Annotated in this window: 82 protein-coding genes, 3 riboswitches and 1 other annotated feature (1 of these 86 cut by a window edge); of the genes, 59 read left to right on the forward strand and 23 right to left on the reverse strand. The window is 38.3% G+C overall.

Annotated features, from left to right (window positions below; genetic code table 11):
* On the forward strand, positions 1-144 hold the 3' end of the coding sequence (locus tag EW028_RS09695) for a nucleotide kinase (protein ID WP_131520728.1). Its footprint begins 933 nt before the window's first position; 144 of the gene's 1,077 nt are visible here — the last part of the coding sequence; its start codon lies beyond the left edge, outside the window; the stop codon is at positions 142-144.
* A gap of 58 nt (positions 145-202) precedes the next feature.
* Positions 203-1,402: a glycine C-acetyltransferase gene (locus EW028_RS09700; RefSeq protein ID WP_193767354.1), complete on the forward strand. Its 1,200-nt coding sequence runs from the start codon at positions 203-205 to the stop codon at positions 1,400-1,402.
* 131 nt (positions 1,403-1,533) lie between these two features.
* On the opposite strand, the gene EW028_RS09705 is transcribed toward EW028_RS09700, so the two are convergent.
* The 6 genes from EW028_RS09705 to EW028_RS09730 form a co-directional block, all read right to left on the reverse strand.
* Complete coding sequence (locus tag EW028_RS09705; RefSeq protein ID WP_131520730.1) at positions 1,534-2,730, reverse strand: CaiB/BaiF CoA transferase family protein; 1,197 nt, start codon at positions 2,728-2,730, stop codon at positions 1,534-1,536.
* Positions 2,727-3,887: an alpha-hydroxy acid oxidase gene (locus EW028_RS09710; protein WP_131520731.1), complete on the reverse strand. Its 1,161-nt coding sequence runs from the start codon at positions 3,885-3,887 to the stop codon at positions 2,727-2,729. The genes EW028_RS09705 and EW028_RS09710 overlap by 4 nt, the downstream gene beginning before the upstream one ends.
* Positions 3,888-3,901: 14 nt before the next feature.
* Entirely contained in the window at positions 3,902-4,681 is a 780-nt protein-coding gene (locus tag EW028_RS09715) for an enoyl-CoA hydratase/isomerase family protein (RefSeq protein WP_131520732.1), read from the reverse strand.
* Between the two features lie 13 nt (positions 4,682-4,694).
* Complete coding sequence (locus EW028_RS09720) at positions 4,695-5,366, reverse strand: methionine ABC transporter permease (RefSeq protein WP_004225517.1); 672 nt, start codon at positions 5,364-5,366, stop codon at positions 4,695-4,697.
* On the reverse strand, positions 5,359-6,384 hold the full coding sequence (locus EW028_RS09725; protein WP_131520733.1) for a methionine ABC transporter ATP-binding protein: 1,026 nt from the start codon (positions 6,382-6,384) through the stop codon (positions 5,359-5,361). The genes EW028_RS09720 and EW028_RS09725 overlap by 8 nt, the downstream gene beginning before the upstream one ends.
* 106 nt (positions 6,385-6,490) lie before the next feature.
* Positions 6,491-7,321, reverse strand: a complete 831-nt coding sequence (locus EW028_RS09730) for a MetQ/NlpA family ABC transporter substrate-binding protein (protein WP_131520734.1) — start codon at positions 7,319-7,321, stop codon at positions 6,491-6,493.
* Positions 7,322-7,409: 88 nt separating this feature from the next.
* A riboswitch (SAM riboswitch) is annotated at positions 7,410-7,514 on the reverse strand.
* Between the two features lie 122 nt (positions 7,515-7,636).
* On the opposite strand from EW028_RS09730, the gene EW028_RS09735 reads away from it, so the two are divergent.
* Positions 7,637-8,140, forward strand: a complete 504-nt coding sequence (locus EW028_RS09735; RefSeq protein WP_131520735.1) for a PPC domain-containing DNA-binding protein — start codon at positions 7,637-7,639, stop codon at positions 8,138-8,140.
* Positions 8,141-8,181: 41 nt separating this feature from the next.
* On the opposite strand, the gene EW028_RS09740 is transcribed toward EW028_RS09735, so the two are convergent.
* A complete protein-coding gene (locus EW028_RS09740; RefSeq protein WP_131520736.1) occupies positions 8,182-9,351 on the reverse strand; it encodes a pyridoxal phosphate-dependent aminotransferase in 1,170 nt (389 codons plus the stop codon).
* A gap of 96 nt (positions 9,352-9,447) precedes the next feature.
* Here EW028_RS09740 and EW028_RS09750 point away from each other — a divergent pair, with 96 nt between their 5' ends.
* Positions 9,448-10,242 (forward strand): carbon-nitrogen family hydrolase, encoded by a 795-nt coding sequence (locus tag EW028_RS09750; protein WP_131520738.1) that lies wholly within the window; start codon positions 9,448-9,450, stop codon positions 10,240-10,242.
* A 52-nt stretch (positions 10,243-10,294) separates the two neighbouring features.
* Here the strand turns inward: EW028_RS09750 and EW028_RS09755 are convergent, their stop codons facing one another.
* Complete coding sequence (locus tag EW028_RS09755) at positions 10,295-11,863, reverse strand: PucR family transcriptional regulator (RefSeq protein WP_131520739.1); 1,569 nt, start codon at positions 11,861-11,863, stop codon at positions 10,295-10,297.
* A gap of 233 nt (positions 11,864-12,096) precedes the next feature.
* Between EW028_RS09755 and EW028_RS09760 the strand changes: the two genes are divergently transcribed.
* The 14 genes from EW028_RS09760 (at position 12,097) to EW028_RS09825 (ending at position 28,399) form a co-directional block, all read left to right on the forward strand.
* On the forward strand, positions 12,097-13,509 hold the full coding sequence (locus EW028_RS09760; protein WP_131520740.1) for an amino acid permease: 1,413 nt from the start codon (positions 12,097-12,099) through the stop codon (positions 13,507-13,509).
* A gap of 23 nt (positions 13,510-13,532) precedes the next feature.
* Complete coding sequence (locus tag EW028_RS09765) at positions 13,533-15,062, forward strand: CoA-acylating methylmalonate-semialdehyde dehydrogenase (protein WP_131520741.1); 1,530 nt, start codon at positions 13,533-13,535, stop codon at positions 15,060-15,062.
* Between the two features lie 24 nt (positions 15,063-15,086).
* The gene (locus tag EW028_RS09770) at positions 15,087-16,439 is read left to right on the forward strand and encodes an aspartate aminotransferase family protein (RefSeq protein WP_131520742.1); all 1,353 of its coding nucleotides are present in this window, start codon (positions 15,087-15,089) and stop codon (positions 16,437-16,439) included.
* 483 nt (positions 16,440-16,922) lie between these two features.
* On the forward strand, positions 16,923-18,506 hold the full coding sequence (locus EW028_RS09775; protein ID WP_131520743.1) for a glutathione ABC transporter substrate-binding protein: 1,584 nt from the start codon (positions 16,923-16,925) through the stop codon (positions 18,504-18,506).
* A 66-nt stretch (positions 18,507-18,572) separates the two neighbouring features.
* Positions 18,573-19,496 carry an ABC transporter permease gene (locus EW028_RS09780; RefSeq protein WP_131520744.1) on the forward strand — a complete coding sequence of 308 codons (924 nt, stop codon included), beginning with the start codon at positions 18,573-18,575 and terminating at the stop codon, positions 19,494-19,496.
* A 13-nt stretch (positions 19,497-19,509) separates the two neighbouring features.
* Positions 19,510-20,406 (forward strand): ABC transporter permease, encoded by an 897-nt coding sequence (locus EW028_RS09785; RefSeq protein WP_131520745.1) that lies wholly within the window; start codon positions 19,510-19,512, stop codon positions 20,404-20,406.
* A gap of 11 nt (positions 20,407-20,417) precedes the next feature.
* Positions 20,418-21,410 (forward strand): ABC transporter ATP-binding protein, encoded by a 993-nt coding sequence (locus EW028_RS09790; protein WP_131520746.1) that lies wholly within the window; start codon positions 20,418-20,420, stop codon positions 21,408-21,410.
* A complete protein-coding gene (locus tag EW028_RS09795; RefSeq protein WP_131520747.1) occupies positions 21,403-22,368 on the forward strand; it encodes an ABC transporter ATP-binding protein in 966 nt (321 codons plus the stop codon). The genes EW028_RS09790 and EW028_RS09795 overlap by 8 nt, the downstream gene beginning before the upstream one ends.
* 18 nt (positions 22,369-22,386) lie before the next feature.
* Positions 22,387-23,265 carry a sugar phosphate isomerase/epimerase family protein gene (locus EW028_RS09800; RefSeq protein WP_112117293.1) on the forward strand — a complete coding sequence of 293 codons (879 nt, stop codon included), beginning with the start codon at positions 22,387-22,389 and terminating at the stop codon, positions 23,263-23,265.
* Positions 23,266-23,278: 13 nt separating this feature from the next.
* Positions 23,279-24,337 (forward strand): Gfo/Idh/MocA family protein, encoded by a 1,059-nt coding sequence (locus EW028_RS09805; protein ID WP_131520748.1) that lies wholly within the window; start codon positions 23,279-23,281, stop codon positions 24,335-24,337.
* A gap of 1 nt (position 24,338) precedes the next feature.
* Positions 24,339-25,220 (forward strand): sugar phosphate isomerase/epimerase family protein, encoded by an 882-nt coding sequence (locus EW028_RS09810; protein ID WP_103117394.1) that lies wholly within the window; start codon positions 24,339-24,341, stop codon positions 25,218-25,220.
* 14 nt (positions 25,221-25,234) lie between these two features.
* On the forward strand, positions 25,235-26,386 hold the full coding sequence (locus EW028_RS09815) for an ROK family transcriptional regulator (RefSeq protein ID WP_131520749.1): 1,152 nt from the start codon (positions 25,235-25,237) through the stop codon (positions 26,384-26,386).
* Between the two features lie 18 nt (positions 26,387-26,404).
* Positions 26,405-27,406, forward strand: a complete 1,002-nt coding sequence (locus EW028_RS09820; RefSeq protein WP_131520750.1) for an asparaginase — start codon at positions 26,405-26,407, stop codon at positions 27,404-27,406.
* A 12-nt stretch (positions 27,407-27,418) separates the two neighbouring features.
* A complete protein-coding gene (locus EW028_RS09825; RefSeq protein ID WP_131520751.1) occupies positions 27,419-28,399 on the forward strand; it encodes an N-acetylglucosamine kinase in 981 nt (326 codons plus the stop codon).
* Positions 28,400-28,455: 56 nt separating this feature from the next.
* Here EW028_RS09825 and EW028_RS09830 read toward each other — a convergent pair whose 3' ends face one another.
* Positions 28,456-29,622, reverse strand: a complete 1,167-nt coding sequence (locus EW028_RS09830; RefSeq protein ID WP_227744921.1) for an FtsW/RodA/SpoVE family cell cycle protein — start codon at positions 29,620-29,622, stop codon at positions 28,456-28,458.
* Positions 29,623-29,865: 243 nt separating this feature from the next.
* Here EW028_RS09830 and EW028_RS09835 point away from each other — a divergent pair, with 243 nt between their 5' ends.
* The 3 genes from EW028_RS09835 (at position 29,866) to EW028_RS09845 (ending at position 34,649) form a co-directional block, all read left to right on the forward strand.
* Complete coding sequence (locus EW028_RS09835) at positions 29,866-31,536, forward strand: methyl-accepting chemotaxis protein (RefSeq protein WP_131520753.1); 1,671 nt, start codon at positions 29,866-29,868, stop codon at positions 31,534-31,536.
* A gap of 351 nt (positions 31,537-31,887) precedes the next feature.
* Entirely contained in the window at positions 31,888-32,841 is a 954-nt protein-coding gene (locus tag EW028_RS09840) for an L-threonine 3-dehydrogenase (RefSeq protein ID WP_004225462.1), read from the forward strand.
* A gap of 188 nt (positions 32,842-33,029) precedes the next feature.
* Entirely contained in the window at positions 33,030-34,649 is a 1,620-nt protein-coding gene (locus EW028_RS09845) for a long-chain fatty acid--CoA ligase (protein WP_131520754.1), read from the forward strand.
* 43 nt (positions 34,650-34,692) lie between these two features.
* Here the strand turns inward: EW028_RS09845 and trpB are convergent, their stop codons facing one another.
* Positions 34,693-35,856: a tryptophan synthase subunit beta gene (gene trpB, locus EW028_RS09850; RefSeq protein ID WP_131520755.1), complete on the reverse strand. Its 1,164-nt coding sequence runs from the start codon at positions 35,854-35,856 to the stop codon at positions 34,693-34,695.
* Positions 35,857-35,914: 58 nt separating this feature from the next.
* Positions 35,915-36,114: a binding site (T-box leader), on the reverse strand.
* Between the two features lie 68 nt (positions 36,115-36,182).
* The gene (locus EW028_RS09860) at positions 36,183-36,665 is read right to left on the reverse strand and encodes a QueT transporter family protein (protein ID WP_131520756.1); all 483 of its coding nucleotides are present in this window, start codon (positions 36,663-36,665) and stop codon (positions 36,183-36,185) included.
* A 6-nt stretch (positions 36,666-36,671) separates the two neighbouring features.
* A riboswitch (PreQ1 riboswitch) is annotated at positions 36,672-36,716 on the reverse strand.
* A 321-nt stretch (positions 36,717-37,037) separates the two neighbouring features.
* Here EW028_RS09860 and EW028_RS09865 point away from each other — a divergent pair.
* From EW028_RS09865 to EW028_RS09875, 3 genes are all read left to right on the forward strand, one after another.
* Complete coding sequence (locus tag EW028_RS09865; protein ID WP_131520757.1) at positions 37,038-38,060, forward strand: ABC transporter substrate-binding protein; 1,023 nt, start codon at positions 37,038-37,040, stop codon at positions 38,058-38,060.
* A gap of 85 nt (positions 38,061-38,145) precedes the next feature.
* Positions 38,146-39,174 carry an ABC transporter permease gene (locus EW028_RS09870; protein WP_009371612.1) on the forward strand — a complete coding sequence of 343 codons (1,029 nt, stop codon included), beginning with the start codon at positions 38,146-38,148 and terminating at the stop codon, positions 39,172-39,174.
* Entirely contained in the window at positions 39,167-39,961 is a 795-nt protein-coding gene (locus EW028_RS09875) for an ABC transporter ATP-binding protein (protein ID WP_054549124.1), read from the forward strand. The genes EW028_RS09870 and EW028_RS09875 overlap by 8 nt, the downstream gene beginning before the upstream one ends.
* 477 nt (positions 39,962-40,438) lie before the next feature.
* Here the strand turns inward: EW028_RS09875 and ilvA are convergent, their stop codons facing one another.
* The gene (ilvA, locus tag EW028_RS09880) at positions 40,439-41,701 is read right to left on the reverse strand and encodes a threonine ammonia-lyase IlvA (protein WP_131520758.1); all 1,263 of its coding nucleotides are present in this window, start codon (positions 41,699-41,701) and stop codon (positions 40,439-40,441) included.
* Between the two features lie 289 nt (positions 41,702-41,990).
* On the opposite strand from ilvA, the gene EW028_RS09885 reads away from it, so the two are divergent.
* Positions 41,991-42,734: a TerC family protein gene (locus tag EW028_RS09885; RefSeq protein WP_131520759.1), complete on the forward strand. Its 744-nt coding sequence runs from the start codon at positions 41,991-41,993 to the stop codon at positions 42,732-42,734.
* A gap of 40 nt (positions 42,735-42,774) precedes the next feature.
* Here the strand turns inward: EW028_RS09885 and bshB2 are convergent, their stop codons facing one another.
* The 3 genes from bshB2 to EW028_RS09900 all read right to left on the reverse strand — a co-directional run bounded on the left by bshB2 (position 42,775) and on the right by EW028_RS09900 (position 44,655).
* Positions 42,775-43,464, reverse strand: coding sequence for a bacillithiol biosynthesis deacetylase BshB2 (gene bshB2, locus EW028_RS09890; RefSeq protein WP_131520760.1), 690 nt, complete (start codon positions 43,462-43,464; stop codon positions 42,775-42,777).
* Between the two features lie 13 nt (positions 43,465-43,477).
* On the reverse strand, positions 43,478-43,828 hold the full coding sequence (locus EW028_RS09895) for a YojF family protein (protein WP_004225428.1): 351 nt from the start codon (positions 43,826-43,828) through the stop codon (positions 43,478-43,480).
* A 545-nt stretch (positions 43,829-44,373) separates the two neighbouring features.
* Positions 44,374-44,655, reverse strand: a complete 282-nt coding sequence (locus EW028_RS09900) for a hypothetical protein (RefSeq protein WP_048393429.1) — start codon at positions 44,653-44,655, stop codon at positions 44,374-44,376.
* A gap of 196 nt (positions 44,656-44,851) precedes the next feature.
* Between EW028_RS09900 and EW028_RS09905 the strand changes: the two genes are divergently transcribed.
* Positions 44,852-45,400, forward strand: a complete 549-nt coding sequence (locus EW028_RS09905; RefSeq protein ID WP_131520761.1) for an acyl-CoA thioesterase — start codon at positions 44,852-44,854, stop codon at positions 45,398-45,400.
* Between the two features lie 42 nt (positions 45,401-45,442).
* Here the strand turns inward: EW028_RS09905 and thiD are convergent, their stop codons facing one another.
* Positions 45,443-46,273, reverse strand: coding sequence for a bifunctional hydroxymethylpyrimidine kinase/phosphomethylpyrimidine kinase (gene thiD, locus EW028_RS09910; protein ID WP_131520762.1), 831 nt, complete (start codon positions 46,271-46,273; stop codon positions 45,443-45,445).
* 175 nt (positions 46,274-46,448) lie between these two features.
* On the opposite strand from thiD, the gene EW028_RS09915 reads away from it, so the two are divergent.
* The 5 genes from EW028_RS09915 (at position 46,449) to EW028_RS09935 (ending at position 49,390) form a co-directional block, all read left to right on the forward strand.
* On the forward strand, positions 46,449-47,126 hold the full coding sequence (locus tag EW028_RS09915; RefSeq protein WP_131520763.1) for a uracil-DNA glycosylase: 678 nt from the start codon (positions 46,449-46,451) through the stop codon (positions 47,124-47,126).
* Between the two features lie 75 nt (positions 47,127-47,201).
* A complete protein-coding gene (locus EW028_RS09920) occupies positions 47,202-47,378 on the forward strand; it encodes a hypothetical protein (RefSeq protein WP_048393435.1) in 177 nt (58 codons plus the stop codon).
* Positions 47,378-47,644: a YwdI family protein gene (locus EW028_RS09925; RefSeq protein ID WP_131520764.1), complete on the forward strand. Its 267-nt coding sequence runs from the start codon at positions 47,378-47,380 to the stop codon at positions 47,642-47,644. The genes EW028_RS09920 and EW028_RS09925 overlap by 1 nt, the downstream gene beginning before the upstream one ends.
* 26 nt (positions 47,645-47,670) lie before the next feature.
* The gene (locus EW028_RS09930; protein WP_048393440.1) at positions 47,671-48,051 is read left to right on the forward strand and encodes a DUF423 domain-containing protein; all 381 of its coding nucleotides are present in this window, start codon (positions 47,671-47,673) and stop codon (positions 48,049-48,051) included.
* A 163-nt stretch (positions 48,052-48,214) separates the two neighbouring features.
* Positions 48,215-49,390 (forward strand): amidohydrolase, encoded by a 1,176-nt coding sequence (locus tag EW028_RS09935; protein WP_131520765.1) that lies wholly within the window; start codon positions 48,215-48,217, stop codon positions 49,388-49,390.
* Between the two features lie 82 nt (positions 49,391-49,472).
* Here the strand turns inward: EW028_RS09935 and gerQ are convergent, their stop codons facing one another.
* Positions 49,473-49,808 (reverse strand): spore coat protein GerQ, encoded by a 336-nt coding sequence (gene gerQ / locus EW028_RS09940; RefSeq protein WP_004227629.1) that lies wholly within the window; start codon positions 49,806-49,808, stop codon positions 49,473-49,475.
* Between the two features lie 22 nt (positions 49,809-49,830).
* The gene (locus EW028_RS09945) at positions 49,831-50,256 is read right to left on the reverse strand and encodes a cell wall hydrolase (RefSeq protein ID WP_004227631.1); all 426 of its coding nucleotides are present in this window, start codon (positions 50,254-50,256) and stop codon (positions 49,831-49,833) included.
* A gap of 245 nt (positions 50,257-50,501) precedes the next feature.
* Between EW028_RS09945 and EW028_RS25290 the strand changes: the two genes are divergently transcribed.
* A complete protein-coding gene (locus EW028_RS25290) occupies positions 50,502-50,672 on the forward strand; it encodes a hypothetical protein (protein WP_004227634.1) in 171 nt (56 codons plus the stop codon).
* 245 nt (positions 50,673-50,917) lie between these two features.
* Positions 50,918-51,100 carry a hypothetical protein gene (locus tag EW028_RS09950; protein WP_004227636.1) on the forward strand — a complete coding sequence of 61 codons (183 nt, stop codon included), beginning with the start codon at positions 50,918-50,920 and terminating at the stop codon, positions 51,098-51,100.
* Between the two features lie 43 nt (positions 51,101-51,143).
* On the opposite strand, the gene hemQ is transcribed toward EW028_RS09950, so the two are convergent.
* The gene (gene hemQ, locus EW028_RS09955) at positions 51,144-51,893 is read right to left on the reverse strand and encodes a hydrogen peroxide-dependent heme synthase (protein WP_004227638.1); all 750 of its coding nucleotides are present in this window, start codon (positions 51,891-51,893) and stop codon (positions 51,144-51,146) included.
* A gap of 155 nt (positions 51,894-52,048) precedes the next feature.
* Here hemQ and lipL point away from each other — a divergent pair, with 155 nt between their 5' ends.
* Complete coding sequence (gene lipL, locus EW028_RS09960) at positions 52,049-52,882, forward strand: octanoyl-[GcvH]:protein N-octanoyltransferase (RefSeq protein ID WP_131520766.1); 834 nt, start codon at positions 52,049-52,051, stop codon at positions 52,880-52,882.
* A gap of 36 nt (positions 52,883-52,918) precedes the next feature.
* On the opposite strand, the gene EW028_RS09965 is transcribed toward lipL, so the two are convergent.
* Positions 52,919-53,569 carry an RsfA family transcriptional regulator gene (locus EW028_RS09965; RefSeq protein WP_004227650.1) on the reverse strand — a complete coding sequence of 217 codons (651 nt, stop codon included), beginning with the start codon at positions 53,567-53,569 and terminating at the stop codon, positions 52,919-52,921.
* Positions 53,570-53,804: 235 nt separating this feature from the next.
* Between EW028_RS09965 and EW028_RS09970 the strand changes: the two genes are divergently transcribed.
* Entirely contained in the window at positions 53,805-54,029 is a 225-nt protein-coding gene (locus EW028_RS09970; RefSeq protein ID WP_004227652.1) for a YuzB family protein, read from the forward strand.
* Between the two features lie 201 nt (positions 54,030-54,230).
* Complete coding sequence (locus EW028_RS09975; protein WP_131520767.1) at positions 54,231-55,538, forward strand: HD domain-containing protein; 1,308 nt, start codon at positions 54,231-54,233, stop codon at positions 55,536-55,538.
* A 79-nt stretch (positions 55,539-55,617) separates the two neighbouring features.
* On the opposite strand, the gene EW028_RS09980 is transcribed toward EW028_RS09975, so the two are convergent.
* Positions 55,618-55,803, reverse strand: coding sequence for a 2-hydroxymuconate tautomerase (locus EW028_RS09980; RefSeq protein ID WP_004231516.1), 186 nt, complete (start codon positions 55,801-55,803; stop codon positions 55,618-55,620).
* Between the two features lie 166 nt (positions 55,804-55,969).
* Between EW028_RS09980 and EW028_RS09985 the strand changes: the two genes are divergently transcribed.
* The gene (locus tag EW028_RS09985; protein ID WP_131520768.1) at positions 55,970-56,488 is read left to right on the forward strand and encodes a YwhD family protein; all 519 of its coding nucleotides are present in this window, start codon (positions 55,970-55,972) and stop codon (positions 56,486-56,488) included.
* 354 nt (positions 56,489-56,842) lie between these two features.
* Here EW028_RS09985 and EW028_RS09990 read toward each other — a convergent pair whose 3' ends face one another.
* A complete protein-coding gene (locus EW028_RS09990; RefSeq protein WP_048393764.1) occupies positions 56,843-58,897 on the reverse strand; it encodes a transglycosylase domain-containing protein in 2,055 nt (684 codons plus the stop codon).
* Between the two features lie 300 nt (positions 58,898-59,197).
* On the opposite strand from EW028_RS09990, the gene speB reads away from it, so the two are divergent.
* The 21 genes from speB to EW028_RS10095 all read left to right on the forward strand — a co-directional run bounded on the left by speB (position 59,198) and on the right by EW028_RS10095 (position 85,926).
* On the forward strand, positions 59,198-60,070 hold the full coding sequence (gene speB, locus EW028_RS09995; protein ID WP_004231519.1) for an agmatinase: 873 nt from the start codon (positions 59,198-59,200) through the stop codon (positions 60,068-60,070).
* Positions 60,071-60,234: 164 nt separating this feature from the next.
* A complete protein-coding gene (locus EW028_RS10000) occupies positions 60,235-60,510 on the forward strand; it encodes a hypothetical protein (RefSeq protein ID WP_004231520.1) in 276 nt (91 codons plus the stop codon).
* A 24-nt stretch (positions 60,511-60,534) separates the two neighbouring features.
* Complete coding sequence (gene yidC, locus EW028_RS10005) at positions 60,535-61,167, forward strand: membrane protein insertase YidC (protein ID WP_131520769.1); 633 nt, start codon at positions 60,535-60,537, stop codon at positions 61,165-61,167.
* 156 nt (positions 61,168-61,323) lie between these two features.
* The gene (locus tag EW028_RS10010; protein ID WP_131520770.1) at positions 61,324-61,755 is read left to right on the forward strand and encodes a YwiB family protein; all 432 of its coding nucleotides are present in this window, start codon (positions 61,324-61,326) and stop codon (positions 61,753-61,755) included.
* Complete coding sequence (gene argS / locus EW028_RS10015) at positions 61,755-63,422, forward strand: arginine--tRNA ligase (RefSeq protein WP_131520771.1); 1,668 nt, start codon at positions 61,755-61,757, stop codon at positions 63,420-63,422. Before EW028_RS10010 ends, argS begins: the two co-directional genes overlap by 1 nt.
* Before the next feature lie 232 nt (positions 63,423-63,654).
* Entirely contained in the window at positions 63,655-64,044 is a 390-nt protein-coding gene (locus EW028_RS10020) for a MerR family transcriptional regulator (RefSeq protein ID WP_227744927.1), read from the forward strand.
* Positions 64,037-65,539 carry a class I adenylate-forming enzyme family protein gene (locus tag EW028_RS10025; protein ID WP_131520773.1) on the forward strand — a complete coding sequence of 501 codons (1,503 nt, stop codon included), beginning with the start codon at positions 64,037-64,039 and terminating at the stop codon, positions 65,537-65,539. Before EW028_RS10020 ends, EW028_RS10025 begins: the two co-directional genes overlap by 8 nt.
* A 1-nt stretch (position 65,540) precedes the next feature.
* Positions 65,541-67,208: an acyl-CoA dehydrogenase family protein gene (locus EW028_RS10030; protein ID WP_131520774.1), complete on the forward strand. Its 1,668-nt coding sequence runs from the start codon at positions 65,541-65,543 to the stop codon at positions 67,206-67,208.
* Positions 67,209-67,265: 57 nt separating this feature from the next.
* Positions 67,266-67,448, forward strand: a riboswitch (cobalamin riboswitch).
* 137 nt (positions 67,449-67,585) lie between these two features.
* A complete protein-coding gene (locus EW028_RS10035) occupies positions 67,586-68,554 on the forward strand; it encodes an ABC transporter substrate-binding protein (protein ID WP_066036949.1) in 969 nt (322 codons plus the stop codon).
* Positions 68,551-69,552, forward strand: coding sequence for a FecCD family ABC transporter permease (locus tag EW028_RS10040; RefSeq protein WP_004231533.1), 1,002 nt, complete (start codon positions 68,551-68,553; stop codon positions 69,550-69,552). Before EW028_RS10035 ends, EW028_RS10040 begins: the two co-directional genes overlap by 4 nt.
* Positions 69,549-71,009: an adenosylcobinamide amidohydrolase gene (locus tag EW028_RS10045; RefSeq protein ID WP_131520775.1), complete on the forward strand. Its 1,461-nt coding sequence runs from the start codon at positions 69,549-69,551 to the stop codon at positions 71,007-71,009. The genes EW028_RS10040 and EW028_RS10045 overlap by 4 nt, the downstream gene beginning before the upstream one ends.
* 12 nt (positions 71,010-71,021) lie before the next feature.
* Positions 71,022-71,585: a cob(I)yrinic acid a,c-diamide adenosyltransferase gene (locus tag EW028_RS10050; protein ID WP_004231536.1), complete on the forward strand. Its 564-nt coding sequence runs from the start codon at positions 71,022-71,024 to the stop codon at positions 71,583-71,585.
* A 361-nt stretch (positions 71,586-71,946) separates the two neighbouring features.
* Entirely contained in the window at positions 71,947-74,178 is a 2,232-nt protein-coding gene (locus EW028_RS10055; RefSeq protein WP_131520776.1) for a heterodisulfide reductase-related iron-sulfur binding cluster, read from the forward strand.
* A gap of 196 nt (positions 74,179-74,374) precedes the next feature.
* Positions 74,375-75,580, forward strand: a complete 1,206-nt coding sequence (locus tag EW028_RS10060; protein WP_131520777.1) for an acetyl-CoA C-acetyltransferase — start codon at positions 74,375-74,377, stop codon at positions 75,578-75,580.
* Positions 75,580-76,431: a 3-hydroxybutyryl-CoA dehydrogenase gene (locus EW028_RS10065; RefSeq protein WP_004269435.1), complete on the forward strand. Its 852-nt coding sequence runs from the start codon at positions 75,580-75,582 to the stop codon at positions 76,429-76,431. The genes EW028_RS10060 and EW028_RS10065 overlap by 1 nt, the downstream gene beginning before the upstream one ends.
* 59 nt (positions 76,432-76,490) lie before the next feature.
* Positions 76,491-77,627 (forward strand): acyl-CoA dehydrogenase, encoded by a 1,137-nt coding sequence (locus EW028_RS10070; RefSeq protein ID WP_131520778.1) that lies wholly within the window; start codon positions 76,491-76,493, stop codon positions 77,625-77,627.
* 155 nt (positions 77,628-77,782) lie between these two features.
* Positions 77,783-78,919 carry an acyl-CoA dehydrogenase gene (locus tag EW028_RS10075; RefSeq protein ID WP_016993589.1) on the forward strand — a complete coding sequence of 379 codons (1,137 nt, stop codon included), beginning with the start codon at positions 77,783-77,785 and terminating at the stop codon, positions 78,917-78,919.
* Between the two features lie 3 nt (positions 78,920-78,922).
* Positions 78,923-79,555, forward strand: coding sequence for a TetR/AcrR family transcriptional regulator (locus EW028_RS10080; protein ID WP_131520779.1), 633 nt, complete (start codon positions 78,923-78,925; stop codon positions 79,553-79,555).
* Positions 79,556-79,647: 92 nt separating this feature from the next.
* Positions 79,648-82,896, forward strand: a complete 3,249-nt coding sequence (gene icmF / locus EW028_RS10085) for a fused isobutyryl-CoA mutase/GTPase IcmF (RefSeq protein WP_131520780.1) — start codon at positions 79,648-79,650, stop codon at positions 82,894-82,896.
* A gap of 450 nt (positions 82,897-83,346) precedes the next feature.
* Complete coding sequence (gene rpoE, locus EW028_RS10090) at positions 83,347-83,889, forward strand: DNA-directed RNA polymerase subunit delta (protein ID WP_131520781.1); 543 nt, start codon at positions 83,347-83,349, stop codon at positions 83,887-83,889.
* A 444-nt stretch (positions 83,890-84,333) separates the two neighbouring features.
* Positions 84,334-85,926, forward strand: a complete 1,593-nt coding sequence (locus tag EW028_RS10095) for a CTP synthase (protein WP_048393729.1) — start codon at positions 84,334-84,336, stop codon at positions 85,924-85,926.
* Positions 85,927-85,977: 51 nt separating this feature from the next.
* On the opposite strand, the gene EW028_RS10100 is transcribed toward EW028_RS10095, so the two are convergent.
* Positions 85,978-86,508 carry a DUF2529 family protein gene (locus EW028_RS10100; RefSeq protein WP_131520782.1) on the reverse strand — a complete coding sequence of 177 codons (531 nt, stop codon included), beginning with the start codon at positions 86,506-86,508 and terminating at the stop codon, positions 85,978-85,980.
* 154 nt (positions 86,509-86,662) lie between these two features.
* On the opposite strand from EW028_RS10100, the gene EW028_RS10105 reads away from it, so the two are divergent.
* Positions 86,663-87,022, forward strand: a complete 360-nt coding sequence (locus tag EW028_RS10105) for a response regulator (RefSeq protein WP_004269444.1) — start codon at positions 86,663-86,665, stop codon at positions 87,020-87,022.
* The last annotated feature ends 154 nt before the right edge of the window (positions 87,023-87,176 follow it).

Consider the following 87,176-nt stretch of genomic DNA (forward strand, 5'->3'; position numbering starts at 1 on the left):
AAAGAAGCTATACAGGATGCGATGGGCCATTCCAAACGATATGCAGAAGCTGAATATACCGTTCGTCGTTTATTAGATAATTGTCTATCGGCTTCTTTATGGCGCGAAAAAACAGCGCCACTATTCGAAAGATTAACAAAGTAATGTAGCTAATGGCTTGCATGTGCTAAACTAGGAGCGAGAACAGTTTTCCTAGGAAAGGATGATACGCTTGTCAAAAGTATTGAATGCATTTTTAGATGAAAACCTACAAGCCCTACATGAACAAGGCTTATACAATGAAATCGATCCAGTAGAGGGAGCAAATGGCCCAATTATTCAGGTCCGTGGCAAAAATCTTGTTAACTTATCCTCTAACAACTATCTTGGTTTAGCAACAAATGAAGAATTAAAGCGTATTGCCAAAGAGACAATTGATAAATACGGTGTTGGAGCAGGTGCTGTTCGTACAATCAACGGGACACTTGACTTGCACGTAAAATTAGAAGAAAAGCTTGCTGAATTTAAAGGAACAGAAGCGGCTATTTCTTATCAATCTGGATTTAATTGTAATATGGCAGCTATTTCAGCTGTAATGGATAAAAATGATGCCATTCTATCAGATCAATTAAACCATGCATCTATTATTGATGGATGTCGCTTATCGAAGGCAAAAATCATCGCGTTTAATCACTCTGATATGGGAGATTTACGTGCAAAGGCAAAAGCGGCAAAGGAATCAGGTTTATACAATAAAATCATGGTTATCACAGATGGTGTCTTCTCAATGGATGGTGATATTGCTAAATTACCTGAAATTGTGGAAATAGCTAAAGAGTTTGATTTAATCACGTATGTGGATGATGCACATGGTTCGGGTGTAACAGGTAAAGGAAAAGGAACTGTGAAGCATTTTGGATTAGAAAAAGAAATTGATTTCCAAATTGGTACATTATCAAAAGCCATTGGTGTAGTAGGTGGCTATGTAGCAGGTAAGAAAAATTTAATTGATTGGCTAAAAGTTCGCTCACGCCCATTTCTATTCTCAACAGCATTACCACCAGGTGATGTAGCCGCTATTACAGCAGCCGTGCAAATGCTGATTGATTCAACAGAGCTACACGATAAACTGTGGGATAATGGTAATTATTTAAAAGCGGGGCTTGAGAAGCTTGGCTTTAATATTGGTGCGTCTGAGACACCAATTACACCATGCATCATTGGGGATGAAAAATTAACACAGGAATTTTCAAAACGTTTATTTGAAGAAGGCGTTTATGCAAAATCAATTGTCTTCCCAACAGTTCCAAAAGGTACAGGACGCGTTCGAAATATGCCAACAGCAGCACATACAAAAGAAATGCTTGATGATGCAATTGCGATTTACGAGAAGGTTGGTCGTGAATTAGGCGTTATTCAATAAGAAAAAGGCTTCCTCATGGATGGGGAAGCCTTTTTTGCATGATAGAAAGAAAAAAGTGAAGGATAGAATCAAAAAAGTGACCGATAGAAGCCTAAATCTAATGGATAGCGATCTAAAAATAGGTAATCTCTTTATTTTGCCCCAATTATTTTGCCTGCCTTGAGCTGTTGAATAGCTTGATCAGAAATATTTAATGCCTGTAAAACTTCTTCATTATGTTGTCCTAATGTAGGTGCTGCACTTGTTAGTTGTCCAGGTGTTTGTGAAAACTTTGCTGGGAATCCCAATGTTCTCATTGGTCCGGCAGTAGGGTGTTCATAGGACAGTACCATGCCACGCTCTAGTATATGGGGGTCATTTAATGTTTGGTCATAAGAATAGATTGGACTAGATGGTACACCGTGCTTATCCAACAGTTCGAGCCAGTAGATAGCCTTATGCTTGATTAGCTCGCTTTCAATTTCTGCTTCTAGCTCCCTCACATGTTGGGCACGTGAATAGTTGGTAGTAAAGAGAGGATTGTCTAACCAATCAGGTCGATTGACAACCTTTACCGCAAAAATCTCCCATAGCTTTTGATTGCCAGCACCTACTAGAATATAGTCATCCTGTGTTTTGAAACCTTGATAGGGCGCAGACACACGATGGGCGGTTCCTGTTCGATCAGGTAACTCACCCCTTCCGAAGTAAGCAGCGGCCTCCCAAACAGTCCACGCAAGACCTGACTCCACTAAGGACACATCAATATATTGACCTTCACCACTACGAAGCTTATAAATATAGGCCATTAAAATCGATTGTAAGGCTGTTTGTGCAGCAGCAATATCATTCACCGCAAAGCCAACTTTTACAGGTCGTCCATCTGCTTCACCTGTCATATGCATTAAGCCACTCAGACCCTGAGCCATAATATCATAGCCACCCTTTTGACTATAAGGACCTGTTTGACCATAACCGGAAATAGAGCAGTAAATTAGGCCAGGATTGATGGCTTTTAATGTATCATAATCAATACCAAGCTTTTTCGTGACACCTGGTCGATAATTTTCCACAAGTACATCAACAGATTGGATCAATTCTTTAAATAAAGCCAGTCCCTCAGTCGTTTTTAAATTGATGCAGACACCCTTTTTATTACGATTAACCATCATATACATATGACTTTCTTCATTAACGAATGGACCCATTGTACGGGTATCGTCTCCATTTGGGTATTTTTCAATTTTGATAACTTCTGCACCCATATCTGCTAATACCATGGTGCAATAAGGACCTGCTAAGACTTGTGATAAATCGATAACCTTTAATCCTTGTAATGCTTGTTTCATTTAACCTCAGTCCCATCCTGTTTGACTAATGTGATATTACGTAATCCTTTGACAGAGGTGGAACCTGCTAATGCGATGGAAACCTTTAATTCATCATAAAGATTGGTCATCACCTTTTCGACGCCTTGTTGTCCTTCAAGGGCTAACCCATAGACGAAAGGACGTCCAATTGCAATGGCATCTGCTCCTAAAGCAAGTGCTTTTAAGGCATCCATACCACGATACACACCACTATCTAATATAATAGGAATTTGTCCATTCACAACTTTCGCAATAGCAGGAAGGGCATCAAGTGAACCAATTACGCCATCTAATTGACGGCCACCATGGTTTGATACAATAATGCCATCAATACCATTGTCGATAGCAAGCTTTGCATCTTCAGGATGTAGAATTCCCTTCAATAAAATAGGAAGGTTAGTACGTTTTTTTAACGCTCGAACATGCTCCCAATTAAGCGTTGGGTGGAAGACATTTTGCAAGACACCTTGTACATAGGACTCGAATGAATCATCAGGTAAAGCGGCTGTAAAAACAGGATCATTCATATAATTACCTCTTGCATAGCCTAGCTTCAATGGTGAAAATTGATTGCGTACATCTTCTTCACGCCAGCCAAGCATTACGGTATCGACAGTTAAAACGATCGCTTCAAATCCAGCTTTCTCCGCACGTGCAGCCATACTAAAAGCAATTTCTTCATTAGTAGACCAATATAATTGAAACCATTTTGTTGCGGAAGGGGCAGCCTGAGCAACTTCTTCAAGAGCAAAAGTGGAAACAGTGCTTTGTATATAAGGGATATTTAAAAACTGGGCAGCACGTGCAACGGCAAGCTCACCTTCATCGTGAACCATTCCATTCATGCCTACAGGAGCAAAAAGCAAAGGAGTTGGATATGTTTTACCAAACAAATGAACCGATGTATCAACGTTTGACACATCATTTAAAAATCGGGGAACAATGGAATACTTCTCAAAAGCTGCACGATTATTGCGCAGTGTTTGTTCACCGCCAGCACCTGAACGGATGTAGCCAAAAGGGCCAGCTTCGATTTTTTTCGCTACGGCCTTTTCTAAATCTGCAAAGCAAATGGGAAAGGGGGCTTGTGCAGTGATATTTTTTAAGAGTAGATCGCCATCAGTTATGTTTGTCATCATTACTACCTCACTTATTTATTGAAAATAGGCTTTCTTTTATTTAAAAAGGCTTGTATACCTTCGTTATAATCGTCTGAACTAAATGAATCCAAAACTAACTGTGCCAGCTCATCGTTTTCTTCATTTTCACCATCAACAATTGCTTGGATAATTTTTTTGATGCCTGCGTTTGCAATGGATGATTTACTTAATAAATGTTCAGCGAATTGCAATGTCGCCTCATTAATATCCTCTGGTTCGTGGAGGGCCGTGATTAAACCAATATTTTTTCCTTCTTTAGCTGTAAAAATAGTAGCTGTGTACAAAATTTCCTTTGCCTTAGCGACACCAACAATATTGATGAGACGTTTCGTGCTTTCTAAATTATAGACAATACCTATGTTTGCAGCGGTGATGCCTAGCTTACTCTTAGGTGTTGCTATTCTAAAATCACAAGCGTTTGCTAACTCTAAGCCACCACCAATTGCTAAGCCCTGAATCATAGCAATTGTCGGGTGCGGAAATTTATAGAGAGCATCGATCGCCTTTAGAGCCAATTCATTATAGGCTTTGGCATTGTCTGTAGCATAACGAACATCTAAAAATTCGCTAATATCTGCCCCAGATGAAAAGGCTACTTCATTGACACCGCGAACAATTAAAAGTTTGATGGAAGAATCTACACGGAGTAGCTCTAGTTGGTCTACTATGGCTTGAAACATTGCCCTTGATAAAGAATTTCGTTTATCTGGGCGGTTTAATACTAACGTTGCAATATAGCCATTTTTCTCTACATAAATTTCCTTTGTCATCTTCATTCTCCTCTTAATCTTTTTTCAACTTCGCGGCGAAGCGGTTACCAATGGATTGAATGCTCTGTACAAGGATGATTAAGATAAAGACAGTTGCATACATCACATCAACCTCATAGCGTAAATGACCATAACGATAGGCAAGGTCACCTAAACCACCAGCACCAACCATTCCTGCCATTGCTGTTGCACCAATTAATCCTATTGTGGCAATTGTTAAGCCTAAAATAATAGATGGTCGAGCTTCACGTAATAGGACATGCCAAATGATATGGCGACGTTTAATACCCATGGCTGTGTAGGCTTCTACCACTCCTGAATCCACTTCTAAAAGCGCAGATTCCATCAGTCGTGCAATATAAGGAGCTGTGTAAACAACTAGCGGAACGATTACACCTTTAACACCAATTGTTGTACCTACAATTAACTTAGTAAAAGGTAAGATGAAGAATAATAAAATGATAAATGGAACAGAGCGAACAATATTGATAAATAGATTAAAAAACTGATAGAAAAATTTATTTTCAAAGGATTGTCCTGGTCGTGTTAAAACGATTAATAGCCCTAATGGAATGCCAATCAGAATGGAGAACAATAATGAAATTCCGACCATTTGAAATGTTTCGATAATTGCTTTGCCAATAACATCTGACCAATCTGTAAAGAAACTTTGGATACTACTCATTGAACGCACCTCCTAATTCTTCCACTGCCACGCCATTTTCTGAAAAATACGTTAACGCTTTTTGGACAATCTGCGTCTCGCCATGTAAATGCACCACAATATTGCCGACAATACCGTTTTTTAATTCAATAATATTAGCTGTTAAAATATTTGGTTGCACATCGTATACCTTAGTGACTTCTGCTAATAATGGCTTACCAGTACTTTCACCAAGGAATGTTAAACGGATTACACTTCCTGAAACATTTAATTGCTCAATAAGAGAAGGGGATAAATTACGTTGTGAAATTGTATTCAAAAACTTTCGCGTTGTAGGGTGCTTTGGTTTTGCAAAAAGTTCAATCGCTGTGCCGAATTCTACAACTTTCCCAGATTCTAGAACAGAAACCTCATCACAAATTTTTTGAATGACATTCATTTCATGTGTAATGAGCAGAATTGTAATTCCTAATTCACGGTTAATCTTTAACAACAATTCAAGAATGGCTTCCGTTGTTTCAGGATCAAGTGCACTTGTTGCTTCGTCACTAAGTAAAATTTCTGGTTCCTGTGCTAAGGCACGCGCAATAGCCACACGCTGTTTTTGACCACCTGAAAGTTGATTGGGGTAACTGTCTAGTTTATCTGTTAAACCGACAATTTCAGCATACTTAGCTACTCGGCTTTTTACTTCCGCCTCTTTATAGCCTAGTAGCTTTAAGGGAACTGCAATATTATTGTAAACTGTTGCTGTTTTTAATAGATTAAAGTGCTGGAAGATCATCCCGATTTTTTGGCGTGTTTGACGTAATTCGTGAAGAGAAAGGGTCGTAATGTCTACATTGTCTATCACTACTTTTCCTGCTGTAGGACGTTCTAGTAGATTAACGCAACGAATGAGTGTACTTTTACCAGCACCACTATAGCCGATTACACCATGAATTTGTCCCTTTTTTACGTGAAGATTGATGCCATCCACAGCTTTTATGATGCCTTTTTTCGACTTGAATTCTTTTGAGATATTTTGTAATTGAATCATGCGATTGTATGCTCCTTTCTCTACCTTCTAAAAAGCAAGAATCTGCTCGTTTTCCTATAGAGGAATTTCGGCAGATTCTTCGGCTTATAGAAGCTTCCTGAATGTATTACCAACTAGGGATTACTGAACCTTTGAATTCCTCTTCGATGAATTGACGTACTTCATCAGATTGGTAGGCCTCAACGAACTTTTTAATTGTTGGATCATTTTCATTTTCAGCACGCACGACAATATAGTTTACGTATGGAGAATCAGTAGATTCCAATAAAATAGAGTCATCTTTAGGGTTAATGCCAGCTTCTAATGCAAAGTTTGTATTAATAGCTGCTACATCTACTTCACTAAGTTGTTTAGGAATTTGAGCGGCCTCTAATTCAATGAATTTTAAATTCTTTTTGTTTTCTTCTACATCACGGATCGAGGCTGTTAAGTCTGCGCCCTCTTTTAACTTAATATAGCCAGCTTCCTGTAAAACAAAGAGGGCACGGGCTCCATTCGTTGGATCATTTGGTAAGCCAAACGTTGCTCCGTCAGGAATGTCATCAAAGGATTTATATTTTTCTGAGTAGATACCCATTGGATTTAAAATCGTTTTGCCCACTGGTACTAACTCTGTATCATGATCTTTATTAAATGTATCCAGGAAAGGCTCGTGTTGATAGCTGTTCGCATCAAGATCACCTTCAGCTAAGGATGTATTAGGTAAAACATAGTCAGAAAATGATTTTAGCTCTACTTCTAGCCCGTTTTCTTTTGCTACTTTAGCAGCTACTTCTGCAATTTGTTCGTGTGGACCAGAAGTGACGCCTACAACGATTTTCTTTTCATCAATTCCTTCAGCTTGGCTTTTACTATCTTCTTTAGAGCCACAGCCTGCTAAAGCTGCTACTAATGTTAAACTTGCTAAACCTACTAAAAATTTATTTTTCTTTTTCATGAAAATACCTCCAAGATTGTTTTTATCGGTTTTTTGAAAATAAAAAAACTCTCTTACAAATTAAGAGAGGCTCATGAAAAGATGTCCTCTCTTATCTATCAAACGAAGATCGTTTGCAGGATTTAGCACCTTCCTTTAAAAAGGAGGTTGCCGAGCTTCATAGGGCCAGTCCCTCAGCTACTCTTGATAAGAGATTTATAATATTTTTTTGTAATTCCGATAGAACTAATATAATTTATAGGGTATAGTAAGTCAATAAATAATTTTTAAATTTTTTATATAATTATAATATTTCGACACAAAAGAGGGATAACAATGTCTGTAAGAGTTAATTATGGTATAGGTTCATTTGGTAAGGTTATTAGTGCTCGTTTTCTAACGGGAACAGATATCATTGAAGGGATTGAAGCGCTTTGCGAAGAGAATAATATAGAGTCAGCAACAATTGTAAGCTGTATTGGCAGCTTTCAAAAAAGTAGCTTTGTTTATTTAGTGCCAGATGCAACAGCTCAAATTCATGTTCGTTTTAGTAATGTGATTGAAAAAGAGGGACCACTAGAATTTATTCAAGGTTCAGGTGTGGTGTGTAAGCGAGATGGTGGATATGAGACACATTTCCATGGTTCTATGAGTGATCAATGTGGTGTAGTATCGGGTGGGCATTTAATAAAAGGGGGAAATCCTGTTATAACTGCTGACATCGTGTTGGCAGAGGTACAAGGTATTCAACATATTCGAAAATGGGATGATGAAACAGGTCATGTTCAATTTTATCCATTAGAAGATGGTTTAGGGCAACCAAGGAAAATTGAAAAATAGTAATAATCCTGTAGCTAGAGATAGCTACAGGATAAGGCACATTATCTATTAAACAATTGTAATTGCTCGATTCTATGGATTGCTTCACGTAAGCGCTCCTCACTAACTAGCAACCCTACGCGCACATAGCCTTCACCATATTGACCGAAGCCATTACCTGCTGCTACAGCGATATCAGCTTTTTCGAGCAATAGATCAGCAAACTGTTCACTTGTATAGCCTAGTGGTACAGGGAGCCATGCGAAGAAGGAGCCTTTTGGAGCCGTAACATGCCAGCCAATTCTTCTAGCTTCTTCAATGAGTACATTTCGGCGACGCTCATAAGTAGCTCGTAGTTCATCCGCACATTGCTGGGAAGCTGTCAGTGCTACTGCTGCAGCTTGTTGAATGGCAGGGAACTGACTACAAAACAGATGATCCTGAATAAGATTAATAGCAGCAATAATCTCGGCATTCCCTACAGCGAAGCCTATACGCCAGCCAGCCATATTATAGGTTTTCGATAATGTATACATTTCAACTCCTACTTCTTTTGCACCATTTGCTTGAAGGAAGCTAACTGGTTTATTACCGTCAAATCCTATTGCCCCATAAGCAAAATCATGTGATACGATAATATTGTGTTCCTTCGCAAAGCGAACGGTCTCTTCAAAAAACGCAAGTGATGCTGTACCACCTGTAGGGTTGTTTGGGTAATTTAAGTAAAGAAGCTTTGCCTTTTCTTTCACTTCATCAGGTAATGCATGATAATCAGGTAAGAAATCATTTTCAGCAAAAAGGGGCATTACTTCAAAATTGACGTCTCCTAGTACGACACCTGATAGGTAATCTGGATAGCCAGGGTCTGGTAAGAGCATCGTGTCACCAGGGTTTAACACAGCTAAAGGTAGCTCTACTAGACCAATTTTTGTTCCACCAAGAATCGCTACCTCTGTATCAGGATCTAGTTCTACCTGATATTCACGTTGATAAAAGTCGGCCGCCGCTTGGCGTAATTCAGCGAGACCTCTAAATGGTGAATATTTGTGGTTTTGAGGATTTTCAGCCGCTTCCTGTAATGCTTGAATGATGTGAGTAGGCGTTGGCTGATCGGGATTTCCTTGCCCAAGGTTAATGACATCACGCCCTTCTTCTAGGGCCAAGTTTACTTTTTGAACGAGTGCTGCAAAAAATTGAGTGGGTAGTTGCTGTAGTTTTTTAGAGAATTCCATGCATAATCACCTTTTTCAGAATATAATAATTATTATTGAAGAATATGAAGCAAATAGTATTACTTTTTCTGTTAATTGTCTAGAGGAGGAATAGAGATGAAAATCGGTTGTATTCAATTAAATGTTGGCTTTGGCAAAGTTGAAGAAAATTTTGCACGTGCTGAAGAGAAGATTCGAGAAGCTGCAAAACAAGGGGCAGAAATTATTGTGTTACCTGAAATGTGGAATACAGGCTATGCTTTGGAAAAACTACCTGAGCTAGCAGATATCGATGGTGAGCGGACAAAAGCCTTTTTAGCTAAACTAGCTAAGGAACTAGATGTACATATTGTAGGTGGCTCTGTTTCAACAAAGAAAGGCGACAAATTTTATAATACGATGTATACCTTTGATCGTAATGGAGAGCTTGTAGGGGAATATAGCAAGGCACATCTTTTCCGTTTAATGGACGAGCATCTTTACTTAGAGGCAGGGAATGAAATGAATCGTTTTGCTCTAGGTGACATTGAAGCTGCTGGTGTTATTTGCTATGATATTCGCTTCCCAGAATGGTTACGAGCCCATGCATTACAAGGAGCAAAGGTATTATTTGTACCAGCGCAGTGGCCAACTCCAAGGATTGACCATTGGAAAACATTGCTACAGGCTCGGGCAATTGAAAATCAATGTTTTGTCATAGCCGTTAATCGTATTGCAAAAAAGATAGAAAACTTTAATGGGCAATCCATGATTATTCAGCCTTGGGGAGAGGTACTTTGGGTTGGTGCTGAGGACGAGGAAGTAGCGGTGATCGATGTAGACTTTTCTATTGTTGATGAAGTACGTGGAAGAATCCCTGTTTACGATGATCGCAGACCTGGACTGTATCAGGATGTAGTTGTGAAAGGGTAATAAAGGGCACGCTTAGGAGGGGAGATAGCCTTTTAAGCGTGCCAACTTTTTTCTAGCTCTTATCCTCGATCAATGAATTGGCTAGTAGCATAAATTCAAGTGTAATGCGGTTATGCCCATTCATAAAATTTTTGCCTAGTAAACTTTCAAGCTTTTTTAAGCGGTGATAGAGTGTTTGACGAACAATAAATAATTGATTCGCTGTTTGCTGTTTAGAGCCATTTGTTTGTAAATACACCTGCAATGTTTCGAGAAGCTTACTATTATATTTTTTATCGTATTCAATAACGGGCTGTAAATAGTCGTAAATCACTTCCTGTAAATCCACCTGCATTTGTAATTTATAGATTAAATGATATAAATGCAGATCATCATAAAAGAACGAGGACGTTTGTACTTTTCGACAAATATATAAGGTTTCTAGTGCAGTTTGATAGCTTTTAGGAATTTCATCTACATCACAAACGACCTTCCCAATAGCTATCTGATAACCTTGTGCCTGCTGCTTTTTATAAAATTCAGTTTTGACCAAAGAGGAAAACATGTTGTTTAGCATATCACGAATGGCTTTACTATCTTTTGTATGCAGTAAAATAAAAATAACATAGCTTTTTCTTTCAAATAAAAATGGAATAAAGCCATGTTGCTCAAAGAGATTACGATAATAAAGCTTACTATAGACTACATCCTCCTGTGCCTTTGTCAACGTATTAGGAGAAGCCAAAATAAAGACAGTGCCACTAGAATGTGTATAGTTAGTATAATGTGTAACGATAAATTTATAAATTTCCTCCTTAGACAGTTTTTGATCAATCCAATCAGCTAAAATCGAAGCATCCTCAATATTCTTTTTTTCCTCAATATAAAACTCTCGCATTAAAAGCTGTGCCAATGCTGTTGCTGTGCGATCTAATATTAATAATTCAAATTCGGAGAAAAGCCCATCTTCTCGATAAATTGATAAATCGGCATAATGTTGATCAAATAGAAAAATAGGCTCATGTTTAAACTGCTGAGTCGATGTATTCAATGTTAGGAATTGCTGCCGCTTTTTATGAGCCATATTTGGGAAAAAGACAGGTTCTCTTCCCTTAATGGAGAACATAATTTGTATTTTTAATTCATTATACATATTTTGTAAAATGTCATCCGTGTTTTGTCCCAATACTGCATTTTTGTTCAATGTTTGTGAGTAAGCTTCTAGTGAAGAAATCAATAGATATTGCTGATTGATAATTTGGCTATGTAAATCCTGTGTAATACGAACAAAAGGAACTGCTTCATGGAAAACAATAATAGGAAACTGGTGACGGTTGGCAAGTGTTAAAATCGCTTCAGGAACTGCTTGAATAGAGGTGCCATATTCAATACAAAGGGCAGCACAATTTTTTTGAATGATGGCTTCTATAAAGGATACAAAGTCCTCAATACTATGTTGGAGACTAAGCCCTGTAGTTAATACTAACTCTTCACCAACTAAAAAATTATCAACATGTATGATTTCTAGTACATGTGCCCATTTAACGCTCCTTGTTAATCCCTCATGACCTGCAACTACCTCTGCATTTTGAAAATATTTATTCTGTAAAACGTCTAGTACTTTTAGTTGAAATGGGCTCATTTTTGCCCCTCCTTTTGACATGCGTGTCTGTGGTTAGAATTCAATAATTTCTGCTTGGTGATAAAAATTTACTCATAAAATCGTTTAAAAATTATTTTAAGAATATTTAGTCTATTTTACATTATGTATAAAACAAAAGTATAGAATTTTACAGTTTGTCTATTACTTCAACGTTATGAAAGATGTAAGATTTTTGTAAGCGATCAAGCAATCTACTAAAAGAGGTGACAGATATGGGGCAACAAACGCATTTACAAAGAGGATTAAAGAAGCGGCATATGACGATGATTGCGATTGCCGGTGTAATCGGTGCTGGACTATTTATGGGGAGTGGCTCGGTCATTAACCTAGCTGGTCCAGGGGCAATTTTATCGTATATATTTGCAGGAATTATCGTTGTATTAGTTATGCGTATGCTAGGTGAGATGGCGGCAGTCAATCCAACGAGTGGCTCGTTTGCTCACTATGCACATGAAGCCATTGGTCCGTGGGCAGGTTTTATGATTGGATGGTTGTACTGGTTTTTCTGGGTGATTGCCATTGCTTTAGAGGCAACAGCAGCAGCTGCCATTATTCAATATTGGTATGATGGGATTCCTTTATGGCTATTAAGTCTGTTATTAACTGTAGCACTTACATTAACAAATGTTCTTTCTGTCAAAGCTTTTGGTGAGTTTGAGTATTGGTTCTCTCTTATTAAGGTTGCAAGTATAGTCGTTTTTCTAGGTCTTGGTGCATTTATTATCTTTGGTATTGCTCCAAACTTTACTGCTGTTGGTATGACCAACTTAGTTGAGCAGGGTGGTTTTTTACCAAATGGTTTTGGTGCTGTTCTAATGGGTGTCGTTATCGTTATTTTTTCATTTATGGGGACAGAAATCGTTGCGATTGCTGCTGGTGAATCGGATGAACCGTTAGCCGCTGTCACAAAAGCTACCAATTCTATTACTTGGCGTATTTTAATTTTCTATGTAGGCTCTATTGCAGTTGTAGTGACGCTATTGCCTTGGCATTCCTCAGATATTTTAACAAGTCCTTATGTAGCGGTACTTGATTATATTGGTATTCCTGCAGCTGCACAAATTATGAATTTTGTTGTTTTAACTGCTGTATTATCGTGCCTAAATTCTGCACTTTATGCTACATCAAGAATGGTATTTTCTTTAGCGGAAAAAGGAGAAGCACCAAAAGCATTTTTAAAATTAAACAAAAATGGTGCACCTGTCAATGCCATACTTGCCGCAACATTTTTCTCATATATTGCGGTCATTATGAACTATGTGTCGCCAGATAAAGTATTTATGTTTTTATTAAGTTCTTGTAGTGCTATTACGTTGATTCTTTATTTAATCATTGCCTTTTCACAATTAAGAATGCGACGGAAGATTGAGCAAGAAAATCCAGAGCTATTAAAGGTGAAAATGTGGCTATTTCCATATTTAACATATTTAACAATAGTAGCAACAACAGCATTACTCATTGCGATGTTCTTTATAGAGTCTATGCGCTCACAAATATTATTTACATGCGTTATTGTGGTCATTGTGATGATTTTCTATATGCTGACTCAAAAGAAAAAGGTGATCAAACAAGCCGAAGAATCAAGTTCTCTTTTCACAAAAGACGAGTTTGATTTTGAACAATAAGACGAAAAAAGGAGTGGTCCATTATGACAGTTCAACAAGAAATGAAAACGCTAACACATTTTATCCAAGGAGAAGAGGTCACAGGCACAAGTAACAGATTCTCTGAAGTATATAATCCGTCAACAGGTGAGGTTATTGCAAGAGTACCCCTTGCTTCAAGAGCCGAGGTAAAGCATGCTATTCAGTTAGCTAAGGAAGCCTTTCCAGCATGGAAAAAAACATCAATTGGGAAGCGGGTAGAAGTGCTACATCGTTTCCGTCAGCTGTTAGTAGAAAGACAGGAAGAACTTATCAATGTGATTTGCCAGGAAAGTGGAAAAACTAAGGAAGATGCGAAAGGTGAAATTGTCCGTGGGATTGAATCTGTGGATATGGCGATCAGTGCCCCACAACTGCTAAAAGGAGAGTATTCCGTCAATGTAGGTGGAAATATTAATGCTTTTTCTGCCAAATCGCCTCTTGGTGTAGTAGCAACCATTGCACCATTTAATTTCCCTGTTATGGTACCACTGGCTATTACAAGTATGGCTGTTGCGGTAGGAAATGCCGTTATTCTAAAGCCATCTGAACGTGTACCTATTTCAGCATTATATTTGAGCCAATTATGGAAAGAGGCAGGTCTACCAGACGGTATTTGGACAGTGGTTAATGGAGATAAAGAAGCAGTTGATGAACTATTAGAAAATAAAGAGATTCAAGCCATTTCATTTGTTGGCTCAACGCCTGTTGCTGAATATATCTATCAAACTGGGACAAAGCACAATAAACGTGTCGCTGCATTTGGTGGTGGAAAGAACTTTATGATTGTTATGCCTGATGCCAATTTAGAACAGACAGCAAATGCCTTTTTAGGAGCAGCATATGGCGCAGCATCTCAGCGTTGCATGGCTATTTCTGGTGCACTCGTTGTAGGGAAGGATACGGAGCAACGATTTACGGAAATATTGAAAAATAAAATTTCCGAACTAAAGGTAGGGCCTTATACAGAGCAAGACGTCGATTTTGGTCCTGTTATCACTAAACAATCAAAGGAAACGATTATACGTTATATCGATGGCGCAGTCAGTGAAGGAGCGAATCTTGTCATTGACGGAAGAAATCCAAAAGTATGTGAATCGTCAAATGGTTTTTATCTTGGTCCTACTTTACTTAATCATGTCACACCAGAAATGACGATCTTCAAAGAGGAGGTCTTTGGTCCAGCACGTATTGTAGTAGGGGTTGATTCACTACAAGAGGCTATTGATTTAATAAATGATCATGAGCTTGGCAATGGTGTCACAATGTTTACAAGCAGTGGAGCGGCAGCGCGTAAATTCCAAGAAGAAATTGAGGTGGGCATGGTAGGGGTAAATGTGCCAATCCCAATCCCAGTTGGCTATCATAACTTTGGTGGGTGGAAACGATCTAAGTTTGGTGAAGGGCATATGTTTGGTCCAGATCAGGCGAGGTTCTTTACAAAGGCAAAAACGATTTCTGAACGTTGGCCCGATGAGACAGAGGATACAGCAAGCTCCTTTGCGTTCCCAAGTAATAACGATGCGAAAAACTAAAATAATAATGAGGGGTGTTTGGCGATGACGCAGATCAATCTTAAAAGTGATGTATTAGCAAAGGATGAGCAATATGTTTGGCATTCGATGAAACCCTATAATCCGCAAGCCACGTATGTAGTAGAGAAATCTGATGGCGCAAGAATCACTGATACAAATGGTACGGAATATATTGATGCGATGGCTGGGCTATGGTGTGTCAATGTTGGCTATGGTCGTAAAGAATTAGCGGATGCAGCACATGAACAAATGATGAAAAATGCTTATGCACCTTTATCTCAGGGACATTTACCAGCAGTCGAATTAGCCGAAAAACTTAATGAAATGCTTGGTGGAGAGTATGTTATTTTCTTCTCTAACAGTGGTTCAGAGGCGAATGAAACAGCTTTTAAAATAGCTCGACAATACCACCAGCAAAAAGGACAAAGCTCGCGCTATAAAATCGTCTCTCGCTACCGTGCTTATCATGGGAACTCATTCGGTGCATTAGCGGCAACAGGGCAGGCGGAGCGTAAATATAAATATGAGCCTCTATCACCTGGCTTTATCCATGTTGCACCACCTGATCAATATCGTGAGCATGAAAGTGAGACTATTGCACCATTAGATTTAGCGAGTGTAAAGGCCGTAGACAAAACGATGACCTGGGAGCTGGGCGATACAATTGCAGCAATGATCTTAGAGCCTATTATTACAGGTGGTGGTGTCATTATGCCTCCAGAAAACTATTTAAAAGGTATTGAAGAAGTATGCAAAAAACACGGCGCTTTAATGATTGTGGATGAGGTTATTTGTGGCTTTGGTCGTACAGGGAAGCCATTTGGATTTATGAATTATGGTGTAAAGCCTGATATTATTACAATGGCCAAAGGAATTACAAGTGCCTATTTACCATTATCAGCTACAGCGGTAAAGCGTGAAATATATGAGGCGTTTACTGGATCAGATGCATACGGCTATTTCCGCCATGTAAATACATTCGGTGGCTCACCGGTGGCATGTGCAGTCGCATTAAAAAATATTGAGATTCTTGAGCAAGAGGCTTTATTTGACCGTTCCAAGGAAATTGGTGCAGCAGCACTAAAAACACTGCAACAAGAATTACAGCATCACCCAAATGTAGGAGATGTACGAGGCAAAGGCTTATTGATTGGAATTGAATTAGTGGTAGATAAAGTTTCGAAAGAACCTTTACCTGTAGAGAAAGTGAATGCTGTCATTGCAGCATGTAAAGGGCAAGGGGTCATCATTGGGAAAAATGGAGCTACTGTAGCAGGATTTAATAACGTCTTAACGTTATCACCACCACTTAATATTGCACAAGAAGATCTTGACCGCATACTAAATGTGGTTGTGAATAGTATAAATACGCTATAGCAACTATTCATGTAGGTTCTAAAAGCCATGTAATAAGGGCTTTTAGAACTTTTATATTGGACTTTGGGGCAAGAAAAAATTCTAGGGATAATTATTATAGTTCTATAAAAATAATTATAAAATTCTGAAATTTATTTAAAAAATAGTGGAAATATTAGATTTCGTAGTTTATAGTTGTTAAAAAATAATTAATTTTCTGATAATGAAAAATGTCCTGAGAGGGAATATTTTTTTAATCATTTATTTTCAGCAGTGGAATAAATATACCTTGTATGTTGAACTATACTTTCTGATTAAATGCAATTGTGATAGTTGAGGGAGCAATTTTTCCTGAAATGAATTGTCTAATCGTAAGAAAATATAGTTTATTTTTTGCCTACTTATTTTCAGCAGTGGAGAAAATAACTGTTTTTTGGTAATTATATTTCTTAATTTAAGTTATAAGAAATATTTTTATATATTTTTACAAAGGGAGTAGATGAGATGAATTATGTTAAAAAATTGGTTTTTGTAATTCTATGTACGTTGCTTTTAGCGGCATGCGCAGAGAAAGACAATTCTAACGCATCAAATACTGGGGACAAGTCTACTACAGATTCAGGTACAGCTAGTTCAAAAAATGAACTTGTTATCGCTGTAAATGAAAACTTTATTTCAATGGATCCGCATAACACAGGGGATACGAATTCGAGTTCTGTACAGGAGACAATGCTAGAAGGATTGTTAGGCTTTAATGCAGATGGTCAAATTATTAAGGTTTTAGCAGATGACTACTCAATTAGTGAAGACGCGCTAGTCTATACGTTCAAACTTAAAGAAGGGGTTACTTTCCATGACGGGGAGCAGTTTAATGCTGAAGCTGTAAAGGTCAACATTGAACGAATCATGAATGATGAAAGCTTACGTTTATATTCTCGTGGTTTTAGCTTAATCAGCAATGTTGAAATTCTAGGTGACTATGAAATTAAAGTTACTTTAAAAGAACCATATGGACCAATGATTACGAGATTCGGCGTTGCCAAAATGATTAGTCCAAAAATGATTAAAGAAAATTCAGCAGACATACCTAAAAAACCTGTTGGTACAGGACCATATAAATTTGTTGAATGGGTACAAGGAGACCATTTAACAATTGAAAACTTTGATGGCTATTGGGATGGGGGAGAACGTGTTGCTAAAATCACCTATAAACCAGTGCCAGAAAACGGCTCGCGCGTAGCGATGCTAAAAGCGGGCGATGCTCAGGTTATCTATCCAGTGCCAGCACAAAATATTGATGAGCTTTCTAATAGTAAAGATGTAGAGGTAAATAAGGTTCCTTCTACAATTGCACATTACGTTTCATTAAATACCTATAAAAAACCTTTGGATGATATTAAAGTTCGACAAGCCTTTAACTACGCAGTGGACAAGGATGCTTATTTAAAAGTGGTGAATGCAGGGCTGGGTTTACCATTAGACTCAATTATTCCTTCCAAAACCGTTTATTATAAGCAGCAAAAAATGTATGAACACGATATTGAAAAGGCAAAAGAATTATTGGCTGAGGCAGGCTATCCAGATGGCTTCGATATTGAAATCTGGGGGAACACAAACTCGGATACGATGAAGGGTATGCAGTTTATTCAACAACAGTTAGGTCAAATCGGTGTAAAAGTAGAAATTAAATCAATGGAAGAAGGAACTTTATCAGACGAAATCTATGGTGCACAAACACCAGATGATGCGAAATTACAAATGTGGTATGTGAGTTGGTCAGCGTATGCTTCGGATATAACGAATGCAACAAAGCCTCTTTTCCATAGCGTATCATTCCCACCGAATGGTGCAAATACAGCTTACTATCATAACACGGAGGCAGATCAATTAATGGATGAAGCTAACTCCATTTCAGATGTAGATCGCCAAGCTGAACTATATGAAAAATTACAGGAAATCGTTTATCAAGATACACCTTGGATTTTCTTAGGGGTAGATGAGGTTGTTTACGGTGTACGTTCAAATGTGAGCGGTGTGCTAGTAAACCCTACAGGTGGACTTGATGTGAAGAATGCCAAAGTGGAGTAATGAACAGTTAAAGGAATTGATGCTCGTCAATTCCTTTTCTACAAAAATAGAAAGGAGGAAGGCCACATGTGGAAGTATATAGCAAGAAGAACGATTGAAATGATACCGATATTAATTGTCATTTCCATATTAACATTCTTATTTATTCATTTCATACCAGGTGACCCTGCAAGATTAGTAGCTGGTAAGGATGCCACGCTAGAAGATGTTGAAAATGTACGCCATGAGTTAGGTTTAGATAAACCCATTCTTAAACAATACATGGATTATATGAAAAATCTTGTGACGGGTGAGCTAGGAACATCTTTAACAACAGGACTACCTGTCATAGATATGTTTAAAACAAGGTTTATGCCTTCTCTTCATCTTACTTTCCTTTCCATGTTTTGGGCTACATTAATGGGTTTGGTGATTGGTGTTTTTTCTGCCATCAATAAAAACAAATGGCCTGATTATTTTGGTATGGTAACGGCTGTTTCGGGCATCTCAATTCCAGGATTTTGGTTGGGCTTATTATTAATTCAATTATTTTCAGTGCAGCTAGGGTTATTTCCGACAGGTGGATTAGATGGCTTTTCTAGTTATATTTTGCCCTCCTTGACCTTAGGGGCTGGCATTATGTCAATGATTGCGCGATTTACTCGTTCTTCCATGCTTGAAACGTTACAAGCTGATTTTATAAGAACAGGGAGAGCAAAAGGATTGAAAGAACACTCCGTTATTGTGACCCATGCTTTAAGAAATTCCTTGATTTCTGTGGTAACAGTAGCAGGTCTGCAATTCGGATTTCTCTTAGGAGGATCGGTGGTAGTGGAGACAGTCTTTAGTTTTCCAGGAATGGGACGACTTTTAATTGATTCGATTGCCTTTCGAGATTATCCCGTCATTCAGTCTGCACTGCTGTTATTTGCATTTGAATTTATTTTAGTCAATTTAATAGTTGATGTGCTTTATACCGTGTTAAATCCAAAAATCCAATTAAATTCTTAAGGGAGGGAACAAAATGACTTCACCAACTACTGTGCAAAATAGCCAAGTGCAAAATACACAAAGAAAATACTCTCCTCTTAAAGAATTTTGGAAGTCTTTTAAAAAACAAAAGGCTGCTTTGGTAGCAAGTATCTTTATAGGATTGTTAATTGTAGTCGCTATTATTGGCCCTTATATCGCACCTTACGATCCTTTTGAACCGAATTATAATGCTTTATTAGAGGGACCAAGTGCAAGTCATTTGGCAGGAACGGACGAGTATGGTCGAGATATTTTTAGTCGTTTAATAGTAGGCGCAAAAATATCCTTAATGGTGAGTTTCAGTGCCGTATTTTTAGGCTTAATACTAGGAACTATTTTAGGTTTAATTAGCGGTTACTTCGGTGGGTGGGTTGACAAAATCATCATGCGTAGCTGTGATGTGTTGTTTTCATTTCCTGATTTATTATTAGCGATTGCCATTGTAGCCTTATTGGGCCCTGGTATTAATAATGTCATCATTGCTGTGATGATCTTTAGTGTGCCATCTTTTGCTCGTTTAGTCAGAGGTGCTACATTGAATGCGAAGGAGAATGTCTATGTAGAAGCAGCACAATCTATGGGAGCATCGCATGTTAGAGTGCTGTGGAAACATATTTTCCCTGAAACAATTAGTGAGTTAATCATTTTTGTCACAATGCGTATAGGGACAGCCATTTTAGCAGCTTCTGGTTTAAGTTTTTTAGGCTTAGGTGCAAGCCCTGAAATGCCTGAGTGGGGAGTAATGCTAAGTAGTGGGCGTGACTATTTAGGGACATCTTCGCATGTAGTCATCATGCCAGGTATTGCCATATTTTTAACCGTACTAGCATTTAACTTAATAGGTGATGGATTACGAGATGTGTTAGATCCAAAAATAAAAAATAATTAAGGAGAATGCCTATGCCAGAACATGTATTGCTAGTAAGTGACTTAGAAACGTCCTTTACGCGTGATAATAAGGAAATCAAAATTTTAAGAGGTGTCAATTTTTCCATCCGTAAAGGGGAGATAGTAGGCTTAGTGGGAGAATCGGGCAGTGGAAAAAGCTTAACATCGTTATCCATCATGCAATTATTTCAAGGTACTACAGGCAAAATCATCAATGGCTCTATACATTTTAATGGACATGACTTGACGAAAATGTCCGAATCAGAAATTCGGAAGATTCGTGGCAAGCAAATGGCCATGATTTTTCAAGAGCCCATGACTTCTTTAAATCCTGTCTTAAAAATAGGCAAGCAGTTAATGGAAGCAATTGAGATGCATTTGAAGCTGCCGAAAAACGAAAGTAAGCATCATGCAATCCAAATGTTAAAAAGCGTGGGCATAGGAAGAGCCGAGGAAATCATTTATGAATATCCACATCAGCTCTCAGGAGGAATGCGCCAACGGGTAATGATTGCAATGGCTATGGCCTGCCACCCTAATTTACTTATTGCCGACGAACCAACCACTGCGCTTGATGTCACGATACAAGCTCAAATTTTAGAGCTAATGAAAAAGCTAAAGGAAGAAAATGAGACAGCTATTTTATTAATTACACATGATTTAGGTGTTGTGGCGGAAATGTGCGATAGGGTAGTGGTCATGTATGCAGGGCAGGTTGTAGAGGAAGCAGATGTCTTTGAATTATTTGCTAGCCCCAAGCATCCCTATACAAAAGGTTTAATTGCATCTGTACCGAAAATTGGTGATAACAAAGAGGTATTAGATTCTATCAATGGTCAAGTACCATCCCCACAAAATATGCCGAATGGTTGTAAATTTGCTCCACGTTGTAATCAAGCGATGTCTATATGCCATCGGGAGAGTCCACCGACAGTAAAAATTTCGGCTACACGCCAATGTAGCTGCTGGCTATATGTGAAAAAGGATGTGGAAGTAAATGCCTAACAGTATATTAAAAGTGGAGAATTTAAAAAAGAGCTTTCAAATAGCCGGAGGGTTATTTCAAAAAAAGCAATATGTTAACGCAGTTATAGATGTCTCCTTTGAAATAGAAGAAGGTACAACATTTAGTTTAGTTGGGGAAAGTGGTTGTGGGAAATCTACTACGGGCAGATTAATTACTAGATTACTAGCACCAACGAATGGAAGTATCGTGGTGGATGGGAAGGAAGTAGCTACTGCAAAGCCGTCCGAATTAAGGCACTTAAGGCAAACTGTTCAAATGATTTTTCAAGACCCATATGCCTCATTGAATCCAAGAATGAAGGTCAAGGAGCTTGTTGGAGAGCCTTTAGAAATTCATACAAAGCTTTCGAAAGCAGAGCGTGAAAAACTAGTGCTTGAAATGCTGGAAGTCGTTGGATTAAATGCTGAACATGCTGATCGCTATGCACATGAGTTCAGTGGTGGACAAAGACAGCGTTTGGGTATTGCTCGTGCTTTAATTACAAAGCCAAAATTAATCATTGCTGATGAGCCTGTGTCTGCGTTGGATGTATCTATACAATCGCAAATATTGAATCTATTAAAGCAATTGCAGCAAGAATATAAAATATCTTATCTCTTTATTTCTCACGATTTAAGTGTTGTAGAACATATTAGCCATTATATTGGGGTTATGTATTTAGGATCCATTGTAGAAATTGGGCGTAAAGAAACCATATTTAATGAACCAAAGCATCCCTATACACAAGCGCTCATTGCTTCCGTACCGATTGCAGACCCAACATTACGAAAAAAGAAGATCGTTTTAACTGGTGATATTCCAAATCCTAAAAATCCGCCGAGTGGTTGTACCTTCCACACAAGGTGCCCCTTTGCATCAGATATATGTAAGCAAGCTATACCAGAAATGAGGAAAATTAACGAAGAGCAAAGTGTTGCATGTCACTTTGTTAACTAATGGAGAGGATGTTTATAAATGAAAATAGGGTTAAGCACATACAGCATGGTTAAAAAAATGAGACAGGGAGAGATGGATGTTCTAGATGTTTTACAATGGGTAGCAGACAACGGTGGTCAGCATGTAGAATTAGTGCCCTATGAATTTACGGTTGTAGATAACTATGAACTTGCAACTGAAATTAAAGATAAAGCAGCAGAGCTAGGATTAGAGTTATCCGCCTATTCGTTACCAGCTAACTTTATTCAGGATACGGAGGAAGCTTTTTTAGAAGAAGTTGAACGTTTAAAGAAACATATTGATGTAGTACATCATATGGGTATTCACATTATGCGCCATGACGTTACTCTCTTTACCTTACCAAAGGAGCAAACATCCATTCATTATTACAACGAGCATTTTGAAGAAATGGTTAGAGGCTGTCAGTTAATTGCAGATTACGCGAAACAATTTAATATTACGACAACGATTGAAAATCATGGCTTTAATGTTCAAACAAGTGATCGTGTACAACAATTAATTCATGCGGTAAACAGAGACAACTTTAAAACAACTTTAGATATCGGTAATTTTTTATGTATTGATGAAGAGCCTCTCATTGGTGTTATGAAAAACATTCCTTATGCTGCTACAGTGCATTTCAAAGATTTTTACATTCGTCCTTATTATGAAAATCCAGGTGAGGGCGAGTGGTTCCGTACAGTTCATAACAACTACATCAGAGGTGCTATTGTCGGGCATGGTGATATAAATATTCGAGAAATTATTAAACTCGTAAAAGGCAGTGGATATGATGGCTATCTTACTATTGAGTTTGAAGGGATGGAAGATTGCCAAGTTGGTTCAAAAATAGGGATGGATAATGTACGTCGTTTATGGAATGAATGCAAGCTCTAAAGGAGGAAAGCACATGGATAAATTAAAAGTTTGTGTCATTGGCACAGGTTCTATTTCAGATTTTCACTTAGGTTCCTATACGAATAATCCATACGTTGAATTATATGGCGTGTATGATGCTTCCATTGAACGAGGTAAAGCAAAAGCAGCCCAATTTGGAGCAACACATGTTTTTTCTTCAAAAGAAGAGCTATTCGCAGATAAAAATGTGGATGCTGTCAGTATTTGTACATGGAATAATACGCATGCTGAATTGGCGATTCTTGCTTTGGAAAATGACTTACATGTTCTAATAGAAAAGCCGCTATCTATGACTTATGCAGAGGCTCTAAATATCCAAAAGGTTGCAGAAAAGCATCAGAAAGTATTTCAAATGGGCTATGTAAGACGATTTGCAACAAATACCAAAGTACTGAAAAGCTTCATCGACGATAACAAATTGGGCGATATTTATTATGCCAAAGCTTCCTGCCTAAGAAGATTAGGGAATCCAGGAGGCTGGTTTGCCGAAATTGATAAGTCTGGCGGCGGACCTTTAATTGATCTAGGGGTACATGTAATTGATATATGCTGGTACTTAATGGGTAGACCAAAAGTGAAACGTATAACAGGTCATACTTACAATCAATTAGGAAATCGAAATCATATAGAAAATTTATCCTTCTACAAGGCTGCAGACTATGATGCAACTAAAAACACAGTAGAAGACTTAGCAAATGCCCTTATTACATTTGAGAATGGAGCATCGCTAATGGTAGACGTTTCCTATACACTACATGCTTTAAAAGATGAAATAAGTATTAAGCTATATGGCACGAACGGTGGAGCAGAGCTAGAGCCTGAATTAAAAATTGTAAGTGAAGAGCATAATACAATTTTAAATATTCATCCTCAAATTAACGATCTAACTTTTGATTTTGCGACAGCCTTTCAAAATGAAATTAATTCATTTGTTGATTGTTGCCTTCATCATTATGATTCAGTTGCACCTGTGGAGGATGGGGTAGAAATTATGAAAATCTTAGAAGGTATTTATATTTCTGCAACTGAAGGAAAGGAGGTTGTTTATTAAAATGGTAAAATTGGATAATAAAATCGGTGTGATAGTAGACAGCTTTCGTTTACCTATTCGTGAAGGTTTATTAAAGGCGAAAGAAGTTGGGGCACAGGGGGTACAAATGTATGCCGTTTCAGGTGAGCTGGACCCCGATAACCTAAATGCTGAACAAAGAGCAGAATTGAAGGCGTATATTTTAGGGTTAGGTCTAGAAATCTCCGCCTTATGTGGAGATTTAGGAGGACATGGCTTCCAAGATAAAGCAGAAAATGCCTGGAAAATCAAGAAATCGAAAGAAATACTGCAATTAGCCAAGGACCTAGGAACATCCATTGTTACAACCCATATCGGTATTATTCCTGAAGATGAAAATGACCCAATCTATCAAACAATGCTGGAAGCTTGTGAAGAATTAGGACAATATGCTACATCATTAGATGCTTATTTTGCGATTGAAACAGGGCCAGAAACGAGTAAAACATTAAAAGAGTTTTTAGATAAGCTATCAACGAACGGTGTATCGGTTAATTTTGATCCAGCCAATATGGTGATGGTAACAAAAGATGATCCTGTAGCTGGAGTCAAACTATTAAAGAAATATATTGTACATACACATGTAAAGGATGGTATTCAACTGCAGTCAACGAATCCTAAAGATGTGTACGGGTACTTAGGATACGATTCTGGAACATCTCATGATAAAATAGAAGAAATGGTGGAAAATGGAGAGTTTTTTAGAGAACTTCCATTAGGTCATGGAGATGTCAATTTCGAGCTTTATTTTTCAGCTTTACAAGAAATCGGATACAATGGCTATTTAACTATTGAACGAGAAGTGAGATCAAATCCCGAAAAAGACATCAAAGAAGCTGTACAATTCATAGAAAAGTTTAAATAGGGGTTGAATCTAATTTGAAAAAGCAAGATCAAGTACAAATGCGAAGACAAAATAAATATATTGTGCTTGACGCAATAAGGCAGATGGCGCCAATTTCAAGAATTCAATTATCAAAATATACAAAAATGAGCCCTACGACCATTACTCGTATTGTGCAGGAGCTAGAAGCGGAAGGCTTTATTCTTGAAGGGGTATCGGAAGAAACAGCCATTGGTAGACGTCCTACGTTAATTCATATGCGAGAAGATGCTTTATATACGATTGGGATAGAAATTGACTGTTTTACTATTCGAATAGGTATACTAGATTTCTTAGGGAAGCTTATTGCCTTTCAGGAAGTCAAATGTAGCATCAAGCATCAATACGAAGAAGCTATATATCTACTTAAACGATCTATAGAAAATATCATGACAGAATATCAGATTGCTCAGGATAAATTACTAGGCATTGGGATAGGAATTCCAGGAGTAATCAATAACGAGGAAGGAATTATCGTTTCCTCTGAGCAATTGAAGTGGGAAAACTGCCCTATAAGAGAAGATTTGAATGGTGTTTTTGGTTGTGAAGTCATCATAGATAATGAATTAAAAATGCAAATCATTGCTGAAATTGGTGATATCTATACGCCACAGTATTCAAATTGTATTTTAGTCGGAATTGGAACGGGAATAGGAGCATCCATATTATTAAATGGAGAAGTGTATCGTGGCATTCAAAATAAAGCTGGAGAAATAAGTCATATAACGATTAATCCCTTTGGTGAAATGTGTCACTGTGGTAAAAGAGGATGCTTATCGATGTATGTTTCTGAAGTTACGCTGTTAAAAAGAACACCTAAAAATCTTAATATTCAATCAATAGAAGAGATTTTGCAGTGTGTTGATCAAGGTGAGCAATGGGCGATCGATATTCAACAAGATGTAGCTACTTTTCTAGCTATAGCCATCAATAATCTAGTTTGTTTATACGAACCAGAGGCTGTCATCGTCAGTGGAGAAATTATTGAGCACAATGTGACATTTCAAAAACTACTTAGTGAAAAGTGTAAACAGTATATATGGAAGGAATTACAACCCTACTTTGATTTACAGTTTTCCAATCAATTAAAAGAAGGGGTTGTTAAAGGAGCGGCATTACAAGCACAAAAGCAGTTGCTGTCTGTTTAAAGAAAGGTTGGTTGATTCGTGGCTTACTCAGAATTTTTAAAGGAGTATCGTTCAGGATTAATGGAAAATGTGCATTATGGACAAATGAGTGCTGTGAATCTAACGAAGGAAGAATTCGTCTCTGTAGGTCAAGACTATGAGCCTGTGTATTTTCGTTCTGCAGCAAAACCATTTCAAGCCATTCCCATTTTTATGACTGATTTTATAGAAAAATACGGGATTACTTCAAATGAAAGTGCATTATTTTTGGCTTCACAAAGAGGCGAAATTTATCATCAAGAGGCATTAGTCTCTCTGCTGGAAAAACTCCCTATTAATGAAAGTGAATTAATTTGTGCAGCATCCTATCCATTAAATGAGGAACCTAAAACACAGTATATTCAACAGGGATTTGAAAAGAGGAAACTCTTTCATAATTGCGCGGGCAAGCATTTAGGATTTTTAACTGCATGTTTAGCAAATGGCTATGATGTCAAGCAATATTGTCATCCAGAACATCCACTGCAACAGATGATAAAAAAATATATTGCTTATTTAAGTGAATATGAGATAGAGAGAATTCGTACAGGGATTGATGGCTGTGGCGCGCCCGTCTTTGCAATTCCGTTAAAAAACATGGCCATTGCCTATTTAAAGTTAGCACGACCAGAATTGATTGATGATGAACTAATTCGTGAAGCAGTAATCAAGCTTACGTCGGTGATGAATCAAGAGAATCATATCATTGCAGCACAAAACTTTATTTGTACGGCATTATTAAAGGACTCTAATATTGTGGCGAAGGGCGGAGCACAGGGCGTATACTGTTTTGCTCTTAGAAATGAAGGAGTAAGTTTCGCCTTGAAAATTATGAATGGTTCAGAAAGTCCATGGCCGAATGTAATTGCTTCTGTATTGGAACAAATGCAGTATAAAAATCAAGAAACAATTGAGCGTATTAAAGCATTGTCTCCTGCATTTGTGCATAATGATGCAGGGATAGAGGTAGGAGAAATTGTATCTACAATTAAAATTGTATAGAGGTGAAGGCACTTGCATGTTTTGGCAATAGACGGTGGTGGAACGAAAACGATTGCAACAATCTCAACATGTCATGGGCAAATTATGGCGCTAGCTGAAACAGGCAAAAGTAATCCCACATCCATGAGCTTCGAGCATTTTACAGAGACGATAACAGAATTAATAAATGATTTAAAAAGACAACAGCCTCACGAATTTCAACACATTACAAAGTGCCATGCGGGCCTGTCTGGTGTAACAGAAAATAATAATGAGAAAATTACCTATGCATTATTAACCTCGCTTTTACCGAAAGGCTGTCAACTATCACTATCGAATGATGGAATGAACGCGCTGTATGCGGGAACCTTGGGGCAGCCAGGCATTGTACAAATTTCTGGTACGGGTGCGATTACACTCAGTATAGATGCATCTGGAAGAATTGAACGTACAGCAGGATGGGGTTATATTTTTGATGATGAGGGCAGTGGCTATGATATTGGCATTCGCACATTAAAAGCGGTATTTAAAGCATTCGATAAAAGAGGTCCTGAAACGCTTCTAACAGCAGCGGTATTAGAATATTTTCGATTACAATCCGTTCCGCAGATAATTGAAGTGGTATATGGTGAAGGACATCCGAGGGATACCATATCTCCTTTAAGTAAGGTTGCAATTGAATGTGCTAAACGTGGTGATGGAGAAGCCAATACGATTATTGATCAAGTGTGCCATGTTTTTTATCAAAGTATAGACGCTTGTTACAATAAAAACCCGTTTGCACATAAGCAAGTCAAAGTAGTGCTAGCTGGTGGCGTTTTTAATGAATTGGAGCTATTTACTAAAAAATTAATCGCTATAGATAAAAAGAGTAGTAATCAGTATCACTTCGTGGGTGCTTATAGCTTACCGGTAGGTGGTGCCGCTTTAGCTGCTTTAAAATTACCATATAATGAAGCAAAGCTATTTATTGATCAATATAATGCAAGTATGAAGAAGTTTTTAACGAGTTAATACCCCTTAACTTTGCAAGTAGAGAAAAGCATGTACATGTCTCTACTTGCATTTTGTCAGTCTCCTACTTTAAACATATACCCCTTATATGAATTATGAATGATCATGACGATTCCGATAAGCATAAAATTGGATAATAACGAACTTCCGCCATAGCTTAAAAAGGGTAGGGTGACACCTGTGACAGGTAAAAGTCCAATGGTCATGCCTATATTTTGAGTAATTTGAAAGGCTAGTAAGCTTGAAATACCTGCCCCCATTAAAGTCATAAAGGGGTCTCGCGCTACTACCGTAATAACAACAATACGATAGATAACAAAAAATAGTAGTGCTATTACAAATGCTCCTCCAATAAAACCTAGCTCTTCCGCAATAGTAGAGAATATAAAATCGGTATGTTTTTCTGGTACATAGACATTGTTATGTAGATAGCCCTTGCCCACAAATTCTCCTGATCCGATAGCCATAAAGCCTTGGCGTACTTGAAAAGAAGAATCTGTATATTCATAAGGCTGAAGCCATCCATAAATTCTAGAAATCTGATGTCCTGAGAGAGCACCTAAAACCTTCTCTGTAAAAAATTCATTAAATCTGACATAGAGCACTACCATCGTACTGATGATAACTAGAGGAACGGCCGTAAATATGGCAAGAAGCTTTCTATGAATACCTGAAAAGAAAATCATTGGTAAAATCATTGCCATATACAGCATGACCATACCTGTATCGGGTTGTCTATAAACAAGTAGCGTAGGAGGAAGGACAATTAGCCCGATTTTTATAAGTAACCAAAAATCTGCTAGATAAGAGGGGCGAACATTTTTCTCTTGATGAGCAATAATGACCTTACTCACAACTATTAAAAAAGCGAATTTTAAAAATTCCGATGGTTGGAGAGAACCTAAAAACGGGATCTGATACCATGATTTTGCCTGATTGATCGTTCGAGCAATGCTTTCAGGTGCAACAATAAGACCAGCCGTTAAAGCAACTATTAGGAAGTAAAATGGCCATCCAATCTTTTTCAATTGTTCAATATCAAGCAAGGAAATTCCAAACATGATGGTGAATCCGATGACATAAAATAAAAACTGTTTGATAATAAAGGAACTTGAATACTGTTCAAAATTTACACTACTAGAATGGACAAAAAGGCAACTAATAGCGCCGAGTAAAAGAAGACTTATTACTAAACTCCAATCTAACTTCTTGAATTGCGTCAAATGTAACACCTCCATTCTCTATTAGGAACGCTGACAATGTATGGAAGGTTGCGAATGTTTTCCTAAAAGTAGTATGAATAAGTAGCAACAATCTGGCTAATTTAGCGAGTTAAATTACCTAAATAAAACTAAATGATGGGTATAAATTCTTAATATTTCGATTAAAATTTACAAAAATATAACACTGGCTTTATATCTCTATACTATCATTATTGGTAAGAGTTGGAGGAGGAGCCAAGGATCATGCATTTTTTCCGTTTCATTAAGGTGAAGGACAAGTTACTTGTACTCATGATTGTTTGTGTATTATCGAATGTATTGCTAGGTGTATTCAGTGTAGATTATTTAAGGAAAATGTCGTGGCATGCAAGTGAGAGTTACACACAGGGACTTGTCCCAATTGGATGGCTAAATGAGCTAGAAGAATCACAGCGTCGATTGGATTTTATAGTAGATTCGAAGGGTGACGATAAAGAAATGACAGCCATTTTACAAAACATGGCCCAGCCTTTAGAGCATCTAGATAGCCAAGAAATTGATAAAAAGATGAGTCATCAAATTAAGAAGTATAAGTCATTGCTTAAGAAGCAGGAAGAAGCCATTGAGAATTTTAAGCAATTGAACCATGGTGAGCTAGATCAGTTTTATGTGCAAACATTTTTACCAATTAGTCAGGAGAGTCATGCATTATTAGAAGATACGCAAAATTATTTGGTTCAACGAGCAAAAGATCAACAGCAGGCTTATCAGAAAGATGTGCAATTTGGCTACTTGTTACTAGGTGGTGTATGCTTAGCGGTTGTCTTGCTTGTTATCCTTATCGGTTTTATCGCAACGAAGGCAGTCAATGTGCCAACCCGTCAACTAAAGTCGTTATTAAAACGTGCAGAACAAGGTGATTTCACTGCCAATGCAAGTTATGTAGCTCATGATGAGCTTGGTGAAGTAGTTCTGTCTTACAATCAAATGGTAACAGAGGTGAAACGACTACTCCATACTGTGACAGACAGTGCCTATGAAGTAGAAGAAATGACTGGGAAATTGCAGAAATCCTCTGAGCAATCATCAACAACGACATTAAAAATAGCGAAGGATGTACAATCTATTTCAGAGTCAACGTCTGCTTCTTCTAGTAAATTAGCTTCGAATACGGCTTCCTTAGAGGAAGTTTTAAATGATGTACAGGTTATTTTAGAAAAGGTTCAGGTTGTAGAAAGTTTTGCACAAAAAACGGCCAGAGATGCAGAAAGCGGAACTGAAATTGTACAGGCTAATTTAACGCAAATGCAAGCTATTAAGCAGGCGGTTGAAAAATCTAATACAGCTATCTTTAATTTAGTAGAGCGAGCTGCATCGATAGATCAAATGATTGAAGTAATAGAAAGAATAACAGCGCAAACAAATTTATTAGCTTTAAACGCGTCAATTGAAGCCGCTAGAGCAGGAGAGCATGGTAAAGGCTTTGCAGTAGTGGCTAATGAGGTTCGTAAGCTTGCAGAGCAAACTGTTCAATCGACACAAACGATTACATCCATTGTACAGAACATCCATTTAGATTCGAGTTATGCGGTACAAATGATGGAAGGCGTTTTAGTGGCGACTGAAAAAGGTGTAGCTGTTACAGGACAAACTGCGTCAAGTTTTGATCAAATTTTAGAAAAAGTACATACTATTAAGCCTTATATTATGGAAGTATCTGCTACGGTTCAAGAGATTGCCAATCACACGAAGAAGGTAAGTGAGGATGCAGGTATGCTGACAGCCTTATCTGATACGAATGCCGTGTCTACTAAGCATGTAGCTACGTTAACAGCTGATCAATTAACAGCTCAGCAACAGTTCCATAATTATATTAAGGAATTGCGCAAAGTATCAAAAGTTTTGCAAATAGCTGTCAAACGTTTTTCGATATAATTTAATATTAAAGAATAATATTCGAAAAGGGTCTTCTTTGCAAAAAATAGCAAAGAAGATTCTTTTTTTGCATGGTTACAAAACTAGCTTATGAAAGTGCAAAAGTTTTGTGTTTTTGAGGTGTACAAATGTGTTTTGTATATTTTTGTAGCACAATATTTTTCATGACCTCATATACTGTGAATAAGGGATTGTATGTTCTTTGTAAGGAATATTGTTAATATAATTGTTGTATTTTCAAAACGAACACATTATAATGAATTTCATTGAAAGTGTTATTAAATCAATGTTTATTAATATATTTTTGTACTTTCAGAAAGTACAATTGTTCACATGTGGAGGTTTTGGGAAATGAAAAAGATTATTGTTACTGGAGCACTTGGTCAAATTGGTTCTGAGCTAGTAGAAAAACTTCGTGGTATTTATGGAGAGGACAATATACTTGCTACAGACATTAGAAAGCTTGAACATACTAAGGGCCCATTTGAAATATTGGACGTGACAGATGGACAAAGAATGCATGATTTAGCAAAGGACTTCGGTGCAGATACGATGATGCATTTAGCAGCATTATTATCAGCTACAGCAGAGAGAAATCCATTGTTAGCTTGGAATTTAAATATGGGTGGATTAATGAATGCGTTAGAAGTTTCACGTGAGTTAAATATGCAATTTTTCACGCCAAGCTCAATTGGTGCGTTTGGTCCGTCTACACCTAAGGAAGATACACCACAGGATACTTTGCAAAGACCAACAACTATGTATGGGGTAAATAAGGTAGCGGGTGAGTTATTATGCGATTATTACTTCAATCGTTTTGGTGTTGATACACGCGGAGTACGCTTCCCAGGGCTAATTTCTTATGTAACACCTCCAGGTGGTGGTACAACAGATTATGCAGTAGAAATTTTCTATGAAGCCATCGAACAAGGCAAATATACATCGTATATTCAGGAAGGTACATTTATGGATATGATGTACATGCCAGATGCCTTACAAGCTATTGTAGATTTAATGGAAGCAGACGGTAGTAAGCTTGTTCATCGCAATGCTTTTAATATTACAGCCATGAGCTTCGAACCTTCGCAAATCGCGGCTGAAATCAAGAAACACTTACCAAATTTCACAATGAGCTATCAGGTAGATCCTGTTCGTCAGGCCATTGCAGATAGCTGGCCAAACTCTTTAAATATTGAAGCGGCTCAAAAAGAATGGGGCTTCAAAGCAGAATATGATTTAGCTAAAATGACGGTAGATATGTTAGAAAAATTGAAAATTAAACTGCATAAAAAAGCAATTTCATAATAGATAGGCAACGGGTGAAGACTAGACTTCATCCGTTTTTTTATATATAAAAGAAAATTATTGGAATATATAGATTAAATTATGAAATTAAAATATAATAATATTCGGAATATTAATAGTATTCAGTTAAATTGATACTATGATAATTTCACAAGGGGAAATTCACAAATGAAGGGATGATGGGGTTTATGATGCAAGCACCATTAGTTTTAACTAGTTTTTTTAAACGAGCAGAGAGCTATTTTGCAAGAAAATCAATTATTTCACGGACAAGCCCACACAAAATACATCGTTTAACATATGGGCAGTGGGCAAAAAGAACGCGTCGTTTAGCAGATGCCCTTACGAAGCTTGGGATGACAAGAGGAACAAAAGTCGGCTCCTTTGCGTGGAATCAGCATCGACATTTAGAAGCTTATTTTGCTGTGCCTTGCTCAGGGGCAATCTTACACATGGTAAATATTCGTTTATCAGAAGAGCATTTGATCTATATTATTAATCATGCAGAAGATGAGATTTTAATGGTAGATGTAGATTTATTACCGATCATTGAAAATATTGCGCCAAAACTTGATACAGTGAAACATTATATCATTATGACGGATGAACCAGCTTTGCCAAAGACTACATTACAAAATGTTTTATCCTATGAGGACATATTAGCTACTGCTGATGAAGAATTTCAATTTCCAGAGGATATTGATGAAGAAGCACCTGCCGGTATGTGCTATACAAGCGCCACAACAGGGAATCCAAAGGGGGTTGTCTATTCCCATCGGGGTTTAGTATTACACAGTATCATGCTGAGTATGTCTGACTCTATGGGAATTGCGGAAAGAGATGTCGTGATGCCGATTGTACCCATGTTTCATGCAAATGCATGGGGCTTGCCTTTTGCTAGTGTCAATGTGGGTGCTACACAAGTTCTACCAGGTCCACAATTTACTTCAGCATTAATAATGGATTTAATCGAACAAGAAAAGGTTACATTAACTGCTGGTGTTCCAACCATTTGGATAGGTGCCCTACAGGAGCAGGAAAAGAAAGAACGAGATATTAGTTCTTTAAGAGCGATATGCTGTGGTGGATCGGCTTCACCAACTCGACTCATTCGGACATTTGAAGAAAAATATGGGATTCCTTATATTGTTGTCTACGGCATGACGGAAACTACACCAATCGTGGCATTGTCTAATTATATGTCATGGATGGAAGATTGGCCGATTGAAAAGCGTATTGAAGCTCGAGCGATGCAAGGGATGACAATGGCAGGTATCGAATCTAGTATTATTAATGAGGCGGGGGAGGTACCTTGGGATGGCGAAACAATGGGGGAATTACGTTTAAAAGGCCCATGGATTTCCAACGAATACTATCGTGATGAGCGAACAGCAGATGCCTATCGAGATGGTTGGTTATATACTGGTGATATTGCTGTACGAACAGCAGATGGCTTTATTAAAATTACGGACCGTACGAAGGATCTTATTAAATCAGGTGGGGAATGGATTTCCTCTGTTGATTTGGAAAATGCGCTGATGACTCATGATGCCGTTTTAGAAGCGGCTGTCATTGCCATGCCCCATGCTAAATGGCAGGAGCGTCCATTAGCTTGCGTTGTATTGAAAGAGGGACAATCAGTAACTGAACCAGAGCTTCTTGCTTTTTTAGAAAATCAATTTGCCAAGTGGTGGGTACCAGATGCAGTCGTCTTTCTAGAAGAAATTCCAAAGACATCTGTCGGAAAATTCCTGAAAGCGAAGCTGCGAGATAATGTAGCGGAAATTTATCCTAAATCATTGGTATAGGTAAAAGAGCGATTTCCGTAAATGGAAGTCGCTCTTTTTTGAGTTATTTAGTTAGCATATGGAAGACTTGTTCAACGTCTTTATCGCCACGACCAGAGATATTAATAATAATGCTTTCCCCAGATGATAAAGTTGGTGCTAATTTTAGAGCATGTGCGACTGCATGTGAGCTTTCAAGAGCAGGAATAATACCTTCAACCTTAGAAAGTACTTGGAAGGCATCTAAAACTTCTTCATTTGTCACGGTCACATACTCAGCACGGCCGATTGTTTTCAAATGGCTATGCTCAGGTCCCGCACCTGGATAATCTAAACCAGCTGCTATTGAATAGGTAGGGAGTGGGTTACCTTCTGCGTCCTGAAGTACTAAACATTTGAAGCCGTGTAGCTCTCCTGGTGTTCCTTCGTTTAAGGTAGCAGCTTTGTCTGGCTCTATTCCAATAAGACGAACATCTTCGTCTGCAATATAATCAGCAAATGCCCCAATGGCATTACTACCGCCTCCTACACAGGCAAGAACAGCTGTCGGCAGCTTTCCTTCCTTTTCTAATATCTGTTCACGACTTTCGCGGCTAATCACTGATTGAAAATGTTTAACCATTGATGGGAAGGGATGTGGTCCAACTGCTGAGCCTAATAAATAGAAGGTTGTTTCATAGTTTTCTACTAAGTCAGCGAATGCCTCATCTACTGCATCCTTTAAGCGGCCTTGCCCTTTATCGACAGCTACAACTTTCGCGCCGAGAAGTTCCATGCGAAATACGTTCAATGCCTGACGTTTTGTATCTTCCAAGCCCATATAAATCGTGCAATCCATTCCAAACATGGCACACGCTGTAGCTGTTGCTACACCATGTTGACCTGCCCCTGTTTCGGCAATCACGCGATTTGCTCCCATACGTTTAGCTAGTAAAATTTGTCCTAATACATTATTGATTTTATGGGAGCCTGTGTGGTTAAGGTCTTCACGTTTTAAATAGATTTTTGCGCCACCTAATTGCTTTGTTAAATTCTCTGCAAAATAAAGAGGGGATTTACGACCGACATATTCACGGAAATAGTAATCTAATTCTTGCTTAAAATCATCATCCTCTTTATACTTTTGAAAATTCTCATCTAGTCTATTTAAAACATTTTGAAGCTCCTTTGGAACAAAGCTTCCACCAAATTCACCGAAATATCCCTTTTTTTCTACTACTGTACTCATCTTAACTCGACTCCTCTATGCTAATTTTTCCAAAAAAAAAGCCACTCCAATCCCTCATAAAAAGGACGAGTAACCGTGGTGCCACCTTCATTCGCAATTTTTGCGCGCTTTCCTGCTCCGGTAACGGGGAGCGAAACGGCCTTACATTTGATAAGGCTGCTCTGAAGTCCATTCACAAGTCTGTACTACTGGTTTGCACCAACCACCAGCTCTCTAAAAGTAACAATGCTTGCTACTACTCTTCTTCCTTGCATTTATTAGAAAGAATTGTAGAGTATTTTCAGAATAGTGTCAAGAAAAAAGACGAATCTAAAAAGATCCGTCAGTTAAATCAAATTTTTAAAGTCAAGGCGTTTGTTTAATACATACATAATCGGTGCACCTACAGCTAATACAACAAATTCACCCGCCGCGACGGTTAGCCAAGTCCAGAAAAATGGCAACTCTAAAGCCAAGTTCAGCTCAAAGGCAATGATAAACATAGTACATGTAAAGAGCAATGTATTAATAATTAAACGTGCCCAAATATTTTTGACAAATTTACAGATTAAAATAAACAGGCCAAGAGTAATCATTGAATGACCTACACCAAACACTAAATCGTAAATGCCAAGTGGTGAAAAGAGATTAGAAATCAATACACCAATAATAATCCCTACGGCAAAGCGTGGATTAAAGGCCACTAAATGGTTAAACATCTCAGATACTCGGAACTGTACCTCTGTAAAACCAAATGGGGCAACAAGCATGGTTACAGCTATATATAGAGCTGCAATGATACCACTTGCTGCTAAAAATTTTATTTTCATATTCATTTCTCCTTAGTTTTTTTTCGTGGGATGGTTACGAACCACGGTGCTTTCACACAAGTAAATATTCTATTATAGATATCTAGTAGAAGTCAAATGTCAGACTTTGTCTATAATGTCCTATCGTCGCAAAATTGTCATAAATATTTTTTACTATGTTGAAAAAAGAAATCGATTAACTAAAACAGCGTAGTTTAGCGGTTTAAAGCGCCAAATTAAATGAAAAACTAAAATATTTTGTCACTTTTAAAAGTCAGAACATTCATAATGTTGTTGACGGAGCTCGATAATAACGATAATATAGCGATACATTCACACTTTGTTTGGATAAAGTGCGATAGATATTCGAGAATATAATCGGGGGGATTATTTGTGAAAAGCAATGTAAAGAAGTTGTCATTCCTTCTTTTTGGATTAGTGTTGCTTCTTGCTGCTTGTGGTAGCGGTGGCTCAGGTACAGCAGATTCAAAAGGAAATGAAAAAAACAATGCAAGTGAGAGCGGAAATGCAGACGATAAAACATATAAAATCGGGATTACTCAAATTGTTGAGCATCCATCGTTAAACGCAGCAACGGAAGGCTTTAAAAAAGCAATTGAAGATGCTGGCTTAAAAGTTGAATACGATCCACAAATTGCACAGGGAGATAACAGCCTTAACACAACGATTGCTAACAATCTAGTGAGTGCAAACGTAGATTTAATTTTTGCTAACTCTACACCTTCTGCACAAGCAGCTGCAACAGCAACAAGTGATATTCCAATTATTTTTACATCGGTTACAGATGCTGTTGGTGCACAGCTAATCGACTCAATGGAGAAGCCAGGGAAAAATATTACAGGCACAATTGATCTACATCCTGAAACGATTTCTAAAACAGTAACATTCTTAAAAGACCTTGGTGCGAAAAAAGTAGGGATGGTCTACAATGCGGGTGAGCAAAACTCAGTTGCCCAAGTTTCAGAAGTGAAAAAGGTTATGGATGAACAAGGTTTAACGGTGGTAGAAGCATCAGCATCCACTTCAGCAGATGTAAAGCAAGCGACAGAATCTCTAATTGGTAAAGTAGATGCTTTCTATATTATTACTGATAACACAGTAGTTTCTGCTTTAGAATCGGTAATTGATGTTGCCAATACGAATAAATTACCATTAATCGTAGGAGAATTAGATTCTGTGGCACGTGGTGGTTTAGCGGCTTATGGATTTGAATATTTCGATATCGGTTATGAAGCAGGTCAAATGGCTGTGAAAATTTTAAAAGGTGAAGCAACACCTGCTGATACACCAGCACAATATCCTCAAAATCTGAAACTATTAATCAATAAAAAAGTAGCAGATGATTTAGGCATCGAAATGAAAGATTCTTGGGGTGCAGAAATTCTAGAACAGTAAAACGAAGCGGGGGAGAACTATCCCCGCTTTATCTTCATTTTACAAGCGATATAAATAATAAAGAGATTTAGGAGATGATTCAACGATGTTTTTAGCATTATTTGGCGCAGTGGAGCAAGGAATCATCTATGCAATTATGGCACTTGGTGTATATTTAACATTTCGGGTGTTAGATTTTCCGGATTTAACGGTTGATGGAAGCTTTGTAACAGGGGCGGCAACTGCAGCAACAATGGTTTTGCTTGGCTACCACCCAATCTTAGCGACTTTAGTGGCAATTGTTGCTGGATTTATTGCTGGATGTATGACAGGAATTCTTCACACGAAAGGAAAGATTAATCCGCTTTTATCAGGAATTTTAATGATGATTGCTTTATATTCAATTAATCTACGTATCATGGGGTTAACTGCAGAAAATACGATAGGTCGCCCGAATATTCCACTACTAAACTCTGAAACAATCTTTTCAAAGTTTCAATCTTTTTGGAGTAATTTAGGGATCGATGATGCTATCAATAACCTATTAAAAAGCATAGGCTTTCAGCATGTACCAGGTACATGGAGTGTGCTGATTGTTGTATTAATCATCACGATTTTAATTAAGTTAATAGCAGACTGGTTCTTAAAGACAGAAGTTGGGCTAGCAATCCGAGCAACTGGTGATAATAAACGAATGATTCGCAGCTTCTCTGCAAATACAGATACACTTATCATTTTGGGGCTAGGTCTTTCCAATGCGCTTGTCGCATTTTCTGGAGCTTTAATCGCACAATATTCGAAGTTCTCTGATGTTAGTATGGGGATTGGTATGATTGTGATCGGTCTCGCATCCGTTATTATTGGTGAAGCTATTTTTGGGACTAAAACTATTATCCGTACAACGTTTGCCGTTATTGCAGGAGCCATCATTTATCGTATTATATTAGCTTTAGCATTACGTGTAGATTTCCTTGATTCAGGAGACATGAAATTAATTACAGCGATCATCGTTATTTTGGCGCTGATCTTACCGCAATTTATTAATAAGAGTAAAGAACGTAAACGTAAAGCTAAACGTGCTGCAGAACTTTCACAAGTAAAAAAAGTAGAGCAGGGAGGTAACGGCCTTGCTTAAATTACATGGTATTAATAAGGTATTTAATGAAGGAACACCTGATGAGAAGATTGCACTTGCGGAGATCAACCTACATTTAAAGCCCGGTGATTTTGTGACAATTATAGGTAGTAATGGTGCAGGTAAATCAACGATGATGAATATGATTTCAGGTGCTTTAACACCCGATTTCGGTACAGTATTGATTGATGGTAATGATGTGACAAGTTTGCCTGAATATAAACGCTCTCAATACATTGGGCGTGTCTTCCAGGACCCAATGGCAGGAACTGCACCTACGATGACAATTGAAGAAAATCTAGCATTAGCATACTCTCGAAATAAACATAGAGGGCTACGCAATGGTGTGGACAAAAAGCGTCGTGAATTTTTTAAAGAATCGCTAGCGATGCTTGGTTTGAATCTTGAGAATCGTCTTTCTGCTAAGGTAGGTTTACTTTCAGGTGGGGAACGTCAAGCTTTGTCGCTCTTAATGGCTACCTTCACAAAGCCATCTATTTTATTGCTAGATGAGCATACAGCTGCACTTGATCCATCACGTGCAGAATTAATTACCCGTATTACGAAATACTTAGTGGAAAAAGATAATTTAACCACATTAATGGTAACGCACAATATGCAGCAAGCATTAGACTTAGGGAATCGTCTTATTATGATGGATAAAGGCCAAATCATTTTAGAAGTTGGTGAAGATCGCAAACATGAATTAACAATTCCTGATTTAATGTCCGAGTTTGAACGTATTCGTGGGGAAAAAATGAATTCAGACCGTGCTCTATTAGGTTAATATCGAAACGCTCATACACTTGTATGGGCGTTTTTTTATAGTGTTAGAAAAGTATTTTTATGAATGGTGAAAATACTTGATTTCTTAAGTGGGATTCCGATCTATCTCATGGGAGTCAAGTAGCCCTCCAATCCAGCTCATCAATTTAGCAAAGGTCCTCACTACTCTTTATGGAGGGGCGTTGTCACACATCGTTTTTCCACATTGTTAGTATGATAGAAAATGAAAGGACACAGTTTCAAATGGGTTGATTGGAGAGGAGTCAGCTCTTAGGGGATTTAGCGGCTCATCAGATGCCACCTGGACGCTGGCGGAACAGATATCGATCCCTCGCCTTGCCAGAATGTCTCTTTCCGCAGACGATATTGTTTTTTCAACATCAACTAGTTTTAATAATTTTTATTTAGGGAAATAAAACGATTGATAAATTTTATCACATAAAAAAGCCTCACTTTCAGAGAAGTGAGGCTCTTGATTTTAAACGAGTAAGCCAAATAGTTGAATATCGTTGTTTACTTCTTTGTATTTGAAGCCGAATTCATCCATTCGGGCAAGTAGTCCTTCATATTCAGCACGATCACCTAACTCAATGCCGACTAGTGCAGGGCCACTTTCTTTATTATTTTTCTTGGTATATTCAAAGGTAGTAATGTCATCGTTTGGTCCAAGTACACTAGTGAGGAATTGACGTAATGCTCCGGCACGCTGAGGGAAGCTGACGATGAAGTAGTAAAGTAAGCCTTCGTGTATAAGTGACTTTTCTTTAATCTCCTGCATTCGTCCAATGTCATTATTCCCACCACTGATGATGACAACGACTGACTTACCTTTAATTTCTTCTTTATAAAAATCAAGAGCTGCCACTGATAATGCTCCTGCAGGCTCAGCGATAATCGCATGTTTATTATATAGATCTAGAATGGTCGTACATACCTTGCCTTCAGGTACAAGAACAATATCATCTAAATAGCGACGGCAAACATCATAAGTATGATGACCGACGCATTTTACTGCAGCACCATCAACGAATTTATCAATCCAATCAAGAGCAACTGCGCCACCTTCAGCAAAGGCAGCCTTCATACTACCAGCACCAGCAGGCTCCACACCAATAATTTTACTAGTAGGAGAGAGATTTTTAATGTAGGCAGACACGCCTGACATTAAGCCACCACCGCCAATACTTCCGAATACGTAGTCGATTGGCTCCTCCATATCATTCATAATTTCTACCGCTACCGTTCCTTGACCAGCAATGACATCAAAATCATCAAATGGATGAATGAAGATTTTACCATGCTCTTCACAATAGCTCAACGCGCTTTCAGCAGAATCATCGAATGTATCTCCTGCTAAAATAATTTCCACATATTCACGACCAAACATACGTACTTGGTCTATTTTTTGCTTCGGCGTTGTTTGTGGCATAAAAATGCTTGCTTGAATTTTTAATTGGGCACAGGCATAAGCTACACCTTGTGCATGATTGCCTGCACTTGCACAGACAACCCCAGCATTGCGCGCTTCATCCTCGATTTTTTTAATTTTATAATAGGCACCACGAAGCTTGAATGAGCGTACATGCTGTAAATCTTCGCGTTTAATATAAATATTAGCTCCGTATTTCTCGGATAAATAGTCGTTTTTTTGTAGTGGTGTGTGCACAACTACATCTTTTAAAAAATGATGTGCAATCAGGACATTCTCCACTTGCACGGTTCTAGTATCAGCAACTTCCATAGTATTCATCCTCCGTTATACGTTTAAAACATTTATCTATGATAGCACACTTTATTTGCTTTTTGTGATTAATTTTTAGTAAATTCTAAATTTTCCGTGTCTATTTTATGATGTAAGCGTTTTATCTTGATATAGCTAATTATTTTATAAAGAAGCAATGTCTCAGACCTAGAATTAGCTCAATTTAAGGGGAGAAAATCTGTTGTTTCAAATCTAAAAAATACGACTCTCATAACAAAAATGGTCAAGCATATACTAGATTAGCTGAGGACAAGTAGGAGGGTATGTAGTGGAAATCATTCAAGGGATTTTATCAACATATTGGAAGTTTTTTGATTTGGCGATGTGGCAAGAAGTACTAATGGACCCTGTCTCCTGGGGACTAATATCCTCATTAATTATTATAGAAGGTTTGCTGTCGGCAGATAATGCACTGGTATTAGCGGTACTAGTGAAACATTTACCAGATAAACAGCGAAAACGGGCATTAATGTATGGTATGCTAGGTGCCTATTTTTTTAGATTTTTATTTATTGGCATAGGTGTTTATCTAGTAGAATTTTGGTTTATTAAAGTATTAGGTGCTTTGTATTTAGGTTGGCTTTGTGTAGCTCATTTCCTTCACATAGGGAATGAGGATAGTGTAAAAGAGGTAAAGAGGTCAGGATGGATGGTGCGTCTTTTCGGCACGTTTTGGGCAACTGTCATTTCTGTTGAGCTAATGGATATTGCTTTTTCAATTGACTCAATCTTTGCTGCGTTTGCGATATCAGATCAGGTCTGGGTGCTTTTAATTGGTGGGATGTTAGGCATATTAATGATGAGGACGATTGCAGGTGTTTTTTTAATCATCATTGAAAAAATACCAGAGCTTGAAGCAACAGCCTTCATAATTATAGGTGTCATCGGCTTAAAAATGTTAGTAAGTGTTTTCAATATCCACATCCCTCATTATTTATTCTTTCTTTTCTTAGTGATTGCTTTTTTCATCACGATCATTGTGCATATGATGAAGAGGGTAAGAGCTGCCTAATTAAAAAGTACTGTTCTCCAAAATGAGAACAGTACTTTACTTATTTTACATATTTATCTGGGTCAACAATATAGAACTTTTCAACATTAAGCCAGCTCTCGCTCATTGGTTCGCCGTCATCAATACGTTTTTCAGTCTCCTGCATCATCCAACCAGTCTGAGACGCATGGGCTTGTAATGCTTTTAATTTGTCCATTCGCATTTCCCGAATATCATAGACCACATGTGGTTCACCATTTTTTTCAATCGTATCATTGGCGAAGGCACAACCGAATATTTGTGGACGAGCAGCCTTTGGCATACGACGTACAGCTTCAACTACAGCCCGTGCTGTTGCTTCATGGTCTGGGTGAACAGCAAAGCCAGGTAAAAATGTGAAAATTAAAGAAGGCATTAGTTCTTCGATTAGCCCTTCCATTAATTTTACCATTTTCTCATCATCTTCAAATTCTATTGTTTTATCACGTAGACCAAGCATGCGTAAATCTTGAATACCCATTGCCTCTGCCGCTGCAACCAATTCCTTACGACGGATTTCAGGTAAAGACTCGCGTGTAGCAAAGGGTGGATTACCTAAATTACGTCCCATTTCGCCTAATGTTAAACAGGCATATGTAACAGGTGTATTCATTTTCTTTGTATAGTAGGCGATGGTTCCCGCAACTGAGAAAGCCTCATCATCTGGGTGAGGGTACACAATTAAAATATGACGTTGTGGTTGTAAATTCAAATAGTCGTCCCCCTTAGTAAGTAAATGGCGTTTCACTAATTTCAAGCGCAATCGCCAATTTTCCAGAGTAGTCTAGTCCAGCCATTAATAAACGGCCTAAATCATCTAATTCAAAATGTGTAATGCCTTGAGCATAAACCCAGCCATGAGGTAATTTTAAACCCACACGATGAGGTGCATTATCTACAACCTTAGCAAGCTCATAGTTAATTTTAGCATTGCGAATAAAAGCACCTGCATTAAAAAACTGTTCATCATAGTGTGCTGCATAAGATCCGTTTGTCGTCTCAAGATGAATATAAACGTCTTTGTTGGCGAAAGAATTCAGCAATTTTTGCAACGTCTCTACTTGTACTTCTTGCATCTTAACACTCCTCTCGATCATTTCTCCTTTAAGTATAGTAAAAAAAATTCGCAAAGGGAAATTGATTGCTTTGATAAAAAAATTGATGATTTATATTTACAAACCTTAGCGCCATTTGGTCCAAATTTTTTGAAAGTGTTAGCATCCAGGGAAATAAATCATCATCTCTAAATCTATGACAAGTCCTTAAGCAATATTCTTGAAAAAATTATTGTAATGTATCAATATAGGGAGTGTGAAAATAAATATGTACAAACTGTGTCGTTTCGCATTGTATCCGTTTTCACATATAAAAAGATATTGCAACCATGACTTCTTCCTAATTCGTGTGTGTAAACAGCTCCACCTGTTGAAGTAGTATTATTTCGGAAATAATGAATTCTATCTTGGTACAATAGATGACGTTCCTTGAACAGGTGATGCAAGGTAGCTGTGAAAAAGGAAGAAAAATGAAGCTCATTATCATAGTATAATAAAAACCGCGACTCTCTTTATGACGGAGAGTCGCGGTTTTTTATTGAAAATTAATGTAGGCTATGTATTTGTTAGTATCGATTGAGCTTTCGTTCTATTGTATCTAAACGATTATTAACATTTTGTAATTGTTTAAACATTTGCTTCATATAAAGATTTTGATCTTGGGTTTCAGTAGTTTTGGCTTGTGCCAATTCTTCCTCCTCCTGCAGAGCCAATATTGTGGCAAGGGTGGATAATGAGTAACCAAGTGTTAATATGATGGAGGCAATTACTTCAACTTTTGAAGAGGTGATTTCTCCAGCTAGTAAACCTGATTCTTCCGTTAAGTCTTCTACCTTGTTTTTTTTCATTTTTTCCCCTCCCATACAGCTAATATATGGGGTATGAGGCATTAACGTATCTTGTCCAATTTTAATCTTTATCGGATAAATACTCATCATTAAATAATTGTTTAGTATTTGTAATTTTCTAATAATTACATTGATTTTTCCATTTAAATATAGCATTATAGTAGGAATAAACAAGATGTTTAGAGGGGGAACTGGAGTGAATAAGGACTTTAAATATTGTAAGGAATCAAGAGTGATGCGTACAAGTCGTGTATTTCCAAACGATGTGAATAATCATAATACATTATTTGGCGGACGGTTGATGAGCGATATTGATCAAGTTGCTTCCATTTCAGCTGCAAAGCATAGCAGAAGAGATTGTGTTACAGCCTCAACTGATTCAGTCGATTTCCTACATCCCATTCGCCCAACAGATTCGGTTTATTTCGAATCGTATGTAGCTTGGACGGGAAGATCTTCTATGGAGGTTTTTGTCAAAGTCATTTCTGAAAACTTGAAAACTGGGGAGAGAAAGGTGGCAGCGACTGCATTATTAACTTTCGTGGCATTGGATGAAAATAACAAACCAGCACTGGTCCCACGAGTAATTCCTGAAACAGTAGAAGAGACAAAATTGCATGAAACAGCTTCAGAACGAGCGAAGGCCCGTGCAGAACGTAAAAAGGAAAGTAAAGCGTTAGCGCAATTTATATCTATGAATGATCCATGGGATTATCGGCTAGAAATGATGGAGAATTATATGTAAAAAAGGGATGTCTCAAATGACTTTGAGACATCCCTTTCATCCTTATATTTCTGTTACTGTTACGTGTGGAGCACCAAAGCGAGATTTCGCACCATGCATGACAGGACCTACATATTCATTTAGCGCCCAGCCATGTGCAATAGCTGCGGATACAAACTCTTTTGCTTCAATAACAGAATCTTTAATAGTAAGACCATTCGCAAGGTTCGCTGTGACAGAGGCAGCAAAAGTACAGCCTGCACCGTGGTTATTTGTAGATGGAACTTTTTCAGATTCTAATAAGTAGAATGTTTCACCATCAAAGAATAAGTCTATTGCTTTTTCAGTAGCTAGAGCTTTTCCACCTTTAATGACAACAGCTTTAGCCCCTAGTTCATGGATTTTACGAGCGGCAATCTTCATGTCGTCAATGTTTTTGGGTGTACCTGTGCCAGCTAATTGTCCAGCTTCAAAAAGGTTTGGTGTTGTTACTGCTGCTAGTGGTAAAAGATGCTGAATCATGGCATCTGTGTTACCTGGATTCAGTACTTCATCGTCACCTTTACATACCATAACAGGATCGATGACAATATTTGAAGTCCCTGAATTTGCAATAGCCTTTCCAGCAATACGAATAATTTCTTCTGTGGAGAGCATCCCTGTCTTAATGGCATCAATTCCTGTGGAAAGAGCTGTGTCAATTTGTTTTTGTAGTAAATCGGTTGGCAAAGGTGTGACGTTATGTGTCCAGCCATTAGGGTCCATTGTTACGACAACTGTTAATGCCACCATCCCATATGTACCGTGCTCTTGGAATGTTTTAAGGTCAGCTTGCATTCCTGCACCGCCTGATGTATCTGAACCTGCAATTGTTAATGTTTTTTTTAGAGTCATGTAAAGGATCTCCTTTATCGTTAAGAGTTATAAAATTAACATCTAGTATAGTCCGATTCTGATTCTATAAAAATAGCCAGAATACTATATTTTTATATGGTCAGTTTCAACTGATGCTTGAATTCATCTTTCATTTTTTGTACCGTTGTAAGAAGAGAAAGGGGCTTAAAGAACGATGAAACAAGTATTCCCGAATGATTGGCAAGAAGTACTCAAAGAAGAATTAGAAAAACCATATTATCAAAAACTACGTCAATTTGTCGCAAATGAATATTCGACACAAACTATTTATCCACCAATGAATGATGTGATGAACGCATTTTATACAACAGCATATCATGATGTGAAGGTTGTTATTTTGGGACAAGACCCTTATCATGGGCCTAATCAAGCGCATGGGCTAAGCTTTTCTGTTAAACCAGGTATTCCACATCCTCCTAGCTTACGGAATATGTTTCAAGAGCTACAGGATGATTTAGGCTGTCCAATTCCTCAAAATGGAACGCTAACAAAGTGGGCTGAACAGGGTGTTATGCTATTAAATACGGTGCTTACAGTTCGAGCAGGACAAGCGAATTCCCATAAAGAACAAGGGTGGGAGCAATTTACCGATGCTGTTATCGATCTATTAGCTGCAAGGGAAGAACCACTAATTTTTGTATTGTGGGGCAAACCAGCGCAACGCAAAAAGCAATTAATCCGAAAATATAAAACACCACATGTCATACTCGAAGCGCCACACCCAAGTCCATTAAGTGCTTATCGAGGATTCTTTGGTAGTAAACCTTATTCAAAGATTAACCAACAATTAGTGGAGTGGGGCAAGCAGCCGATTGATTGGTGTTTAGAATAGATTGGCACAAATCGTTTGCTTTATACGCTTTAGCAATCATGTTACATTTAATATAGAAGAAAGTGAGGGACATTGATGAAGGTGAATTGTTTTAAGTGTCAATTTTTTAAAGTAACCTGGGACCCTCAAAACCCACGCGCATGTGCAGCTTATGGCTTTAAAACAAAGCAAATACCATCCGTTGTTGTGAAGCAATCCTCGGGTGTAGATTGTTTAAAATTCGTACCAAAAGTAGAAAGCGGGAGAATGTAATGATTTCTTATCAGGCCGTTATACAGCAACTTGAAAAACAATTATCTAACGCAACAAATGCGGGGAATGATCAGCAAATTCGTGAGGCACTTACAGCCATTCGAGCATTATGTGATGTGGTGTTAGATTCTTCAAGTGATGCACCATCTATCACTCCTCATAAGCATGTACCGCAAATGCTTGTGTCAGAGTCAAAACCATCCACTTTATATACAACAAAGATTGAAGAAGATGGAGCAAATGGTGATTCCATTTTTGATTTTTAATCCATTTTAAAGGTAGGGTAACGAAAATGAAAAGATTTATCGTGACAGGTGCTCTTCATGGCCTATTAGCAGTAGCATTCGGTGCATTTGGTGCACATGCTTTAAAGGAAATTTTAGATGAATATAGTCGAGGTATTTGGGAAACGGCTGTTCAATATCAAATGTTTCACGCTACAGGATTACTAATCATTGGTCTGTTAATGAGCTCTAAACTATTAGGTGAAGTGAAACAATTAAATTTAGCAGGTATTTTCTTTAACCTTGGTATTGTTTTCTTTTCTGGGAGCTTATATGTTCTGGCGATAAGTGGTATTAAAGTATTAGGAGCTATTACACCAATTGGTGGCGTACTATTTTTAGCGGGATGGCTACTTATTATTTTAACTGCTCTCAAGCATGCTCGCTAATTTTAAGCTGACTCTCTTACATTATTTGTAGGGGGGTTTTTCTTTGTTATGAGTCATCTTTCAAAGATAGGGATTTAAATCCTATCCATTTTGTAAGAATTTATAGTACACTACTAATATTACTTGCAATATTTCGAAAATACCAAAAGTGAGGTTACGTAGTATGGAAAAACTATTTACATTACTGGATGCTAACTATAATGAGATGGTAGGGATTCGTCGCCATTTACATGAATACCCTGAATTATCCTTTGAAGAAGTCGAAACGCCATCCTATATAGCTACTTTTCATAGAGAATTGGGTCATGTGGTTCGAGAAGGAGTGGGAGGACGTGGCGTCGTAGCGATATTACGTGGCAGAAAGCCTGGCAAAACGGTGGCATTACGAGCTGACTTTGATGCATTAGCGATACATGAAGAAAATGATGTACCTTACAAATCTAAAATAGCTGGAAAAATGCATGCATGTGGACATGATGGACATACAGCTACATTGCTTGGGCTAGCTAAGGCATTGAATGCGATGAGGGACCAAATTGAAGGCACTATCGTATTTATTCATCAGCATGCAGAGGAAGTGGCGCCAGGTGGAGCTAAGCCAATGATTGAGGATGGTTGTTTAGAAGGAGTAGATGTTATTTTTGGTACACATTTATGGGCACCTACACCATTAGGAGAAATATTAGTGAAAGATGGAGCCATCATGGCTGCCGCGGATAAAGTAGAAATAACGGTTCAAGGAAAGGGTGGTCATGGCGCAGAGCCTCATCATTCTATTGATGCAGTTACCCTAGCCTCCCAATTTGTCGTCAATGCTCAACAGCTTGTTTCAAGACGAATTGACCCATTGAAATCAGCTGTTTTAACAATCGGTCATTTTGAGGCAATTAATCCGTTTAACGTTATAGCTGATCGGGTAGTTTTAGCGGGGACAATTCGTACATTTGAAGAAGAAGTACGCATACAAATGGAGCAAGAGCTAGAAGCAGTATTAAATGCGACTTGTCTGGCATTTGGGGCAAGTTACGAATATCGCTACACAAGGGGTTATCCACCTGTTTATAACCATCAGAGAGAAACTGAGTTTTTGGCACAATTGGCGTCGACTGTACCAGGGGTAGATCAAGTAATAACATGTCCGCCATTTATGATTGGGGAAGATTTTGCGTATTATTTAGAAAAAGTACCAGGCACATTTTTCTTCACAGGAGCTAAAAAGCCAGAATGGGAAACGGCCTATCCGCATCATCATGCACGCTTTGATTTTGATGAACGTGCTATGCTAATTGCAGCAAAAACCTTAGGTAAAGCAACCTTAACGTATTTAAATGAAAATTGAACATAGCGAAGGATAAAAATCCGCATACGCCCATCGACTTTTGGTCAGTGAGTGTATTGCGGATTTTTACTTAGAGATAGAATTATGGATTTTGATTAAAGTAAGCCATTTCCTCATCATACTCTGCAAAATCGAAATAAATCATAGGGAAAAGAAAACGATGATTAGACTTAAGCTCACGAATAATGACATGATCTCGACCAGCTGCTTCTACCACACCTCGAACAGTTTTTGTGTTTTTTCCCTGCTCTACTGCGTGCTCAAAAGAAAAATGGAAGGTAGCTGGTTTTCCACGGTTCAAACGTAAAATATTTTCTATATAGGACTCCTCACGGCCGGGTGGTCGTCCGCTCGGAAGTGTGACTGGGGGAGGAGTCATTTGTTGTTGCGTTGTTGGTGTCCAATAATAAGGCATCATCAATTATCAACCTACTTTCTTTTTAAATTTGAGGACAATCTTGTTCAGTTGGCGAGAAAAAACAATGGGATTTGAACCTGCCAGTATTCCATTGGCCATACCATTGTGCAGGACAATCACCTGCTGGCATGAAAAACCACAAAGAGCGGGTAGCTGGATGAAATCTTTCACCCTGAATCACCCTTTTAGCTAGTCGAATATCTTGATCACGTGCTCGTTGATAAAAATAACCCTTTTGTGTTGCCTCAAAGCCTCCCGGACGCTGATAAACCATTTGTTCAATTGTTCGAATATCACCAAAATCTAAACAATCACCTCTTACACGATTAACGCCAACATTCCCAACCATCAGCATGCCTAACTCTCCTTCGCCTTCTGCTTCGGCACGCATTAGTCTTGCGAGTAGGGCTGTCTGTGCATCATTCGTCTTAATAACAGCGATTTTCATACCTCCTCGCAGACAGTATATGCATGAAGGTATAGTAGTCATGTTCAATTTTGTTAAGAAAGACAATCACATATTAAAGTTACTATGCATATAGTAGTAATAACGACAAGTACGTAGAAAATACTTCAAATCCTGCAAGTCCCGATAGTTTTTATAGCAAAAAGGGTAAATAGAAAAAAATAGATTTAGGGGAACGTGAGATCAATGAATTGCATGTGTATCTAATACATGTGAGGTGATGGCTTATGGAAATTGGCGTTTGGTTTGGGATCTTATTAAGTGCAGTGCTGGCATTTTTATTAGGGGAGTTTTATGGACAGCCGCTCCATTGGTATCTCTTTATTGTTATAATAGTGATTGGTTTTTTTATTCAAACGGTCATCTTAATTTTAAAAGTAAAGAACGAGAGCTCTTAATGAAGTATGTAGAAGAAACGTGTTAGGGGGGAAGAAAGTGTCATCGCTAAAAGATGGCACTTTTTTATATTGTGAGTATAAATTTGCTAGTATGGAAAGCAAAGCATTAGCAAAAATGACTTTACAATGCTTGTTTTAGCTGCTATTCAATAAGACATAATTATTCTTACCTAGTAAGTATATTAAAAATATAGCGTGACATACTAAAAATGACTTTATTTTTGCTTTTATGAAGGAGCGTTTCCATGCGTATTTTTAGTATGTTTGTAGCAATCATCATCAGCGCTTTTCTGGCAGTTGGAATAGCAGAATATTATCATCAACCATATAATTGGTATTTAGTTTTTCTTATGATTCTAACTGGGATTTTTATTCATATTATTATTTTAATATTCGAATCCGAGAATGCAGAAGAAAACGAAATTTAAAAATGCGAGTCCGTATTGATGGACTCGCATTTTTAATTAGATTTTAAACAGTTAAGAATTTAACCAATTTATCTTTATCCAGAAGGTTTCCGACGAAAAATTCCCCGAACTCGCCATAGCGTGCTGACACTTCGTCAAAGCGCATTTCATATACTAATTTTTTGAATTGCAGTACGTCATCAGCAAATAAAGTTACGCCCCATTCGTGATCATCGAAGCCTACAGAGCCAGTGATAATTTGTTTTACTTTACCAGCATAGCCGCGACCAATCATTCCATGTGAACGCATTAATGATTTACGCTCATCCATTGATAGCATGTACCAGTTGTCGTTTCCTTGACGGCGTTTATCCATTGGATAGAAGCATACATATTTAGCGCGCGGAAGTTCAGGATATAGACGCGCACGTACATGCGGATTTTGGTAAGGATCTTCATTTGACTCGCCAGCTAAATAGTTTGAAAGCTCTACAACAGATACATAAGAATATGTAGGAATTGTAAAATCTGCAATAGCTAATTTATTGAATTCTGCTTCAAGCTCCTGTAACTCATCCATTGTTTCACGCAGTGTCATAATCATAAAGTCAGCTTTTTGACCAACAATTGCATAGAAAGCATGAGCACCTGTTTTAGCTACGTCTGCTTCGTTCAGTTTTTCTAAATAAGCAATAAATTCCTCTACTGCTGCTTGACGTTCCTCAGCAGAAACAAGTTTCCAAGATGCCCAATCAATTGAGCGGAAATCATGTAAAGCGTACCAACCATCTAACGTAATTGCTGCTTCATTCATTATTGAAAACACTCCTTTATAAGTGAATACCATTCAAAAATAGTTTATCATAGTTTGTACAAAATCCCTAAGTTCATGATAGTAATTCACGAATTTGACACCATCTTAAGATCATGTATTCTAAAGAGAAGAGATGTAATAAGAGGAGTACCAATATGAAACATATTTTACAACAGCCAATTTGGCGTTATTATGATCAATCCATTAGTGCGAAGCAAAGATCACCGCTTGAATCTTTTGCGACGGACGATACATTGTGCCAATTAGTCGGCCAATTGATGTCCCCGCCAACAATTCGTACATGGGTTCATGAGGCATCTGTTGTGCTAGGTATTCAAGACCATCGTTTACCTTATGTTCAGCAAGGTATGGAATTACTAGAATCTAGAGGCTATCATCCTATTGTTCGTAATTCTGGTGGACTAGCGGTTGTGCTAGATGAAGGGATTCTTAATATTTCCATTGTATTGTCTGAACAAAAAGAGTCGCTCAGTATAAATGATGGCTATGATGTAATGGTGGACCTTGTGAAGGGGTTGTTCCCAGAAATAGCTGACAAAATTGAGGCTTATGAAATAGTGGGCTCTTATTGCCCAGGTTCGTATGATTTAAGTATTGATGGGAAAAAATTTGCAGGTATTTCACAAAGACGCTTACGTCAAGGGGTGGCAGTGCAAATTTATTTATGTATTGAGGGGAGTGGCTCGCAACGCGCGGCACTTATCCGTGACTTTTATGAAGCAAGCTTGCAACAAGAGGAAACAAAATTCGCTTACCCTCAAATCGTGCCTGAAGTCATGGCTTCGCTATCAGAGCTTATAGACCCTCATTTAACAGTAGAAGCAGTTGTTATTCGTCTACAGCAACTACTTAATCAGTGGGCCGAGGAAGTACGTCCACAGTCCTTTTATGACGAAGAATTAACGTTGTATGGTTTTTATTTACAGCGCGTTTTTGAGCGCAACACCAAAATGCTTGAACGTAAGTAAGTTGGTTGATTATATGAAACAGAAAAAGCGATGCGGCTAATTTAGCGCATCGCCATTTTCTGGTTGATAAATAGAACTGCTAGTGACAAGATTTCCGTTCTTCTCCATTTTAAAAACAGGTGCAATTCGTTCTTCCTCTTCATCAAGCGTAACAAGACGTCTAGCACGATTCATAATTTGAACAAATTGCTCGTAATCTTTGCGAATCGCTCGATTTTCCTCTTCTAGTTTTGTAATGGTTTTCTCTAGTTTTTTATTTTTCTCAGATGTTACATGTACAAGTTGTCGCCATTTTGAAGATTCATTTCCTACTTCACCAGAATGCTGTAAACGTAGTAAATAAGCTATGACAATATCAAGAGAAAGGGCAGATAGCGGAATTGATTTTCCTTCTGCAGCACTATTATTTACGGTAAACATACTAGAAGCACGGCGTCTTGCTGGCGCTCCTAACACTCGCATTCTCTCTTTTCTTTCCTTTTTAGCTTCTGCTAATTGTTCCTCGTATTCTTTACGAACAACGGCATTCCAACGAAAACCGCATGCTGCCGCAGTACGATTTAATGCATCGCCCGCTTCCTCAAAGGCATTAAGCTGTGTGCTTCCTTCTGTTACATGACGGATTACAGCCTCTGCTAGTAATTCATCGTTTTCTTTTAACCAAGCATCTTGTCTTACTTTACTCATATTAAAATCCTCCCACCTTTATCTGGAACTTGTTATTTAAGACTAGCATGACCAATCTTTTAACCTTTTATTCATCTATGTAGAAGGAATTATGCTTGAATAGAAGGGGAAAAGTACGATACAATACCCGATGTAGGTTTGTGCACATGCTGCATACTTAAATATGTGAAGGTCATGTGTGCAATAGAGCGAGATTATGTTTGAAAAATACTATATAGAAAGGGTTGTTGACAAAATGGCAAACGAATTTAAAGTTTGCGATGAATGTCAGGCCGTTAACTTAAAGACGTTAATTCCAAAATTAAAGGAAATCGATCCTGATGCAACCATCGAAATTGGCTGTCATTCTTACTGTGGTCCAGGACGCAAAAAGACTTTTACCTTTGTAAATAGCCGACCTGTTGCTGCATTAACAGAAGATGAACTAATGGAAAAGGTTTTAGCAAAATTAAAAAAGTAAAACTAAAAGCTATCTCTACTTGGGGGATAGTTTTTGTTTTGCTTTTTTATATGTTGAGAAATTAGACCAATATAAATATAAAAATAATGATTAAGGTAATTGAAATAGGTTGTTAATATCTATAGAAAAATGGCAATAAGTATGCTAGTCCAAGATTTATCGCATATAATAGAACTATAACAAAATGGGGGTGCTATCAAAATGACATATGCAAACGCTAAATTAGAAGAAGAAAAGGTATTTAAAGATCCAGTACACCGTTATGTGCATGTTCGAGATCAAGTGATATGGGATTTAGTGGGTACAAGAGAATTTCAGCGTTTACGTAGAATTCGTCAACTAGGTACCACATTTTTAGTATTTCATGGAGCAGAACATAGCCGCTTTAGTCATTCTTTGGGGGTTTACGAAATTGTACGTCGCATAGTAGATGATATCTTTGTAGGGCGTCCAGATTGGGATGAAAGTGAAAGATTATTAGTGTTATGTGCAGCCCTTTTACATGATTTAGGTCATGGCCCATTTTCCCATGCCTTTGAAAATGTATTTGAGCTTGATCATGAATATTTTACAAGGCAAATTTTGCTGGGAGATACGGAAGTAAATGCGATCTTAAAAAAAGTGGCAGCTGATTTTCCTGAAAAGGTATCCCAAGTAATTGAAAAGACATATCCAAATAAGCAAGTAATTAGTTTAATTTCGAGCCAAATTGATGCAGATCGTATGGATTACTTACAACGTGATGCTTATTTTACAGGTGTAAGCTACGGTCATTTTGATATGGAACGGATTTTAAGAGTAATGCGTCCAAGAAAAAACCAAGTAGTCATCAAAGCAACAGGCATGCATGCGGTGGAAGACTATATAATGAGTCGCTATCAAATGTACTTACAAATTTATTTCCATCCTGTTTCACGAAGTGCAGAGGTAATTTTAAATAATATATTAAAAAGAGTAAAACAATTAAGCTTAGCGGGCTATACATTTAAGCATGAGCCTACTCATTTCCTAGCATTTTTCCGAAATGTTATTACATTAGAGGATTATCTTGCGTTAGACGAGAGTATACTTTTTACATATTTTCAGTTATGGATGCAAGAGGAGGATGCCATTCTAAGTGATCTAAGCCGTCGCTTTGTGAATCGTAAGCTATTTCAATACATTGATTTAGACCCGGGAGTAGAGCTCAATAAATATCAAAAACTCCAAGAGCTTTTCAAAAAGGCAGGATTAGACCCCGATTATTATCTTATACATGATACAACAGCAGATCTGCCATATGATTTTTACAGACCAGGAGAGGAAGAAGTGCGTGTACCAATTTTTTTAGAAATGAAAAATGGTGAGCTACGGGAGCTTTCACGTGAATCCATTATTGTGGATGCTATCTCAGGGCGTATGAAACGAGATCATAAAATCTATTTCCCATTAGATTTCTTAGAGGACGATTCTTCACATCCAACGATCAAACAGCAAATACTAATGATGTTAGGAAAAGATGAAAAATAAGTTGTGTCTGACAATATTACTCCCATGAAATCTTATAAAATAGGGTAGAGCGCTCTCTTGTGCTCTACCCATCTTACTATTATTTGTCGCTAAAACGAACGCCTGCAACGCCGTAATGGTTTTTAGACATTTCTTCAATAAAAACTGTTACATTTTCTGCAGGTGCATTAACTGTGCGAGATACTGCTTCTGTTACTTCTTTTACAAGAGCACGTTTTTGTTCCTCTGTACGACCTTCAAGCATTTTCACTGTTACGTATGGCATAATATTGCCTCCTTTATAGAATAATGTTGTATAGTTAGTTTATAAGAAAGTATAAACTTCTTACTTGCGTTGAGGCATATACGCAATGGTGAAAATAGTGATTGTTTCGACAAAATATGCGTGGATATGCTTTCCTTTATAATAGCAGAATGGAGGATATTTAAGTATGACAAATGAAGAAAAACCAAAACAAAAAATGGGTTTTACCATTATAAAAAATGATCCAACAGATGGACATAAAGGATTTGGTATCGGTTCACTTTCATTAGAGAATGTATCGCCTGTAATAGTGGATGTAGAAGAGGGGACAGCTTCTGTTGAAATTGGTGCCATGCATGCAAGAAGTGACGTAGAGCGTGGTATTAAATTTACAATGGACCGTGCTGATTCAGAGGGTGGAAAACCGTATTGGCTAGTATGGGTGACTATCGATCATAAAGAGGATGGGCCATATTATGCAGGTGTAACGGCTTGTGAAATGGTCGTTAATCGCGAAAAGCGTCGTGGTTATAAAATTTTAGCTGACCATGTAAACAAAATGGATAAATCTATGAAACGTCATATTATTGTAGAGCATATGGATGCACCCTCTAAAAAAGTGTTAGCTTCTTTCCTTAAGCAACTTAATCCAGAATTGTGGGAACGTAGTGAGGAGCAATTGCGTCAAGACTTATTTGTCGAATAGACTCGTAATGATTGAACAATCTGTGACATTTTGCAATCGCTTTCGATATTAGGTTGAAAGTGTGTTTGAAACAAAGTACACTTGAGGCAGAGCTTACATTTTAGTAAGCTAGGACACTTGGTATCGCGAATGTGATGAGCGCTATGCGGCATTTGAACAACCCAAACCCAAGCCAAATGCCCCATGATGCTCATACTTCGCGGACCATAAAAAAGAAAAGCTTTCTGTTCCCACGGACACGTCTCCGGGGAAGAGAAAGCTTTTCTTATTTTTCGTATATCAGTTACTTTGTCGAGAGCCTTCATTGCTTAAAACGTATTAGGTTTAAAAAGGTTTCCGACATTACTTTGTTTTTTAGTCCTTAAATATAGAGAACGGTAGCATATTCCAAAATTCTCCCCATGTATTACTGTCGAGAATATCGAAGTTTGTACATTTTTCAGTTGGTACATCCTTCGACTCTACATAGACTAGACGTTGTTTAGGACAAGCGTCAGTCGCTAATTTACCTGTTTCAATATCAATGACAACGCCCTCTACACCTTTAGGTTTTTTGAAATCCTCATTTTTTGTACCTTTGTTGACAGTTTCCATAAAGTCAATCCAGATTTGCTTTGTGGCAGCAGTATCTTCCTTCGTGGTAAGGTTTTTACCCTGATCATAGCCATTCCATACACCAGCAGTTAGTTTTGGTGTAAAACCAATTAACCATTGATCACTATTCGTAGAACCTGATTTAGCAGCATATGTGTGTGTCATACGTGAACGAATACTGATTCCTGTAGCGGGTGAATAGTCACTGAAAACCGGATCAAAAATACCTGTCATCATTTCTGTTAAGATGTATGCATTTTCTTTAGAAATGGCTGTTTCAGCTTTGCTTGCTACATCTTTGTTTTCATAGATAACATCTCCATGTGCATTTTTAATGGATACAATGGTTGTTGGTGTTGTTTGCTGTCCTTGCGACGCCAAAATATTATATGCATTTGTCATCTCGTATAATGTCGTTTCAATCGTTCCCAGTGCAATGGATAAATTATCCTTCGCGCCAATTCCTACATTAAAACGGTTTGCCATATCATGAAACTCTTTGAAGCCAATGTCCTCTAAGGTTTTTACTGCGTAAATATTATCTGAGATAGCAATAGCTTGTGCCATCGTCATATCATGATCTGCAAATTGACCGTTGACGTTTTTAGGTGCATAAGTGCCACGTCCATTATCATAAGTAAAAGTTGTTTCACCAACATCTAAAAAAGTTAGTGGCGTGTAACCATTTTCTAGCGCCGCTGCATATAAGATCGGCTTAATTGTAGAGCCTGGTTGACGTTTAGCTTGTGTAACTCGGTTAAATGAGCTTACTGAATAATCACGACCACCGACTAGCGCGGTGACAGCTCCTGTTTTAGATTCCATACTTACAAACGCAGATTGCAGATCATTGGCAGGCATATTTTTGGCTACTGCTTCTTCAGCTGCTTTTTGATGCTCCAGATTAAGCGTTGTTTGAATCGTCCAGCCACCTTCACTAATATCAAGGTTTTTGGATTTTAAGATTTCACTGGCTTCTTGCCAAGCCACATCCAGGAAATAAGGGGCAACAGATTTGGTTGCAACCCAGCTATCATTTTTTAAGACGAGCTGTTCATTTTCAGCGCGCGTTTTTTCTTCTTGTGTAATGGCTCCTTGGTCAGCCATAAGTTTTAAAATAACATGTTGACGATTGGTAGCCTTATCTAAATTGGCAATTGGTGAGTAAATACTTGGTCCTTTTGGTACGCCTGTTAGCATTGCTGCTTCAGCAAGCGTTAAATCACTGGCAGATTTTCCGAAATAAAAACGACTGGCAGCTTCTACTCCATACATGCCATGACCGTAATACACAGTATTTAAATAGCCCTCTAGTATTTCGTCCTTGTCATAAAAAACTTCTAATCTATAAGCATATAGGGCTTCGTTTAATTTACGTGTCCAAGACTTTTCATGGGAAAGATAAAGGTTACGAGCATATTGTTGCGTAATGGTACTAGCGCCTTGAACCTTGCCGCCAGCCTTAATGTCCACTAAAATGGCACCAGCAATACGTGAATAGTCGAAACCGCCATGTTGATAGAAATCTTTATCTTCAACAGCAACAACTGCTTCCTTTAAGTAAGGTGACATCTCATCGAGACCGACCCAATATCGTCGTTGATTTGTAAAGTGATCCCCAATTTGGTTCTCATTTTCATCTAAGAAAATAGAAGCCTTTGGTACGGTTAAAGGCGGTGCACCAGCCACTTGAACATAGATGCGGAGTGCGACAAACGCTACGACAATTGCAGATGTAAAGGCCACAAATAACGTAAGGCTTTTGCGTGTGCGCTTTACACGTTGTTGCTTTCGATGATAGCTTTTTCGTTTCATCCGACTTCACCTCGTTTTCTCACAACTTCGAACTTAGCTTTAGTATGTGTTCGAACATTCATCTTTAATCGAAATTCTAACTAAAAACTATTGCACTTTATTCAAAAACATCTATACTTTTTTTGTACTACTTGAAATGCTGGCATTCGACAAAAAATCGCACCTTGTAGATTTTAATCGAAATTTGCTAGACGTTCCAATAATGTATACGAGGAAAAAAGGATACAGGTTTCATTACAATCCTGTAAGCCATAATAGAAGAAGACGAAAAATGATGATTAATTATATGGAGGGCTAGCAATGAGATTTGATGAAGCTTATTCAGGAAATGTTTTTATAAAAAGTCATCCTACATATGACGATGCACAGGCAGTAATTTATGGCATGCCAATGGATTGGACAGTAAGTTACCGTCCAGGATCACGTTTCGGTCCACAGCGCATCCGTGAGGTATCCATTGGTCTTGAAGAGTACAGTCCCTATCTAGATCGTGAGCTTGAGGAAGTAAAGTACTTTGATGCAGGAGATATTCCACTACCATTCGGTAATGCACAGCGTTCTTTAGATGAAATTGAGAAATTTATAGAGAAATTATTAGCGGATGGCAAGATTCCTGTCGGCATGGGTGGCGAGCATCTAGTGTCTTGGCCAGTAATGAAGGCTGTATCAGCTAAATATGATGACCTTGCTATTATTCACTTTGATGCACATACGGATTTACGTGTGGAATATGAGGGAGAGCCACTTTCGCACTCTACCCCAATCCGTAAAATTGCGGAACATATAGGACCTAAAAATGTCTATTCATTTGGAATTCGTTCCGGTATGAAAGAGGAATTTGAATGGGCAAAGGAAAACGGCATGCACATTTCAAAATTTGAAGTACTTGAACCGTTAAAAGAGGTCCTACCAACACTAGCTGGACGCAATGTGTATGTAACAATTGATATCGATGTTTTAGATCCAGCACACGCACCAGGCACTGGTACAGTAGACTGTGGTGGTATTACTTCGAAAGAATTACTCGCTTCCATCCATGCTATTGCAGCAAGTGGTGTAAATGTAGTAGGTTTCGACCTAGTTGAAGTAGCACCGATCTACGATTCTTCAGAAATGACAGCAAACACAGCTTCAAAATTATTACGTGAAATGATTTTAGGCTGGGTAAAATAAATAAGATTGGTTGAATGGGGTTTAGCTATGAGCTAGCCCCATTTTATATTTTTGAAATGAAGAATGAACCTTAGCATAAAATTGAAACTTATTTTACTTTGAAGCGTAAATAAGTTAGGTAAAATGTATGTTTCTTCAATTTTAATAAAGGGAGGAGGAGTATTATGATTTGGTCACTTCTCATGAATGATTTATTTATTTTTGTCAGTACAATGGAATACTTTTGGCTATTAGCATCTTTGGTTTTAACTGTATTAAGTGTTCATTTGCATCTGTATCTCGTCAATAAAATAACCGTTCAAGATGTGAAGGACGAGGAGTTTGAAGTTGACTATACTATCACGAATACTTGGACTCCACCTATGCTAACGTGGTTTGTACTGTGTATTAGAATGTCCGAAGACAATGAGGAAGAAAGTGTATCTCCTAGTTTGATTTAAACTTTAAAACTAGGAGGACAACCATTGTTAACATTTTTAGCACAACCTATTATTAACCTCATTCATTTCATCCATTCTTTTACAGGTAGCTACGCACTTAGTGTCATTGGCATTACGATTGCAGTCAGATTAATTCTTATGCCGTTATTTATTCGTTCAGCAAAGCACCAAAAGCACTCAAAAGAATTAATGACGACCATTAAGCCTGAATTAGATGTGCTTACAGACAAATATAAGAAAAGTCAAAGCGAATCTGAAAAAAGAATGGTACAGCAACAAATCCAAGAGCTAACTTCAGATTCATTGAAAAGCTCTTTACTAGGTTGTTTACCAATCATTATTCAATTACCGATATTATTTTCACTGTACTACGCAATTAAGCTAGATTCAGTGATTGCCAGTGAAAATTTCCTTTGGATGAATTTAGGGACGATTGATATTGGGATTTCGATGATTGCTTGTTTGATTTATTTCATTCAAAGTTGTATAGCCCTAGAGAAAAGTCAACCTTTAAATATGAAGATAATGGTATTTATTAATCCAATCATGATCCTCATTTTTAGTCTGTTCAACCCAGCGATTATCCCGATCTATTGGACTGTCAGTGCTTTATTGTTAATAGTTCAACAATTGATTATAAAAAAATGGTATAGATAAAATAAAAACCTTTCTTTCCGTTATTGGGAGGAGAGGGTTTTTATTTTCTCGAATAAACTTGTTGAGGCGCTTTACATCACTTCTATCTTGAAAAACCATAAGTATTCATCCTATAATAAAAAGGTTATAGTAAAAGACTAAAAAGGGGCATCCGTTATGGCGAACGAAGTAAGATCGCAAGTGAACATAAAGCTCATTTCTACTATTCGTCCAAGTGATGGGGAGTCCGAAAGTTATGAAATGTGGCTCAAAGGGCAGCTACTTGAAAAGGCAGGAAGCTTGTATTTGAAATATGATGAGGTGCAGGAGGATAAAACCGTCCGCACAACGATGAAGTTAGGTCATGAGAAGGCACTAATTATGCGTGCTGGAGCGGTTAATATGCGATTACCGCTGAACATAATCGAACAACAAAAAGGGCATTATGAAAGTGAGTTCGGTTCTATGCCCCTCGTGATTGATACGAAAAATATGACGTTTACAAAACTGGCAACAAGCGGAGATTTCCATGTACAGTACGATTTACTAATGGGTGGGCAATCCGTTGGCAACTATACATTAGATATTACATTTACGGAGGTACAATGATGAACGCAGTAGAACAAGTACAACAGGCTATTAAAACAGCGATCGTGCAGGCTGTTGAAAAAGCTGGTCTCGTTGAGGCTGGCACAGAATTATCGATTCACCTAGAAACACCAAAGGATAAAGCAAATGGTGACTATGCAACAAACATTGCGATGCAATTAACGAAGTTAGCTAAAAAGCCACCACGTGCTATCGCCGAAGCTATTTTAGAAAATCTTGATACAACAGGCACAGATATTGAAAAGATTGATATTGCTGGCCCAGGCTTCATGAATATCACAGTGCGTAAAGATTTCCTAACAGAGGTAGTGACACAGGTGCTTGAGCAAGGTAAGGACTATGGCCGCTCAAATGCTGGCGCTGGGGAAAAGATTCAAGTAGAGTTCGTTTCAGCAAATCCTACTGGAGATCTTCACCTAGGACATGCTCGTGGCGCTTCTGTTGGTGATTCCTTATGTAATGTGTTGGATATGGCTGGTTACAGTGTCTCTCGTGAATATTATATTAATGATGCAGGCAATCAAATTAATAACTTAGCTTATTCATTAGAAGCGCGTTATAAACAAGCATTAGGAATGGAAGCTGAAATGCCAGAAGACGGCTATCATGGGCAAGATATTATTGATATTGCAGGTAAATTAGCAAAAGAGCATGGTGATGCAATTTTAGCAAAATCAGATGATGAGCGTTTTGCCTTCTTCCGTCAGCACGGTTTAGCTTTAGAATTAGATAAATTAAAAACAGACCTAGCAAACTTCCGTGTAAATTTTGATGTCTGGTATTCTGAAACGTCACTATATGAAAACGGGAAAATCGAAGTAGCTTTAGATAAATTAAAAGCTAATGGACATGTGTTTGAAGAGGATGGTGCTACTTGGTTCCGCTCTACAACATTTGGTGATGATAAAGATCGTGTGCTAATTAAAAATGATGGGTCATTCACATATTTAACACCAGATATTGCTTACCACGAAGACAAAATTGTCCGTGGCTTCGATAAATTAATCAATATTTGGGGAGCTGATCATCACGGATATATTCCACGTATGAAAGCAGCGATTCAAGCACTTGGTTATGATCGAGATACGTTAGAAGTGGAAGTTATTCAAATGGTTCAGCTTTACAAAAACGGTGAAAAATTTAAGATGTCTAAGCGTACAGGGAATGCAGTAACAATGCGTGAGCTTGTAGAAGAGGTTGGCCTTGACGCAGTTCGTTACTTCTTTGTAAAAACAGCTGGCGATTCTCATATGGACTTTGATCTTGACCTTGCAGTATCACAATCTAATGAAAACCCTGTGTACTATGCACAATATGCACATGCACGTATTTCATCTATTTTACGTTCAGCAAATGAACAAGGCTTTGCTGCTACAACAGAACATCTCAATTTGTTAACAGCAGAAAAGGAAATTGATTTACTGAAAAAGATTGGTGATTTTCCGAAAGTGGTAGCGGAAGCAGCGAAACACCGCACACCGCACCGTATTGCAAACTATATTCAAGAAACAGCAGCTGCATTCCACAGCTTCTACAATGCAGAAAAAGTATTAGATGCTTCAAACAAAGAGTTAACAGAGGCTCGTTTAGCATTAATTACGGCTGTCCGCACAACAATTGCGAACGCACTACGCTTAATCGGCGTATCTGCACCTGAAAAAATGTAATTAAACTTTAGGCTCCTAACATGAAAAGTGTTAGGGGCTTTTTTTAATGGATAGAAGGCTGAAGATGAGAGATAAAGTTCCGAATGTGTTGGATAGAAGGTCAAAAGAAACGAATAAACCGTGGGAAATTAGCTGTCCCAAACTTTATTTTTCTGTTAATTCCGAAAATTTTGTTGAAGTTTACGTTAACGTCAATGGTATACTGTTGCCAATTAGGAAAGGGGAGATGGTTTTGAAGACGATTCAGGAGGTAGCAAAGGAGTTTAATGTGTCTACGCGGACAATTCGTTATTATGAGGAACTTGGACTTCTTTGCCCCCATCGTTCATCTACCAACCAACGAATCTTTTCAAAAAAAGAATTAGCGAAACTCAAGCTTATTTTCAGAGGCAAGCGGTACGGATTTTCGTTGGAGGAAATCAAAGAGATGGTTTTACTATTTGATTTTGATCGCTCAGGAATTCAGCAATTAGAGCGAACGGTTGAATACGGGGAACAAAAAATTCAAGAGATTGACAGTAAAATAGCTGAGCTGACGCAGATGAAGCGTGAGTTACAACAAATGCATGGCATGTTTAGCGAAAAATTAGCGACTTTAAAGGGAGAGATGCAAGATGAATAGTTCCAATTTATTAGCACGTAATGCCCGTAAGTATTCGAAAAATGAAGCCGTTATTTGTCATGGCAGAAGAGTAACCTACCAAGATTTAGATAGGCAGGTGACACGTTTTAGTCATGCTTTACTAGAGCAGGGAGTAAAGCAGGGGGATAAGGTTTTAATTTTTATGCCAAACGTTTTAGAGTTTGTTGTCTGTTACTTTGCTATTCAGCGTATTGGAGCGATCGTTGTGCCAGTCAATGCAAAGTTTACATTGCAAGAAGTAGAGTACGTGGCGCAGCATGCCGAAGCGAAGGCAATTGTCGTACATGAGGTTATTTTTGCAGTAGTTGAACAGCTAGCTGGTATTCCGTTGAAAATTAAAACAGGTCAAGAAAAAGTGGGATGGTATCAGTATGAATCAATGCTTCAAAATGCAAGTACACAAACGATTGATTGTCAGTTACAAGAGGATGACCCTTCCACGATTTTATATACATCTGGCACGACAGGAAAACCAAAGGGTGTGTTATTTAGCTACCGTAATATTTTAACAGTGGCGCAAATGATAGCTGTTGAAATGGAGGTAAAGCCTGAGAGCCGTATTTTGCTTATGATGCCATTAACACACTCTGCACCATTACATTTATTTTTAATGGCGGGTGTATTGGTAGGCTCAACAAATGTATTAACACCAACTTTTACACCCGATTTATTCATTGATTCCATTGAAAAGGAGAAAACAACACATTTCTTTGGAGCACCTGTTGCTTATTTATTAACGGCACAGCTGCCAAGGCTACATTCGGCAGATTTGTCTTCTATGAAATGGTGGGTCTATGGTGGAGCACCGTTATCTCAAAGTGAGGTTCGATTCATTCAGCAGGCATTCCGCACAAATAATTTGACTTGTGTATATGGATTAACAGAGGCAGGTCCAAGTGGTTCATTATTATTTGGCAAGGAGCATGAAGCAAAGGCAGGAAGTATTGGCCAGCGGGCGCCACTTGGTACAGAGTTGCGTATTGTGAATGACAGTGGAGAAGATGTAAATGTAGGCGAAGTGGGGGAAATTGTCTTATTAGGTGAGGGTAACATGCTTGGCTACTATAAGGATGAAGTAGCAACTAATGAAGCCTTTATTGACGGTTGGTTAAAAACAGGGGATCTAGCTCGCAAGGATAAAGATGGTTTTATTTGGATTGTAGATCGTAAAAAGGATGTCATTATTTCGGGTGGTGTCAATATTTATCCGAAAGAAATTGAAGATTGTTTATTGAGTTTTGAAGGGATATTCGAGGTTGCAGTAATTGGTGTACCACATCCGCAATGGGGGGAAACTGTAAAGGCTGTGTATTGTGCTAAACAAGATATTGATGAGGAAGCTTTGAAAGCTTATTTAGAGGAACATCTTGCAAAGTTTAAAATACCACGTATTTTTGAAAAAGTGGAAGCGCTCCCACGCAATGCATCAGGCAAAATATTAAAACAAAATTTGAAGGGGCAAGAGGTGAGATAGCATGAAAGTATTACAACAAGAAGCAATGCGTACTACGAACTTTTTTACGGAAGATGACACGCTTCAAAAAATAGTAGAAATGATGTTAGATAAAGAGTTTTTATCCTATGCCCAACGAGAGTTAACAGATTTTGGTGAGCTATGTGCAGGTGATATTGATGCGAGGGCAAAACATACAGATCGACAGGGTGAGCCTCGCCTTCAAAGATATGATGCCTATGGTGAAGAGATATCGGAGGTTTGGGTTAATGATGGCTATAAAAAAACGATTGAAGAGACATATAATACTGGGATTGTAGGCTATGTACACAAGCATATTCCGCAGCTAGGCCACAAGGGGAATTATGTTTATAGCTTTGCACAAGGTTATTTGCTATCCCATGCAGAACCTGGTTTTTATTGTCCCGTAACATTGACGATGGCTACTGCCTATCTATTAGATCATTATGCAGATGAAGAGGTAAAGCAGCGTTTTTTACCACATGTTTGTGCAACAGGTGACACAGATTTATATGAAGGTGCGACCTTTTTAACAGAACGTCAAGGAGGCTCTGACGTCGGTGCAAATGTGGTGGAGGCGAGAAAGGATGGCACTGCGTATCGTCTATATGGTGAAAAATACTTTGCATCCAATGCGGGCATGTGTGGTGTAGCGATGGTATTGGCACGACTAGAAAGTGCACCAGCAGGTTCCAAAGGCTTAACGTTGTTTGCAGTTCCTTGGCGTAAAGAAGATGGAACAACAAATCATCTACGTATTCGCCGACTGAAAGATAAGCTAGGCGTTCGGGCAGTTCCCTCTGGTGAGGTAGAATTTGATGGTGCTCTTGCCTACGTTGTAGGGGAGCAAAATAAAGGGATTTATTATATGCTAGAAGCACTAAATCTCTCCAGAATTTGTAATGCAGTCGCTTCAATTGGTATTATGCGTCGCGGCTTCTTAGAGGCGAAACATTATGTAAGCAATCGACATGCATTTGGCAAGCCCTTAACACAATACCCTATGATTCAGGATACTTTAGGGAAATTTGCAGCTAAGTTGCACGTGGAAGTAGCGACAGTTTTTGATCTTATTCAATTATACGATAAAGTGACAAGTGGACAGGGCACACAGCAAGATCTTATTATGAATCGTTTATATATTGCCATTATGAAAAAGGAAACGGCAGAGCAAGCTGTTCACTATGCTAGTGAGGCAATTGAATTACATGGAGGTAATGGCTATATAGAAGACTTTGTAACGCCTCGCTTATTAAGAGATGCGCAAGTATTGACGGTGTGGGAGGGGACGGCTAATATTTTGGCCTTGGAACTCATTCGTTTAGTAGATAAGTTTCATGCCCATGAACTGTTTGTACAGGAGATGGAGGAACGATTAGACAAATTAGCTAACAGTTCATTAGTACAAATTGTTAAAGAACAATTGGCGAATATGTCTGTGAAACTTCAAATTTTTAGCGCTTTAGACGAAGCAACGAAAACTTTTGAAGCAAAAGGTGTGGCGGAAAAAATGGCGCACCTTTATGAAAGTGTCATAGCGGTTGAGTGGGCACATAAATTTGGTGGGAAATATGAAAAACTAGCGGACATTTATTTAGAGCAGACATGGTCATTAAGAGAAATGGGTGCACAAATGAAAACAGTTCAATACTTTTCTGAAATTGTATAATGGCCGGGGAGTCGTCTTGAATGGAGGCGACTTCTTTCATTTTCATGTATAATGAAATCAACTGAATATTATAAAGGTTCTTTACTTAAGTAAAGTGAAAAGGGAAATCGGTGTAATTCCGATGCGGTCCCGCCACTGTAAGTGTGAGTTTTTTCAAATGATGCCACTGAAGATTTCGGGAAGGCTTGAAAAATCGCAAGTAGCACTAGCCAGGAGACCTGCCTTTATAACGACATGACAACCTACGAGGATAGGGTGGTGGATTTTGTATCAGTTTTTTTGGTGCGATTTTGCCCCCTCATCGATCAAAGATGAGGGGTTTTATTTTGATGTAGAATAAAGCGAAATGTCGCACGGATCAACGAAGGAGGATTCACATGAAGAAATTTTGGAAAATAGGATTATCAGCATTTTTAGCAGTAGGCTTGCTAGCTGCTTGTGGGCAGGAAGCAAAAGATAACAAGCCATCTAACGAGCAGCAAACACAGCAAGAAACAGCCCAGGTGGATGAAGCAACATTCCCAATGACGATAACAGATGCCCTTGGTAAGGACATTACACTTGAAGCACCTCCTGAGAAAATTGTTTCACTTATTCCGAGTAATACGGAAATCCTTTTTGGACTAGGTTTAAATGATGAAATAGTTGGTGTTACGGACAACGACGATTATCCGCCAGAGGCAGCTGAGAAGGATAAGGTTGGCGGTATGGAATACGATATTGAAAAAATTATTGCTTTAAAACCAGATATCGTTTTTTCACACGAATCTAGCATGTCTCTTTCAGAAGAGGCTATTGCACAGCTTGAATCAGCAGGTTTGAAAGTATTTGTTGTAAAAAATGCACAAGACTTTAATGAAACATATACAACAATTGAGCAACTGGGACGTGCTACAGGGAAATTACCAGAGGCAGAAAAAATTGTCGCGAATATGAAGGCAAAAGTAGAAGAAGTTTTGTCTAAAGTCAAGGATGTTGAACCCAAAAAAGTGTTAGTTGAAGCATCAGATGAGCCAGATATTTATACAGCTGGCAATGGTACATTTATGAACGCGATGCTTGAAATGATTAATGCAGAGAATGTAGCTGTAGATGGCGATAATTGGTATAAAATTGATGCAGAACAAATTATCGCAAAAAATCCAGATGTCATCGTGGTGACATATCATTATGTACCAGATATTTTAACGAAAATACCAAAACGTGCGGGCTTTGATACGATTAATGCCGTAAAAAATAATGCGATTGTGCAGGTAGATGAAAGTACGACAAGTCGTCAAGGGCCACGTTTAGCTGAAGGTCTAGAAGAATTAGCAAAAGCAATCTATCCTGAGGTATTTAAGTGAAAAAAATAGCACTAGCCTATACATTAACATGTACGCTTCTTCTTATTAGCATCTGGTGTGGCGTAGCGATAGGCTCGGTTCATATTCCATTAGAAGTATTGTGGAATAAGGCGGTTGATGAAACAGCCGCCAATATCTTTTGGAAAATTCGTTTGCCTCGCGTGTTATTAGCGGGACTAGTAGGCGCATCTCTAGCTATTGCTGGAGCAGCTTTCCAAGGTTTATTAAAAAATCCATTAGCAGATCCATATACACTAGGGGTTTCATCAGGGGCTTCTGTTGGTGCTGTTTTAACGATCTTTTTTAGTATTTCTATACCTGTTGTCGGTTTGTATGCGCTGCCAACCTTTAGTATGATTGGTGCTATCATTACGATGGTAGTTGTTATGAGCTTTGCTAGACTCGTAGACCGCTCATTAAAAATGGAAACGTTGATATTAACAGGTGTTATTTTTAGTTCATTTTTAGGTTCCCTCATTTCATTAATGATTGCCTTATCTGGTGAAGAATTACGTCAGGTAATAGGCTGGCTACTTGGTTCTGTTTCGATGCGTGGTTGGCCATATGTCCAAATGATCATTCCATTTGTGATTGTAGGTTCAATAATGCTATGGACACAAAGACGAGAATTAAATGTCTTGTTGTATGGTGAAGAGCGAGCAAAACATTTAGGTGTTAATGTAAAGCGTAGTAAATATTTGATATTAGCAGGTGGCTCCATGCTAACTGGAGCAGCTGTAGCAGTTTCTGGCACAATTGGCTTTGTAGGATTAGTGGTGCCGCATATGACAAGGATGATTTGGGGTTCTGATCATCGCCACTTATTACCATTATCTTTTTTCAATGGTGCAACATTACTCATTATTTGCGACTTAGTAGCACGAACAATCATTGTGCCAAGAGAGCTACCAATTGGTGTCATTACGGCATTTATTGGAGCACCTGTTTTCTCCTATATTTTTTATAAGCAGCGAAGAAGCAAGGGGGTACGGGCATGATTGTTGTTGAACATCTATCAGGTGGCTATGAAGATGTACCAATCGTCAGGGACATTAGTTTTACTGTTGAAAAAGGAAAAATTCTTGGCATTCTAGGGCCGAATGGTAGCGGGAAATCCACATTATTAAAAGTAATGAGTGGTATTTTACCAGCTACTGCTGGAACCGTTTCGATTGATGGACAAAATATTCTTTCTTATCATGCTCGTGCTTTGGCAAAAAAAATGGCTGTATTACCACAGCTTCATGCAAATGCTTTCTCGAACAGTGTGAGAGAGGCAGTTTCACTGGGGCGCTACCCGCATCAAACAGGCTTTTTCTCGAGTTGGTCTGCACAAGATGAGAAGGCAGTTCAACATGCAATGCTTCAAACAGGTGTAAAGCGATATGAGCATACACCGATGGAATTTTTATCTGGCGGTGAACAACAAAGAGTTTTTGTTGCACAGGCATTAGCTCAAACAGCTGAAATCTTACTGCTGGATGAACCAACGAACCATCTTGATATTGCACACCAACGTCAAATTTTAGATATGGTTCGGAAGGAAGCCATGGAGTGTGGTTTAACAGTCGTTATGGTACTACACGATATGAATTTAGCCTCTCTTTATTGTGATGAATTATTGCTGATGGAAAGCGGACAAATGAGAGCACTTGGTGCACCACATGAAGTATTAATTGCCTCACAAATTGAAGAAGTTTATCAAGCACGGGTGACTACATATGCTCACCCTGAAATACCAAAACCTCAAATTACAATGATGCCCGCAGCTACAGACTATCAGCAGCGAGCTGTCATCAAAAAAGAGCACTTTACGATAACTGAACAATATATCCAACTTCAATCAGAGCTTCCTCTGAAGACCGTATCTTCTGCAGTTCATAACCCAGGTATTGGCTGGCATAATTGCTTATTAAATCGCTCAGTTCCTGGTGATTATGTCATTAGCGATGTGAAACGAGAAGTTAAAGAATTTTTGAAAAGGGAAAATTTTTCATCTACAAATACTGTTGTTATGCTAACAGCAGTACCAACAGCTCTAGTGGCCATCAATGAATTTTCTGCACCTTTTGGCAGTATAATCGTAGCTGTAACAGCTGGCGTAGGCAATGCAGTTGATGTATCTCGAGTACACGAAAGACAAGATGATCCATATATTGGTACTATTAATACATGGGTTATCGTTAATGGTTGTTTATCGGAAGAGGCATTTTTTCAGGCATTGATGACAGCAACTGAGGCAAAAACAAAGGCGTTGCAATCAGAAAATATTCGTGATGAGCGGAGTGGAACAATTGCAACAGGTACTGCTACAGATAGTCTGTTAATTGCTGCAACTCAAAAAGGAGTAGAAATGCTGTATGGTGGCCCAATTACGGAAGTTGGTAAAATGATTGCAAAGGGTGTCTATGAAACAACAGTTCAGGCGATTAGGAATTATAAAAACCATTTTTAGGAGATGAGAGAAATGAAGCTTTACACGAAAACAGGCGATACGGGGAAAACAAGTCTAATTGGAGGACGGGTTGATAAAGATAGTTTACGTGTGGAAACATATGGGGCAATTGATGAATTAAATTCCTTTATTGGAAAGGCTGTAAGTGAATTAGATCAAGCGCTTTTCAAGGATATTTTAACAGACCTAGAGACAATTCAGCATGAGTTGTTCGATGCTGGTGGAGACCTTGCTAATGTGATGAAAGAACGTCATTATAAATTAACAGAACAACCGATTGAAGTACTTGAAGCTCGTATAGATGCTTTATCAGACGAAGCGCCACCTTTACAACGTTTTATTTTACCAGGAGGTGCACCAGCAGCGGCAACTTTACACATTGCACGCACGGTTGCACGTCGAGCAGAACGTGAAATGGTGACACTTATGAAAGAAGTTGAAGATGTACCAAAGGTTGTACAAAAATATTTAAATCGCTTATCGGATTATTTATTTGCAGCTGCACGTGTTGTAAATGCTCGCTTAAACGTAGCAGATGTTGAATATATTCGCAGTGGGAATGTTTTTAAAAAATAAAGTTTGATTTAAAAAATGTTTTTGTACAAAAAGTAAATTGCCAGGTATTAAGCTACGGGGTGGTATAGTTTGTGTGCAATTTTAGCAGATGTTCAAATGTCTACTGAATATGCGACATCCTACTAAGTAAAATAGTTAAGGAAAGTAAAAAAATGCTACTTTGAAAAAATTCAGGGTGGCTTTTTTTCTTGTAAAATGTAAGAATATAAAATTATCAGAAATATTTCCGTTTTATGTTGACTGAATGCTCACTCATTTATTAGAATAGGAATATAATGATAAAGTGAAGTACATTTCTGTATGAACTAGCAAATTCGTCACAAAGAGAGAAAATTACGACAAACTAAAGGGGGGACCAACCATGAGTCCATTATTAATTGCTAACATTGTCTTAACAGTCGTGGTTGTGCTTTATGCAGTAGGATTGTTCTTCTACCTGTTGAAAACACGCTATAAGTATGTGCAATTGGGGAAAAAGGTTGAGTTTGATGAAAGTGTTAAAGAACGACTTCGTTATATTATGGTCAATGTATTTGGTCAAAATAAGCTATTAAAGGATCCAAAGAGTGGTTTAATACATGTTATGTTTTTCTATGGATTTTTGATGGTACAGTTAGGGGCCATTGATTTAATTTGGAAAGGACTAGCACCTGAGTCACATCTGCCACTAGGCATTTTCTATGGTGTCTTTACATTCTTCCAAGAGCTAGTAGTTTTAATGATTTTAATCGCGGTAGTGTGGGCATTTTACCGCCGCTATGTTGAAAAGCTAGTACGTCTAAAACGAGGATGGAAAAACGGCCTTGTATTAATATTCATTGGTGGCTTAATGGTATCTACATTAATCGCTAATGGTATGGGATTAATTTGGCATGGTGAGGGATTAACTTATACGGAGCCAGTTGCTTCAAGTATAGCTGCCATTTTTGGCTTCCTACCTACATCTGTGGCCGCTGGTGTGTTTTATGTAATGTGGTGGGCACATCTTTTAATTCTATTAACATTCCTAGTATATGTACCGCAGTCTAAACATTTCCACTTAATTGTCAGTCCGCTTAATGTTTACATGAATCGTTTAGATCGTACGGGTACATTAACACCAATTGATTTTGAGGCCTTAGAAGAAGCTGGAGAAAATGCTGAAAGCGAAGAGGATATGCCTTCTATTGGGGTAGGACGCATACAGGACTTCACACAAAAGCAAATGCTCGATCTCTATTCTTGTGTAGAATGTGGACGTTGTACAAACATGTGTCCAGCAACAGGAACAGGAAAAATGCTGTCTCCTATGGATTTAATCGTAAAATTGCGTGATCATTTAACATTTACGGGCGCAGTTGTAACAAAACAAAAACCATGGGTGCCTTATCAATTCTTTGCCAATACAAAGGGTAACCAGCTTGCAATGGCAGCTGGTGCTGAAGGTGCTGTAATTGACGATATCTACAGCCCATCTTTAATTGGCGATGTCATTACAGAAGAGGAAATTTGGGCTTGTACGACATGTCGTAACTGTGAGGATCAATGCCCTGTAATGAATGAGCATGTTGATAAAATTATTGATCTACGTCGTTATCTAACAATGACTGAAGGGAAAGTAAATCCCGATGCTCAACGTGCAATGACGAATATCGAACGACAAGGTAATCCTTGGGGCTTAAACCGCAAGGAAAAAGAAAATTGGCGTGATCTAGATCCAACAATCCAAATTCCAACTGTAAAAGAGCTGAAAAAATCTGGCGAGGAAATGGAGTATTTATTCTGGGTTGGTTCGATGGGAGCTTTCGACAACCGCTCTCAAAAAATCGCTTTAGCATTCTGTCGTCTATTAAACGAAGCTGGTGTGAAGTTTGCAATCTTAGGTAATAAAGAGAAAAACTCTGGGGATACACCTCGCCGTTTAGGGAATGAATTCTTATTCCAAGAGCTAGCTACAGCCAATATTGATGAGTTTGAGAAAAATGACGTGAAGAAAATTGTAACAATCGATCCTCACGCCTACAATATCTTTAAAAATGAATATCAAGACTTTGGCTGGAAAGGTGAAGTGTATCATCACACTGAGTTATTAAATCAGTTGATTGAGGAAAATCGTCTAGCGCTAAACTATGAGGTTCATGAAACAATTGTCTTCCATGATTCCTGTTATTTAGGCCGCTACAATGATGTGTACGATGCCCCACGTGAAATTCTTCGAGGAATCCCTGGCGTGAAGCTTGTTGAAATGGAACGTAACCGTGAAACTGCGATGTGCTGTGGAGCTGGTGGTGGATTAATGTGGATGGAAGAACATGTAGGAAATCGCATTAACGTAGCGCGAACAGAACAGGCTCTTGCAACAAATGCATCAGTTATTTCATCAGGCTGTCCTTACTGCCTAACAATGCTAGAGGATGGTACAAAGGCTAAAGAGGTTGAAGACTCTATTGGAACATTTGATGTTGCAGAATTACTAGAACGTTCGGTGTTTGGTGAAAAAGTAAAGGCAGTTAATCCTTCTTCCGAAGAAACAGAAGAAACATACGAAGAAGTGGTGGCGTCTATAGAAAATGTTCAACAAGACGAGAATACGGAAGCGAACGCAGAAAAATGATTGCTATTGCAGAAATATTTTAGTTATCTGAAAAATATAAATTGCACAATAAAAAATTGTTTTGTAGAATAAGATTAAATGGGAATGGGAGTTGAGATAGTAAACTCCCATTTTTCCTCGATAGAAGTCGAGCGAGCGTTCAGTCAATAATGCTTTGCAGCTTCATCGAGAACGTAAAACAAAAGGGGTGTTTTACTTGAATAGAGCTGTAATTTTAGCAGGAGCAAGAACTGCGTTTGGTAAATTTGGCGGTTCATTATCAGCATTACATGCAAGTGATTTAGGTGCGATTGCCATTAAAGGGGCATTAGAGAAGGCAAATCTTGCTCCTGAGCAAGTGGATGAGGTAATTTTAGGTTCTGTTTTACAAGGGGGACAGGGGCAAATTCCTTCTCGACAGGCTGCGCTTAAGGCAAATTTACCAACAGCAGTAAAAACAGAAACAATCAATAAAGTTTGTGCTTCAGGGATGCGTGCGGTGACATTAGCAGATCAATTGATTCGTTTAGGGGACGAAGAAGTGATTATTGCGGGTGGCATGGAATCTATGTCCAATGCACCATATTATCTTCTGAATGGTCGAAATGGGTTGCGTATGGGAGATTCTACAATGGTAGATGGCATGCTATATGACGGCTTAACATGTGCTTTCGATAAAGCAAGACCGCATATGGGTAGCTATGGTAATGCAACAGCTAAAGAGTTCTCGCTAAGTCGAGAAGAACAGGACACTTGGTCAGTACGCAGTCATGAACGCGCGCTAGCCGCAATTGAAGAAGGTTACTTTGCTGAAGAAATCGTACCAGTGGAGATTCCTCAACGAAAAGGTGCACCACTTATTGTTGATACAGATGAGGCACCAAGAGCAGGAACTTCTTTGGAAGTACTGGCGAAGCTAAAACCAGCCTTTGACAAGGATGGCACGATTACAGCAGGTAATGCACCTGGGGTTAACGACGGTGCATGTGCACTTGTCGTCATGAGTGAAGAACGTGCAAAACGTGAAGGTAGAGAACCATTGGCAGTAATCATTGGTCACGAAGAACTTGCGATTGAGCCAGAAAACTTCCCGCAAACACCTGGTCTTGTTATTAATAAATTACTGAAAAAGACTAACAAATCATTAGCAGATGTTGATTTAATTGAAATCAATGAAGCCTTTGCAGCGGTAGCTTTAGTCAGCAAGCAGTTGGCAGATTTAGATGCAGAAAAAGTGAATGTTAATGGCGGTGCAGTTGCATTAGGTCATCCTATTGGGGCATCTGGTGCACGTATAATATTAACACTTGCACAGGAATTGAAGCGTCGTGGCGGTGGCATTGGCATTGCCGCAATTTGTTCAGGTGGCGGCCAAGGTGATGCAATTATGATTGAAGTACCAAAAACAGGGGGACTGAACTAATGGGAATTCAAAAGGTAATGGTCATTGGTGCAGGGCAGATGGGCTCTGGTATTGCCCAAGTTTGTGCACAAGCAGGCTTTGATGTGAAATTGAACGATATCAAACAAGAATTTTTCGAGCGTGGATTAGGGGTTATTACGAAAAATTTATCACGTGATGTAGAAAAGGGTCGTAAAACAGAAGATGAGAAGGCTGCTGTTCTAAGTCGAATTAGTATGTCACTAGATTTACAAGATGCTAGTGATGTAGATATTATCATTGAAGCAGCTGTGGAAAATATGGAAATTAAGCAATCCATCTTTAAGCAACTTGATGGCATTGCGCCAGCACATGCTATTTTAGCTACGAATACATCTTCACTGCCTATTACAGAAATTGCAGCAGTAACAAAGCGTCCAGAGCAAGTAATTGGTATGCATTTTATGAATCCTGTACCAGTTATGAAACTTGTTGAAATCATTCGAGGCCTAGCAACAACAGATGAAGTGTACAAAGCTGTTGAAGAGATGACGGTTAAATTATCGAAAACACCAGTAGAAGTGAATGATTTCCCAGGATTTATTTCAAACCGAATCCTACTACCGATGATTAATGAAGCGATTTATGCACTTTACGAAGGTGTGGCGACAAAAGAAGCAATTGATGATGTGATGAAGCTTGGTATGAATCATCCGATGGGGCCATTAACATTGGCAGACTTCATTGGTTTAGATACTTGTCTTTACATCATGGAAATTTTACATGAGGGTCTTGGAGACAGTAAATATCGCCCTTGCCCACTGCTACGTAAATACGTTGCAGCTGGCTGGCTAGGTAAGAAATCAGGAAGAGGTTTTTACGTTTACGAATAATCCTATGGGGATGGGGTTATTTAGATGTTTCGGGACAACTTAGAGGGGTGACATTATAGATGCATTTGCAATTTACAGATGAGCAAATTATGATGCGCGATATGGTTCGTCAATTTGCTCAGGAAAAAATTCAACCATGGGTGGAGCGAATGGAAGCGGGAGAATTTCCACGTGAGCTTCTACAGCAAATGGGTGAACTTGGCTTAATGGGGATTACGACTCCAGAAGACTTAGGTGGCTCTGGCATGGATTTTACATCTTATATTATTGCGATTAATGAACTATCAAAAGTAAGCGCTGTAATGGGTGTTATTTTATCCGTCCATACTTCAGTTGGAACGAATCCAATTATTTACTTTGGAAATGACGAACAAAAGAAACGTTATGTACCAAAGCTTGCAACAGGCGAATATTTAGGCGCATTTTGTTTAACAGAACCAAGTGCAGGCTCAGACGCTGGCTCTTTACAGTCAAAGGCAGTGCGTGATGGCGATGAATATGTGATTAACGGCTCCAAAGTATTTATTACAAATGGTGGAGAAGCTGATGTGTATATTGTATTCGCATCTACTAACCCAGCTGAAAAAACAAAGGGTATCTCAGCATTTATTGTTGAAAAGGGAACATCTGGTTTAATCATCGGAAAAGATGAGCATAAGATGGGCTTGCACGGCTCACGTACAGTTCAGCTGACATTCGATAATTGTCGCATTCCAGCCGACAACCTACTTGGGGAAGAGGGAGAAGGCTTTAAAATTGCGATGGCCAATTTAGATGTTGGACGAATCGGCATTGCTGCACAGGCGTTAGGAATTGCTGAGGCGGCACTAGAGGCGTCTGCTGCTTATGCTAAAGAACGCATTCAATTTGGCAAGCCGATTGCCGCACAACAAGGTATTGGCTTTAAGCTTGCGGATATGGCAACGGCTGTTGAATCTGCAAAACTGTTAGTCTATCGTGCAGCTGATTTACGTGCAAAAGGTTTACCATGTGGAGCAGAAGCTTCAATGGCTAAACTTTTCTCATCACGAACAGCGGTACAAACGGCAATAGAGGCTGTTCAAATATTTGGCGGCTACGGCTATACGGAGGATTATCCAGTAGAGCGCTATTTCCGCGATGCAAAGGTGACAGAAATCTATGAAGGTACAAGTGAAATTCAACGACTAGTCATTAGTAAACATTTACTGAAATAAAGCCTGAAATAAAGCGATGGGAACCGTTCCAGAGTGAGGGGAAAACGTTTCTAGAGGGTGTAGAACTGCTCTGAAATAAGGCAAATCTTCCTAATCCAAACTAACAATAATCAGGTAACACAAAACAGAGTCTAACTAAAAAGGGGAAATGGACAATGAACTTTCAGTTAACAGAAGAGCATGAACAATTACGTGAAATGATTCGTGATTTTGCTATAAATGAAGTGGCGCCAACAGCTGCTGAACGTGACGAAAATGAAGAATTTGACCGTGCGATTTTCGACAAAATGGCGGAGCTTGGGCTTACTGGTATTCCATGGCCTGAGGAATATGGTGGTGCAGGATTTGATTACCTTGCATATGTCATAGCTGTTGAGGAACTTTCACGTGTTTGTGCTTCGACTGGGGTAACTTTATCTGCACATACTTCACTGGCAGGTTGGCCACTCTACAAGTTCGGTACAGAAGAGCAAAAACAAAAATACCTTCGTCCAATGGCTGAAGGCAAACATATTGGTGCATATGGTTTAACAGAACCAGGCTCTGGCTCTGATGCGGGTGGCATGAAAACTTATGCAAAACGTGATGGCGATGATTATATTTTAAATGGCTCAAAAATCTTTATTACGAACGGTGGAGTAGCAGATACATATATTGTATTTGCAGTAACAGATCCAGAAGCAAAACATGGCACATCCGCATTTATCGTGGAAGCTGGATTTGAAGGTTTCTCTGTAGGGAAGAAAGAAAAGAAATTAGGAATTCGTTCATCTCCAACAACAGAGATTATTTTTGATAACTGTCGTGTTCCAAAGGAAAATCTATTAGGGGCTGAAGGAGAAGGCTTTAAGATTGCTATGACGACACTAGATGGTGGACGTAATGGTATTGCGGCTCAAGCAGTAGGAATTGCACAAGGAGCACTCGATGCAGCAGTTGACTATGCCAAAGAACGTGTGCAATTTGGTAAACCGATCACTGCAAATCAAGGCATCTCCTTTAAATTAGCCGATATGGCAACTCAAATTGAGGCTTCTCGACTACTTACATACCAAGCGGCATGGTTAGAATCTAATAACCTACCATATGGTAAGGCATCTGCAATGGCGAAATTAATGGCTGGCGATACAGCGATGAGTGTGACGACAGAGGCGGTTCAAGTATTTGGTGGCTATGGTTATACAAAAGATTACCCTGTAGAGCGCTTTATGCGTGATGCTAAAATTACACAAATTTACGAAGGTACGCAGGAGATTCAACGTCTTGTTATCTCGCGTATGCTAACGAAATAATTGATGACTGATAAAGATAAAAGGCCCCAAGTACAGTCAACCGTAAAAGATGAAAATCTAATCGCCATTCGTCGTGAACAAATGATCCAAGGAGCTATTAAGCTATTTAAAGAAAAGGGCTTTCACCGTGCCACGACGAGAGAGATTGCAAAAGCTGCTGGCTTTAGTATCGGTACTTTGTATGAATACATCCGAACGAAAGAAGATGTTTTATACCTTGTTTGTGACAGTATCTATCACCATGCAATGGAGCGTCTTTCAAGTTATGAGGTTAAAGCAGGAACAATTGATGAGTTAAAAGAAATGATTCGGGAATACTTCCTGCAAATCGATAGTATGGTTGATGAGCTAACAATCATGTATCAAGAAACAAAATCATTGTCAAAAGAAGCACAACGCTATGTTTTTAGTAAAGAGTTTGAAATGGTTGCCACATTTGAACGCTTGTTACAGCGATGTGTGCAGTCTGGCGAACTAACTATGACAGATAAGCAAATCCATTTAGCAGCCAATAACTTAGTTGTTTCAGGACAAAGCTGGGCGTTTCGCAAATGGGCTTTACATCGTCAGCATTCTATTGACGAATTCATTGACATGCAAATCACCTTGTTCATTTCAGGCATAAAGGGGTTTTAATATTTTGTAAGGGGTTTGTCGGCAATTGCATATAGCGATATTGCAATTGCTGGCTTTTTTTATTCAAAAAGGGGAGAAAGTGGGGATTTCATATGACAAAGGTAGAAGTATATCGTCCAAAAAATCACGTACGTTTTGTGACAGCATCGAGTCTTTTTGATGGACATGATGCTTCAGTCAATATTATGCGACGCATTTTACAATCGAGCGGTGTAGAAGTAATACATCTAGGTCATAACCGCTCTGTTGAAGAAGTCGTGAATGCTGCGATACAAGAAGATGCTCAAGGGATTGCTGTTTCTTCCTATCAAGGCGGACATATGGAATACTTTAAATATATGTATGATTTACTGCGTGAAAAAGGAGCACCACATATTAAAATTTATGGCGGTGGTGGAGGAGTTATTTTACCTCGTGAAATTAAAGAGCTTCATACGTATGGCATTGCAGGGATATTCTCACCAGAGGATGGCCGTGTTTTAGGGCTACAGGGAATGATTAATGAGCAAATTAAAGGAACAGATTTCCCGACTGCAACAGGTAATTATTTAGAGAAATTAAAGGCTTTAACGACAGAGACACCTGAAATTTTAGCCAATCTAATAACAGCAGCTGAGTCAAATGACGATGAAGCTACGAAAGAAATGCTAGCAGAGGCAAGAAAGCTTTCAAAAGGTACGCCTGTAATGGGGATTACGGGAACAGGTGGTGCAGGGAAATCATCCTTAACGGATGAACTGATTCGCCGCTTCCTAAAAGAATTCCCAGATAAACGTGTAGCCATTCTATCAGTCGATCCAACAAAGCAAAAAACGGGTGGAGCATTGCTTGGGGATCGTATTCGCATGAACGCTATTTTTAATAACCGTGTTTATATGCGTAGTTTAGCAACACGTGGCTCACGTACAGAATTATCTGCATCAATTGGTGATGTGCTAGATGTAGTACGTGTAGCAGGTTATGACTTAATCATCGTAGAAACAAGTGGAATCGGTCAAGGTGATGCCGAAATTACAAAATACACGGATCTATCTATGTATGTCATGACAAGCGAATTCGGTGCACCTACACAACTTGAGAAAATTGATATGATTGACTTTGCAGATGTTATTGCGATCAATAAATTTGAGCGAAAAGGCTCAGAGGACGCCCTTCGACAAGTACAAAAACAATATCAACGTTCCCGCGAGCTTTGGGATGAATCACTTGATAACATGCCAGTCTACGGTACAATAGCTAGCCAATTTAATGACAAAGGCACAAATGCGTTATTCGCCGCCCTCGTTAAAATAATTAACGAAAAAACAGGTTTTAATTGGGAAACAAGCTATGAGCAATTTGCGAAAACGCAAAAGCAAGATGTTATCATTCCAAACGATCGCCGTTATTATTTACGTGAGATTACGGACACTGTCCGTGGCTATCATAAAAAAACTGAGCAGCAGGTGGCATTTGCGCGTCGACTATTCCAATTAGAAGGTGCTATTGCAGCTGTCCAAGAAAAAGCGCCAGATGATGTGCTTGTGGCATCGCTTACTTCTTTAGCAGAAGGTGTTAGAGATGAATTAACAGCAGAATCCAAGCGTATATTGGATAATTGGCAGGCATTAAAAGAAGCGTATGCTGGCGATGAGTTTGTGACTAAAGTTCGCGATAAAGAAATTCGTACCATCTTAAAAACAACTAGTCTTTCTGGCACGAAAATTCCAAAAGTAGCATTACCGAAGTTTGAAGACTATGGGGAAATCTTGCGTTGGGTTTATAAAGAAAATGTTCCTGGCGAATTCCCATATACGGCGGGTGTATTCCAATTCAAACGTGAGGGTGAAGATCCGAAGCGTCAATTTGCTGGCGAAGGCACACCAGAACGTACAAATAAACGCTTCCATTATTTATCCAAAGATGATGATGCAAAACGTTTATCTACAGCATTTGATTCTGTAACCTTGTATGGGGAAGACCCAGATTACCGTCCAGATATTTACGGTAAGGTTGGAGAATCAGGTGTATCGATCTGTACACTAGAAGATATGAAAAAACTTTACGCAGGCTTTGATTTATGTGCACCGTCTACATCTGTATCAATGACTATTAATGGACCAGCACCTATTATTTTAGCAATGTTTATGAATACAGCAATCGATCAACAAGTCCAATTACGTGAGCAAGAGCTAGGACGAACTTTGACAGTTGAAGAGTTTACCGAGACACGTGAAAAAACATTGCAAGTCGTACGTGGAACAGTACAAGCTGATATTTTAAAAGAAGATCAGGGCCAGAATACATGCATTTTCTCAACAGAGTTTGCTTTGCGTATGATGGGCGATATTCAGCAATACTTTATAGACCATAAAGTACGTAACTATTATTCTGTTTCCATTTCTGGTTATCATATTGCGGAAGCTGGAGCAAACCCTATTTCCCAATTAGCCTTCACCTTAGCTAATGGCTTTACGTATGTAGAGTATTATTTAAGTCGTGGCATGAATATTAATGACTTTGCACCAAATTTATCATTCTTCTTCTCAAATGGACTAGATCCAGAGTATACAGTAATCGGCCGTGTGGCACGACGTATTTGGGCTATTGTAATGCGTGATAAATACGGTGCTAATGAGCGCGCTCAAAAGCTAAAGTATCATATTCAAACGTCTGGGCGTAGTTTACATGCACAAGAGATTGATTTTAATGATATTCGTACAACATTACAGGCTTTAATGGCATTACAAGATAACTGTAACTCATTGCATACAAATGCCTACGATGAGGCCATTACTACACCTACGGAGGAATCTGTAAGACGTGCTATGGCAATTCAAATGATTATTACAAAAGAGCATGGTCTAGCAAAAAATGAAAACCCACTACAAGGTGCGTTTATTGTTGAAGAATTAACAGATCTTGTGGAAGAAGCGGTTCTTGAAGAGTTTGATCGTATCAATGATCGTGGCGGTGTGTTAGGTGCTATGGAAACACAATACCAACGTGGTAAAATTCAAGAAGAATCTATGTACTACGAAATGTTAAAACATTCAGGGGAGTTACCAATCATTGGTGTTAATACTTACTTGAACCCAAATCCACCTTCAGATGCTGATATAGATAATATGGAAATTGCACGTGCATCTACAGAAGAAAAAGAGACGCAAATTCAAAATTTACAAGCTTTTTGGAAAGCACATGAAGAGGAAAGTGAAGCTGCAATTGCACGTCTACAAGAAGTGGCTGTCAATAATGGTAATATTTTTGCTGAGCTGATGGAGTCAGTAAAAGTAGCAAGTTTAGGGCAAATTACAAAAGCTTTATATGAAGTTGGCGGACAATATCGACGTAATATGTAAGCAAGGTTGATCAAAACTTCTTGTTTTCTATTTCAAGTATCCTGCTTCTCTAATTTCTAGTGTCTAGTCTTAAGATTAGGCACTTCTTTTTATTTTCGTTATAATAGAAATGTAAAAAAAGGGGAGGCGCAGTAGAGGATGAAATCAGCTAATCACTACATAATTATATTAGCTTTAGTATTGGGAGCCTTTTTCCTGTATAATAAGCAAATTGGCGCTATTCCTTTACTACTATTATCTGTCTATTTGTTTTATCTTGGAATAAAAAAAATGCGTAATATAAAAAACAGTAATTGAAGCTAGCAAAGGGGCTAAAACTTTGTATATAATGGGTATTATGCTTATTGTATGGAAAGAACCTTTTGCGTGGCCTTTTTTGCTGCGCTTGGAGAATAAAGCACCATGTAATTTTAAAACGTCCATTGTGATGAGGGAAAGGAAGTGCACGAATTGAATTTTCGTGAAATGACAAAGGAACAATTAACAGAAGAATCGTTAATTAACTTAGCTTATGCAATTTTAAATGAAAAACGTGCCTCAGTGTCTTTTAATGATTTATTAAAATTAATTCAAGAGCTTGTGGGCTATAGTGATGCAGAAATGAAATCCCGTCTGTTACAATTTTATACAGATATCAATATTGATGGTCGCTTCTTATATAATCAAGAAGCAGGCTGGGGCTTACGTGAATGGTTTAAAGTAGAGCAAATCGAAGAAGAAACAGCTCCTTCTGTTAAGACTCAAAAGAAAAAATCTAAAGCTGCCTTTGATGATGAAGATCTTGATGAAGAGGTAGACTTAGATGAAGAAGATATCGACTTTGATGAAGACTTTGAAGAGTTCATTGATGAAGAAGAACTTGATGAAGAAGAAGATGATAAAGAAGATATTGACTTTGACGATGAAGATTTAGAAGAAATTGATGAAGAAATCGATGAAGAGTTTATTGATGAAGAGGAAGAAGAATTTGAAGAAGAAGAGGAAGAGATTTAATACAGTACTCTTAGAATTTTCTTTCTTTTAAGCTAGAAGCAAAAAATCTTGACTTCTATCACGGTTACGTTTAATCTTTTACTTGGGCTCCTTAAAAGAAGGAGAAAGACCGTGTATATAATACGCTCCCCCTGCAAACCTATGCAGGAGGAGCGTTTTTTTGTTTTTAACTTTAATCATTTTAGTTCTCCCATACTTTTAATATCGATATGAATATAAATGTTTTTAATTATTCATGATGTATAGTAAAAGGTGACTGAATAGTTATTAGAGTTTTATGGTTTAAAGGAAAGTGGAAAAGAGATAGAACCGATTACAGCTTCGAATCGACTACATTGTGTAGACATTCTCGGCTTTTCTTTTTTTAGGGTATTAGAATGTAAATGGTTCTGATCCCCCCTAAACGCACTAATATTTTAGAACATCATAAGGAGGAATTTATTCATGACGAAGTATATTTTTGTAACAGGTGGGGTTGTATCATCACTTGGAAAAGGGATTGTTGCAGCATCTTTAGGCCGTTTATTAAAAAATCGTGGGTTAGAAGTGACGATTCAAAAATTTGACCCATATATCAATATTGACCCAGGTACGATGAGTCCTTATCAACATGGTGAGGTTTTTGTAACAGATGATGGTGCTGAGGCTGATTTAGACTTAGGACACTATGAACGTTTTATTGATATTAACCTAGGGAAACATTCTACAGTAACTTCAGGTCGTGTTTACCAATCTGTATTACAGAAAGAACGTCGAGGAGATTATAATGGTGGAACAGTCCAAGTAATTCCTCATATTACAAACGAAATCAAAGATCGTATCCAACGTGCTGGTCGTGAAACAAATGCAGACGTTGTGATCACAGAAGTTGGTGGAACAGTAGGTGATATTGAATCATTACCATTCCTAGAAGCCATTCGCCAAATGAAAACAAATTTAGGGCATAACAATGTAATGTATATTCACTGTACACTTATTCCCTATATTAAAGCAGCTGGTGAACTTAAAACAAAACCTACACAGCATTCTGTTAAAGAATTACGCTCTTTAGGTATTCAGCCAAATATTATCGTAGTTCGTACTGAACAAGAAGTACCACAAGAGATGAAAGAGAAATTAGCATTATTCTGTGATGTTCAACCACATGAAATTATTGAATCTCGTGATGCTGAGCATTTATATGAAGTACCATTAAACCTACATGCGCAAGATATCGATGATATCGTTTTGGATCATTTTGGTATGGAAGCTCCAGAAGCAGATATGGAAGAATGGCGTGACCTTGTAGAAAAAGTGAAAAACTTACCAAATAAAAGAAAGGTAGCATTAGTAGGGAAATACGTAGAACTACAAGATGCTTACATTTCTGTAGTTGAGGCATTAAAGCATGCTGGATATGCATTTAATTCTGATATTGAAATTGACTGGATTAATGCAGAACACGTTGATGCTAACAATGTGGCCTCTCTATTAAAAGGTGCTGACGCTATTTTAGTACCAGGCGGCTTTGGTGATCGTGGTGTTGAAGGTAAAATCTTAGCAACACAATATGCACGTGAAAATAATGTTCCTTTCCTAGGCATTTGTTTAGGTATGCAATTAGCAACAGTAGAATTTGCACGTAATGTACTTGGCCTAAAAGGTGCTCATTCTACAGAGCTTGATGCAAATACGGAGTATCCAATTATCGACTTCCTACCAGATCAAAATGATACTGTAGATATCGGTGGTACTTTACGTTTAGGTTTATACCCATGTAAATTAAAGGATGGTTCAAAAGCTAGCCAAGCCTATGGTAAAGAGCTTGTTTATGAGCGTCATCGTCACCGCTATGAATTTAACAATGAATATCGTGAGGCAATGGAAGCAGCTGGCCTTGTCTTCTCAGGTACAAGTCCTGATGGCAAATTGGTTGAAATTATTGAGCTACCAGAAAACAATTTCTTTGTAGCATGTCAATTCCACCCAGAGCTAGTGTCACGTCCAAATCGTCCACAACCATTGTTCCGCGATTTTATCGGCTCAACATTTAAATAATTAAAAAGAGTTGTCTCGTTATATACGAGACAACTCTTTTTAATTTGATGACTACAATTCTTCTTCATCCAACCCAAGCATTTCATCATAAGCAATTTTGACAGCTTCATATACAAAGAGTCCTGCAAGTGCATGTGGTACAACAATACGTTGACCTAGATCATTTGGTATTAAACCGCCTTTAATGCGTGTAGAAACATACGTATAGGCTAAATCTGCAAGAGGGTTCTCTACATTAGCTGCTTCACTAGCTATAGCAGCAAAGGGAATAAATTGAGTATTTAATTTTTGTGCTAAGACGAGTGCTTCCTCATCATATGCACTACGAGTAAAAATGCAAACCCGATCAGCTTCTGTTAAGCTTGTGTCTGTAGTCCAAGGTGCTAACTTGCTAAAGGGTTCGACTGCTTGAAGTGCATTTAATGCCACAACCTGCATTTCTCCAAAGCAAGCAAAATAGACATTTCCTTCGCCGATTGCGGCTTGTGCTAATAACCTTGCTGTTTCCTCGATAGCATCTTCTTCATTTTGTATAATTCTTTGTAATAATCCACTTAATTGTGTTGTTAGAATTTTTGACATGTTCCCACCTCTATTCATATTATAGGGGGGTAAAAGGTAGAAAGCAAAAGCAGATAATTTATAATACTAGAAGGTATTAAGCTGAAAAAGGAGAATTATACATAATAAAGAAAGTTTTTGTGTAAGAATAAAACAAAAAAGGGCGGAATGCGATGTGAAACGATTACTAATTGTCGATGATCAGCAGGGAATTCGTTTACTTTTAAATGAAGTGCTGAAAAAGGAAGGATATATTACATATTTAGCAGCGAATGGTTCAGAAGCATTAAAGTATGCAGACGAACAAGAGATGGATTGTGTTTTACTGGACATGAAAATTCCAGGAATGGATGGTATTGAAATTTTGAGACGTTTAAAAAAGAAGTTTCCGAAGCTGCCTGTTTTTATGATGACAGCATACGGAGAATTGGATGTTGTGCAAGAAGCGTTAGAATTAGGAGCCATTCGTTACTTTACAAAACCGTTTGATATTTTCGAAGTGCGTGATGAAGTAAATAAAGCTTTACAAGTTTAAAAAGCAGGCAGTGGACACACGGCCTGTTTTTTTTATGTAGATCAATTTTCAAGTGAGAGGACTTCGTTGCGTTCCACTTCACTTCGTCAGCCCCTGCCGCTACGTTCCACTCCGCTTTCGGGTAGAAAATAATAGCCCCTGCTTTTCAGGAGGG

The organism is Lysinibacillus sp. OL1 (assembly GCF_004332175.1).
Taxonomy (GTDB): Bacteria; Bacillota; Bacilli; order Bacillales_A; family Planococcaceae; genus Lysinibacillus; species Lysinibacillus capsici.

What these genes read in the sequence shown, in the direction of transcription:
- EW028_RS09750 (WP_131520738.1), top strand. Translation starts at nt 9,448, where the DNA reads ATGAAAATCGGTTGTATTCAATTAAATGTTGGCTTTGGCAAAGTTGAA.
- EW028_RS09770 (WP_131520742.1), top strand. Translation starts at nt 15,087, where the DNA reads ATGACGCAGATCAATCTTAAAAGTGATGTATTAGCAAAGGATGAGCAA.
- EW028_RS09800 (WP_112117293.1), top strand. Translation starts at nt 22,387, where the DNA reads ATGAAAATAGGGTTAAGCACATACAGCATGGTTAAAAAAATGAGACAG.
- EW028_RS09900 (WP_048393429.1), bottom strand. Translation starts at nt 44,655, where the DNA reads ATGAAAAAAAACAAGGTAGAAGACTTAACGGAAGAATCAGGTTTACTA.
- EW028_RS09945 (WP_004227631.1), bottom strand. Translation starts at nt 50,256, where the DNA reads ATGAAAATCGCTGTTATTAAGACGAATGATGCACAGACAGCCCTACTC.
- EW028_RS09845 (WP_131520754.1), top strand. Translation starts at nt 33,030, where the DNA reads ATGATGCAAGCACCATTAGTTTTAACTAGTTTTTTTAAACGAGCAGAG.
- EW028_RS09935 (WP_131520765.1), top strand. Translation starts at nt 48,215, where the DNA reads ATGGAAAAACTATTTACATTACTGGATGCTAACTATAATGAGATGGTA.
- EW028_RS09915 (WP_131520763.1), top strand. Translation starts at nt 46,449, where the DNA reads ATGAAACAAGTATTCCCGAATGATTGGCAAGAAGTACTCAAAGAAGAA.
- ilvA (WP_131520758.1), bottom strand. Translation starts at nt 41,701, where the DNA reads ATGGAAGTTGCTGATACTAGAACCGTGCAAGTGGAGAATGTCCTGATT.
- EW028_RS09860 (WP_131520756.1), bottom strand. Translation starts at nt 36,665, where the DNA reads ATGAAAATAAAATTTTTAGCAGCAAGTGGTATCATTGCAGCTCTATAT.
- EW028_RS09985 (WP_131520768.1), top strand. Translation starts at nt 55,970, where the DNA reads ATGACAAATGAAGAAAAACCAAAACAAAAAATGGGTTTTACCATTATA.
- EW028_RS09730 (WP_131520734.1), bottom strand. Translation starts at nt 7,321, where the DNA reads ATGAAAAAGAAAAATAAATTTTTAGTAGGTTTAGCAAGTTTAACATTA.
- EW028_RS09790 (WP_131520746.1), top strand. Translation starts at nt 20,418, where the DNA reads ATGCCAGAACATGTATTGCTAGTAAGTGACTTAGAAACGTCCTTTACG.
- EW028_RS10045 (WP_131520775.1), top strand. Translation starts at nt 69,549, where the DNA reads ATGATTGTTGTTGAACATCTATCAGGTGGCTATGAAGATGTACCAATC.
- EW028_RS09715 (WP_131520732.1), bottom strand. Translation starts at nt 4,681, where the DNA reads ATGACAAAGGAAATTTATGTAGAGAAAAATGGCTATATTGCAACGTTA.
- EW028_RS09775 (WP_131520743.1), top strand. Translation starts at nt 16,923, where the DNA reads ATGAATTATGTTAAAAAATTGGTTTTTGTAATTCTATGTACGTTGCTT.
- EW028_RS09765 (WP_131520741.1), top strand. Translation starts at nt 13,533, where the DNA reads ATGACAGTTCAACAAGAAATGAAAACGCTAACACATTTTATCCAAGGA.
- EW028_RS10050 (WP_004231536.1), top strand. Translation starts at nt 71,022, where the DNA reads ATGAAGCTTTACACGAAAACAGGCGATACGGGGAAAACAAGTCTAATT.
- EW028_RS09725 (WP_131520733.1), bottom strand. Translation starts at nt 6,384, where the DNA reads ATGATTCAATTACAAAATATCTCAAAAGAATTCAAGTCGAAAAAAGGC.
- EW028_RS09895 (WP_004225428.1), bottom strand. Translation starts at nt 43,828, where the DNA reads ATGCAAGAAGTACAAGTAGAGACGTTGCAAAAATTGCTGAATTCTTTC.
- EW028_RS09840 (WP_004225462.1), top strand. Translation starts at nt 31,888, where the DNA reads ATGAAAAAGATTATTGTTACTGGAGCACTTGGTCAAATTGGTTCTGAG.
- EW028_RS09780 (WP_131520744.1), top strand. Translation starts at nt 18,573, where the DNA reads ATGTGGAAGTATATAGCAAGAAGAACGATTGAAATGATACCGATATTA.
- icmF (WP_131520780.1), top strand. Translation starts at nt 79,648, where the DNA reads ATGACAAAGGTAGAAGTATATCGTCCAAAAAATCACGTACGTTTTGTG.
- EW028_RS10080 (WP_131520779.1), top strand. Translation starts at nt 78,923, where the DNA reads ATGACTGATAAAGATAAAAGGCCCCAAGTACAGTCAACCGTAAAAGAT.
- thiD (WP_131520762.1), bottom strand. Translation starts at nt 46,273, where the DNA reads ATGACTCTAAAAAAAACATTAACAATTGCAGGTTCAGATACATCAGGC.
- EW028_RS09950 (WP_004227636.1), top strand. Translation starts at nt 50,918, where the DNA reads ATGCGTATTTTTAGTATGTTTGTAGCAATCATCATCAGCGCTTTTCTG.
- EW028_RS09700 (WP_193767354.1), top strand. Translation starts at nt 203, where the DNA reads ATGATACGCTTGTCAAAAGTATTGAATGCATTTTTAGATGAAAACCTA.
- EW028_RS10025 (WP_131520773.1), top strand. Translation starts at nt 64,037, where the DNA reads ATGAATAGTTCCAATTTATTAGCACGTAATGCCCGTAAGTATTCGAAA.
- EW028_RS09805 (WP_131520748.1), top strand. Translation starts at nt 23,279, where the DNA reads ATGGATAAATTAAAAGTTTGTGTCATTGGCACAGGTTCTATTTCAGAT.
- EW028_RS10035 (WP_066036949.1), top strand. Translation starts at nt 67,586, where the DNA reads ATGAAGAAATTTTGGAAAATAGGATTATCAGCATTTTTAGCAGTAGGC.
- lipL (WP_131520766.1), top strand. Translation starts at nt 52,049, where the DNA reads ATGAAACATATTTTACAACAGCCAATTTGGCGTTATTATGATCAATCC.
- EW028_RS10055 (WP_131520776.1), top strand. Translation starts at nt 71,947, where the DNA reads ATGAGTCCATTATTAATTGCTAACATTGTCTTAACAGTCGTGGTTGTG.
- trpB (WP_131520755.1), bottom strand. Translation starts at nt 35,856, where the DNA reads ATGAGTACAGTAGTAGAAAAAAAGGGATATTTCGGTGAATTTGGTGGA.
- EW028_RS09795 (WP_131520747.1), top strand. Translation starts at nt 21,403, where the DNA reads ATGCCTAACAGTATATTAAAAGTGGAGAATTTAAAAAAGAGCTTTCAA.
- EW028_RS09975 (WP_131520767.1), top strand. Translation starts at nt 54,231, where the DNA reads ATGACATATGCAAACGCTAAATTAGAAGAAGAAAAGGTATTTAAAGAT.
- speB (WP_004231519.1), top strand. Translation starts at nt 59,198, where the DNA reads ATGAGATTTGATGAAGCTTATTCAGGAAATGTTTTTATAAAAAGTCAT.
- EW028_RS09760 (WP_131520740.1), top strand. Translation starts at nt 12,097, where the DNA reads ATGGGGCAACAAACGCATTTACAAAGAGGATTAAAGAAGCGGCATATG.
- EW028_RS09980 (WP_004231516.1), bottom strand. Translation starts at nt 55,803, where the DNA reads ATGCCATACGTAACAGTGAAAATGCTTGAAGGTCGTACAGAGGAACAA.
- EW028_RS09835 (WP_131520753.1), top strand. Translation starts at nt 29,866, where the DNA reads ATGCATTTTTTCCGTTTCATTAAGGTGAAGGACAAGTTACTTGTACTC.
- EW028_RS09925 (WP_131520764.1), top strand. Translation starts at nt 47,378, where the DNA reads ATGATTTCTTATCAGGCCGTTATACAGCAACTTGAAAAACAATTATCT.
- EW028_RS10010 (WP_131520770.1), top strand. Translation starts at nt 61,324, where the DNA reads ATGGCGAACGAAGTAAGATCGCAAGTGAACATAAAGCTCATTTCTACT.
- EW028_RS09710 (WP_131520731.1), bottom strand. Translation starts at nt 3,887, where the DNA reads ATGACAAACATAACTGATGGCGATCTACTCTTAAAAAATATCACTGCA.
- EW028_RS09720 (WP_004225517.1), bottom strand. Translation starts at nt 5,366, where the DNA reads ATGAGTAGTATCCAAAGTTTCTTTACAGATTGGTCAGATGTTATTGGC.
- EW028_RS09970 (WP_004227652.1), top strand. Translation starts at nt 53,805, where the DNA reads ATGGCAAACGAATTTAAAGTTTGCGATGAATGTCAGGCCGTTAACTTA.
- hemQ (WP_004227638.1), bottom strand. Translation starts at nt 51,893, where the DNA reads ATGAATGAAGCAGCAATTACGTTAGATGGTTGGTACGCTTTACATGAT.
- EW028_RS09870 (WP_009371612.1), top strand. Translation starts at nt 38,146, where the DNA reads ATGTTTTTAGCATTATTTGGCGCAGTGGAGCAAGGAATCATCTATGCA.
- EW028_RS09740 (WP_131520736.1), bottom strand. Translation starts at nt 9,351, where the DNA reads ATGGAATTCTCTAAAAAACTACAGCAACTACCCACTCAATTTTTTGCA.
- EW028_RS10065 (WP_004269435.1), top strand. Translation starts at nt 75,580, where the DNA reads ATGGGAATTCAAAAGGTAATGGTCATTGGTGCAGGGCAGATGGGCTCT.
- EW028_RS10000 (WP_004231520.1), top strand. Translation starts at nt 60,235, where the DNA reads ATGATTTGGTCACTTCTCATGAATGATTTATTTATTTTTGTCAGTACA.
- EW028_RS09920 (WP_048393435.1), top strand. Translation starts at nt 47,202, where the DNA reads ATGAAGGTGAATTGTTTTAAGTGTCAATTTTTTAAAGTAACCTGGGAC.
- EW028_RS10095 (WP_048393729.1), top strand. Translation starts at nt 84,334, where the DNA reads ATGACGAAGTATATTTTTGTAACAGGTGGGGTTGTATCATCACTTGGA.
- argS (WP_131520771.1), top strand. Translation starts at nt 61,755, where the DNA reads ATGAACGCAGTAGAACAAGTACAACAGGCTATTAAAACAGCGATCGTG.
- EW028_RS09930 (WP_048393440.1), top strand. Translation starts at nt 47,671, where the DNA reads ATGAAAAGATTTATCGTGACAGGTGCTCTTCATGGCCTATTAGCAGTA.
- EW028_RS09755 (WP_131520739.1), bottom strand. Translation starts at nt 11,863, where the DNA reads ATGAGCCCATTTCAACTAAAAGTACTAGACGTTTTACAGAATAAATAT.
- EW028_RS09785 (WP_131520745.1), top strand. Translation starts at nt 19,510, where the DNA reads ATGACTTCACCAACTACTGTGCAAAATAGCCAAGTGCAAAATACACAA.
- EW028_RS10030 (WP_131520774.1), top strand. Translation starts at nt 65,541, where the DNA reads ATGAAAGTATTACAACAAGAAGCAATGCGTACTACGAACTTTTTTACG.
- EW028_RS10075 (WP_016993589.1), top strand. Translation starts at nt 77,783, where the DNA reads ATGAACTTTCAGTTAACAGAAGAGCATGAACAATTACGTGAAATGATT.
- EW028_RS10100 (WP_131520782.1), bottom strand. Translation starts at nt 86,508, where the DNA reads ATGTCAAAAATTCTAACAACACAATTAAGTGGATTATTACAAAGAATT.
- EW028_RS09735 (WP_131520735.1), top strand. Translation starts at nt 7,637, where the DNA reads ATGTCTGTAAGAGTTAATTATGGTATAGGTTCATTTGGTAAGGTTATT.
- EW028_RS09810 (WP_103117394.1), top strand. Translation starts at nt 24,339, where the DNA reads ATGGTAAAATTGGATAATAAAATCGGTGTGATAGTAGACAGCTTTCGT.
- gerQ (WP_004227629.1), bottom strand. Translation starts at nt 49,808, where the DNA reads ATGATGCCTTATTATTGGACACCAACAACGCAACAACAAATGACTCCT.
- EW028_RS09705 (WP_131520730.1), bottom strand. Translation starts at nt 2,730, where the DNA reads ATGAAACAAGCATTACAAGGATTAAAGGTTATCGATTTATCACAAGTC.
- EW028_RS25290 (WP_004227634.1), top strand. Translation starts at nt 50,502, where the DNA reads ATGGAAATTGGCGTTTGGTTTGGGATCTTATTAAGTGCAGTGCTGGCA.
- EW028_RS09990 (WP_048393764.1), bottom strand. Translation starts at nt 58,897, where the DNA reads ATGAAACGAAAAAGCTATCATCGAAAGCAACAACGTGTAAAGCGCACA.
- EW028_RS09965 (WP_004227650.1), bottom strand. Translation starts at nt 53,569, where the DNA reads ATGAGTAAAGTAAGACAAGATGCTTGGTTAAAAGAAAACGATGAATTA.
- EW028_RS10070 (WP_131520778.1), top strand. Translation starts at nt 76,491, where the DNA reads ATGCATTTGCAATTTACAGATGAGCAAATTATGATGCGCGATATGGTT.